Below are 115,343 nucleotides of genomic sequence, written 5' to 3' on the forward strand. Positions count from 1 at the left end.
GGTAAGGTTATTGCAAAAAGAAAGATTGTAGACAAAATAAAAGACCATACAAACATCTCATTAAATAAAACAACACCACTGATTAATAAGAAGTTTAATTTATTCTTTATCTCGTTAAAATAATTACTATGCCTTTAAATTTACTCAAAGTATATCCGCAATTACTGGAAATACTTCATTTAAAAGAAAATGAAAAGCGAAATTCTCTATTGGGTATTTATAAAAGAGACATAGAGGATAATAGTGATTTTAAATTTCGAGGGAAACTGATATATCCAATAAAAGCGAATGGGGAAATAGATATGGGGCGACAATTTATGCATCTGACTTGTAAAGAAGTTTATGGAAAAGGTGATGACGGAAAGCCACTACCCCAAAAACGGGTATTTGACAGAGATCGATCAGAGAGGCTACATTGGATAAATTATCATATACATGAGAAAATGCCTGAGAATATAGATGTATTTACTATTACAGAACGTGACCAGAAGAAAAGAGTAGACGTGACAAAAACATATATCTATGATAAAAAGGCAAAATATATTATTGTTTTAGAGCATCAAAGAAGTGATGCCTATTATTTACTCACGGCTTACTATCTTAATGAAAAATATGCAGAAAAGCAATTGTTAAACAAAATGAAGAAATGTACAAGATGAAAAAAACGCAGGGCTCAGATTTATATCAAGATAAACCGAGCCCCGAAACTCTTTCTATTTATAGATGAGCACTGCAAAGTTACTAATAAATATTTATAAATAATATATTAATTATTAAAACATTATAAAATAATCTTATTTATAATTCTATTAAAATAACAATCGTCACTACCTTTATATGTATTCTATAGATAATTAGATTCAAAAAAAATATAGTATTCTTGAAAAAATAAGTTCACTCTGTTTTGTATCAAATAATCATAAAACAAAAAAGTATATACCCAATATAGCACCTACAATAAGAATGGATGCGATAACAGAGGCATACATAGTATCGGTAGAAATCTTAAATACACTCCTGATCCTTTCCTGGCTGATAGTCCACAGTGTGCCGCTAAAAAATAGGCTGCCGATAAGGAAGGTAGGGTTGTAGGCAATGAAGAACATCCACAGCAGTCCCATGAGCGCAAAACTCAGGTAGATGGATAGCAATATCCATCCCGCCGTCTTTTTCATCCAGAAGAGTATGGCTGCCAGTGGCGTGATGATGACAGGAAACAGGAATATAACTACGCTGAAATCCCATCTCGTATCCTGAAACAGTCCTGTAATCAGGTCGAACTGGGTAATAATCTGCAACAGGCCAATGGCAAGGAATATAATGGCAATGGTATTAATCAGTCTGGGCGATTTGTGGGCATCGCCTTCGTTGTCCTGTATGGGGTTTATATAATCTATAATGCCGGATCCTTTTTCTTTCAGCGTATTCTTTATCTCCTCCCTATGCTCCTTTTCTAAGGCGAGTTCTTGCTGTTGAGCTTCCAGTTCGGCTCTTGCCTTACCTATGTCATCGGGGCTAAGATCGCGGGCATCGAGTTCGTCCCGGGCGGTCTTCACTGCTTCGGGACGGTAGTTTTCGGGGTTCTCTATAATCCGCAGCAGGGCGGTTACAGAATATGTTTTGTATACGTCTGATAACTGGCTCATATTTCGTCATTATTTACACGGTAAAGATAAGATATTTATGCGAATCCATAGCTTTAAAGGCCAGAAGGAAATAAACGCTGAAAATATTGTGTAGTAGAAATCACCCTATAAAATCACATATTTGCAAACTGATGCTAACACTTTTTGCCTATCTTTGAAAATAATAGTTGATCGAAAAAAGACAAGGCAATATTATAAAAACAATATGAAGATAATATCCGTCAAAGAGACTCCCGAATATAAAGATAAAGCGATAGATTATATAAGCAGCAAATGGTCGGCTTCCCGAATCATTTATGATGATTGTATTTCCCATTGTCTTACATCTGCTAGCCCAGTTCCCCAATGGTATCTGTTAGAGAAAGAAAATGAAATAATAGGATGTGCAGGACTGGTAACAAACGATTTTATCAGCCGCATGGATTTATACCCCTGGGTATGTGCTGTATTTATTGAAGAAAAGCACAGGGGAAATGCATATGGTTCTCTCTTGCTGGAGAAAGCGAAGGAGGATTCCCGTAAAGCAGGTTTCCACAGCCTTTATCTTTGCACGAGCCATATCGGTTTTTACGAAAAATATGGATTCCGGTATATCGGGCAAGGCTATCATCCCTGGGACGAAGAATCTCGGATATATGAGTTTGCGGGTCTCTGAATTTAAAATACTTTATTCAGGTATTTCTTCCGTGTTTCCTGCTCTATCTTCCATATGGCGGGCATCACAAAACGGTTTGTTCCGCGATTTTCCGCAACGGCAAAGTGTTACTCTGTTGCGCACGGCATACGGGCGCCCATTAGCATCTTCGATACTGATACCTCCTTTCAGCCAGATAGGCCCGTGTGTTTCGGCTACCGTATCTTCCAGAATACTTATTTCCTGAGGAAGGTTGGGTTCTATCCTTTTCCCGTCTTTAGTTACGGCTGTGAGGCGTCCACTGGGACAATCAGAACACTGCCGGATAACAGTCTCTACGGTTTCTTCATCGTCGCCCTCTTGCACCAAATCCCACGTGGTGCCATTGGTATCACAGAAACGGGCTACTGCACATAGATTCTGTGCATCGAGCATATTTATACGTTTACCTTCCGTAAATAGGGCTGTTTGCTCATACGAGCGGTGGGTGGCGGTTTCTTTTCCATAAAATCCCTGCAAATGAGAGCCATCACAGTAGGGCTTATTTTTCGATCTCCCGCACCGGCACAAATGATAGGTCTCTTGTAATGGGAAAGTCCTGATATGCTCATAACCTGTCGATGCTCCGTTTTCATTGTATAGATAGCCCAATTGGTTGAGTGGCACATTTCCCGTTACCTCGTAAGGGCCATTTTCCAACACTTTTACTTTTTTCGGATCTTGTGTGTTCATAGCTTGTTCTCTTTAGATTTGAGGTCGTCTTTGTTTTTCTTTTTCTTTTTGTCATATTCAGAGCTTAATTAATCTTCTTTTTAGAAGAACTTCTCTTATTGTGTAAAATGACTGCGGAAGAATTTGTATCATAATGATATCAAAACTTCGATAATTTCTTAGTTGTATTCAATCTTAACAAACTGCTTGATGATTAGTTTATGAATTGACCGCGAATAAACAAAAAAAAGTCCGCAACATCACATCGCAGACTTTCCTAAACCTTAACACAAACTTTACAAAACTACACGCCGTTATAACTGCAAACGGACGTATTATGTTCACGGGAATTTGATATTTAACATTATTATTAGATATTTTAAGAATTCTGTTATCTGAAAAGGCTTTTGACGAGTAAAAGTGTCTTCGTTTTTATGGCTTTATGTTTTTTTTTATTTTAGCACTATTTCTATAATGGAATCTGTTTCATCTAACCCTCCGGCGAATGAAAAAGTGACATCTCCTGTTTTTTTATCTTTCTTCCATTCGGGTTGCGCAGATATATTAATCCATTTTGCCGATTTAATGTCCGGTATATTCAGCGTAACGGATTTTGTGTCTTTATCCAGTATGTGAATATAATACGTTTTACCGATTTTTGTCACTGCGCCCCATTTCTGAGGTTTTACAAAGCCCTGCTCCGTACCGTATATCGTATATCCGTACTTGTCCATCCATTTGCCCATCTCCTGCAGGCGTTGCACGCATTCGGGCTGTATCTGTCCGTCGGGCATAGGTCCTACGTTCAGCAGGAGGTTAGCACCCGTTCCGGCAGTGCGTATCAGCAGATGTAGAAGCTCTTTTGTGGATTTGAAATTATCGTCGGTAATGTTGAAGCCCCATGCGCCGTTTATTGTTTCACAGGTTTCGAGCGGCAGGCGTGATACTTCCTGTCCGCTATATCCCGATTTGTTCTCACCCGGTACGTCGCGTTCAAATATCTGGTAGTCTTCTCCTGCAAATGGCGGCAGATGGTGGTTATTGGCTACCAGGCATCCCGGACGAAGGGTGTGGATGAGTTTGTATATCTCGGGATAGTGCCAGTCTACATGCGTGGTATGGTCGGTGCGGTTTTCATCTTCGGTCTGATCCCAGTGTCCGTCGAACCATATGCCGGCAATCTCATAATTGGTAAGCAGTTCGGTCAGTTGTGCTTTCATAAAGTTGATATACGACTGCCAGTTGCTTTTCTCGGTACGTCCCGCCGCCTTTCCCGTGCGCCCTGTTTCGTACTGGTAATCGGTACGCATCCAGTCGAGAAGGGAATAATACAATACCAGCTTCATGTCCTGTTTACGGCATTCGTCTGATAATTGCTTTATAAGGTCTTTTCCGTAAGGCGTATTCATTATGTTCCAGTCCGACTGTTTCGTATCCCAGTTGCTGAAGCCATCGTGATGGCGGGAGGTGAACGTGATATATTTCATCCCTGCATTTTTGGCTATCCTGACCCATTCTTTGGCATCGAAAGCTTGCGGATTGAACAGGGTTTGCAGGCGCATATAGTCTTTCCCTTTTACGGGGCGGGTGTTCATCACCCATTCTCCGGCTCCCAGCACACTATACGGGCCAAAGTGTACAAACATACCGAAACGGGCGTCTTCGAACCATCTGGTATCGGTTTTTTGCACTATTTCCTGACTATTCATGCGGGGAATTATAAACGAAATGAGCAATAAGCTGAATAATACTTTTTTCATGCGTGGCTTTATTAAAAGTTAACAGGTATAAAGATAAGGAAAAGAGGGGAGAAGGGTTAAGAATAAATTATGAAAAATTAAAGATGGCATATTTTTATCCAGATTATGTTTTACTAAACATGTACTATTTATATAATTGTTTCATTGCGCAGATACATCTACTTTTAAATAAATCATATCTCTTAGCTGTTTCCCGTTTTCAAACATTTCGTGGTCGTAGTTGTCTATGAAAAAGTTTTTTACCGTATGCGAATAAACAAAACCATGTTTTTTGTAAAATGATAATGTTTTATTGTCGTCGCCTGTTCCAACCAAAAGTACATCACATTTATCTCTGTAGTTATCAATTACATACCTTATCATATAACTTCCGTATCCTTTGGCCTGTTCTTTTTCGTAAGTTGCAATATTCTTGATTTCGCATGTGTTTTCATCTTCTTGTGTTACCACGCACACCGTTTTCAGATCTGCGTCATACAGAGCCAGTAATTCTCCTCTTTGCAGATATCTGCGAATCATACTTTCTTGCTCATCGGCCAATAGCAACAAGTCCATAAACTCTTCTTTGTATTCTGTTATCTTTCTTATTTCCATATGTTTATCGTTGTTTACTTTTTTTATAAAATCTATTCCTTATCTACAAACAAATGCCTGTTTTTCCGATTTATCATCAAATGGTTCTTCTTCAAACCCTCCATACTTGTGAATAATATCAAAACCATTCCGTTCCAAATATGAATCTAATTCTTGAGGGAAGAACATTCTCATATCCAGATTTTGAATAGAATCGAACTCACCATTGATATAATAATGCCATTCTATGCGATTTACCTGCGTTTTATTTTCATATCGCATTGTCTGCTTTATCAGTACTTCTCTTCCGTCTTCAGTTGTATATCCGGCAATTTCTTTCTGCTCTTTCTCACCTTCAACTATATATTGGATATTCGGATTGAAACAATCTAACAGGAATAAACCTCCGTTTTTGAGGTGTTTTTTAACCGCATTGAATGCCTTAAATAAATCTTCATTCTTATATAAATGATGGATTGAATTGAACGGGATAAAGATAAGGTCGTATTTTTCCTGTAAATCAAAAGTCCTGATATCTGCCTCAATAAAACGAATATCTAATCCTGCTTCAGCAGCTTTAACTTTTGCCTGTTCAAGCATTGAAGATGTGTAATCAAGCCCGCTGATATCATAACCATCCTTTGCAATGGGAATAGTCAGCCGGCCTGTACCACAGCATAGTTCAAGTATTTTAGCACCCTTATTCTTCGGTAGCCACTTTTTATAAAATTGCAAATCAAGTAGAAAGGTATTCATCCCATCATACATATTTGCATCGTAAATCAAATCGCCAACTTTATAATCGCTATTCATTTCCGTATTCCAATATTTGATTTAATATTTTTATTATCATTCTATTCTGTCTCACTTCCAAAAATACAAAATATTCGGCTACAAATAATATTTACTAAACTTGTATCACCTTTCCTAATTCCCGATCTGCTAATTTTCGAATCAACTTTCTGCATTTTTTTCAAACTCATTTATCTATACTGTAAAAACAGCTATGGATGCAATAATGATAAGTGTCACTCTGACATTGACCGCAATTACCGCCCTTTACTGGGGCGAAGTTCTTTCTATCCGTCTGCCCGAATTAGACAAAAGGTTCGACCGTAAGCCTTTCAACTGCCGCCCTTGTTTTACTTTCCATATTTCGTGGGTATTAGCTTTGTTATCAGGGCTTATTTCAAGTTGCGCATACCTTGTATTTATTGGTGTATTTATATCATTCGCGCTATTTTTCATTACAAAATTTATTGATAATAAAAAGATAACAAAATGAGTGAAATGAACCTAAAATCGGAAGTAGAGCAGCTTTTAGCTGAAATTGACAGAACCCACCGATACTCGATGAGTAAGATATATAATCTTGCGAATAGAGTGTTTAATAAAAAAGACATACCTCAGTCGTGTGCTAGCTGCCTGATACGAAAAGCCCGTGAACTAAGGGGGTGGCTCAATATGCAGGAAAGTGAAACGGAAGTACCGAAATCAGCGGTAGAAACTCAGGCAAAGAAGAGAAAAAGTAAGAAAACGGGGGAGGGAAAAGTATAAAATACGACAGTTAATACTCCTTTTCCTATTACTCACATTAAATACAAAAATATATGACAACAGTAAATTCCCTAATACGCCAAAAAAGAACAAAACAACAGCTATATACCGATCCCGAAATGCTACTTTCCAAGGCATTTGAATACTTTACCTGGTGTGAAGAAAATCCGTGGCTGAAAAAAGAACTGATGCGTTCGGGCGAAAAGAAAGGTGAATTCTTAGAGACGCCCCTACCAAGACCATTTACTCTCTCGGGCATGTGTGTATACTGCGGCATCAGCGAATCTACATTTATGCGGTACGGCAAGGATGAAGAGATGCGCGATGCAGCAGCCCATATTCTGGGTATAATCCGTCAGAGCTATATCGAAGGTGCTATATTGGGAGAATATAGCGCGACATTTGTGACGAATCTGCTCGAAGATTTATATTAGAATAATTAAGAATGAAGAATGAAGAATACGAGTGGCTTGCACCATTCTTCATTCTTCATTACCTAAATACTCTGTTTATTATATTCAGCACCGGGCCTGTCATAAACGTAGTCACCAGTGCCATTATCACCATCATGGCAAATATTTCGGCATTGAGCACGCCCAGATCATAACCGATATTGAGTACCACCAGTTCCATCAGTCCGCGTGTATTCATCAATGTACCTATGGTAAGACTGTCCTTCCAGCTTTGCCCTACATACTTTGCAGCTACCGCGCTGCCTACAAACTTGCCGAATACAGCCACAAGGATTATCACACCGGTTATTATCCACAGATAAGAGTCGTTGAGCAATCCTATTTCGGTACGCAGCCCCGTGATGACGAAGAATAACGGCAACAGGAGCACTAGGGCCACATCTTCTATCTTGTCTATAAACATGCTCCTGAAACGTGGATTGCTAGGCATGATAACACCGGCCATAAATGCACCGAACAGGGCGTGGATGCCGATAATCTCGGTGACAAACGAAGAACAGAGCAATACAAGGAAGAATATGGCAATAGCCGATTGTTTAAAACCCTTTTCTGTCTTTAAGGATTCTGCCGTCTTTTTGAGGAAGGGACGCACAACCTTTATCATAAATGCTACATAAGCTATAGCCAGCAGGATGGTATAAATAGAACTGACAAACGAACCGGCCTTCACAATGGCAATCACAGCTGCCAGCAGGCACCATGCAGTGATATCGTCGGCCGCGGCACAGGTGATAACAATTGCTCCCAGTTTGGTCTTGTGTATCCCGCGTTCCTGAATGATGCGTGCCAGCACCGGAAATGCGGTTATACTCATCGATATACCCAGAAACAGACCGAACGACATGAATGAAATGCCATCAGGAGCGAATGACGAATATATGAAATAGGCAAGCGCTATACCTGCCGCAAAAGGGATTATAATACTGGCATGGCTGATAACAACAGCTTCGTGAGCCTTGGTCTTCAATACCTTCAGATTGAGCTCCATACCTACAATAAACATAAACAAGACAAGTCCTATCTGACTCAGCACCTGTAGGCTGGCAAGTGATTTCACAGGGAATATAAATTCGGATACTTCCGGCAGGTATAGCCCTAATAATGAAGGGCCGAGTACGATTCCCGCAATTATTTCACCTACTACCACGGGTTGTCCGATCTTATTGAAGAGCCATCCGAATACACGTGCAAAAACAATAATGATAGTTATCTGCAACAACAAGATACCCGCAGGATGTTGTATATTGGAAACAAATGAATCAAAGAAATCCTGTAACGAACTCCCTGTAGCCACATTATCTATAACATGCCGTCCGGCTTCGAGACCTTTGCCTTGGGTGATAATCCAGTAAACGAGAAAGGAAAATCCTCCGATAATGAGGATGTAGAAAAATACAGTCCTGAACTTTTTCACAAATTCCATAGTTGTGTGCGTGTTTTTATTATTAGTGATTTTTCATGTGGAAAAAGAAGTGAAGATTCGATCAGTAAACTTTACATATTTCTCCGCATATGTTTTATAACAGTTAAATAATAAATGCTGTTTAACTGAAAATGTTAAAAATAATCGGTTATAGAGCACAAAAGTAAAAAAATAAATATATCAAATACATTCTCATACCAAATCTTTCATGTGTTTAACTAAGAATATATCGGCTCGCTTATTGACATTGGCTCTTGTTTCCATCCCGTTTTACAGGAAAATGGCCTTAATTTAAACGTGTAAATAATAATACCTGTCCCGTAACGTTCTAATACAGACAGGAAAAACCTAAATAAGTATTATGAAAAACGTGTCCCTATACTGTTTTCTGACCATTATCCTATTTTTTCCATCCTGCGTTTTTCACAGGAATTATAAGTTTAGCCGGCTCGATTCGTTGCAATCGCTCAATGGAATATATGAAAACAGAGATAATATTATAACCCGGTCGCTGAATATGAGTGGCGAAAAGGATGTAGACCTCGTCAAGTTAGAATTTACCGATTCGCAGACACTGAATGTGTCATGCCTGGTCGATTCGGGCTTCGGGGTCAACAGGACTTTTAAAGGCAAATTCAAACCGGAGAAGGGCTATTTTGAAATCGTTTTTGATAAGAAATGGTTATGTCTTCTAATATTTTATCATCATTCGAGCGATAAGGTCAGGATAGGACGGGGCACTTTCGGAAAACTGTTTCTAACCAAGGAGGTAGCCTATAGGCAACAAACGCTCATCGTTTTCGGAGATGCATACGACTATGACTATGGCGAAAGCCTCGACAAAGTGGAAGGAATCGTTCTGCGTCCCGCCCTCCGCTTCGAAAAATGGGGATATGCAGACCCCGAAGGCAATATTATAATACGTCCCGTTTATGATTTTGCACGGCGGTTTGAAGGAGAAGTAGCCCGTGTACTCAAAGACAAGAAGTGGGGATTGATAGACAAGGCCGGAAACGAAATACAGGCTCCTGCCTATAGCGAAATAGAAGAGTTTGGCAGGCTGGAGATCGCACGGGCTTACCACAACAAGAAAACGGGCTTTATCAACCGGGCAGGGAAGGAAGTGGTACCTGTAATCTATGATAAAATAGATGATGTATATACCGGCGACAGTATTACCACGACAATGCTTAACGGAAAGTACGGATTTGTGAGCTATAGCGGGGTTATTGTGCCTCCTGTTTTCGATCATGCCATGCGTAGAGACGATGTCACGGGGCACAACAAGGCAATGAAACGAATTTTACCGGGGTATGTGGGTACAGCCGAGGTAGACAGAGTGCGGTATGCAGTAGACGAAGACGGCTACATTTACAGGATGACAGGCCGATCGGAGATAGAGCCTGCATCGCGAAAGCACTGGACAGAATTGCCTGTGCCGCAGGGACAGCAAAATATACACAGGCTTTTTCCTGTCTCGGATAAGTAATAATCCACAACTTTTATTTATCTTAATTGCCAATTAGCCGACACTATGAAAAACAAGAGTTACGCACTATTTTTTCTTCTGCTTATTCTCATGCTTGCATCCTGCGCATCGCATAGGAAATACACATTTAGTACACTGGATTCATTCCATTCGCTCAACGGGACATATGTGAATCGGGACGGCTATATAACGCAGGCATTCAATATACGCAAAAATTATATTGATCTGGTCAGGCTCGAATTTGCTGCATCTGATACACTAAACGTATATTGCCTTACCGATACGGGCTATGTACATTTTGTTTCGCGCAAAGGGAAGCTGAATAAAAAGAAGAACTACTTTGAGATCGTTTTCGAAAAAAACAGAGCCATATTTCTGTTGATGAATGGTATATCGAACGATAAAGTCAGGATAGGAGTAGATTCGGCAGGTAAATTATTCTTAAACAAACGATACGATAGCTTCGGCAATTTTCTCATCCTGATGGGCGGCTATGATTATGACTTTGGAGAGAGTATGGAGATGTTAAGCGATACTGTACTCCGTCCTGTCCGCAAAGAAGGCAAATGGGGATATGCCCGTGCGGACGGTAGTATAGAGATAGAGCCGCAATATGACTTTGTGAGGCTGTTTGAGGGTAATGTAGCCCGGGTGCAGATAGATAAAAAATGGGGTTTGATAAATAGGTCAGGTGAGGAGGTCGCTCCTGCGATATATACAAATATAGGGGACTTTGAGGATCAAAAGACCACCCGTGCCTATCGCGGCGAAAAAGAAGGTTTTATAGGCCGTGACGGAAAAGAAGCGGTGCCTGTGGTATACGACAGAATAGATTATATAAGTAGCGGGGACAGTATAGGAAAAAGCCGTCTGGATGGCAGATACGGGTATGTGAGCCGTATGGGCGTTATTGTACCGCCTGTATTTGATGCAGCCGAGTACATTGGTACTTATTACAATCACAGCTATGTGAAGGATGTAAGAAAGACATTGCCCAATTATATAGGAGAAGTTGTAATAGAGAAAAAGCGATATGCAATAGATGATAACGGATACATATACAATATTTCGGATAATATAATGGGTAAGGTCAAGATCTTACTGGATTCGAAAAGGCACTGGACCGAAATATATGTACCTAAAGGTAAAGATGAGGAACAAATGGATATACACCGCATTGTGCCTGCCACAGGACAATAATATTTGTAGGATCTTTGCCTCACATCCTTCTTTATTGAAGATGCTTTATATATTGAATGATACCTATATTTTGATTTTGGTATTGTGCCGCACAATTTATGCATAGTAATTTTTAATCTACTTCTAATCTTCCTCTAATGTTTATTTAATCCATATCTAAAAGACTTCTAATCTTAGAGAATTAATTTTGTAGCGAAATTGATCATGTGGAGATGAAATAATATTTACTCATATTTACCCGTTCTTTGAGCCCATATAATTTATTAACGGAAAATCCGGGAATAATTTATTTAAGATAGCTGAAAACAAATTTCAGTTGTTCATGGTTTAATATTTATCCGTAAATCGAATTTGACGATTTTAAAGCGGAAGGAGACAATAATATCTGCATGACATTTTTTTAGATTGTTTATTAGACTCACAATAATATTACACATAAACATTTACACAAAATTATGGATAAAATAAATCTCCCAAATGTTAAATGCATTGTCAATAAACATACTATCCTTATTGCCGTATGTTTATTAAGTGGAATTTCGGAAGTAAAATCGCAGGTAACGATAGGCAGCGGAAGCCCTCCTGTAGAAGGGGTATTGCTGCAGCTAAAGGAAAATGATAATACAGGGGCTAATGCTACAAAAGGCATAATGTTGCCTCGCATGTACTTATCGGATAAAAACAATCTCTACCCAATGTTTGAAGACCGGGACAACAGTGGACTGCCAAGCCCCGATTATACCAATATTCAGGATAAACAGAAACAAGACGAGTTGCATATCGGATTATACGTATACAATCTCAACCCCTGCAATCCTTTCGGAAGAGGAACCTATGTATGGGATGGGCAGGAATGGATCGCACTGGGGAAGACCTTTATCGAAGGTTATTCGACATTAATGGCTCTACCCGATACTTTGCACATTACCAGCGGTATGGATAGCAGATCGTGGACTGCCCAAACTATGAGTTTTGAGTATCTCTCCCAGACATCCCCGACTTGGGGAAATCTGATTCCCAGTCCTTCATATAATGGATTGGAATTTGCAGATCAGGTGACTCAGATATTGCCAAATAATCCGGCATCGTGGTCAGCCAGTCCTGCGGTCTTTTCTCTTCAACCCGACAAAATGACATCTTCACTGGTTACGAAACTGAATCCGTGGCATACCAGGCAGTCTTCGGTTACACTGTCTTTCGATCAGGCACCTTGTGGCGGTGTCGTAACCAAAAATGTTCTTTTAAATCAAACGAATTACGCTATTTCAGGAAGAATCCCCTCCAGTAATAATAATACAACAGATGAAGAAGACATTCTGAATATGATCACAATCAGAAATACAAATCTTAATGGAACTGTAAAAGTGTTGTCTAATGTACGCTGGCAGGCTTTTGTAGAAGCTTTGGGCGGAAATGTATCCGAAGTACTCAGCAACTATACTCAAACTCCACAGGGAATAAATCTGAGTGACGGGAATTACGGTCCGGAAACATTTTTCACTTACAACGGAGCCTCCGGTGCTCCCGGCAGCCGTTTCAAATATGTAAAGGTTAACCTTAGAGATGTAAGCAGCAGGGCGTCGGACTTCGAAATAACGATTATGCAATGCGAAGGGAATGAAGACCTGACTAGTGTGACTGAAAACGCGACTCCGGCTCAGACCTCCGCTTCATCGTCGGACTGGGGCGATAAAGTTGTCCGTCACCTTGAAAAGCCGGGTATTTATGAAGAATTTTATTCAGCGGATTTCGGCCCGGCAGGCAGATGGATGGTAACAAACCTGGCGGCAGTAGATTATGATTCGAATGTTACTCCCAACGGGTTTTCCAATATGACCGAAAGTCTGGCATCGACATTCACGGCGGGGCATTATGCTTATCCGGGAAACAGTTTACAGGCATATCTGGATAATACGTATCTGGGGTTGCTTTACAATTTTGCAGGAGCAACAGCCGGACAAAAGACAGGACTGAATGTGGATGAGCCTAACAATCCTTCCCAAGCTAAGATTCAGGGAGTTTGCCCCAATGGATGGCATTTGCCCAGCGATTATGAATGGACTCAACTAGAAAATGAAATAATTACTAACACGACAAAATATGCCCATGTATCTAAAAATATAATCGACGACGGAGGAAGTCTTGTACCTCCATCTACTTCCGGCGGAAATTACAGGGGCAAACATGCTCCGGCCATGACAAATGCTTGCGAAATATATCAGGGCAACGTGAAAGGTACTTCTAAGAGTATCGCTGAAGGCGGGTTTGGAGCTTATTTTGCTGGAGAGATAGTGAATGCAGCGCCAAACGATTTTGGAGAAACCGCAGCTTACTGGAGCAGTAGCTTATATTTCGCAGATCAGGCATATTACCGGGTGATGTCTACCGGGATAGGAGATACCGGAGTTGCAGCTTTTGCAAACAGCCAGGTAAATTACATGTCTGTACGTTGCAAGAAAGGCTAAACCTTTTAATTATACCAGATAAGCCAAAGTTCCGAAAGTGCAGAGATAAAACCTTAATAAAATTTTTCACCGTTTTGTACCATTATTATAGTTTTAGCGATGCGTTCGGCTTTGGTTTGTTCTGTTTTGGCAGAATTGATCCAGTCTATAGCTGATTTTTTCTGACCATCACTATAACTTTCAAATTTATCAGACACCCCCTCTACATCTTCCATACAGAGCCGTAATTCTTCGGGAATTATCAATGGGGTTTTATCTTCATAAATGGTAAGATGTACTGAGTCGGGAGCTTCCTTTTTTATTTTCTTCTTTATTGCTGCCTTGACTGCCATTACCAGATTCCCGTTTCCGAGAGGCATCAGGTGTACTTTGGAGAACTTATAGTCGTCTATCTTTCCTTTCACTTTCAGCATTCCAAAAGGTGTTTTAGGCATAAGAATTTCGGGGATTTCGATGTACGTGCAACCGCCTTTACAGTCTTCTTTTTGTAACTGATAAACTTTATCTACCAATGGTTCTTCTGTTTGCATCTTCTGAAAATAGCTTGTTTAAGTAATACAAAGATAAATATAAAAACAGGCTGTCCAAGTATCAACTATTTGTTTCAATGACATATTTGAGCAAAAGGGTAGGGGGCAGCTTTTATTTTTTTCGTTTATTAGTACCTTCCTCTTTTTCAAACAATAGCTATTCTCCCTCAACATTATTGCAACCACAACGATCCCAGATATCCATTTTAAATCGCGGAATACCCTTTACTTTGCATCATCACAAGCTTTACCTCACTATATATAGGTATGTATTATACATATTTTAATCATTATTAGCGATTGTTTGCTAAATGCTGCCATTATATCTTCGCATGATTTTTCTTCACATATAAAACTATTAAGTATAAATGAAAACAAACACACTAAACCCATTACGGATTGTTTTCTCGTTTATGATAACAATCACATCATTAGTTCCGGTATTTGCCCAGAACAATGGGAAAATATCAGGTCGTGTAATCAATAAGGATGGAGAGCCTATAGAACTGGTTTCGGTAGGAATACAAGGCTCAAGAACAGGAAATTATACAGATGAAGGTGGAAACTTCTTCCTAACAGTGCCTGTCGGAAAACACATTGTTCATTTTTCGATTTTGGGGCACAAGAATAAAGAAGTGGATGTAGACGTTGTTGCAAACAAGACTGCAGATCTGGGAGATGTAGAACTTGATGTTTCTGACAATGTTCTGAATGAAGTCGTTGTAAGTGCAATGATTACGAAGTTTGCACAAAAGAAATCGGATTATGTGGCCCGTATGCCTATCTCTAATCTGGAAAATCCACAGGTTTATACAGTCGTACCTAAGGAATTGCTGAGTGAGCAGATCGCTGTTGACTTCAGAAATGTACTAACGGCTTCTCCGGGTGTGGGTTCTGCCACTCTTGGTGTTGGTTCGGGCGGAACAGGCTTAGGTATGCGCCTTCGTGGATTTGCAGGCGCCGACGGAGCGGGTTCTATCCGTAACGGGATGGCAACAAACTTCGTTTCACTATCCGATCCGGCCAATCTGGAAAGTATTGAAATCATAAAAGGTCCGTCGGGAACATTATTCGGTACAACCCTTATCTCGTACGGAGGTCTCGTCAACCGGGTTACAAAAAGAGCCTATGACGGACAAGGCGGTGAGGTGAGCTTTTCTGCCGGAGCATGGGGATTAGGGCGTGCCACTATTGATTATAATACTGTATTGGACAAGGAGCATAAGTCTTTATTCCGTATAAATTCGGCTGTACATACCGAGAATAGCTTTAAGGATTATGGTATAAATAAAACAATTATGGTCTCCCCGACTTTCACCTATAATGCCAGCGACAGGCTGTCGTTCACGGTTGATGGAGAATATTTCAAATCGAACCGTACAACTGCCTATATTAATGTTACAGCACCGGAAATCACCAATATGAACCAGTTAAACTGGGATTGGGACAGGTCTTTTGCATCTAATGATGTGACAAGTAAAGCGGAAGTGTTAAATATTTTTGCCGAGGCAAAATACAAAATATCTGATAAGTGGACATCTCAAACCCTTGCTTCATATGCCAGAACCGACAATGATGCAAACTATATTTTCCTCGATGTAAGTACTCCGACCACACTTACCCGTCGTATGATGCATATACCAAGTGTTTTCACAACGCAACAGCTTCAACAGAATTTCAATGGGGACTTCAAGCTGGGAAATATCAGGAACAGGTTTCTGTTCGGTCTGGATTATACCAAACTGACTACAGACGATACCCGCTCTACCGTTAATAATTATGACGGCGCTACATTGAATATCCATGAAGATGCTCCGGCTATATATCTGGACAAGTACAATCAGGCAATGGGATCACCAAACAGAGCGGTGGCAACCAATCGCTTTACCCGTACATACAGTGCTTATGTGTCGGATGTTGTTAATTTGACCGAACAACTGGATGTGATGGCAAGTGTACGCTTCGACAGATTCGATGATGTGGCAAGTGATTATATGCAATCGGCATGGTCTCCCAAGTTTGGGGTTGTTTATCAGTTTATAAAAGATAAAGCATCTGTTTTTGCCAATTATATGAATGGCTTTAAGAATAAAGGGCCGGCCGCAGCAAATGAAGACGGAGATATAAAAGCTTTCAGACCGGAGCATGCTTTCCAATGGGAAGGCGGTTTTAAACTTGAATTCCTGGATAGAAAACTGAATAGTACGATCAGTTTCTATCATATCAAAGTGGATGACCGTATCCGTTCTGTAACAGCACCTGCCGGATCGGCTGTGGCTTCATATAGTGTACAGGACGGTACTCAGGTTAGTAAAGGATTTGAAATAGACCTGATTGCAAATCCGCTACCGGGAATGCATATTATAGCGGGTTACGGATTCAATCAGAATGAGTTTACAAAAGGTTCTTTCGAAGGTTTGCGCGAGTGCGGGACTCCAAAACATCTGGCTAACTTCTGGATAAGCCATAAATTGCTGGAAGGATCATTAAAAGGATTTGGACTGGGACTGGGAGGTAATTTCGCCAGCAGAAGCTATATAGATGCAAATAATAAAATTACGGCATCAGGTTATGGCAAATTCGATGCTACGGTATTCTATGAATACTCTAAATTCCGTGTGGGAATAAAGGTGAACAACTTCACCGACAAAAGGTACTGGCTGGGCGATTATTATGGAGAAACCCAAGCTCCCAGACAGTTTATAGGAAACGTGACATACCGTTTCTAAGGAAAGATAAAAAGAATATTCACAAATTCGTTTTGGTCACCGGGCCAAAACGAATTTTCCTGTTTAAAATGAAATGATGAAAAAACTATTTTACGTATTGCTTATAGTACTTCTATCCTCCAATCTTTTGGCTCAGGATAATATATGTATAGGACAAAAATTTTCGATGCATTCCCTTGCTCTGGGAGAAGACAGACCCTATTGGGTATATCTCCCACCCAAATATAATGACGCGCAATATGGCAAAGCTTCGTATCCGGTAATTTACCTTCTCGATGGCGACACTAATTTTATGACACTGGCAGCCATACAGAGTACATTTACCAGAGGGATGTATAACAATATGCCCGAATGCATAATTGTAGCTATACCCAATACAGACAGGGCAAGAGACCTGACTCCTACCAGATCTTCACTGAAACACAACGGTCAGGATTTGTTTACAAATAGTGGAGGGAGTGAGCATTTTACTTCTTTCCTGACTTCCGAATTAAGAAATACGATCGATTCCGCTTACAGGACAAATGGATATAATATGCTGATAGGACACTCGTTCGGAGGACTATACGTTGTAGCAACACTGATACGCCATACCGATTCTTTCAATGCCTATATTGCACTCGACCCCAGTCTCTGGTGGGACAATAAAGTAATCTATAAAGAAGCCCAGTCCATATGGGGTAAAACGGATTTCGAAAAAAGACACCTATATATAGCAATGGCAAAGGATGAAAACAAAGCCGATGACATACAAAAACATTCCGAAACGATAGACAGATTTTGTACCGAGGTATTGAAGTCGGCACCCGGCAATAACCTGAACGGGGCATGGAAATACTATGAAGATGAAAATCATGGCACTATACTGATGCCCGGTATGTTCGACGCTCTCAGGACTATTTTCGACGGAATAGAATTGCCAGTGAAAAAGATTCCAGAAAATCCCGGGCTGATAGAAGAATATTACGGCAAATTATCGGAACGGCTGGGATTTACATTCATTCCCGACGAGAACCTTATAGATAATATTGGCAAATATGCTATGTCTGTAAAGAAAACAGAAAATGCCATTAAAATATTTGAATATAACCTTAAAAATTACCCCGATAGCCCCAATGCTAAAAAAAGCTTGTCCGAGGCGCGTGAGAAACTAATGAATAAGTAAATATATCAACTAAAAATATCATGAATAGAAGGATATCCAACAAGAAACTCATCTTATGGCTGCATCTGTGGCCGGGGCTAATATCGGCAGCGATAATCTTTTTTGTATGTATAACAGGAACTATAGCTGTCTATTGCGATGAGATTATGGCTTTGTCGGCCGGGGATGCACGTTTTGTCAAAGAAGTGAAAGAAACCCGTAAGCCGGCCGAGGAGCTGATTAGCATCATAAAAAAAGAGTTTCCGAAGCGAAATACGCCAAGTTACATGGTCAGTTATAAAGACCCGGAACGCAGTGTCAGGTTCAATACATTCAGCAGAGAGGAAGGTTTGAGCATGGTGTATATCGATCCGTACACAGGAGAGATATTGAAAGATGACGGCACTATCTATTTCTTCTATATTACTGTACATCTCCACAATTCGTTCCTATTGGGTAAAACGGGACAATGGATCATCGATATTGCAACCATAGTATTTATCCTTGAAATAATTACGGGCCTTTATTTATGGTGGCCCAAGAAGAGGAACAAAAAGGCTATGGATGCTGCCTTTAAAATAAAGACCGGTTCAACAAAAAAACGCCTTAACTATGATTTGCACAAAGTCCTGGGTTTTTATGCTGCCGCTGTTATCTTATTGTTGTCTGTTACAGGATTACTGATCGCCTTCGAGCCGTTGTCACAATCGCTGATGAAAGCCTTCGGGGCAGACACAACCCATGACTGGCAAAAAGAATTACCCAAATATAAGGAAGGGCAAGCACCGTTGGAACTTAACCCGTTTATAGAAAGATCATTTGAGAAATATCCGGATAAAAAAGAAATGCAGATATATACCTATCGCATGGACTCGAGCGGATATTATATGATGCGTGTTGCAAATCAAGTGGGATTGAAGAGTGCGCAAAGCCCGGAATATGTTATATATGACCGTTTTTCGGGAGATGAAATAAAATTGCCGGAAAGCGCGCTTAAACACGAAAAGGTAGATAATGCAATATGGGTATTGCATATGGGTAACTGGATGGGGCAGATAGGGAAATTCATCACATTTCTGGGAGGGCTTATTGCTACCAGCCTGCCTGTAACCGGATTTTATATCTGGTGGGGGAAACGCAAGAAAAATAGACGCGATTCTAAAGCGGAGCAAAATAAGGTCGCTATCGAATAAAACAGAACAAAAAGAATAATGGGTAGGAGTAGGAGCCTGTAGCAAAATACCGTCTCGTTATTCCGAAGCATTTTGGTTATAAATTAATCTCTATAAATAATAATGGTCAGAAACTGAGTCTTCTGACCATTATTATTGTAGTTCTGATGTAATGGTCTGGTTAATAGTTGTTTGTCTGAAATATACGAAGGTGCGATGAATAAGAAAAAGCCCTTATTGGTCATATTTTATTGTTTATTGAATAGCAATTTTTAAATGACATAAAAGGTTTGTGTTAAGTTTGCACATCAGATAAAAAAATACGTTAACAATTTAAATCCTAAAAAGCATGCACTCTTCTACTACACTAACCAGTAATAATCGCATAGAAATAGCAGATGTATTACGAGGTTTTGCAGTAATGGGAATTACCCTTATCCATTTCATCGAACGGTTCAGTCTCAATAGCTTTCCGGAAGAAACCTGCAACTTTCTGATATTTACGGACAAAGTAATCTGGGACAGTATATTTTTTACCTTTTCCGGTAAAGCCTACTGCATTTTCGCGTTGCTTTTCGGATTCAGTTTTTTCATTCAGGACAATTCGCAAAAAGAAAAAGGAAAAGATTTTCGCGGACGGTTTGCATGGCGGCTGGTATTACTTTTTTTCATAGCCTGCATCAATTCTACCTTATTTCCCGGTGAGATATTAGTGCTTTATGCATTACTTGGTTATGTAATGATAGCGGTCTGTCGTCTTTCTACCCGCACCATTGCGATTATAGCTATTGTCCTGTTATTACAACCTCTTGAATGGGGACAAATAGTTTATGCTCTCATCAACCCCGAATACATTATTAATGCAGAGTTTGATGGCCCGTACTGGGAAATCGTGAATACAGTGCAGAAAGAAGGTTCTTTCCTCGAAATGTGTAAAACTGCAATCTGGACAGGCAATATTGCTAATATGGGCTGGATGCTGTTACATGGAAGGGTTACGCAAACCGCGGCATTATTTATGATAGGTATATTAATAGGGCGTAGCAATGTGTTCATCTATTCAGAAAAAAATATGAAGTTATGGATTAAAGTATTCATCGCAGTCACTCTGGCCTTTTTCCCTATATATGGCTTGATAGCTGTACTTCCCGACTTTATAGACAGGGAAGCACTACTTGTTCCTTCTATCCTTATACTCAAATCACTTTCCAATATCGCATTTACAGGAATACTGTTTGCCGGGGTAATCCTTGTATATTACCTGACAAGGTTTAAAGGTGTCCTTCATCAATTAGCTCCTTACGGACGCATGAGTCTGACAAACTATCTGTCGCAGTCTTTGATCGGGGGATTCCTGTTCTATAACTGGGGACTCGGGCTTTACCAGTATACTGGCATCACAGCCTGTTTCTTAATGGGTATCGGAATGTTTCTTATTCAGTTCTTCTTCTGTCGCTGGTGGCTTCGTACACATCGCCAGGGCCCATTGGAATGGTTGTGGAAAAAGGCAACTTGGGTGAAAATAGGAAAAGGCTAATATTACGGATTACTTCGTTTACTATATAAAGTCAGGCTATTGATTTATAGCCTGACCTTTTCTTTCAGATAAATAAGCAGGGATTATTTCTATATACCTACGCGAAGCGACACGGATACATACGGAGAAGCACTGAAGCTATACGAATCTTCATTCTTTAATAAATTAGATAGTTTTCTTTTCTTGTACGAACCCGAACCGGCAAATGCCGCTCCTACTTCTATAGGTATAGTTACCTTCTTACTTACTATTATCTCCGGGCGGATACCTGTTGTCAGATAATTGAAACTGTAGTAATAATCTTTATCATTCTCGTCTTCCAGAGGAGTGCTGATACGGTTATATTCAGCTACGAGTGATACCCGAAGATACGGGGCAACCTGCATACCCAAAGAACTTACAATATCATAGGTACGTGTCGATAATTCGAAGCTATATCTGCCTTCACCCCTCCATTTTACATATACCGACGGAAAAACGATAGGTGTATTAAATGCATTTGTAAAGATAAGGCCGCCACCAATATCGAGATTGTTATTCACCTTATAAATTGCCGTTCCCATACTATATATCATTGCATTATGCCATCCAATACGGGAAAACCGGGTATTATCGGTACAAACCCCCATACCGCCGATCACCGAAAGGCTCCATCTGTCGGTCAGGGTACGATAGTGTGAAATTCCGGCATAGATGTTGAGTATTTTTTTGAAAGGATAAACTTCAGGAGATGTTGTTTCATTCATTTTCATGTACTTTCCACTTACAAAGCCACTCCACATACGGATACTTTTCCTGTCCTGAGACATTTCTGTATAAAAGGGAAGGTTTAAATTGCCTTTCAATAATAAGGTATTTACTTTTCCCTGTTTTTCCCCATTATCATTTTCAAAATCGGATGAATGCAGATAAGATGTGCCGATAGATATTTGTGCGTAAAACGGCGTAATAACCATAAATAATAAAAGACCAGTAAACAGAATTTTAGACATAAATAAAGAAAATTTATATAGATGGAGTAACTTATTTTTCTGACGCATGCAAAGGTGAGAAAATTTACTGCATATTTTTGTCCCAAATAGATTTATGATTGTTCCAAAACTCTTATTTTATATGATATCTTTGTTAGAAAATAATGTAGGTGAATAATGAATGACGAACTGATTAAACTGAATGTAAACAAGGCGACACAGGCTGTAAAACCGGAAAAGTTCAAAGATTTATTCCTGATTCATATAGAAGAATCGACAAATACGGCAGCAACCAGTTATCTATTCGAAGATTGTTTTATTTTTCTCTGTCTCGAAGGAAATGAAACATTCTTTATCAATGAAAAACAATATTTAGTAGTTCCCAATACGATATTGATTGTTCCACCTAGCTATTTAATCCGGAAATCAGAAGGGATATATCAATTCAAAGCCAAAGGGGTATTTTTCCCGATCGACCTTGTTGCAAAACATTTTAACGGAAAAGAATACAACCTGACCGAAATGCTTCGGACAGTTTCATGTTTTGAAGTATCATACGAGAATATGAATGAACTTCTCGAATTCTATTATTTCCTCGAAAAACAATATGAGAAAGCGGTAAATACCTATACTACACCCATTATAAGCAATCTGGTCTTTACCTTCTTAGTGAAGATCAGGGAGATGTATTCGTCAACGAATAACACTTCCAATTTTGAAAGTAAGTCTCGTAAAATATCTATTACAGAACGTTTTTTTGATTTGGTTAGCTCCAACTATAAGAATGAACGTACTCTGATGTTCTATGCCGACAAGATGTGTCTGTCTCCCAAGCATCTATCTACTACAATAAAGAAAACGACAGGCCGTCCTGCACTGATATGGATTAATGAATATGTAATACTTAAGGCAAAGTATCTGATTAAGACCACGGATATGTCTTTTTCCGAAATTGGTGATTATCTGAACATACCCAATCAGTCATTCTTTAGCCGCCTATTCAAAAAATATACCGGACTGACCCCAAAAGAATATGCTAAAAGTTGAGGTCTGTTTAAACTTTGTCCGTTTTTCTACCTTTCTTCAATTATATAAAATCTACCTTTAAAAATCAGACAATAAGGATTCATTAAACATGGGTTCTGAATGAATCGTTTCAGCCTTTGAATAATTTGTTTCATATAGGAAACTGCGCCCTGGCTACATTTGCAGTACACTAATATTCGTTTATTAACTTTAAATCTAAAATCTCATGCAAAAAAGGAGAAAGTCTCTACAGAGACAAATTACATTTTTATTGATTGCTTTGCTCTTAATACCTCTAAATTGCATTATAGCCCAAGGTAGTGGTTCGATTGCTATCAGAGAAGCAACGAATGATTTAATAAAAGGAGTTGTAGTAAGTACTACTGATGAACCTCTTATTGGAGCTATTGTTGTTGTCGAGGGACAGTCTGTGGGCACCGTTACGGATATAGACGGCAATTTTCAGATCAATGCCAGGCCCGGGCAAAAGCTAACCATTAGCTATATCGGCTTTATAAGCCAGACAATAACTATCGGAGCTACAAATGATCTGAGGATTGTATTGCAGGATGACGTTAAAAATCTCGAAGAAGTTGTCGTTGTTGGCTATGGAGTTCAGAAGAAGATCAATATGACAGCATCCGTAGCCACAGTAAATTTTTCGGAACAAGCCGAAGGAAGGCCTATAATGAATGCTTCCTCTGCACTATCGGGATTAGTTGCCGGACTGAATGTTTTACAGACTTCCAGCAAGCCCGGTGATGATGGAGCTACATTGAGGATCAGAGGAACAACTACAGTGAACAACAGTAACCCGCTGATTTTGGTCGACGGCTTTGAGTCCGATATGAATAATGTAAATACAAATGATATTGAATCAATATCGATACTAAAAGATGCTTCAGCTACAGCGATTTACGGATCGAGGGGTGCAAACGGGGTTGTTCTTGTAACCACAAAAAAAGGTTCGGGTAAACCACGGGTTTCATTCGATAGCTTTCTTTCATTTCAGAAGCCTATCAATAAATTATCTTTTGTTACAGATTATGCAGATCACATGGATTATATCAATGAGGCTGCAAGGAATATTGGAACCACAGGCCCTTATTCTCAAAGTAGTATCGACTTATGGAGAAATGCACAACAGAATCCGAATGAGCTGAATGAATATGGTGTTCCCAATTATATAGCTTACCCCAATACAGATTGGTTCGATGAGATATTTAATACGGGATTGGCTCAGGAATATAACTTATCGGTACAGGGAGGCACAGATAGGGTTAAGTATCTGATCTCTGCAGGATATCTGAATAATGAAGGGATTATGAAAAATTCCGGACTGGAAAGATTTCAGTTTAGGGTGAATCTGGAAACTCAGGTATATGATTGGTGGAAACTCGGAACCCGGCTTTTCGGATTGAAACAACAGAAAGGACTGGCGAATATCAGCCGTGGATTTGAGTATTTATCCTTATCTGTTCCGGGAATATATCCGGGAACCGATAATAAATGGGGTGCACCCGCACTCACAGGAGAAGAGTCTTCCAACGCAAACAACGTTTTCGAGAAAATGGAGCGTGCAGGGCAGGATAAAATGTTCAGGCTTAATGCAACACTCTATACCACACTCACATTAGCTCCGGGACTGGAGTTTGAAGCAGCATATAATTATGCTCCTGATTGGGGCGATTATGCTACATGGGGAATTCAGAAAGGTATGTGGAATTATGTACAGGATATACGCCTCAACGAATCTTCTTTAGAAAATGAAAACATAAATAACCAATCATTTAAAAGGGCAAGATATACCGGAGATGTATTGTTGAGATATTCCACCACTATCAAAGAGGATCATAGCATAGGCGCCCTGGCAGGATATAATCAGACTTATTACAACGAGAACAGCTTCTCTGCAACCAAGAAAGGCATGACAGACTGGGATCTGCATGTACTGAACTCAGCTACAAATCTCGATGGTATATCGGGAAGTGAAACAGATTGGTCGCTACGTTCGGTCTTTGGAAGGGTTAACTATGCATATAAGTCTAAATACCTGTTTGAGGGTAATCTGAGATATGATGAATCTTCCCGCTTTGGCCCGGATAAAAGAGGAGGATATTTCCCTTCATTTTCTGCGGGGTGGAGAGTTATGGAGGAATCTTTCCTGCAAAATTTCAAAGGAGTTTTTCAAAATCTGAAACTGAGAGGATCATGGGGGAAAAGTGGTAACAACCAGTTAGGTAATTACGATTGGCAGGCAGGCTACGGCTCTGTAAATCTGGTCATAGATGGACAGGCGATTAAGGGCTTAGCCATCAATAAACAGGAAAATCCAAGATTGCAATGGGAAGAAGTTGCTTCTACAGGCATAGGCTTAGATTTTGCCACTCTAAATAGCAGGTTATCAGGAGAAATTGATTACTACAATAAAAAAACAAAAAGTATGATCTTTACTCCCAACAATTATTTAACAGCAGGAACAGTGGCCGCTGCAACACAGAATATTGCAGAGCTGACCAATAAGGGAGTAGAGTTAACGTTGACATGGCAAGACAAAATAAGCGATTTTTCATATAAAGTAAGCGGTAACTTCTCTTACAATAAAAACATGGTGGATAAATACCGGGGAGAAGTGATAAAGGGTTGGTTCAGTGACGATAACGGAAATCCTGTCTATGTCAACAACATCGGAGAAACCACCCGTAGCGGGTTTGGAGGACTGATAGGGGAAGGGCATATGCTGGGAGAATCCTATCTTCGCACTCTTTATCGTGGAAACGGCTCATATACAGGTACAGGCACACCGGATATCAATGCAGGGCCAAAAGATGGTATGATACGTACCGAAAATGACCTTAAATGGGTGCAGGCAATGCAAGCTGCCGGATATAAATTCTCACCATCAAACGATATTTCCCCGTCAGGACTTTGGTACGGAGACCTTATTTATGCAGACAAAAATGAAGATGGAACTTACGGTGATTCGAACGATATGGACTTTACCGGGAAGTCGGCATTGCCAAAGTATAACTTTGGGTTTAATATATCGGCCGCTTATAAAGGATTCGACATGTCGATGGTATGGTCGGGAAGTGCAGGATTTGTCAGATATTGGAATCAGGGAAGTTATAATAGCCCAAATCTGAATCTGGGGGCCGGTGTTCCTAAAAAATATGCGGAAAATGCCTATTACTGGGACCCGAACAATCCAGATGCACCGAGGAATGATCAGTACAGGTCGAATCCACGCCTGATGTATGGAACTTCGGGGGTTAACAATGCTTCGAACGAATTCTGGGAATATGATGCATCATTCTTAAAATTAAGGAATGTTCAGATAGGATACACATTACCACAAAATATATCCGCTAAAATACTGATGAGTAAAGTCAGGTTTTATGTATCCGGAGAGAATCTGCTGACAATAACAGATTATCCTGGTATGGATCCGGAAATTGGAGCCAATGTAGCTTATCCTCTTACCAAACAATTTGCATTTGGAGTCAATATCACTTTTTAAAATAAAATATCATGAAAAAAATATATATCTTACTGATCAGTATAATTATTTTTTCCTCTTGCTCTAATGATTTTCTTGACACATCTCCTTACGATTCCATAGCATCGGGGAATATGTGGAATTCAGAATCTAAAGCAGATCAGGGTGTTGCCGGAATATATCAGGCTCTTAAAGCCCGCACTATATCAGATAGTTATAAAATATTTGATGGGCTTGGCTTTGTCAATTCATATGGAAGTCATGGACCGGCGGATAATGAAGTTATGGTCTATCTGAACGGTAACATAACCCCCAGCCATGGTTTGTTTTCGGATACATGGAAACAGCATTACGAAGGAATACACCGGGCAAATGATGCGATAGCCAACCTGCATAAAGCAAATCTTCCGGCACAAAAGTATGAGAGATTGATGTGCGAGGCTAAGTTTCTGAGAGCTTATTTCTATTATCGTTTAAACGCTTTATTTAAAGGTGTACCTGTTTACACAGAGCCAACACCTTCAGAATCATTGACAAAAGGCCAATCATCAGTAGATGATGTTTACCAACTATGCATAAACGATCTGACAGATTGTATTAACAATGAGCATTTTCCAAACAATACATTAGATAAGTCCGTATATGGCCGTGCATCGAAAGGCGCTGCATACGCTCTGCGGGGAATGGTGTATATGTGGAAAAAAGATTTTCCGAAAGCTGCATCTGATCTCAGCAAAGTAAAAGATTGCGGATATGGCTTATGGACAGGGGAGTGGTCTCAATTCTTCAAGGTTGAGAACGAGAAAGATAAAGAAATGATATTTCCGCTTCAATACGATGAAACCAGTGGATTCTCATCAGATATTCAAAAGTATATTGGAGGCCGCTCTCATTATGACGGATGGACGGAAGCCATGCCGAGTGTCGATTATGTAAATATGTTTTTAAATGCTGACGGATCTGCATTTATCTGGAACGACAGATTGCCCGGATGGGATAATCTGACTGTTGCCCAGCGGGAAGTGTTTTTCCTTAGAGATGGGCTAAGTGCTACATCATCGGATAATAATATTAAGACAGCATATAATGAAGCTGTGAAGAGACTGGGTAGTTCGGTGATGACAACTTACTATAGGGAGACAGGCAATGAAGCCCGCATTAAAGCTGCTTTCGAAAACAGGGACCCCAGATTGCAAAAAAGTGTATTTACTCCGTACTCCACCGCAATATGTTATAGCCCTTACTGGAATGGAGGTAATGAACAGGAATTGACTCTCAGGTGGCCATTACTTAATAATGTTGCTCCATATTGGGATATGTGGAGTGATAAGAGAAAAACTGCCTTTTACATGTACAGGAAATATAATGAGACGAGAAAAGGCAGATATATAAACCGCGACCGTTGTACTGTCGATCTGCCCTTAATACGCTTTACTGATGTAACACTACTGTTGGCAGAAGCCTATAACGAAAACAATGAACTGGGGAAATCTATAACAACATTCAATACTATCAGAACCAGAAACGGAGTGAGTATGCCGGCTCTTACAGAAGGTGGTTCCGGCCCTAACGCAGTAACAGGGAAGGACGATATGAAGAAAAGGATACAATATGAGCGTAGAGCGGAACTGGCACTCGAAGGTGTCAACTATTTTGATGAATTAAGATGGAAAACATTGAAAGAATCCAAATATGACGGAGGATCAAATACCGCAGGAAGAAAGTCCTGGTGGGGAAGCGTCGAGGCTGAATACAGATGGAGGGGCGATCATTTTATGACATGGCCTGCCCCGACGGCTGAAACCCAGATGAACCCCAATATTAAACAAACTCCGGGTTGGTCTTATTGAACCTGAATAATAAATGGGGAAAGATGCATCATCAGTATCTTTCCCTGTTGATACTGTTTTTGAAATATTTGAAACCCTATTAAAATACACTATGTCGAAGATAACCATTACTGCTTTTATAGCCCTGTCATTAATCACAGTATTCGTAAAAGCAAAAGAAATAAATCAGCACATCGATATAAATAACAGGAATGTTATATCTGTTGTGGAGAATGGGATAAAGAATGATGGAACGCCAATAAATACAGAGTTGAATGAACTGGTCAGAAGCTCTTATGGAAAAACATTATTTTTTCCGGCCGGAGTGTACAATCTTTCAGAGCCAATGGTATTACCATTCGATTACACTAAGAATGTCAATATTATATTCGATAAAAATGCGACCATCAGGAGTGATAAACATTTGGAGGCTCTATTAAAAATAGGTTTTTCGGAAATGTCTACTCCGGATAGAAGTTACAGACGCTTTTCTTACATTGAAGGAGGCCTGTTCGACTGTTCCAATGCAGACAATGGCATTATCGTAAATGGTCTGAAGCAATTGGTGTCGCTAAAATCCATCAGCTTATTCAAAGGCCGTCACACACATATCAGCGTGAAAGTCACAGACGACTTTAAAGGAACGGGGAGTTCCGATACAAAAATAGATAATATTACAATACAAGGGATTTCTTCAAATGAAGAAGTCTGTGGCATTTTTATTGATAAGGAATGCCACGATATAAAAATATCCAATACATTCATTTATGGAACTAAATATGGGATAGTGACAAAGTCGGGAGGACATATATTGAATAATATCCACATATTATCGCAAGTGACCACCGGAGGTACTAATCTGGGAGAGAAGAATTTCCTGAATACAGAAGGAATTCGTATAGAAACAGATGATTTTTACATCTTGCACGAAATTTACTTCGATACTGTAGATAAATGTATCGTTATCGCAGGCGACAAAAGTCCTGTTCTTGTTATAGATAAGAATATATATTATTCGTATCTGGACAACTTCGGAGATGCTTTTATTAGTAGAAACGGTACGTCTGCAAAACAATTTCAGGCTAAAATATCCAATTCTATATTTCATATCCGTAAAAAGGGATACAGGATTTTTGATATAGACCCTCTCACTATAAGCAATGATATAAATAATAACCTGACATTTATAAATAATACGATAAGAAACGCTCATTTCTTAAATCCCTTCGATGGATCATTATCACAAAAAATAAGAGGAAAATATAGTGATGTACTTGTGAGCACAGGGCAAAAGACAGACAATAATAAATGGTATGTGCTCGGCAGCTTACTACCATCGCCTTACAGGAATTCGTTAAGGCTCGACCTTTCGCACGATCATGCAATAGAACTGGAGATCAGCTACAATGAGGGAAAAGCCGGATTGCTAAGAAGTAATATAACAGATTCTGAAAAAAAATTTCCATTTACACTTGGGTATGTTATTAAAGATAATTATTGTGTCTTACTTCTTAAATCCGAACCTCAGTCTGCCTTTTCACCATTTATCAGTGATTTGACCGGTCTCGGGGCATTTATGGCAACACCTTCTAAAGACAGGTATTATCATTTGAGCGATTATCAGATAGAAGGGAAACCAAAACTCCTTTTTATAAATAACGACAAAGAATAAATATTATGAAAAAATATATGATGGTCAATTTTCTTTTATTTAGTATCCTTATATCCTGTTCAACCTTAGGTTGCAAAGGGGATAGCGACAAAGAAATCGGGGGAGAAATACCTCCGGTAGTAGAATACAGTAACGATGATGATGGCAAGCCCCATCCACAGGGTTCTTTTAACTATGCCGGTATTGCAGAGCATCCCAGGCTGTTGTTTTCATCTGATGATGAGAAACTCCTGAAAGAGAACATACAGAAAAACAGGGATTTGTTAGCTCTGCATGAATATGTTATCAGCCAGAGCAAGAGTATGTTAAATACTACTCCTGTTACACGTGTTATGGAGGGGAAAAGATTACTCGGAGTCTCAAGGACAGCACTTAAGCGAATCTTTTATTTATCCTATGCCTACCGGATGACCGGAGAAAACGCTTATCTGGTTCGTGCCGAACGAGAAATAAATGCTGTTTGCGAATTCACAGATTGGAATCCTTCCCACTTTCTCGATGTCGGAGAAATGGCACTTGGAGTAGCTATCGGTTACGACTGGTTGTATGATAAACTCGATCCAAAAACCAGAAGCAATGCCAGAAAAGCATTGGTGTCGAAAGGCTTTGAACCCTCGAAAGTTGGAAGCTATAACTGGTTTTTAACGAACAAAGCTAACTGGAATCAGGTTTGCAATGCAGGCTTGTCTCTGGCTGCATTGGCTATTTATGAAGGTGTTAAAGCCGAATCGGTAGAGATAATAGAACGTTGTTTGGAAAGCATAAAATTGCCATTGGAGGCTTACGGCCCCGACGGAAATTATACAGAAGGTTATATGTATTGGAGTTATGGGACTGATTTTCAGACATTGTTATTATCTTCCTTCGAAACAGCACTCGGTTCGGATAAAAACTTTCATAAAACAGAAGGCTTTATGAAAACGGCAGAATATATGTTGTATATGTCCGGTACAGACGGGCTTTGCTTCAACTATGCAGATTCATACAACAATGAAACACCCAGACCTTCGATGTTTTGGTTTGCCCGCAAAAGTAATAACACATCTTTGCTTTACAAAGAAAAGCAAATGTTGGCCAAAGGTGCTTATCTCAAGTCTTTTGCCGAAGACAGATTATTACCGATGACATTAATCTATGCAAATATGGAGAGCTTCGAACATATATTACCACCCGGGAATAAAATTTGGGTAGGCTCCGGCGCTACTCCGGTAGCCATGGTACGTACATCATGGGGCGGATCAAACGACCAGTATGTCGGAGTGAAGGCGGGTAAAGCGTCGGAATCTCACGGTCATATGGATGCGGGGTCTTTTGTCTACGATGCTTTTGGTATAAGATGGGCGGCCGACCTGGGCATGCAATCTTATGCTCCTCTGGAAGCAAAAGATGTTGATCTTTGGAATATGGGGCAGGACTCCCAAAGGTGGGATATATTCCGCTTGGGCAACAAATCACATAATACATTAATCGTTAATGATAAAAGGCATCTGGTAGACGGGATGTCTACAATTACAAAAGTTTATGATACCGATAAACGTCTGGGTGTTGATGTAGACCTCACACCTGTCTTTAAGGATGATCTGAACAGTGCCAAAAGGACAATTACATTGATTGATGAAGACTATCTGAGTGTGGATGATATAATAACCACAAAAAATAAAAATACGACTATACGGTGGAATATGTTAACTACAGCAGATTGTACGATTGAGAATTCAAACACAATAAGATTGACAAAGAATGAAAAAATAATGTATTTCACAGTGGATAGCAATACTCCGGTAACATTAAAAACGTGGTCTACCGACCCAGTGAATGAGTTTGATGAAGCGAATCCCGGCACAATGATAATTGGGTTTGAATGTGTATTACCGGAAATCTCGACTTATACATTTTCTGTTAAATTGGATCATACTCAGAATAGATGATAAAATATAGAATAAAGATATTGATACTGCTTTTTTGTATCCTGCCACTTGTTACCAATGCGCAAGACGGGTTCTTTTCTTCGATACTGACAAGAGAAATTCTCGATAAGGAAATAGTACAACCCTCCGGCTTCAGGCCAATTCCTAAAGCCGGGGATGCACTATGGCAGCAAGTCCCTGAAGGCGTTAAGAATGCCTATATCAGAGAGGCTGAAAAGAACCTGAATAAACCCTGGGAAAGCATAGCAGCCACAGAGTTTATGGAATTCTATATTTCGGGGAACAGGATGAAGTATGAGTTTAAATTATTTGACCAGCGTTCCAGACTCGAATTTGCCGTGATTGCAGAACTACTCGAAAATAAAGGAAGATTTGTTGATGAAATAATCAACGGCGTATGGAAAATTTGTGAAGAAACATGGTGGGGTGCTCCGGCTCATTATAAAACGGGAATGTTACCTGACAAAGAAGAGGCAATGTTTATCGATTTGTTCTTTTCCGAAACCGCGCAGATGCTATCGTGGGTCCACTATCTGATGAAAGACCAATTGGACGAAAAATCCCCGGTTGTGAGCAAAAGGCTTGAATTGGAGATACAAACCCGGATGCTGGACGACTGCCTTCGTCAGGACTTCTGGTGGAAAAGTAATAAAATGAACTGGGGAACCTGGATTACATCAAATTGGTTAATCTCTGTAATGCTGATAGAAACAGACAGGAATAAGCAACTGGATGCGATACAACAAATCCTGAAAACAATGGATGGCTTTTATGAAGAATATCCTGACGATGGAGGATGCGATGAAGGACCCTCATATTGGAACAGAGCTGCAGCTTCCCTGTTCGAATCGATGGACTTGCTCCGGATGGCTTCTGATGGCAGAATTGATTTCTCTTCTGATGAAAAAATCAGGCAAATGGGCGCTTATTATTGGAAAATGTATATTGCCGGTCTTTATTTCGTAAACTTTGCAGATGCTCGTCCCACTATTGTTCCCAATGTTAGCATTGTTTATCGGTTTGGGGAATATATACATGATGATAGACTTGTCAATCTGGCCGGATATGTAGCTCATAGAGAGAATTATGATAGTGGAATATTTCCGAACAATGATTTTGTACTGTATAATGATCGCCCTTTCCTTTACGGATTGGGAAGGCAATTGTTTTTATTAAATTTGATAGATGAAATAATGGCTGGAAATCCGGCTCCTCCTCTGGTGAAAAATACATGGCAAAGTAATTTACAAATATTTACAGCAAGACAGTTCGACGAAAGTACCGATGGGTTTTATTTTGCAGCCAAAGGCGGACATAATGATGAAAGCCATAATCATAACGATGTAGGAACCTTTAGCTTATACTCTTACGGACAACCGCTGCTTATCGATCTGGGGGTAGAGCAATATACAAAGTATACCTTCGGAAACAACAGATATGATCTGTGGACTATGCAGTCGGCATATCACAACTTGCCTACAATCAACGGGATCATGCAAGAAGCGGGAAGGGAATTCAGCGCGCGGAATGTTAAAACGAGAATAAGTGATAAAGAGCAGTCTTTTTTTGTCGATATTGCCAAAGCATATTCCAAAGAAGCCAATGTGGATTTTTGGAACAGGACTATCACTCTTAAATCTTCGGGAGAATTTCTGGTTACAGAAGATTTCAATCTGTTGAAAGTCACAGGCGATTCTACTTTTATATCTTTAATGGTATATGGAGATGTATACATTAATACCAACGGAGATATAACATTAACCTCTGATGATGGTAAAAGATATAGACTGACATATGATAAAAAGAAACTGAAACCTCAAAAAGCATATTATGTAATAAAAGATCCGTGGTTAAAAGCCAGTTGGAAGAAAGGAGTCACAAGGATCAAATTGTTTTTGACAGGCCGGAATAAAAAAGATAAAACCACTTATATACTAAAAGAAATTTTGTAACCTAAAATCACTGAATAAAAATGAAAAAAATAATTAGTTCAATAAGCATTTTATGCAGCCTCTTAGTTGTATTACTTTCATGTGCCGATTCAAAGACTGAAATGCAAAAGACAATAGAAAAAGGACTGGACAGAGCCACTATTGCCTCTTTAGAAATGGCAAAATCGCTGGAAGGCAACAAACTTCTGCCTAAAACATTTGAAAACGGACAATTGGTTACATCCGATTCCAAATGGTGGTGTAGCGGCTTTTTTCCGGGGGTACTTTGGTATCTTTACGAAAACAATCCGACAGATGAATTAAAGAAATATGCCATTGATTATACCAATAGGGTCGAAGATCAAAAATATACAACGGATAATCATGACATAGGATTTATGATTTATTGCAGTTTTGGAAATGGTCTGCGCATATTGGGTACAGATAGCTACAATGATGTAATAGTACAAGCCTCCCAATCATTATCTACCAGATATAAAGATCATATCGGAGTAATCAGATCATGGGATTGGAATACAGATGTTTGGCAATACCCTGTTATCATAGATAATATGATGAACCTAGAAATGCTTATGTGGGCATCTAGATATACAGGGGATTCGATATATGCAGATATAGCTAAAAGCCATGCAGATAAAACAATGAAAGAGCATTTCAGAGAAGATTACAGTTGTTTCCATGTTGTAGATTATGATACAATAACAGGTGACAGCCGTCTCAAACAAACATGGCAGGGATACTCGGATACATCGTCATGGGCCAGAGGGCAGGCATGGGCTCTGTACGGATATAGTATGATGTATAGAGAAACCGGGGATGATAAATATTTAAATCAAGCGGAAAGAATCGCAGATTTCATCATACATCACCCTAATATGCCTAAAGACGGTATTCCTTACTGGGACTTTAATGCCCCCAATATACCCGATGAAAAAAGAGATGCATCGGCTGCTGCTGTAATGGCATCTGCATTTATAGAGTTAAGTCAGCAAACAAAGGATAACAAACTTTCTGAGTTATACTTAAATACAGCCGGAAAACAACTGATCACGCTCACTTCCGATGAATATCTGGCAGAACCAGGGACTAATGGCAATTTTATACTAAAACATAGTGTCGGCGCTATTCCCAGAGATCAGGAGATAGATGTACCCCTTACTTATGCGGACTATTATTATGTGGAAGCATTGATGAGGTATAAGAAACTGGAGTTATAAGAATATGTTCCTGTAAACTTAAACGGTGACTAAGTCTTTGATGTCAAACTATATGGATAAATTGGAAATATGAAACATTCGTATAGAATATTGCTTTTATCTTTTTTTTGTTTATTTCTCATTGTTCCTGAGACGCTCAGGGGAAGAGAGAATAAGAAATACTATTTCAAAAGGATTGACAATTCCATGGGATTGTCGCAGAATACTGTTACCTGTATTTTGCAGGACAAGTTAGGGTTCATGTGGTTTGGCACAAAAGACGGATTGAATAAATATGATGGGCATTCGTTCTCTATATTCAGACAAAGAATAGGAGATGAGGACAGTATCAAAGACAATTTTATAACAGTACTATGTGAGGCCCGCAATGAATATAAATTATGGATAGGCACCTCCAACGGTATCTATATCTATGATATGCAAAAAGAGACATTTACCCACTTCATTGTGGGAAATTCCGATATCAATATCAATTGTCCTATCAACGATATCCAATACGATAATAATGGAATCTTATGGATTGCAACGCAAGGGCAAGGCCTGTTCAGTTATGATGAAAAACAGAATATTTTAAAAAGGCACTTGTTAGGAGAATTGAACGAAAAGAGCGATATAAGGTCTCTGGAACTCGACTCGAGAGGTTTTTTGTGGTTTTCTATAAATGATGCGGGACTTTTCTTTTCTAAGGATAACCTGATCACAATATCCCGCTTCACCCATGATGATATAGATCATCTGATATCAGCAGGAGCTATCTATGATACGATGATAGGGACTAACAATCACCTGTATATCATATCAGGGCGGTATGGTCTTTTCGAAATCAATATTATCAGCCAGAAGGTGAAGAAACTACTGGACCCTAATATCAATGGCAACAAAGTTTTCATGCGGAAAGTCACTCAGTTTTCTGAGAATGAACTTTGGATCGGAGCCGAGTCCGGAATTTTAATCTACAATACAGAAACATCGAAATGCATACATTTCAAGCATGAGTTAGGAGATCCGTATTCGCTATCAGATAATGCTATACATAGCCTGTACAAAGATAAAGATGGTAATATGTGGATTGGGACGTACTTTGGTGGTGTTAATTTTTACTCTACCCAATCGTCACTGTTCGATAAATATTACCGGATTCCGGGCAAAGGAGGCCTGTCCGGGGAAAGAGTACGTGAATTTCGTGAAGCTCCTGACGGCAATATCTGGATAGGAACCGAAGATGGAGGATTGAATCTTTTTTCGCCAAATACGACAATGAAGTTCACACCTTTCCTGAAAGATAAACTTCATTACAATATTCATGCCCTGTATCATGACAGAGATAACTATCTGTGGGTAGGAACTTTTTCGGAAGGACTATATGAGGTAGATTTGAGTACGAATGCTGTGACTCATTACAAAAAAGGAAGAAGTACCCACGATTTGAAAGATAATACCGTATATGAGTTATTTAAAGATAAGGAAGGCATATTTTGGATTGGAACGGGAGCGGGACTCCAAATCTTTGATGAAAAGCTGAAGAAATTTACAACAATAGAAGATTTAGGGCTGAATCTGATAAGGGATATTGCAGAAGGTAAAAATGGCAACCTTTATTGTGCAACTGCAATCAACGGACTGTTTTGTTACAACAGGGTAAATCAGAAATGGACGAACTTTTCCTACCAGATAGGGGACACGACCAGCCTTCCGCACAATAATGTACTAAGTATTTTCATCGATAGCAAAGATCAGCTTTGGGTGACGACACAAGGAGGAGGCTTTGCCCGCTTTAACGAGAAAAATGGCACATTCAACAGATTCTCCACATACAACAAGTTACCAAACGATGTTGCTTATGAAATTCTCGAAGATGATAAAGGCTTATTTTGGATTTCTACCAATGAGGGCCTGATCCACTTTAACCCCGAATCGGGAGAGTTTTTTACTTATTCTTATGACGATGGTTTATTATCGAAACAGTTTAACTATAAATCTGCACTTAGAGCCGATAATGGAATGTTCTATTTTGGCTCTTTAAACGGATTCATTTCCTTCAATCCTAACGATACTTATCAGGATAATATAAAGCCGAATGTTGTGTTGACTGACTTCTTGTTATTCAACAGAAAGGTTAAAATAGAAGGCGCTGACTCTCCGCTGAAAGAAAGTATAATGTTTACCGATGAGATCAGATTAGATTATCATCAAAACTATTTCACATTAAAATTCGCTGATCTGAATTATCAGAGGACTAAGCATAATCAGTATTTATATAAACTGGAAGGATACGATGAGGAATGGTTATCTACAAACGAAAGTTATACAATAAATTATCCCAATGTCAGACCCGGAAAATATAACTTTAGATTGAAGCTGCCGGAAGTCTCTGATGCTGACCTGATATATCTGCCGATAGAGATTTTACCGCCTTGGTGGGAATCTAACCTTGCATACTGTTTCTATTTGGCTTTCGTTGTGCTTGTGGTATATGGAACCTATAAATATCTGTCAAAGCAAAATATGCTCAAAGCAAGGCAACGCCTGAGGCTTTACGAACAAGAGAAAGAAAGAGAAGTGTATACTGCTAAAATAGACTTTTTCACAGACATCGCGCATGAGATACGTACTCCGTTGACGCTAATCAAGTCACCTCTGGAAAATATCATAAAAAATAAGGATGTATCTGATGATATGAGAGACGATCTGGAAGTAATTGATAAAAATGCGAATCGGTTACAGGACTTGACAAATCAGCTTCTCGATTTTAGGAAAATAGAGAAACAACGCTTCCATTTAACCTTTGCCCGCTATGATATAATTAAGCTTATAAATGATGTGCTGGTTCGATTTAATCAGGTTATAAAATTAAAAAACATACTATTAAATATTGAATTACCATCCGAACCGTTTTATGCCTATGTAGATAAGGAATCGGTAACCAAAATTATAAGTAATTTATTAACTAATGCAATTAAAAATACCGATACTTACATCACTGTTGAGCTTCACAGAGAAAGTATAAAAGAAGAAGGTTGTTTTGATCTGGTAGTAAAAAATGACGGGGAAATTATTCCGGCTAACCAAAGGGAAGAGATATTTAAACCTTTTGTTCAATACAAAAGTACGGCTTCGGCATTGAAAGCCGGAACAGGACTTGGGCTGACATTATCCCGCTCACTGGCCGAATTACATCAGGGCTTTCTTGCGATGGACACTGTAGACGATGCAAACAGTTTTCGTCTCACAATTCCATTATTGCAGGAATGGGTGAATAAAAATGATGGCACTGTCAGGGAAAATTTATCAATCCCCAATTATCAGTATTCGGCAGAAGATGAACGTAAGCAAATTAATATTTTGATTGTAGAAGACGATCTGGATTTATTGGCATACATTTCCAAGTTGCTATCTCCCTATTATAATATACTTACCGCTACTGATGGCATCAAGGCTCTGGAAGTGCTCGAAAAAGAGATTGTTAATCTCATTATAACCGATATAATGATGCCTAATATAGATGGATATGAATTGTGTAAAGACATTAGAATGAACCTCTTTTTTAGCCATATTCCAATAGTTTTTCTCTCTGCTAAAAATTCTTTATCATCTAAAATCGAGGGTTTAGATTCCGGCGCGGATGCCTATATTGAAAAACCGTTTTCGAATGAATTCCTGATGGCGACAGTCTCAAATTTACTGGCAAACAGAAATAAGATGATCGAGGCCTTTAAGCGTTCGGCATATACATCAATAAGTGAAACTGCATTTTCTAAAACGGATGAAGCCTTTATGAAGACAGTCAACAAAGTGATTGAAGAAAATCTGGGAAATCCTGAGTTTAGCCAAGATGATTTTGCTGCGGCATTAAATATGAGTAAATCAAGTTTGTACAGAAAAACAAAAGGATTATTTGATGTTTCGCCAAACGATTTTATTCGTATCAAAAGGATAAAAAAGGCAGCACAGTTATTTGATCAGAAAGAAGACAGTGTATCGGAAGTATGTTATACTGTCGGATTTAGTTCTCCATCGTATTTCTCAAAATGTTTTTATCGTCAGTTCAATTTAACGCCTAAAGAATATATTGATGCGGTTTCCTCGAGGTCTAAGTTGAATTCAGATCAGGAATAAAAAATTAACAAACCTCTGATTATCTCATATTCAATAAATAAATCAGGGTCTAATGTTAATTATTGAAACTGCTCTTCATCAAGGTTCTTTATTTAAATAATATTAATATCTTTGCACTCAGATTTTGGTGTCATGTTTCCGTATCCTCGGAAAAATGATGAAAAGGGAATCAGGTGTAAGTCCTGAACAGACCCGCTGCTGTAAGCTCTATTCAGTAAACAGTTAACAATGTTTCTGAAAAAAGTCTTCGAACAATACCAAATACCACTGATTGACAGTAATCAGTCTTCAGTCAACCGTTATCAATCTTATTGTTAACTGTTCACTGTTCACTGTTCACTGAATGTTGGGAAGGGCGTTCAAAGATGGAGTAAGTCAGAAGACCTGCCAAGGTTGATTAGTTTAAAGCTTTCGGGAAATAAAGCTGAAGAACACTGAAAAGGAATCAATCTTTTACGCTGGCGTTGTCTGACTTACTATACTGATTTCCTATTCACTCAATCTTCATACGACTTATTTTCAGTAAGCTATTTGATAATATTCTTATTAGCTTGAAATGTCATTTTCCAAGTCGAAGAAAAGGATTTTAATTATTATCCTATCAAACGTATGCTTGATTTCTTTTGCCCAGAACAAGCTGGATAGTATACAGTTGTTGAACGAAGTTGTTGTGTCCGCACGGGTTATTCAAACGGAAATTGTCCCCGTGCAAACCTTGTCAGGGACGTTGCTTGAAAATCTGAGTGCCCATTCCGTAGCCGATGCCATGCGATACTTCTCGGGCGTACAACTCAAAGACTACGGCGGTGTGGGAGGCCTCAAGACTGTAAATATCCGTAGTATGGGCAGCCAGCATGTAGGAGTATTCTATGACGGTATAGAAATCGGAAACCCACAGAATGGCGTTGTTGATTTAGGCAGGTTTTCACTGGACAATATGGAGGCGATATCCCTCTATAACGGACAGAAGAGCGCCATATTCCAGCCGGCTAAAGATTATGCGTCCGCAAGTTCCATCTATATGACGACAAAATCTCCGGAATTCAGGCAGGGTCGGAGATACGGCCTCAAAGCGGCATTCAAGACCGGAGCTTTCGACCTTGTTAATCCCTCTGTCCTGTGGCATCAGAAACTATCCGAAAATGTATCCGGTTCCCTCAATGCCGAATATATCCATTCTTCGGGCAGATATAAATTCAAGCGTGCGGTAGTAAATAATATGGATGACCGGGGCGGTTATGATACGACCGAGGTAAGGAAAAACGGCGATATAAATGTTTTTCGTATCGAACATGCCCTGTTTGGGAAGATCAAAGACGGAGAATGGAAAACCCGTTCTTATTTCTATACATCCGAACGCGGCTATCCGGGAGCCGATATAAAAAAGCCCGACGTATACGCCCATGAAGACAGGCAGTGGGATAAGAATTTCTTCTTTCAGTCCTCCCTCAAAAAGAACGTATCGGCGACATACAGCACATTGCTATCAACCAAATATGCATATGACTATATACACTACATAGCCGGCCCTTATCCCGGCCCCGAACTGGATAATAAATATATGCTCCATGAAGCCTATCTCTCGTCTGCCAATTTGTTCAATATATTACCTTTTTGGAGCGCCAATGTTTCTGCCGATTTTATGTGGAATAAGATGAACTCCAATATGCGGGAATTTATTTATCCACAACGTTATTCCGGATGGGTAGCTGCTGCGACGTCTCTCTATTTCGACCGTTTCAAATTGCAGGCCAGCTTATTGGCTTCTTACATCCATGACAATACCAAAGAAGAGAAAAAAGAGATACAGCGCGATTGGGATAAATATACCCCGGCTATCATTGCTTCGTGGCAACCGTTCGATGCCCATGATTTTCATCTGAGAGCCTTTTATAAAGACATTTTCCGTATGCCTACCTTCAGCGAAATGCATCTCGCGTACATGGGCAGCTTATCTTCTTTTCTTAAACCCGAATATACAAAACAATACAATATCGGGATAACCTATTCACATCCCGTTACCCGCTCTTTAAATATAGGAGGGCAGGTCGACGCCTATCATAACAGAATAACCGATAAGCTGGTTGCGATTCCCGGTGGAGTCAATTTCAGGTGGACGATGAAAAACATCGGGTTAGTAAAGATCAACGGACTCGATGCCGCTTTATTCGGAAATATACAACATGGTAGAAATCTATCTGTCGATATACGGTTAAATTATACATATCAGCAAGCTCAGGATTATTCCGATCCCGAAGAACCTGCTACCTACAAAGGACAAATAGCATATATCCCGTGGCACAGCGGTTCAGCCATCATCGGCACAACATATAAGACTTGGAATTTCAATTACAGCTTTATATATACAGGCAAACGTTACGACGGAAGCGCCAATATCGTGGAGAACCGCATAAAGGAATGGTATACGCACGATCTTTCATTGAGTAAATCACTCAACTGGAAAGGAACGGATTTCCGGTTAACCGCTGAGGTTAACAATCTTTTCAATCAGCAATACGAAGTTGTGTTACGCTATCCCATGCCGGGAACAAATTTCAAATTCATACTAAATGTAATCCTATAGAAACCCAATTATAAACAATGCAAAAATGAGAAACATCAGATTATTTTTCCTGACTCCGATACTGGCGTTATCTATACTGGCTGGTATCTCTTCGTGCCGGAGCGATGATGATGACATCAATCCCCCTACCGAAACGGAAGTTACACCCGGTGAAAAAGGACCCGTCGAGGGCTTTTATTTATTGAATGAAGCAAATATGGGGAGCAATAAGTCATCCATTGATTATTTCGACTATGGATCCGGCACATATTTCAAAAACATTTATCCTACAATAAACCCCACAGTGGTAAAAGAACTGGGAGATGTAGGCAACGATATCCAGATTTACGGTAATAAGTTATATGCTGTTGTCAATGTTTCAGGATATGTGGAAGTTATGAACAAAATAACCGGAAGGCACGAAAATGAAATCGTGGTAAAGAACTGCCGGTATATTGTATTTGATAAAGGATACGCATATATCAGTTCCTATGATGCTGAAGTTAAAATCACACCTGATGCGCCGATAGGCTGTGTTGTGAAAGTGGACACGGCAACAATGAAAGAGGTAGGGCGGTGTATCGTAGGATATCAGCCCGAGGAAATGGTAATAAGGGATAATAAGTTATATGTGGCCAACTCAGGCGGATACCGTGTGCCAAACTATGACAATACAGTTTCTGTCGTTGACCTGAATACATTTACGGAAACGAAAAAAATCATTGTAGGAATCAATCTCCACCGAATGGAGCTGGACAGTGACGACAACATATACGTCAGCTCGCGTGGAGACTATAAATACATCGGTTCCAATACCTATATCATTGGCAGGAACGACATGGTAATCAAGACACTGAACCTGCCATGCAGCAACATGACGGCAAGCGGAGATTCTATCTATATGTACAGTGTGGAATGGAGCCATATTACACAGAGCAATACTGTCTCGTATGCTATTGTAAATACAAAGACTCGAAACGTCGTTTCGCGCAACTTTATCACGGACGGAACGGAAAAAAGGATAAAAGTGCCGTATGGATTGGCTATCAACCCTGAGACAAAGGAAATATTCGTTACAGATGCCAAGGACTATACAAGCCCGGGCACCCTCTATTGCTTTAGCCCTGATGGTAAGAAGAAATGGGACGTGATAACCGGCGATATACCCGCACATATCGTATTTACCAGAAAGAAATTGGAGAATGAAAATATTAAAAAACAAAACTAATTTATCAAATAATAACACTATGAGAAATTTAAAACATCTGATTTTTCTGCTTCTGTCAGTTTATTTGATTTGTTCGTTATCGTCCTGTTCGAGCGACGATGACAACAATGAACTGACTGGTGATCCCACGATTACATTCGGGATGGAGGAATACAAGGTAAAGATTGGCAGGGATCTTGCCATCGAAGCTAATGTAGAAAATGCTGTAAATCCAATGTATTCATGGAAGCTGGAAGGCAGGATTATTTCTGTTGATCCGGAATTAATTTTTAATCAAAACGATGCAGGAGAGTATTTTGTAACTCTCAGGATAGATGCCGAAAATGGTACGGTGGAAAAGCAAATTAAAATATCCGTACAGGATAAATTGCCTCCCGAGATCAACGTGTCATCTTCCATTATAGCCTATTCGGGAAAGGATACGGAAATTTCGGCAGAAGTGCTTTATGCCGAAGATGCAACATATGTATGGAGACTGGACGGTAAAATTGTCTCCGAAAGTAAAACATACGTTTTTAACCAGACAAAACTTGGTGCACAGACACTTTCCCTAAAAGTCAGCAATGAAGACGGAACAGATATGCAGGTAATCACGGTTACCACACTGCCCGAGCCTACTCCTGAACTATTCTTCGATAACGGCCATTACCGTGTCGCTTCAAATATAAATGAATTGCGGAAGATGACTGTTCCATTAGGCAAGTCCCTCGTATTGGCTCCTGTGATTTGCAATATCGAAAATCCTACGACATTCAAGTGGACGGTCGACGGCGCAACACAAAGCTCTACCACCGGATATTTGAAATTCACACCATCGGCAAAGGGTGTTTATCTGATTACTGTAACAGAGCAAAGTTCATCGGCAAAAGCAGAAGTACAGGTGACCTGTACCGAACCGGAAGGAACATATTTCCGACCTGTGAAAACAGGCAATAAAGCCACGGCTGCTACTGTGTTCGACTATATACCTGCACCCGGTCAGTTTGTAAACTATCAGATCGGTTCCACAAAAGCAAAAGCGTTGCAGGATGCGCAAAACTGGTTGAATACGGGTAATACAAGCGGCTATATCCATATAGGGGCTTATGGCGGATACTGGATTGCAGGGTTTGACCATAGTGTAAAAAATGAAGAAGGAAAAGCCGACCTGCTTATAAAAGGAAACGCTTTTGCCGGATGGAGCGAACCGGGTATAGTATGGGTGATGCAGGATGAAAACGGCAATGGACTTCCTGATGACACATGGTATGAACTGAAAGGCAGCGAAGCTGATAGTAAAGACACCAAATACCGCTACGCTATAACATACTACAAGCCGAATGCCAGTGGTTCCAATGTTCTTTGGACGGATAATATCGGCAGGTCTAATTCCGTAGATTACAATGGCTACCATTCACAGGCATATTATTTCCCGATGTTTATAGCCGAAGATTATTACACATTGGTGGGAACATGCCTTGCTGCAAACTTTTTTGTAGAAGGGGGTATTGAATATGCAAAAGACCTGCCTTGGGGATATGTGGACAACTACAATAGCGATAAGACCAAACCCATGAATGAATTTTGGATCGAAAATGCTATACAGGCCGATGGTTCACCTGCCAATCTGAAACACATAGATTTTGTGAAAGTACATACCGGAACGATCGGTAAAGGGGCTGCCGTGGGTGAAGTCTCGACCGAAGCCTGTGTCCCTGCTGATATGAATTTCAACAACTAATATATAAAAATGGTTATGAATATATTAAATAAGAGTTTTTACTTGCTGCTGTTAGCCGTTATAGGCTTACTCTCTTCATGTAGTGATGAAGATGATCCATTTGCAGGAAAAGATAACTACATCGCTTCTTTCTCATTGAAACAAGGAGACAAAGAATTTAACGCGGTGATTTCCGATAATGTAATTACGGTGACAGCTCCCGAAGGAATATCCCTGAATGGTGCTGCCGCCACGATAAAATTGAGTGAAAATGCCACTATTTACCCCGATCCTAAGTCTGTGACCGAATGGGATGATGAAATGCAGTTTGCCGTTACAGCTTATAACGGATCGCAAATCAGGTATAAATATACTGTGGTGCGTTCAGATATTGGAATTGAAGGTTCTGTTGTGCTGGAAACGCAAGCCGATGTGGATGCGTTTGGAGAAAAAGGTATTACTGCCATAAAAGGGAATCTGGTAATTGGCCGCACAATAGGCACCGAATCAGACTCTATCTCTACACTGGCTCCTTTACTTCAACTGAAAGAAATAGGTTATTCACTTATTATTCATCCTACCTTTTCGGGGAAAGACCTTACCGGCCTTGACAAGCTTGAAAAAATAGGAGGGGAGATAAGAATTGATGGAGCAAGAAATCTTGAAAAAGTGAATTTTCCGGGTTTGAAAACAGCAGGTGGTATGTATATTAAAAATACATTGATCGGTCTTGCGGATTTCCCTGTATTGACATCCGTATCAGAGACTCTGACACTGGATTGTCCGCTTGCCGGGATAAACTTCCCTAAACTGAAAATTGTAAAAGGGAAACTGTCTCTTAATACGGCTAACGGATCGAACGCGATGATGTCTAAAATTTCATTTCCGTCTTTGGAAGAAACCGCAGACTTGTCCTTTACCTATTTTAAAAGTACTAAAAAGGTCGATCTGCCGGAATTGAAGAAGGTTGGAGCTATGACCTTCAGCCAGCTTACCATGCTGTCTTTTATAAATGCACCTAAGCTGGAGGTGGCAACAGGGGTTATCACTATTCCGTCCACTACATACCTGACAGAGGTCAGTTTCCCTGCCATGACTCAGGCAACAACACTGAGCATTGACAGTAAATATATAAAGGTACTTGATTTTCCCAAACTGAAAACCGTGTCGGACAGGTTGGCTATCACATATGCCCAGATTGAGGGAATCCTGGATTTCAAGGCATTGGAGAGGGTCGAAGGTGAATTATATCTGTACGATCTGCCACAGATGACAGCTCTTAAACTTCCGGCCGGCATTAAATACATTGGCAGGTTAACTATCGGAACCAGAACCGCGACTCCTATCAAAGAGATCAATGTCAAAGGTTTGAACATAGGCGAACTTAAAGTTTTAGGTAATTCTATTCAGGCCGATAAGATTATCGGGGACGATGTATTCAAAGGAACGTTGACTATCGCTTCAAGCGGAGCCTCGTATAATAATGGATATCCGGGTTTCCCTGCTCTTGAAGGATTCCACGAGGTGGATTCGCTATCTCTCGACGGATATGTGTCTTATATGGATACAGTGCATATACGCGGTATAAGGAAAATAAACAAAACATTCCGCTTAGAGAACAACAATATCAAACGGTATTCAATGCCTGATATCGAAGAAGTAGGAGGAGATTTTTATTTTGCCCGTCTGGATCAGGGAGTTGATAAAACACTGGAATTTCCGAAACTGAAAAGGGTAGGAGGGTATTTCGACCTTAATGTGGGATCTACCCAAACCCGTATATTACGTTTTCCATCTTTAGAGTCTGTTGGAGGAGACTTCAGATTAGGCACCGGATATAATGCGGACAGGAGTCTGGAGGTTGTACAGTTCCCTGTATTGAAAAGTATCGGTGGAGCAATGATACTGAACGGATATAGTAGTAGTTACAAAAATCAATTGCTGAAAAATTTGGATGGCTTTGCCAGTCTCGAGAAGGCTCAGTCGATAGAGATAACAAACCAGATGGCAATCGAATCATACAACGGTCTGAAAAAAGTTTTTGGCTCACTAACCGGTTCCGGTTGGAAAACATCGGGGAATAACTATAATCCTACTTATGAGGATTTGCAGGCAGGTAAATGGGTAAAACCTTAATTACAATAAAGTAAAAATCAACAGATATGAATATAAATAAAACAGGAATTATTTTGCTCTCATTGCTGGGAATGCTCTCTTTTTCTGCCTGTAGCAATGATGACAGTGACTTCGATGGAGGAGATAGCTATATAACCGCATTCCGCTTGAAACAGGGAGATGTGACATTGAATGCTTCGATTTCACAAAATACAATTGTGGTTACCGCGCCCGAAAATTTATTGTTGTCAGGTGCTACGGCTAATGTATTATTAAGTGAAAACGCAAAGATGGAACCTGATCCGGCTACTATTACCGATTGGGATACAGACCAGTCTTTTGTGGTTACTGCTTATAACGGTACAAAGAGTACATACAACTACCATGTGGAGCGTAATGTCGTTTCCAGAGAGGGGGATGTTATACTTCTGACACAGGCCGAAGTAGATGAGTTTGCAACGCTCGGGCTTGCCCGTATCAATGGAAGCCTGACTATCGGAGCTGCTACCGGAGCGGATTCGGTATACAGTCTTAAACCTTTAGCCGGATTAAGAACAATTGATTTCAACCTCATTATAAATCCTACATTTGCCGGAAACAGCTTAGAAGGGTTGGAAAATCTGGAAAGGGTAGGATCGCTTCAAATAGGACAGGTAAAAGGTTTGAAAACGGTAGATTTTGCCAAACTAGGATCAATTATGACCAATCTGGTAATAAATGGCGCTAACATCAGATCGGCAAAATTCCCCGAATTGAAAAATATTGACAGAGCGTTACAGATACAGAATACAGACTCTTTGGTTGAGATGTCGTTTCCCAAGTTACAGAATATCGTGGAAAACATGACAATTCAGGGTTCGTGGAATATGAATAAACTGGCAGCGGTTGATTTTCCAAAACTGGAGAAAATCGGCGGCAATTTGAACATAACGCAATGGAAAGAAGCGAAGTCGGTGAACTTCCCTGTACTAAAAAATGTGACGACACTCAGTATAACGTCTCTTTCTAAAATGGAATCGTTAGCACTCCCCCAGTTGGGTTCCCTGCCGGGTGACGTAACTATTTCAGCATGTGACCTTCTTGTAAATGTGGATATAACATCGTTAAAAACAATATCGGGTAATCTTAGGCTGGAAAATGTCAATATTGAAGACCTGAAGGGACTGAAATCATTAGAATCCGTTGATAAAGAATTATTTATATCCAATATGCCAAAACTGAAGAGTACCAAAGATATGAAATCTTTAAAATCGGTAGGAGGAAGGATATACATATCAAGCTGGCCTGTGCTGGAAGATAATATTGACGGACTGTCGCTGCTGAACAGTGTGGGAGGAGATATTATAATTTCCCAGGTTTCATTTAAGAAGTTTTCCGGATTTTCATTATCTCAGGCTAATAAAATATCACTGTATGGAAACAACCTGACTTCCATCACAGAAGTAGACCTTCGCAATATAAATATGAACGGTCTGGAGTTATACAATATAACTACTCCTTTCACACTGAAAGGTAAAGATATCTGTGGATATGATGTTACATGGGGTAATTGCAATATTAAGAGTCTGGAAGGATTTAAAGAACTAAAGAGCTTGAATTTTACTACCGATATGAACACAATGGCTGAGGCAACCATAAGCGTGGAAAAGATACAGGGAAATCTGAGTCTCAGTACTTATGGCCTTGATAAAGTAAGTCTGCCGAATCTGAAAGAAGTGGGAGGGATGTTCTATCTGTCTTCGGCTCCTAAGGCTATAGAATTGCCCCTCTTGAAGAAAACAGGTACAGCGAATATCGATGCTTCTTCGATGCAGAAATTTAGTATGCCTGTTTTGGAAACGATAGATGGAGATTGCGCTATAACGAGCGGCGGATATAATTCCGATAATCTGTCGGAAATAGATATGCCAAAACTTACAACGGTAAATGGCTCACTGAATATATCGGGCTATAGTTCCTATTATGGAAATTCGAAACTTACAAATCTGAATGGTTTCCGGGTATTGAAAAATGTAAAAGAGATTACGGTTTCTTACAACTCTTCACTTTCCGATTTTTCGGGATTGAAAGATATACTTTCTTCAGTAACAGCAAGCAGTTGGAATGTATTCAATAATGCTTACAATCCGACTTATCAGGATATGTTGGACGGTAAATATAAAGAGCAATAAAAATCAACAACACTACTTATTATAGTTGATTAATTAGTTAATTGCACATTTGAGAAGTAAGGAATGGGGCTGTTGTGAAACAATCCCATTCCTGTTTTTCGGGATATATGATAATACTTGCCTATCTTAATCTTTACTCCTGTACCTTATCGCTAAAATATTTGAGCATTAATTACTCCCTTTTATCAGTAATAAAGATTACTTTATTACTTTTGAATCATGAGTAAAAAGAAGACAGATAATGAATACAAATACGACTGGTTAATCATAATCTTTGTGATTATATTTTTAGTCGCAATGTTGATATTTGGAGTATGTTAATCAATTATTATCCAGGTAAACTATTTCTGTCGGTCTTTTCTTTACCTGTGCCAATTAATCATCTATCTTCTATCGATTCAGAAGTTGAGTAAGCCACTCTTCCGATTTTATCCACTGTTCGTGATATGTCCAATGAGCTGTTTCGGGAATTATGAAGGCTGTTTTATCTGCACTAATAACATTGTATGCTGAGTAGATCGAAGTAGGGGGACACACCATATCGTTATAACCGAATGAATAAAATCCGGGAACTTTGACCTGACGTGCAAAATTTACTACATCATAGTATTTAGTTACCTCTTCTTTTACTTGCAATACAGCATCCTGCTTATCAGTTATATCTTTAAATAAGTGTGGCCAACCTCCGGCTCTGTTATTTAAGTATCCGGTAAAATCACATAAAGCCGGATAATAGGCTATAAGAGCACTGACCCTTTGGTCTAGTCCGGCTGTGACAATGGCTAAGGCTCCCCCTTGGCTTCCTCCTTCTACAATCATATTTTTGCCATCAAACTCATCCAGACTAAAAAGATAATCTATTGCTCTGATACAACCCATATATACACGTTTGTAATATACTTTTTCCTTATCGTTCCAGTTTGTTTTAAAATATTCTCTCAATCCGCATCAATCCATTGAGAGGTAGCTTTACTTCTGTATAGATATTGCTAAACAGGATTTGAGTTACATCTCTATCATCGTTCAATAAGGTTTTACTTAACGGATTTATTACTAATCCTATATCTATCGGAGCCGGCCTTGGTACTCCATCGTCATAATACAAATTGGCATACGGACTCAAATAAGTAGTGAAGTAGAGACTAGCCTGATTGCCGGAACTATCTCTGTTGGTAAATCCGGCATTGACACCTACTTTTAACCAGTTGGTAATATTAATATCGAAATTGGCACGGACAGAAAGCCGCTTAAACTGATCACCTCTCACAACTGATTTCATATCTGTATAAGAGCCCGAAAAATAATAATTCACAATATCATTTTTTCCGGAAATGCTCAATTCGTGAGAAGTCATTGGTGCATCCTGCGAAATCTCCTTAAACGGGTCTATTGTAATACCAGCATCATAATTTGCTTATTCCAATGGATTTAAGATTGTTAATTGTCCGCCCAGATATTCTTCAACATCTTTCAATTTTTGCATATACTTTTCGGGGCCTAACAACTTTGGAAGGCTTGCATATTTAGAAAAGCCATAATATCCATTGTAATTTAGGCGTGGTTTGCTGGTTGATCCTCTTTTTGTTGTAATCAGAATTACCCCATTTGTCCCTCTTGCTCCATAAACTGCAGCGGAACTTGCATCTTTCAATATATCGATAGATTCTATATCATTCGAGTTTATGTCGGCAAGGTTTCCTTCCATATATGGTATTCCGTCCAGGACTATCAGTGGTTGATTACTGGCTGTGATAGAAGATGTACCCCTGATGCTTATTGTTCCACTAGATCCGGGACGCCCATCATCAATAATCTGTACCCCGGCTACTGTACCCCGCAGAGCCTGCACGGGATTCACATTCGGCATTGTTTCCATTCTTTTGGGATCAACTCTTACTATCGAACCCGTTACATCACGTTTCCTCTGAATGCCATAACCAACAACTACGACCTCCTCCAACAGCTTAGAATCTTCTTTCAGCCTAATGTTTATAACAGGCTGATTTCCTACTCTTACTGTTCTGGATTCAAATCCGATGCTCGATACCTTCAGTACTGCGCCTTTACGGGCTTGGAGTTCATAATGCCCGTTGACGTCGGTAATAGTTCCTGCCGGTTCGCCTTCTACTGTTACAGTTGCTCCGATGATCGGTTCGTCTTTTTCATCGGAAATAATACCGCTTATTGATATCAGATCTACTTCTTTGTCTGAAGGTTTGTTTTGGGGACTATGAGGTGTTATAATGATTTGATCTCCCGCTATTCTGTAATTTAACTTTATTGGGGATAAAGTTTCTTTTAGAATTTCATTTATGCTTGTATTTTTATAATTAGCTGAGATTGGAAGATTCTCATTAACATCTACGGCATCATAAAAAAAACGTAAGTCTGATTGCTTTTCTATTTCAGTGAAGAAATTCTTTAATGAAGTGTTTTTTAACGTCAGACTGATTTTTTTAGTGCCTTTCGAAGATTCCAGTATATTGTTTTGCGCTTCTAGTGTTAGTCCTGATAACAAAAATATAAAGCACATTAACACGACTTTACTTATGTAAAGTTTTTTATTGCTGCACTTTAGCAGCACAATAGTTTTTTTCATACCTTTGTACATAAATTATTAAATATTTGTCTTGCCAGAGTCGGGTATTTATCAATGGGCATAAGAGTCTGAACCATTCTTATGTCCATTTTTTAGTGAGAATATTTTGTGTTTTTCAGATGTATTATTTTAATTGATGTAGCTGATCACCACCTCCTTTCCTTCTTTTATTTCATACGTTATAGGAGCTAATGTGCTGATTAATTCCAATACGTCTTCAATAGGTTCCTGTCTGAGCGACAGATTATATTTATGTGTTTTAGATGGTTTGTTTTTCAGTATTATTTTTACGCTGTACCATGATTCGAGTTTCTTACATAATTCAATGATATCTTCATTTTCCACTTTTAGTTCGTCTAATCTCCACAAAGCAATATCTGTCAGGTTCCCTGTAGTATAGTTTAGTTCTTTTGTTTTTACATTATAGTCAGCTGTTTGTCCGGGTTTGATATATTGGATGTTTTCTTCGCCTTGTATGCGTATTCCGACCGAACCTTCTATTAATGATACAGTTATATTCTGGTTGCATGGCTGAGCATTTACATTAAATGTTGTTCCATAAACTAAGATATCTACATGCTGTGTATGAACCACAAATGGCTCTTTATCTTTTTTTGCAATATGAATATACGCTTCCCCTGTTAAGGTGAATTGCCGTTCTTTGTCTGCAGGATAAGTAATATAGCTTTCCGAATTGAGTAAGATTTCACTGCCATCTCTAAGCGATACCTTAGCTTTGCTCCCTTTTTCTACTGCGAATAAAACATCCTGATGCTTATGGTTTTCACTCCCCCAGAAAATAGAAAAACTCCCAACTAATACAATAGCAGCAACCACTGCTGCCGCGGCATATAGTTTAACCTTTCTCAATTGAAGTTTACGCGGATTCCCTATTCCTATTTCTTCTTTAATATCATGTAGAAGAACTTCGGCATCTGTAGAAAAAGTAATCTGGTCCAGATACTTTTCATTCTGGATCTGACTAGTCAGATATGTATCCAATTCTGTATTTCCTTCATCGGAATTAATCCATTCAAAAAGAATCACCAATTCCTTTTTTGAACACTTTCCTTCATGGTACTTATTTAATAAGTCGATATATTTATTGTTTTCCATATGTTTTTCATGTCGGTCTATATATAAAGACGAATCTTTTCAGAAAAGCTATTACTCTATTATGAAAAAAAATAGATCAATTGATGTTAAAATTGTCAAACTGCTGATTGTTAATAAAATAATTTCGGCTGTTTTTTAACAATGGGTGGAGTATCCGGAGAATTTGATACATGAAAAAAAAATGTATATTTGCAGATATTGTTACTTAAATCTTAATCGAAATACATTTTGACTGTTGATAAAGACAAAATACTATTGCTAGCTCTTCAAAAAGGAGATGAAAAAGCTTTTGACCTTATTTTTCATAAGTATCATAAGACTATATATGCTTTTATATTATATAATTGTAAATCGGGAGATGATGCTCAGGATATGACTCAAGAGGTATTTATCAGGTTGTGGCAAAACCGTAAAAATTCAAATATAGATTCCCTGAAAGGCTATTTGTTTACAATAGCTAAGAATATTTTTATTGACTGGACCCGGCAGTCGGTAAATAAACAAATCTTTGAATCTGTTTTAGAATTGAAAAATCTGAGTGTCGAAAATGAAGACAATACAGATATAGAAGATTTGTTTTCTAAGATAGAAGATGCCGTTCATAATATGCCGGAAAAACGTTTAGAGGTTTATAAATTAAGGTGGGTGGATGGCTTTTCCCGAAAAGAAATTGCATCGAAAATGGGAATAACCATAACAACAGTGGATATCCATCTTCGAAAATCTGTACAATATTTAAAATCAATTCTATCAAATTTCATTTGGATGTATATTATATTTTAAATTCGTTACTTTTGTTGTGGTCTTAAAAGTAACGGAGATAAAATTATAGCATGAACAGCTCTTATATAAACTTGCTGGAAGAGCGCAGTATAAAACCGACAGCTCTACGGATATTAATACTTAAAACGATGCTCGAGTTTAGCAAAGCATTCAGTTTATCCGATTTGGAAATAGAACTCGATACGGTTGATAAATCGACTATTTCTCGTACAATCCATTTATTTCACGAACATCAGCTTATCCACAGTTTCGACGATGGGTCGGGTTCCATAAAATATTCGGTGTGCAACAGGGATTGCCATTGCAATATGGATGATCTTCACGCTCATTTTTATTGCATTTACTGCAAGGATGCATTCTGTCTGGAAAATATTTCTATCCCCAGATTTGCACTGTCGCCTATAATGCAAGTAGAAAGTGTTAATCTTGTAATCAAGGGGTATTGCGGACGATGTAATAAGGTCGATATTTAGCAAAGATTTTATTCCTTTGTAGAATCTTTAAATATGCAAAATATTCAATTGACTATGATTCTCAAATCAATTCCAATATTTATTCTTGCCGGGCTATGTGAAATAGGAGGGGGGTATTTAGTCTGGCTATGCCTCAAAGAAGGAAAACCTTGGTGGTACGGAGTTTTGGGTGCTTTGATTCTTGCTTTCTACGGAGTGGTAGCAACATGGCAGACCTCAAATTTTGCGCGGGTATATGCTACTTATGGCGGTTTTTTTATCGTTATGTCTATACTGTGGGCTATGAAATTCGATAATTATTCTCCTGATAAATACGATATTATCGGAGCATTAATAGCTCTGTTGGGAGTCTGTATCATATATTATTTTCCACGTAATTAGATTACCCGAAGCTAAAAAACGCTAGATGTAAATTTGCAACTCAGTTGCAGGCTATAGTCCATACCTTTGTATAAAAAAATAAGAAATGGACGAAAATAAAGAATATAAATGTACCTGTTGCGATTCTTGTTCCGAAGAATTGCCGGGTAACAATACACAAAACCGGAAGATATATATTCCCGTAGGTTTAAGCCTTGCTGCACTTCTGGCAGGGATAATTATGGACAATCTTATCAGCCGGTATTTTAATTCTCATTACAGGCTTATTTGGTATATACTGGCATATATCCCGGTTGCTTATCCTGTTTTCAGAGAGGCTGTGCAGACAATCCGGCAAAAAGATATTTTCACGGAATTCTCCCTGATGATTGTGGCTACATTAGGCGCTTTTTTTATTGGCGAATATCCCGAAGGTGTTGCTGTTATGCTTTTCTACTCTGTCGGTGAGCTATTCCAGGCCTCGGCAGTAGATAAAGCAAGGAAGAATATAAAATCCCTTCTCGATATCCGTCCCGATACGGCAACCGTAGAACGAAACCGCAATTATATAACTATTGCTCCCGAAGATGTAAAAACAGGAGAGACAATACTAGTCAAAGCTGGAGAAAAAGTTCCGCTGGACGGGATAATGATTTCTGTATCGGGCAGTTTTAATACATCTGCCCTGACAGGTGAAAGTAAGCCTAAAACAATACGGGAAGGTGAACCGGTCTTGGCAGGCATGCTCAATATCGATAAAGTGATTTATATAAGAGTAACGAAAAAATACGAGGACAGTTCCTTATCCCGCATATTGGAGATGGTACAGGACGCGACTTCCAGAAAAGCCCGAACCGAACTTCTTATCCGCAGATTTGCCAAGATATACACTCCTTTGGTATTCTTCTTTGCGTTACTGGTTACTGTAATACCCTACTTCTTTGTAACGGATTATATATTTCAGGATTGGCTCTACCGGGCCTTGGTCTTTCTGGTTATTTCGTGCCCATGTGCATTGGTCATATCCATACCGTTAGGATATTTCGGAGGTATCGGTGCTGCATCCAAAGCCGGTATACTATTCAAAGGGGCAAATTACCTGGACTTGTTGACAAAAGTGAATACCATAGTCATGGACAAAACAGGTACTTTAACCAAAGGGGTATTTAATGTACAGGATATAGTTTCATCCGTAGCTGTGGAGAAAGACGAATTAATTGAATATGCAGTAGCATTAGAGAAAAAATCTAATCACCCCATTGCAAAAGCAATTGTTGCTTACGGAAAAGACACGATTAAAGACTATCCGGCAACCGATATAGAAGAGATTCCGGGACATGGATTGAAAGGTGACATAAATGGACATGAAGTTCTGGCAGGTAATGCCAATATGATGGAAAAGTATCATATAAGTTATGATAAGTCGATTGATTTAATACCTGAAACAACTGTTATTATTGCAATAGATAATACATATGCAGGCTATATCACGATTGCAGATGAAGTGAAGGAGGATGCTGCCGATGCTGTAAGAAACATGTATATGAATGGAATTAATCAGGTAGTAATGCTAAGCGGCGATAAGTCGTCCATTACAGAGAGTGTTGCTTCCCGTTTAGGAATTGGTAAGGCTTATGGTAATTTACTGCCTGAGGATAAAGTTAAACATATTGAACAATTGAAGTCTGATAATGAAAATGTGGTGGCTTTTGTCGGTGATGGCATAAATGATGCGCCATCTCTTGCTATGAGCGATGTAGGTATTGCAATGGGCGGAATGGGTAGTGATGCAGCTATTGAAGTCGCAGATGTTGTTATACAAACCGACCAGCCTTCTAAAATTGTTACTGCCATAAAAATAGCCGGGGCAACCAAGAAGATAGTTTATCAGAATATCACTTTGGCATTTTCCGTCAAATTGATCGTTCTAATTTTAGGAGGCTTTGGCGTAGCGAATATGTGGGAAGCGGTTTTTGCCGATGTGGGTGTTTCTTTGTTAGCTATCTTAAATGCAGTGAGGATATTGAAAATGAAATTCTGATTGAAGAGTTTTATTTTATAGGTCAATTTATAAGTCCTTACCCTTGGAATTCTTCAATTCTCTGGCGATCTGATAATGCTTATCCGATAATTCGGTATTGCCAATAGCTGCATAAGCTTCAGCAAGATATTCATGGCAGGCGGCATGACGTGGCTTCTGCCCCGAGGCTTTCATCAGGTCGGTTATAGCCAGTTCCGGCTCATCCACTTTAAGCTTGTTTTTTCCTCTGTTGTAGAGAGCTTTGAATGATAGCGGACTTAATTCTATAGCCTTGTTGAAGCACTTCATAGACTCGTAATAATCCTCCTGATCATAGAAGGTTACACCTTTCCTTATCCATGCATCGAGATAGGTAGGGTCTAAATCCAGTGCCTTGTTGAAGTTGGCCAGAGCTGCACGATAATCCTTGTATGAAACGATGCATTCATTACCCATCTGATAATATTCCTTCGCTAACTTTTTTAGTACTTTGGTCTGTTCGTATAGCCTGTCCTTTAATTCGGCATTCTTTGTTTTAAGGTGGTTTATGGTATTCAGCTTCTTTCGTATATATCTTTGTTGCAATGGCTTTTCTATATCATAGCGGGCATGGATAGCTTTGAAGAAATGGTCAAGGAAATTATCGAAATTCCCTTCATCGAATTGTGCTATCGCTTCTTTGTACAGATAATTAGCGTCCGATTCTTTCAGTGCTTTATTAATTAATTGCTCATTATTGAATTGTTTACTGAATTCCACTATTTCGGGCCGCACAAATATATCTACTTTATTGATATTCTTTTTAAGAACAAGCCCGTCCAGCGAGGTACATCTGCTCAGGGCTACATAAGCTTGTCCTCCGGCAAATACTCCTCCGCTAAAATCAACAATCACATTATTGAAGGTAAGCCCCTGGCTCTTATGGATTGTAATTGCCCACGCAGCTTTCAATGGCAGTTGGGTATAAGTACCGATAATTTCTTCTTCGATCCTCTTTTCCTGCTCATTATATCTGTACCTGTAATTCCGCCATGTTTCCAGTTCTACTTTCACCTCAAATCCATCCTCTTTGAGAACATATACATGCCCTTCTTCATCTATTCCCGATATAATGCCGATAGTGCCGTTAACCCAGCGGCGGGGCCATTGCATATCGTTACGGATAAACATGACCTGTGCATGTTCTTTAAGTACTAGTTCCTGTGCAGTGGGAAGAGATGATTCCGGAAAATCGCCTTCTTTGATACCATAACTGACAAACTCAAAGGTATCGAGTTCCGACATCTTCTTCTCGTTAATATAGTCAACATTATCACGTTTGGTAGCCAGCGTAATATACATATCTTCCTCTCTTGGGTTAAAACCGGAATTTACCCGGTTATTGAGTAGAGCCAAATCGCTATTGTTCGATTTTCCGTTCCTTATATTATTCAGTATAGAAATAAACTTTTCATCTGTCTGACGATAGATTTTTGTAAATTCTATCGGAACAAGGTTTATTTCACGAAAAACGTTCGCTGAAAAGAAAAAAGCATTCTTGTAGAATTTGTTGATTATCTCTCTTGTATCGGGAGTAACCACAGGTTCGAGTTGGAATACATCGCCGACAAAAACAAGTTGTTTACCCCCGAAAGGAGTACGCATATTATTTGAGTAGACCCGGAGAATCCTGTCAATACAGTCTATTGTATCGGCTCTTACCATCGATATTTCGTCAATGATTATAAGTTCCACTTCCTGTATGATCTTACGGTGTTCTTTCCTATACTTGAAAAACTCAAAAATGCGGCCACCGACAAGACTCAAATCTGCGTCATCGGGGGCCATAGGCCTGAATGGTAATTTGAAAAATGAATGCAATGTCGATCCCTCTGCATTTATCGCCGCTATTCCGGTAGGTGCCAAAACAACGAATTTTTTACGTGTCGTCTGGCAGAGATGTTTCAGAAAAGTCGATTTACCTGTACCTGCTCTTCCTGTGAGAAAAACAGACTGGTTGCTCCGTTCAATCAGGTCGAGAGCATTCTTAAACTCTTTATTGGAAGTATCTATTGACGCAATCATAATGATGAAGCAAAAGTAAACTTTTTTGAGAATAAATAATCTTAGAGCCTGTTTAAATTTTACACCACAGGTTCTTTTGTTATCTTTATTCTTTAATTCTTTTAAATTATGTTCAATAAACTTGTGGCTATAGAGCCGGTGAGCCTGATCCCGTCCGCTGAGAAGGAGTTGCATTCTTTTGCAAAGGAAGTTGTTATGCATCAGGATATACCTGCAGATGATAATGAAATCATTGCGCGTATAGGTAATGCGGATGCCGTACTTCTGAGTTATACCTCACAGATTAACCGATATGTATTAGAAAGATGTCCCGATATTAAATATATAGGAATGTGCTGTTCCCTGTATTCTCCCGAAAGTGCCAACGTAGACATCCGTTATGCTAACGAACGGGGTATTACGGTAACAGGTATCCGGGATTATGGCGACGAAGGGGTGGTAGAATATGTAATCAGTGAGCTTGTACGCTGCCTTCACGGATTTGGTCAGGAGCCATGGGATGAAATGCCCCGCGAAATTACCGGGCTAAAGGTGGGAATTATAGGACTGGGAAAATCGGGTGGTATGATAGCCGATGCATTGAGATTCTTTGGCGCTGACATAGCTTATTTCTCCCGCAAGGAAAAACAAGACGCAAAAGCCAAAGGTTATCAATTCCTGCCTTTGCGGGAACTCCTTTCGCATAGTGAAGTTGTTTGCTGCTGTCTCAATAAAAATACGGTTTTATTACACGAACCAGAATTTGAACAACTAGGAAACAAGAAGATACTTTTCAATACAGGTTTATCTCCGGCTTGGGACGAGGTTGCGTTTACCAAATGGCTGGAAGGTGACAACCTCTGCTTTTGTGATACAGTAGGAGCATTGGGAGGAAAACACTTGATTGACCATCCACATATCCGTTGTATGCAAGTTTCCACCGGCCGCACACGTCAGGCTTTTGATCGCCTGAGTGAAAAAGTATTGAAAAATTTATCAGAATACAATAGGTGAAACGATATTGATCAGAGTACTCACTACCGACCAACCTGCAATTTCGGATGTAGCACTGTATACATCTACTACGGCATGTACCTGATCATTTTTAATTTCAACCCGTTGGGTGTCACCTCTAAATCCCGGAGTAGACTGCATAGTCACATGCATTTTTTCAGCACCTACAGAAGCCAGTGAAGCTGCAACTGATACATTTAGCCCCGTTGGAAATACGTCGATAGCTTCCCTTGCAGTTCCCGAAAAGACAATACGCTGTTCGGTTTCCAAAGATGGATCATAAACAGGCGACCTCCTCAGTGCATTAACGCCTTTCTCATTGAAGAAACGGGCAGATGCATTCCCCATCAGGGTGGCGGTTCTCAAAACATCGAAACCTCCTGTAGCCCCAGAAGCAATGTATATACGTGTGCCATTTGCTTTTGCTGTTTCCATCACCTCCTTATAAAAAGCGGTATCGGCAAAAGCTCCTATAGACAAAGTGATAACAGATGTGCCGTTTTTTAATGTAGGCAGGGCCAGTTCTTTCATGGCAGCAGGGGATGCTGCTTCCACCAGATAGTCGGGTTTCAGAGCCAATAAGTCTTCCAGTGTCGCACATGCAGAGCATGATTTACCATGTTGCTGCATTTTTTTTGCAATTCGTCCGGCTTTTGACGCAGTACGCGAATAAACTCCAGTTAAATCATATTCAGGCAATAAGCCATTTATAAGTGCATCCGCTACAATTTCGGCAAGATACCCACATCCCACAATCGCTAATTTTTTCATGTAAGCAAAGATACCTCTTAAATGTATGATTTCCTAAATGTTTCTGCCCGATCGTCTGTCTTACGTATCATTCAACGGTACAAAGACTCTGAAAGAAGAGCATTACGAATATAATTATTATAGGCTTGTAGGAAATGATATATAAAATTATCTGTTCGCCCCTTATTTATATTTTTTTTATTTGTATTGTGAGTTTTGGTGTATATAAGTGTTTTTTTTCTAAATATTATATATATTTGCAACCAGTAAAATCACAAGGTACACGCTAAGTCTCATGAAAAATCAATACTCAAAATCTTTAATTAAGAAAAAATCTTATTGAGAGATAAGATACTGGCATGTCATACCTGTAAAAGCGTATGGCAAAAATCTTGTGACGTATTAAGATGACCTGAATAACCTGATAAATAACTGCAACATTTAGGTAAAGGAGCGGGCTACAGATGGAGTACAAGGTGGGTGGTGCTACTTGTAATCATATAAACTGTAGCCTAAGTTTCTTCTGGTTTTATCCCATTTCTGCATTGCGCATATCTCCCGTACTCATAAATGATTTATGAAAATCAAAAGCTCTGTCCAGATTTACCGGAGTTTGCCCATTGGCTCCGCTATTAAGGTAAGCATACAATAAGGGACGGTAATCAGGATGTACACAGTTTTCGATAATACATGCGGCCCGGTCTTTCGGCGATTTTCCACGCAGATCAGCCACTCCGTATTCTGAAATAATGACCTTTACAGAATGCTCACTATGGTCTGTATGCGAAACCATCGGTACAAATGCACTAATCTTTCCGTCTTTGGCTGTCGACGGCGTAAGGAAAATAGACAGGTACGCACTGCGTGCAAAGTCGCCAGAACCTCCTATACCATTCATCAACTTGCTGCCCATTACATGTGTAGAATTGATATTTCCGAAAATATCAGCCTCCAGAGCTGTATTCATGGCAATAATACCCAAACGGCGGGCGATTTCGGGATTGTTGGAGATCTCTGCTGTACGAAATATAATTCTTTCCCTGAAAAATGGCAAATTCTTGTAAATCCGTTCTATACACGGATTACTAACGGTGAGTGTCCCCCCGCTGGCAAATTTAATACGCCCGGCTTCCATCAGTCCTATAACAGCGTCCTGTATCACTTCTGTGTATACTTCGAAGTCGGGTATATCCTTGCTTTCGCCCAACGCAGACAGTACGGCATTAGCTATATTGCCGACTCCCGACTGTACAGGCAGGAAGGTTTCAGGTATGCGGCCTTCTTGCATTTCCTTTATAAAGAATGAAACCGCGTTTAGGCCAATCTGCTTTGTTATTTCATCTACAGGAGTAAACGAGCCGCCTTCATTTGGTTTATTGGTTTTTACCACCACAATCTTCTCCGGATCAACTTTTACATAGTCTTTACCAATACGGTCCCGAACCGAATAAACAGGAATATGTTCGCGATGGGGTGGAGTAGGGAGTTCTATCAGGTCATGCATTCCCCGCAGTTCTTTAGGATGCCAACTATTCAGTTCTACAATTACAATTTTTGCCAAGCGGGCAATTGTTGGTATAATGCCCACACCGCATGTAGGCACTATTTCTCCGTTTACGGTTACATCACTGGCTTCGATAATTGCTACATCCACAGGCCCGTAAAAACCATATCGGAGGTCTTGCGCCAAAGTGGACAGATGTAAATCGAAGTAAGGAACCTCCCCGCTATTGATAGCATTCCTCATATCCTTATTGGTCTGATAAGGTGTCCGGAACTTGATGGCATGCGCACGTGCCAAAGCTCCATCGATACTGTCGCCGGTAGACGCCCCTGTAAACATCCCTACTTTAAAGGGATTACCTTTTGCATGTTCATCTTCAGCGCGTTTGGCCAATGCAACAGGAACAACTTTAGGGCAACCGGCATGTGTGAAACCACTAAATCCAATATTGTCGTTATTATTAATAAGAGATGCCGCTTCTTCGGCAGTCATAAATTTTAAAGTCATAAGTTTTGATTTATTATTTCACGACAAAGTTATCTCTTATATATGTTGTCTGAAATGACAATAATCAGGCAAAAACTGCCATAAACTCATTCTTTATATTATATTTGTATATAAATATAAATCATATATTTATGTCACGACACAAGCATATTGCATTTCTTGTTATCCCCGATAGTACACTGTTGGATATAACCGGACCGTATGAAGTCTTTTCGCAGGCAATCGAATGTCTGCAAAAAAAAGATAAGGCAGATACCTATGTTCTGCACACATTATCTGCCGGAAGAAGTAAAACTGTACGTACAGCCTCCGGAATGACGATACAATGTGATAATAACTTTGATGCTGCCGGATTAGAAATAGATACCCTTTTTGTTCCGGGCATGCCTAATTCGATGCAAGACCATTATAATCTAAATAATAAGATATTAAAGTGGATAAAACACCAGTCGAAGACTGCACGGCGAATTTGTTCGGTATGTACAGGTACATTCTTTCTTGCTGAGTCGGGCATACTGACTGGAAGAAAAGCCACTACTCACTGGGAATTGTGTGAAAAACTAATGCATGATTACCCCGATATACAGGTAGATAGCAACCCTATTTTTATTAAAGACGGGAATATCTATACTTCGGCAGGAATATCTGCCGGAATGGATTTGGCTCTGGCTCTGATAGAAGAAGACCACGGACGGGCACTGGCTCTGGAAGTAGCTAAACAGATGGTATTATACCTGAAGCGTCCCGGCAACCAGTCCCAGTACAGTTCTGTACTTACCCATCAGAATACCGATTACCGGCCTATATTGGATATAGAAGGCTGGATACAGGAACATCTGACGGACAGCCTGACCGTAGAGATACTGGCTGAACAGGCAGCGATGAGCCCACGTAATTTCGCACGTGTATTTGTCCGCGAAACAGGAATTACTCCGGCAAAATATATAGATAAGATCCGCATAGAAACAGCTTGCAGATACCTGGTAGAAACCAAACTATCGCTCAAAGAAATAACGGATGCCTGCGGATTGGGTACTCCTGACAACATGAGACGTGTATTCCTTAAATACTTTCAGATATCACCTTTAGATTATCGACGCAATTTCGGCTCTATTACTGCGGATTAAAGTATGCGTTTAGAATACATAAGTAAGTTTGTCTGCAATACGAATAAAAAACAGGTATAAATCTAGTCTTTATACCTGCCTCTATATTGATTACTAATCGTGATCTTTTGTTCAGAAACTACGTCCGGCACCACCTCCGCCGAAGCTTCCACCACCTCCGCCACCAAAGCTTCCTCCTCCGCTGCTCCAGCCACCACCGGAGGAACTACCTCCCCCCCAGCCGCCGAAGCCGCCACCAAAACCTCCGCCACGCCAGCGTCCCCCCGAAGAAGGACCTCCTTTGTTGTTTTTGAAAGCGATATAGAGAATAAGCAATATAACAACCACTAGCACTATATTTGCAATGAGCGAACTACCGGAATAATTTTCTTCATCGGCCTGAAATTCTCCTGCCAAATATTTAATTATGGCAAGAACGGCCGCTTTGGATGCATTGTAATAATCCCCGCTTTGCAGATATGGGATCATATACTGGTCTATGATACGGCCGCAACGGGCATCGGTAAGTATATGCTCTACTCCGTAGCCTGTGGCAATAAATACCTGCCCACGCTCGTTACCTATACGCGGTTTTATGAGTATAAGCACGCCGTTATTCTTGTCTTTTTGGCCGATACCCCATTTTTCACCCAGACGGGCAGCATAGTCCGATACGGCATAACCCTGCAAATCGGCAACTGTTACTACATATATTTGTGTAGATGTACTATCGTTGTAGGCTTTCAGTATCTGTTCCAGGTCGTCACGCTGCGAGGCATCGAATGTCTGTGCAAAGTCATTGACGAGTCTTGGGGGTGACATGGGAGAGGGCAGATCGTCCTGTGCCTGCAACAAAACAGTCACAAGCAATAACAAGAATATATTTAATATCCGTTTCATTTTATGAAGCTAACAACCAATAGTTTTAGCCAATAGCTTATTTATTAAAATTCTACTTTTGGTGCACTTTGAGCTGATGCATCGGCTTCGAAATATCCTTTCTTATCGAAACCGAACATGCCGGCAAAGATATTTTTAGGGAACATACGGATGTAAGTGTTGTATTCTCTTACTCTCTCATTAAACTTATTCCGCTCTGTGGAGATACGGTTCTCTGTTCCCGTAAGTTCATCCTGCAAGGCAAGGAAGTTAGTATTGGCTTTCAGGTCAGGATAGTTCTCCTGCACCATCAACAAACGACCGAGTGCAGCACCCAGTTGCCCTTGCGCTTCCTGATATTTTTTGATATTCTCTTCTGTAAGCTGGTCTGCATTTACATTCATCTGTGTAGCTTTTGCACGGGCATCCACTACAGCCTGAAGAGTCTCCTGTTCGTGAGTAGCATAACCTTTCACAGTCGCGACCAGATTAGGCACAAGATCGGCACGGCGCTGGTATGCATTCTGTACCTGAGCCCATTGAGAAGTCACCCCTTCTTCTTTCCCTACCATACTGTTCTGAAGCGATTTTGCATACATAAATACAATCAGCCCGAGAACTACAACTACAATAATAGCAATTATACCTTTCGTTAATTTCATTGTTTCTATTTTTTTTGAGTTAATATCAAATACATTTATGTCTAAAACAACAAGAGAGAATGTTTTGTTGCTGTGATGCATATTTAAGTCGTAAAAGTATTAATTTATGTGGATATTTTTGTTAAATGAAGCAAGTTATTCAAGTTGACAAGGAGGAGAACCTTACTGCAATAGACATGTCTACTGATAATTATTTGTAACTTTAAGGATTCAAATCCAAAAGATTATGAAGAAAATTATACTGAATCTGACACCTGCGATATTCTTTTTATCAATCCTGTTGCTGTCCGGTAATAGTTGCAACCGAGCTGCCCAAAAGGAGAGGGGAGAGGGCGGTGAAGCTGTCTCCTCTGTTACACATATTCCGTTTACGATGGTTGTTTTGCCTGATACATATACCTTAGGTGACGAAAAGATACACGGGCTAATAACAAACAATACTGATAATGAAGCCACCTTTGGAGAAAGAAATAGTTTTGAATATTATAAAAATAATTCATGGAGTGAGGTTCGTTTTTCTTCTGAAAATGCTTTAGTAATCCACGATATTGCATATCTTTTGCAACCTCATAAAGATGCCGGATTCGACGCTTACCTATGGAATGAATTTTTCGATTATATTCCGGGAAAATACCGCATTAAAAAGGAAATTACGACAATATTGACTGCTGAATTTACAATTACACAAGCAGATTCTATTAATGCAAACATCAATACACTACATTCGGACGGAGATTTTACTATGACTGTATCGCCAGCGGCATGTAACTCCAATACAGACTCGTTAACGGTTATTATCATCAACAACTCACAGATGGAGATCGCTCCACTGAACCATTATTACATAGAACGTTATGGCGAAATGGGATGGGAGCGATGCTATTATCCTTCATATACAAAATTCTTATGGACAACTCATACACTATCCAACAATGCATCTAAGACATATAAAATACCTCTATTTACTCCTGAAAATATACAAATATTCAACCCCGGTAGATACCGTCTGTGTAAATATGCAGAAATAACCCTCTCTGCAGAATTCAATATCTCGGACTAATGAACAAATCCGGAGAGATAGCGTTAATCCTGAAAAATAAGAAACAAAATCTATGAGTAATTCTCCATACAAAGAAGATATATTAAAAGACGGATTCGAAGCTCAAACTCTCAAATTGAGAGACGATTACGAAGGTATGGTTACAGCGACACTTATACGTCGCCTGCCAGAAAGTAAATCTGACAAAGCGGTATTATACATACATGGATTTAATGATTATTTCTTTCAGACGGAAATGGCCTGCCGTTTCAACGATTATGGATTTAATTTCTATGCCATCGATCTGAGAAAATATGGTCGTTCGTTTCTGTCACATCAGAAATTTAATGATATACGTAATCTGAAAGATTATTACGAAGAAATACTCCAATCACTGGATATTATCCGCAGCGAAGGTAATAAAGAGACTCTTTTGTTTGGGCATTCCACAGGCGGGCTTATTGTTACCTTATTTGCCAAAGATCATACAGACAGCAAATTATTTGACGGGTTGATACTCAACAGCCCTTTTTATGAATTCAATCTGGCAAAACGGGTTAAAATGCTTTTACCTCTTGTATCTATTGCAGGGCGGTTTATACCTAAAGTTACTATTTCGGGAGGGTTCAGTGAAGAATATGGCAAGAGTATCCATAAATCCTACAGAGGAGAATGGGATTACATACTGGACTGGAAGCCCAACCTTGCACCTAAAATAAATCTGGGATGGTTGCGTGCAATTCATAAAACACAAAATGAATTGAGGAAAGCATTTTATATATCTAAGCCCGTATTGTTGCTGCATTCAGCTCAGTCGGTGACAGACATTAAAGATATGGAACAGGTCTCGAGCCGTGATGCTATATTGAATATAAATGATATTCAACGTATAGCCCATAACATAAAGGGTGATGTGGAAGTCCTTTCTATACAGGGAGGGTTGCATGATCTTACTCTATCGAGGGCGGAAGTACGAAATAAAGTCTATAATACGATATTTGACTGGATAAAACGAAATAAACTGTGAAACTATATTCCTTCCTTTAACTCCAAAGGATCATTAAAACTAATGCCGATAAGTTCTTCGAATGTAAAGCATATCTATACTAAAGTTACATCGAATTGAGAAGTCTCATAGTGACAAATAATTTAATCGTTTGATAATAAGGTGTATAAATATAGCGAATATGTGACATATTTATAAATTACCATACTATTCTCATTTAGATTTCGCTATTCAATCTTATACAATATTTAGAGTTCCCGTCGATAAAGCCCTTATTAAATAAAGATTTTAAAGAATAAATCACTTAGAAATAATATAATATAAACATGGCGAATATGATGTATTAAACTTAAAATGTATGCCATTCTCTCAATGTCTCTAGGTAATTATACAACTTGTTCTTAAAAAAAGTTTTTTTGCAGCCTGCAATCTTCAAATCCGACTATCGGAACATTTATTCCTCACAATAGGGCTTTTCTAAACCGCTTTCATTGATGAACTTTACAAAACAATTTAAAATGGATTAAATATGGAAATGGTAAGGCTCTCAAAATATAAAAAAGCGGGTGATATGCAGGAAAATAGAATATCTGCTATTTTACTCTCCGTAAGGCCTAAACTGGCTAGAGAAAATGAAACTAAAGTGTCGGAAAAAGGATTTATCAGTCATCAGGCAATTGTAATGCTAACCGACCATATAAAAAAAGCAAGGCAATCAGGTATATTATTGAAACGGTAATTTCTGAACAAAATGATCAGTATATGAAAATAGCACTATTCCTCAAAAACGAAATAATAGACGAATCCTGTCTGGATACAATACCTATTATAGTATTGCATGTAGATAGTAAATCGGTAATGGAAGTAGAAAAAGACATTATCGTGAAGAAAGACGTCAACTATGTAGCGCTATGGTTATTGACCAATCGCATCAAAGAAGTATATGTTGCGGAAATTGATCCTCTGGTGAAAAGGCTGTTCGAAAAACTGGGCGTTGCTGTCAAACGATTTGACGACATCGAAAAAAATCCGCTTTTAAAACAGTTTATATCCTGATACAATTTCCAGTTCGGTTAACGATCTTCTCTTTATATGTAAAGGATTTTACTTCCCGGTATTTCATGGCAAATTCTGCACAAGTTGCCTCCATGTCCCCCAATGTCATAATAAAGATATTTCATAAATTATAACTATAGAGTTCAGCTTTCTCTATACTGTATAGGTGTCATTCCTGTGTGCTTCTTAAAGAAACGTCCGAAAAAAGACGGATTAGGGAAGTTCAACTCTTCCGAAATCTGCAATATGGTCATATCCGTAGTTTTAAGCATATATTTTGTAGATGAAATAAGCACCTCATTTATCCAAGAGAAAGCTGTACGGCCTGTACGTTCTTTTATGATAGTAGACAGGTATTTAGGTGTAAGGCACATCTTATCGGCATAAAACTGCAATGTTTTCTCCTCCTTATGATTATGAAGCAGCAATTTGAAGAAATTAAGTACCTGTTCTTTCTGATATGAATTGGTCTCTGACATAATATCCGCATCAGGATTATCCTGCACTTCTTTCATCTTATTATAATAAATGGCGCCGACCTCTATCAGTAATGTATAAAGGAGTCCCTTCGCCATTTGCTCCCTGAACGGATGATCCTTGCGCTTATATTGAGTTACAATAAATGAATGAAACTCAAGTAATTTATCCGCTTGTGCCTCTGATATCTGAAGACAGGGAGATTGTATTATACTCATCGAAATGTCGAAATTGCTCGATACAGGCATCTCTGTCAGGAAGTCGGGAGAGAAAATAAGAAACTCGGTCATCATATCATCACTCTGCTCAATTACTTCGAGTACGTAATTGGGCAAGATGGTTAAGATAGTTCCTTTTCTGGTCTCATATTCCTTGAAGTTTATCTTTATCCTTCCCGTACCACTGATGCAAATGGCAAATACTGCTCCATCGATAACTATAGGGAAACTTGATGACATAGACGGGAAGTGTACCGCCTTATCGGATACGATAAAGTTTTTGATAGCAGAGGGGTCTATCTGCTCCGAAATATCTTTGATCTGCACTTTGGATAAGTTCATATATCTTATTTTATCTCTTTATACAATCTATCAATACAAAAGGTATGCTAAGTATAAAACAGCCTTTTATATCTGCTACTCTATTCATCTCTGACTCTACAGTAGATAAGACTTCTGTTAGCCTGTCGGCAGGGACAATCTCTTTCCAGCCATCGAGAAATGCCAGACGGATAAAATAGCTGTTTAGCAAAGTTGAACTATCTGCATATTTATATTCAAATCGGTCCGATACCAGGTTATTTACAGTGAAATCATATTTTTCCAGCAATTGAAGATATTCCTCCACCGGCTTCCTCTTTTTATATATATGTTCCTTCATCTTAACTAATGATGACTGCATATGTAAGGTACTCAGCACATTCTCCATGATTTGATAAAATTCAATCATTGTATCCTGTGTATTCATTGTTTGTATGAACTGTCCGCCTTTCTTAATTATACGGGAACATTCGCTTATCGATTTCTCCAGATCGGATACATTATTCAATGCATTATTACTGGTAATAAGGTCGATAGTTTCCTTTTCTAAAGGGATATTTTCAGCTACTCCACGTATGATCCGGGTGTTTTGAATATCATAAGTCTTTATTTTCTTTTCTGCTCGACAAATCGCTGTATCCCAGCAGTCTATACCATATGTTTTTCCGGAATTCCCCAACCGCATGGCTATTTCGGTCAACGGAAATCCTGCACCAAAACCAATGTCGAGTGCCGACATATTTTTTCTGATTTTTACATATTCCAGCAGCTTTAGACCGAATGGTGCCGACCAGAAAGGTAATTCATCCAAAACATCTACGACTTCATCAGAATTGGCGTCAAGGTGTGTATTCAAATAATTTGTCATTAAGCTAAGTTTGTTATTTTAGACATATTTGCAAACGTACTATTTTTTATTTAAAAGCATTATTTTTCATTATAAGAATTTTAGAACATACCACACGAATATCAGAACATTAGCCAGAAGCGCATTTTCTTCATTTTTTTACTAAATAAGAATAATAGGACATTATTACCGCCATACGGGGCTTTTTTCACCTTTGGTTTTGCACGACCTTTGTCATGTATTCGAAAACAATATACAATGAATACAAAATAAAGATTAGTTAGGTAAATAAAGATTAGTTAGGTTATCAATTTTTTAAAATGAAAGATTATGAAAAAGTTATTTTTTACACTCGCAGTTATGTTTGGTTTGACTTCGGTAGTTAATGCTCAGACAGGCAAGGTATGGATAGGAGGTAGTACAGGCTTTAATACAAGTAAAGTAACAGACGGTGAAAGATTGACAAATTTCAATATCACGCCAGAAGTAGGCTATATGTTATCAGACAACTGGGGAGTAGGTATGAAACTGGGCTATGCACATAAAGAATATAATGTACTGGAAGGTAAGGCAAAGTCTGACGGGTTCACTGTAAGTCCGTTTGCTCGTTACTCATTCCTCAAAGGAAATATAGGTGGTTTGTTTGTTGATGGTGGCGCCGGATATACTTACAGTAAGGTAAAATCTACTGATACTAAGGTGCATGAATTGGAAGTCGGCTTCAGACCCGGCGTTGCCATCAATGTATCGGACAATCTGACTCTGACCGGAAAATTCGGTTTCTTAGGTTATCAGTATGAGAAATTCGGCAGTAAAAAGACCAATACTTTTGGCTTCGACTTCGACCTTAGCCAGATACAATTAGGATTAAATTTCGTGTTCTAAATACTACATAAACAATTACTCTAAATTACTCAAAAATCTCTTCAAAACATTGAGAGGCTGCTCCCGGGATGGAAGTGGCCTCTCACTTTATTAGTCACCTATATTATTTTATCGCATGGCCTTTCCTAGTTCTGCGAGTTTGCTTATCGTTTTAAAATTACGAGAAGTGGATAGAATATCCGTTTTCTGTAAGCTGGCAGCCAGTTTGGAATTGCGGATACTGTTATAAAACAAAAAATAAATATTTCGCCCTGATATTTTATATTTATCTTGCTGCGTATTGTATTTTGTCAGGCGTTCGGTGTCTTTTAACGACGGATTCCGGGCAAACATAGATACATATAATACTTCATCATCCGATGATGCAATAGCTTCGTTTATATCTTCCCCGGTGAACGGACATTCTGCGATAATCGTTTCCAACTCATCTAACGTTCTTAATATTAGAGCAATGGGAAACCCAAAAGTATTTTCTATAATTGTTTCTATTTCTACTCGGAGTTGTTCTTCTTCCTTGTCGGAAATAAACAATACATTACCGCTCTGAATATATGACTGTACGCTATGGAAGCCCATATTTTCAAATACTTTTTTCAGTTCAGCCATCTTTACAATATTTTTTCCGCCTACATTGATACCCCGCAATAGTGCTATGTAAATCATATCTTAATATATTATGTTTTTTCGGGCTGCAATTTAATATAAAAACAGAACTCCGTACCCTCGCCTGAAAAATCATTCTGAGGATACGGAGCAAAAATTTTGTTCAATTTATCTAAAGGTTGAAAAGTCTGTTCGCTCTCTTGTTTCTCCGTTATATTTTATATTCATAATTTACCATCCATAGAACTCCGAATTTGTCCGCAAAATGCCCGAATAATGAATCCCAAAACATCTTTTCTAATGGCATTATCACTTTTCCTCCAACCGAAAGCTCGTTGAATACACGCTGAGTTTCAGCCTCACTATCCATATTCACAGATAAAGAGATATTGTCTCCAAACTTTGTTCTGACACCAAATACCTCGGATGTATCAGAACCCATAAGAATAGTTCCGCCTCCTATAGGCAATGACATATGCAGTATTTTTTCTTTCTCGGTATCGGGCATCGGCTGTTCTGAAGGCATATCTTTAAAGCGACTCAGATATGTAAACTCACCACCAAATACGGACTTATAGAAATTGAAAGCAGCCTCACAATTGCCATTGAAAGATAGGTAGGGATTAACTGCTGCCATTTATTTTAAAAGTATTAAATTGTTTGCTACTTGCACATTAACGATATGACAGTATCGATTAACTATTATTTGTATTATTTATCTCATCTGTCTCAGAGTAATAAACAGATTTAGGGTTAAGAAAGTTTTCAAAACTTAATAATTATTTTTCAAAATAATTAAATTATTGATAATAAGTTATTTAACTTTGATGACTCAGTGTTTATTTATGTCTTTCTCCCAAGGGGATACTTATTCCAAACTGAAAGTTAAGCGCCCGGCTGGTGGTAGGGACAAAATCGGATGAAATATGAGGTGTTGCATAATCGCTGGCAAGAAAAAGATTTAAACCTTTAGACGGTACAATATGGAGCGCTAAACCAAATGTATCGAACTGACTGTGATTGACCGAATAGGTCAAACTGGTTGCAAACCATGTACAGGGACGATAGTTAGCCGAAAGGGTAAATTCCGAAATATTGGAATAACTACCAAAACGTATAGTGTATAATGCTCCTGCCGTAAGTTTATCCCTGACCAATTCATATTCAGCACCTAGGTTCATATTCAAGCGGAGCATAGAAGCGCGCCCTCTTTTTGTCTCTCCTTTCAGATTTACAGCCTTTTTAATATCGTCAAGTGCATCTTCGAAAACGTCGAAGACCGACGAACCGTCTCTTTCATATATTGAGTAATCGTTAGGAGATACAATTACTTCCGTTTCGGGCGACTGCAGATTTATAGTATTAGCCTTAGACCAGGATATAAACCCAATATCGTTTATTGCTGCAGAAATTTTCAATCCCTTCAAAACCGGAAATAATTCTTTTACATCATACACTGCGCCCAAATCTACACCAACACCTAAACCGGGCAGATTAAAATTCCCGAAAGTAAAGCCATCCAGATTCCCTTTTTCGTCATACCTCGGTGCAACTCCTGGTGCAGAACCGATCAATGAGGCCTTCGATTTTGCTTTCCAATAATCGGGTCCTGCATCTATATTCAGACTTTTGGTGTCGAATTTGAAATCGGCAAGTCCCCCCAGAAATTTGACCCGTGCACCGAGTGTCAGGTTATTATCCATAAACATGCGCGAATGTGAAACACCTATTTCGATAAAAGAATAACCTGTGGCATGCAAGTCGGAGAGGTCATATGTGGATTGTTCTTCCTGTCCGAACCCTCTTTTCAATAATTCAAAAAACGGTTTTGGTATATTGACATCGGCGTGGGTTCTCACTCCCATATCTATATTCCAAAAATGATCACCTCTATAAAACCCCAATCCGAAAAGCTTTATATTTACATCTGCATTTGCATAATTGTCATAAGATAACTTCGACAAAAATTGCTCTACACCAACACTCTGATGCATAAACGTAACCCGCTTACCATCAAGACCCTTAAATGTGAAATTATCCAAATTGATTTTATTCGTCTGCCCATTTGCTCCTATGGTAGGTAAAATTGGTACTACAAGATAACCCTGTTCGGGACGTAATGCCGGATTAAGGCTATTCCGAAGATATGATGTCTTCATAAAATAGTCTGATTGAGTAACCTGCGCATATCCTCCACTTATGGAGAAAATGCCCAGAATGGCTATCGATATGGCATGTAGTCTTGTTATAAATCTCATTTTCCCTATCAACCTACATTTTAAAGTTCATAGTAGAATCCACCTGTTTTCACAATAGCTCCCCAGATATATAAATAATCCTTATCACCAAGCCAGAGAATAGCATCTTTGGAACTAAGGACTATCACAAGCTGTAAGTCGGATGCTGATTCCATATATTGCATATATTCGGACGTAATTTTAACAGAGAAGTCCTGCTGCTTCCCGGTAATAAGCGTTTGTTTTGGTATCAGCACTTTGTTTATCCTTCGCTTTCCGGTATCTATAATATTAAAGTAAACATCGAGTGATACTCCTTTAATAGCGACATAAATATCAATCTTTGCTGAAATTTCAACAGTCTCATTCCCTTCATAAAAGAATTTGCGGATCGCATTGTCATCAAACAGTCCACGTATTGTATCACTCAAAGCTATAGAACCATCAGGGATCGGGATGCCCCACGATTCGTTCAATTGGGGTAAGCCTTTTATGTATATTGTATCAATATCGCCTAACGGAATGGGCGGAATACTTATTACCCCACTTTTATCCATATTACCCCAGTCATAATCTTTATCGACGCAGGCCTGTAAGCTAAACAGAAGTATGCAAGCCAGTAATATATAGCTGTTCTGAAGTTTCATATTGGCCGATTGTTTGTGATTTACTGTATAATACCCAAATGTTATAACAAATTTAAAATTTATAAATTGGGATTCCTATTTTTTAACGTAAAAGCAATGCATATCTAATATAGAAAATCGATTTTTAACACTGTCTTACCATAAAATTAACTTAACCAATTATCCGATTGTTTTTAAATTAAAATTATTACCTTTAGATACCTGAATGTAACACTCTAAACCGGTATATGGCACAGGAAAAAAATAAAAAAAAGAGGAGCCTGTTGAAAATAATTTGGCAGAGCATCGTCGGGACGAAGAAAAAAGATATCAATGTATATTTCATATCAGGCATGTGCTACAATTGCAGCGTTTTTGACAAGCTGAAATTACCTAAAGGATTTAAGAAAAAATACATAGAGTGGTACATTCCCCGTGCCGATGAATCGTTGAATGAATATGCGCATGCAATGGCAGGAAAGATAGATACTTCACACCCCTTTGTACTCGTGGGCTACTCCTTCGGCGCAGTTATTATGCAAGAAATGGACCGCTTCCTAAAACCCATAAAAAGTATTATAATCTCGTCTTTTAAAAGCGAAGACGAAATTCCGAACCTGTTCCGCGCCGTAAGAAGGACTAATCTGGCCGAAAGAGTTCCGATGCGGGTATATTCGTCTACCGAATTCATAACCAATGCATTCAACCGCTTTGTATATAATATGCCTACATCCGAATTGGAAAAGGTAATGACATATACCGACCCTGCATATATTAAATGGGCTGTGAAACAAATTACGGAATGGCTACCCGGAAGTAACCACAAAAACTTATACCATATACATGGCACCCTGGACCAGATATTTCCCTATGAACATATCAAAAATGCTTTTCCCGTAGAAGATGGCGATCATCTGATGGTGTTGAAGAAAGCTGATGTTGTAAGTTCTATCCTGAGTGGGATATTGCTGATGAAAGAAGAAGACAAATAGAAGGCCGTAATTGGACCAGGTAAGGATACTGCAAGATCTCCAGCATAAAATAGGGAGACAAATAGATAGAGATTTATTGTCTATCATCCTAAGTATGCGCAAATTAATATAGCGTAAATACCGAAGATAGGATTACTACCATCAGCTTGATATTAATATATATGTTCCTGATAAAAACACCTACTATTTGGATTCCACATATGAGCATGCTTTTAGCATCGAAGAAGTTAGAAAAACTAAAAGTTTTTTTAATAAATTTTTTAAATGAAATATGCATATAAATAAGGAATATCTTTTACTTTTGTAAACTAAATGCGGTGTTTATTGATACTTTTCAATAAAAGAACCTTATCTACCTAACAAAAATTGTTTGTATAATAAAATGCCTCTTAGATTTATATAAGAGCTTCAGGTCATGAACTAAATGATTGTTTTTTTTAGGGCTAAATATTCTTATTTTTTGGGAAGTGATAAGAATTAGTAAAGAAATCTTTTTATTATACTCGTAGAGAAAATTTGTTACTGGATAGTGCAAGTTTTCTATATATTCAATTTTTAATTTACTCAAAATCAAATTGATCCGATAATATCAATATCGGGGTGTCCCCAAGGTATGTTATTTTGTTAAGTATGTCAGTCAAAAAAAAAGAGTCATACAAATGGTTTGCCATTAGAGTTACTTATGGTCGAGAAACCAAATTGAAAGCATATTTGGATACCATAAAAACAGAAAGTTTTGTTCCTTTAAAACTGACAGAAATTATTCGGAAAGGAAAAACTAAAAAAGAGTTGTTACCAGCAATTCGTAATCTTATTTTCATTCATACTAATCGCCCTACTCTCGATACTTTAAAGAAAGAATTAGAGAGTAGCATTCCCATCCGGTATATGATTGATAAAGCAAGAAAAATGCCAATCATTGTTCCTGATGACCAAATGAAGCATTTTATAGCTATATCTAGTACTCAGGACGAACAAACACTATTTTTAACACATATTGCTCCTGTGTTGAGAAATGGCACCAGGGTGAGAGTTACCAATGGAATTTTTAAAGGAGTGGAAGGCACTATCGTCAGAATAAAACGAGACAGACGCATTATGGTTAATATAGATGGAGTGGTTGCTGTTGTAAGTGCGCATATTCATCCATCGCTCTTAGAAAAGATAGACACCCTATAATAAGGGTATACGTCCTACCCGGATACCTTCAAAAAAGTGTGAAAAAATATGGAATTATGTATTTATTGTTTTTTGCCTTTTATCATTAGTTTGTTTTCCTCGTGGTTTCTTATACCCCAGATTCGATTTATAGCACTAAAGAAAAGACTATTTGATATTGTAGATGAAAGGAAAGTACATATGGGTATTATTCCCCGACTGGGCGGTGTTGCTTTTTTTCCAACATTTATGCTCGTCTCGGCTCTGTTTTTATGTGCTTATATTATTTTTAGAGATACACTGGATATCTCTATCGGTATGGAATCTGTAAAAGAATGGATACTAACATTATGTTGTACCATGATACTATACCTGACCGGAATTGGCGATGACTTAGTTGGTCTGCAATATCGGCAAAAGTTTGTTATTCAGGTTTTTGTTGCCTCTATCTTTGTTGCTTCCGGTTTATGGATAAACAATCTATATGGTATTTTTGGCATTTATGATATTTCATTATCGTTTGGTATACCTCTTACCATATTTATTATAATTTTTATCCTCAATGCTATAAATCTTATTGATGGCATTGATGGTCTGGCTTCCGGATTGAGCATGATTGCTTTTCTCTTTTATGGCTGTATATTTATGTATCTTCACTCATGGTTTTATTGTATACAGGCTTTTATTGCATTTGGAATGCTGGTTCCATTTTTTTATTATAATGTATTTGGAAATGTAAAAAGAGGTCGAAAAATATTCATGGGAGATGGCGGCTCGCTTACTATAGCGATGTTACTCTCTGTGTTTACGATAAAGTTATGTTACTTTGAGCCGGAAGTAATGCAGGTACAGATTCCACACTCTATTGTAATAGTATTTTCATTGCTAATCGTACCTATGTTCGATGTGGTACGGGTGGTTATACATCGGCTACGTACCGGATGCAATCCCTTCAAACCGGATAAAAACCATATTCATCATAAATTTCTGGACTTGGGCTTGTCACACAAGTCGACAATGATAGTAATATTATTAATCTCTATATTTTTTGGAGCAAGTAATGTCCTGTTGGCTCCTTATGTAAATATCAATTTTTTGCTAATTTTTGATATTGTTTTGTGGACTGTCATGCATGTCGTGATAACAATGAAAATACGCAAAAAACACTTTACAGAAACAGTAGAAACATGTGATCTTTAGAATAAGTCATATAGCAGTGACTTTCATTAAATAGTAACCGAACAATTTATTAAGTATAGAATTTTATGAGATCTTTAATGGGATTTTTGCCGATTTGTATTTTACTCCTTTCATCATGTAACTCGTCTAAAAATGTTACATATTTTCAGGATATTCCTTTAGAAAAGAATATTTCAATTGTTAAATCTTCCGATATAACAGTCATGCCTAAAGATTTGATTTCGATAGTAGTATCAAGTAAGACCCCTGAACTCGCCACTCTATTCAATTTGCCAAAAGTTTCTTATCAGGCAGGCAGTGCAACCTCAAATGAAAGTGCGGGTAATCAGATTCTGGGTTATACTGTCGACTCGGGTGGTTACATAGATTTTCCGGTATTGGGACGAATTCATGTTGCGGGATTGAACAGGGAACAATTAGCATCGATGATAAAAGAAAGGCTCGTGAAAGAAAATCTGTTAAATGATGCTGTTGTAACAGTCGATTTTCTGAACCTGAAAATATCCGTATTAGGAGAAGTAAAGAGCCCTGGTAAATATAGCATAGACAGAGATCAAATCACACTGCTCGAAGCCATAAGTATGGCCGGCGATCTGACTATCTATGGCAAACGGAATGGCATTCTGGTTATCAGGGAAGCGGATGGAAAGCGTATTACATATAAAATGGACTTACGCTCGTCCGATACATTTTCATCTCCGGCATATTATCTTCGACAAAATGATGTAATATATGTAGAACCTAACAGCACACGCACAGGACAGTCTACGATAAACGACAACAATGTGAAATCCGTTTCTCTATGGATATCAATAGCCTCTTTTGCAACCACTTTAGCCGTTTTAATATTTAAATAATATAAAGAGTATATTACCTGTCATTAAAAGCTTTTTGAAGATGAAAAGAAATACAGAAGAAGATTTTATACAGATACAGGACTTATGGAAAATGTCGGTAGAAAAATGGCATTGGTTTGCTATTTCTTTGACGATATGCCTGATCTTCGCATTCTTGTATATTGCGATTACCTCTCCGGTATACACACGTATGGCAGCGGTACTAATTAAAGATAATTCGGCCAAAGGTGGAATGCTGTCCGATAATATAAATACCTTTTCTGATATGGGATTATTTAAATCCAATACGAATATTAATAATGAGATATTGACTTTCAAATCTCCTCTATTGATGCAGGAAGTCGTACAGCGTATGAAACTGGATGAAGATTATAGCACAAAAGGATTTTTCAGAAACAAGCCTTTATATAAAAATTCACCGGTAATAGTTTCTATTGACTCTACGAATGTAAATGAATCTTTTTCTTTCTATATCGAATTGCTTCCTCAAAATAAGATAAGGCTAGCAAATCTTACTCTTAATGGCGAAGAACTGGATTTTCCGGATGAAGAAATTAACTTATCGGAATCGGTAAATACACCTTTAGGCAGCATTAGAATAAATCCTACCGCCTTTTATTCCAAAGTATATTATAATCAACAGATATTATTTGTGAAATCCAATCTTCGAAGTATTGTGAATCATTATACAAATGCATTGAATGTCGGGTTGAGTAATGAAGATGCCACCATCATAGACATATCCTTAAACGATGTTTCTGCACAACGGGCCGAAGATATTCTGGACACTCTGATCACAGTATATAACAAAAACTGGATTCAGGAAAGGACCCAAATCGCCGTTAATACATCATCTTTCATCGAAGAACGCTTAAATGTCATCGAAAAAGAATTGGGGGGTGTAGAAGATAGTATTTCGAGATTTAAAAGTCAAAACCTGATACCTGATATTCAGGCGGCATCTAACATGTATATGGCGAGATCTAATGAAAACGATACAAAAATACAGGCACTTAGTACCCAACACACTATAGCGAAGTATATTCTTTCACACCTGAAAGATTCACGGACAAAAGATATGTTGTTACCGGCAAATCTGGGGATTGAGGGTACAAACATTGACAGACAAATAAACGAATATAACACTCTGTTGCTTAAACGAAATACTTTACTTGCAAACAGTAGTGATAATAACCCGTTAGTGCTGGACATAAAACAGTCACTGCTTTTTGTGCGCGAAGCCATTATATCGTCTGTAGATAATCTGCTCATCTCTTTGGATACACAAATAAGAAACATACAAAAGTCTGAAACAAAAATCAATGAGCGTATAGCTTCCAGTCCCGAACAGGCAAAATATCTCCTTTCGGTAGAAAGACAACAAGCTGTAAAAGAAGCATTATACCTTTTTTTATTGCAAAAACAGGAAGAAAATCAGTTGTCACAGACTTTCACGGTATACAACACCAAAATAATAACACCGCCATCCGGCAATATGTTTCCAACAACTCCCCGGAAAACATCGATATTACTGGTCGCTGCTGCTATCGGATTCCTCTTGCCTGCTATTATTATAATTATCGTGGAAAATATGACCATAACTCTCAGGGGGCGTAAAGATCTATCCTCTCTATCCTTGCCATTTATAGGCGAGATTCCTCAGATAATAAATGGAAAGAAAAAATTATTATTAAAAAACAGATCGACGAAGAATAGAGATGACATAATTGTAAAGGAAGGGAAAAAAGATTATATGAATGAAGCGTTCAGAGTTATACGTACTAATCTTGATTTTATATTGAGTACAAACGGAGAAGCACAGCAAAAGGTCATCATGTTCACATCTTTCAATATTGGTTCTGGGAAAACATTTACAACAATAAATCTGGCAATAAGTATGGCTATAAAAGGAAAAAAAGTTGTTGTTATAGATCTTGATATGAGAAAAGCTTCGTTAAGCTCATATATAGACTCTCCTTCGGCCGGAATATCCAATTATCTGGGAAAAATGATAGACAATCCTGATCAGATAATACGGAAAGGGGCAATCCATCCCAACCTGGATATTATTCCGGCAGGAACTATTCCGCCTAATCCGGTGGAACTTTTGCTAGATGACAGATTACAACAGTTGCTTGATGAATTAAGGGAAAAATACGATTACATTTTCCTCGATTGTCCCCCTGTCGAAATAGTTACGGACGCTTCTATTGTTGGTAAAGTTACGGATATCACAATATTCGTGGTCAGGGCAGGTTTGATGGACAGAAGAATGTTGCCCGAAATAGAAGAAATGTACCAAAAAGACCAATACAACAATATGACACTACTTCTCAACGGGACACAATACATGCGAGGTAAATACGGATATAACCGCTATGGGTATACTCACGCAGATAACTATCTTGCTTAATAATAGCATGGTAATTGAATATAATTAGATAGACCGGCCTCAAATAATCTCTTCTATGAAATCTGACACGCGGCGAATAGCTCAAAACTCAATTTATCTGTATATACGGATGGCACTCATGATGGGTGTATCTTTATATACTAGCCGTGTTGTACTCGAAAATCTTGGAATAGAAGATTTCGGTATATTCAGTGTAGTAGGAGGGTTGGCTATATTATTTAGTTTCTTCAATAATGCCCTTACTACATCTTCTCAACGGTTCCTTACAGTTTCTATTGGTAAGGATCATGTGGTGGAAACAAAGAAGGTGTTTTCTACGAGTATGAATTGCCACATGATCATTTCGTTTGTGATTCTAATACTTGCCGAAACTATAGGGCTATGGCTTCTAAATACTCAACTGAATATACCTGAGGAGAGAATGTATGCCGCTAATTGGGTTTATCAACTGACGTTGCTTTCTTGCCTTTTGAGTATATTGAACGTACCCTATACAGGCTCCATTATTGCTTACGAGAAGATGTCGTATTTTGCTTGGTCCAGTGTTATCAGCGCCATGCTCAAGCTCGGTGTGGCATGGCTTATTGCGGTAACCGATTCTGAACGTTTGATTTTTTATGCAGTGTTTCTTGTAATTGCAGCTATCATTAAATTCGTGATTGACCGGGTCTACTGTCGTATCCGATTTTCCGTGTGTCACTATAGTTTTCAATGGGACAGGAATTTATTTAAAGAGATGATATCTTTCACAGGTTGGAACATTCTGAAAATGGGAGCGGTAATGGGTGTGTCTCAAGGGAATAATATGCTTATAAATATTTATGGAGGTACAGTCGCAAGTGCAGCCATGGGAATTGCTAACCAAGTCAATGGAAATGTATATGGATTTATGCAAAATGTACAGACGGCATTCAATCCGCAGATTACAAAAACGATAGCATGCAATCAAACAGAGGATTATCAATCATTAATCCGGATGTGTGCAAAAATCTCTTCCTATCTCCTTTTTTTTCTTGCAGTTCCTCTTGTTCTGGAAATGGATATTATTCTGAAATTATGGTTGAAAGAAGTTCCTCTCAATACAGAAATTTTATGTGTATTCTCTATTGTGTCTGTTTACCTCGATTCGTTAATTGGTCCTCTCTCGGCTGCCGTGATGGCACATGGTGCAATTCAACGGTATCAGATTGTGACTTCTGTTTTATGGCTGATCTCTATCCCTGCAGCCTGGTTGTATCTCCAAATAGGGATGCCCTTCGAGTATATTTTGATATCAAAGATTATCGCTCAAGTCATAATATTAGGTTATTCTCTATATTTTCTTAAAAAAAATATCGTTTTTGAAGTAGCATCATTTATCAGAAATGAATGCCTTACAACCTTGGCCGTTTTAGTAAGTAGTATCTATCTCAGTTATCTTATAATAAGCAATTTTCATTATTCGGTTTGGGCTAATTTAATATTGTCTGTCATATCATCATGGGCAATTCTAATAATTATAATATTAGCGATTGGACTCACATGTAAAGAAAGAATCGCTATTAAAAATCTGCTGTTAAAAAAATTAATTGCATGGAAAAAGTTGTAAGATTTATATACGGGGGAGGCTTAGGCAATCAATTATTCCAATATGCAGCAATGCTTTATATAGAGAAGAATTTTCCAGAAGTGAAAATTATACCCGATTTTGACCAATATTGCTACGATTGTTTTCATAACGGAATCGAAGTTCAGAAAATTTTCCACACAGATTTTACCGAAAAAATTAATAAGACTGAATATTTGCGGAAGTCTTATAATAAAAAAGAATCTAAGATACGTCGTATAGCCAGAATTGCATGGCATAAATTGTTAGGATATAAGACTTTTTATAATTCAGCTATAATTACCCCCAATAAAATAGCAAAGATTATTGAAAACAATGAAAAAATGATATTTGCCGGATTTTTTCAAAATGATACATTTGCTTCTGTAGTAAAAGAACGTTTATACCGGGACTTTATACAATATCCCTCCCTGGGAACGGATAATGACGGACTTCTTGCCCGAATAAAAGAACGGGACAGTATCAGTCTACATATTCGCAGGGGGGATTACATCGGGCTTCCCCTTTATGATGTCTTTAATGGTACAGAATATTATCAGCGGGCAATCTCTTATTTTAAAATAAAATATCACAATCCTGTATTTATAATATTCTCCGATGATATTACTTGGGTTAAAGAGAATCTCATTATTGAGTGTGATTGTGAATATGTGGATTGGAATAATGGAGAAGATTCTTTCAAAGACTTGATTTTGATGGTGCATTGCGCTCACAATATAATAGCTAACAGTAGTTTCAGCTGGTGGGGTGCATGGCTCAATCAGAATCCCGCTAAAATAGTTATCTCTCCCCAAAATTGGTTTATAGGAAAACCGAGCGATGAGGTTGTGCCTAGCGATTGGTTGAGGCTTAATAATTAAACAGAATAGTATAATCCTATGATTTCTATTATAGTACCGGTATATAATGTAGAAAAATATATTGTCGAATGTATAGAATCTATATTGGTACAAACATATACAAACTGGGAATTATTTCTAATAAACGACGGCAGCACAGATTCTTCCGGTGATATTTGCCAAGGCTATGCCCATAAAGACAACCGCATTGCATATATCAGGACGCAAAACCGGGGTGCATGCCATGCCAGAAATACAGGTTTGGAGAAGGCTAACGGAGAATACATATTCTTTATGGATTCGGACGATATGCTAATACCTGATACATTACAGATATTGTTTGACAAATTTGCTATTGCTGAAGTCGGGCTTGTTTGCGGCGAATGTCAAGCTATGTATGAGGATGGAAAAGATTATAACTATAAACGGCCTGTTTTCCCTGATAAAATAACGGCAGGCAATCAAATGCTAAAAGATATATTGACTTATAATACGTTATGTTCGATATGGGGAAAACTATATAAGAAGGATCTTATCGCATCAATAAAGTTTGAGGATAATTTAAAATTGGGTGAAGATATCCATTTCCTTACTACTTTATTTAGCGAAAGATCATGTTCTGTTTTGAGATGCCCGGAGAAAATCTACCGTTATCGTATATTACAAAATTCAATTTCACATTCAAAACAAGCCTCTCTTATTGGTGAAATTCAGAACTATATCGAAAACATGATTCAACTTCGTATTAAGTATAACAAATATATTTCTAAAAACTGTGCTGAAGAGTTCTCTTATAACGTTTGTTATAATATACTGTATTGCATATACTTAACGGGTCTAATGAAAAGGACTGAACGTTGGCAGCTTGACATGTTAAAATCTGAAGTTCTATATATTAAGACTATTGACGATGGGCTTACACAGGATATAAAGTCATTACTGAGATCTGATAAACCCGGTATATCATGGACTTTGACATTCCGCCACTTTACTGGTTATGTTAAAGGTGTAGCGCGTAAGTTTACGAAGTAATTTAATATTCGGTACAGATATTCTATAAATCTAAAAGGGTAGGAGAAGACTCCTATTAAATAACAAAGAATGATGCGCGTTCTTTTTATCTCACATTATCCGGGGCTTGGCGGTGCTAATCTTTCGATGATCCATTTAATAGAACATCTGAGAATATATGGTATCGTACCCTTAGTCTTTATACCTGCCCATGGGCCGATAGAAGTAGAACTTCAAAAAAGAGGAATAGCATATGAAATACACCGGTATGCCTCATTACGTACTGTGGACAAGGGCACCGTATACAATGCATTAGAAGCCGTTTTGAGAGTGGCTGTCAACATCGGGCAGTCTATCAGATTATCCATCAAACTGCGAAACAAAATAGATCTGATCCATTCAAATTCCAGTTTAGTATTCTTAGGTTGGTTTTTAAAAAAAATAATGAGAAAGCCATTAATTTGGCATCTACGGGAATTTGGGCGTGGCGACTACGACCTATGTTTACCATTGGGAAGAAAAATCTCTGCTAAATGTTATGAAGACGCTGATGTCATGGTCGCAATTTCCCAATCGGTTGCAGACTATTATATGCAATCAATATGCCCCGAGGCCAATATGAGGACGATATATAATGGTATAGATGAGAGTAGTGTTCTACCCCGTTTTATCCGGAAGGAAGATAAGATAGCAATATGCATGGCTGGAGGTATAAGCGAACAGAAAAATCAGATAGAATTAATCCGTGCTGTCCGTTTAATAAAAAATAATAATTTCAGAATTGACATAATTGGGGATGGTGATAAAAAATATATCGACAAACTGAGATTAATTATCAAAGAATACGGATTAGATGATGTGATAAGATTTATAGGCCCAAAGGGTAATATCGGTGCTATTCTCAAAAATTACAGTATTGGCATTATTACATCAAAAAATGAGGCTTTTGGCCGGGTAATTATCGAATATATGTTGGCAAAACTTGCTGTGATAGCTCCTAATGCCGGAGCATGTACAGAATTGGTGTGTAATGGACAAACCGGATTTGTGTACGAGCTTGGCAATGCGTCCGACTTGGCAAATAAGCTCCAATTACTTATTCAAAATGGCACTGAACGTAACCGTGTAGCTTTATCGGGCTATGATATGGCGATCAATCACTATACGGCCCGGATAAATGCGCAAAAAGTTTATATGCTGTATAAAGAAGTTATGAAAGTATGATTTATTTGGTAATAACGCCATTTTTCCCACTTCCCGGTCACTATTGGGGCGGTTATGTATATGATCAGGTGAAAGCTATTATCAATACCAATAAGTATGAGCGTATAATAGTACTGCGTAGTATGAGCCTGAACAAAACATTCAATTACCAATTTGAAGGGATAGATGTTATTGGTTTGCCAATGTTTCAAATGCCTTCTATGGTGATGAACGGCTTACAAGGTTTATGGAACGTTCGGATGCTGAAACAAACCCTGGAAAAACACTCAATTAATATATCCGATATTATTGTTGCTCATATCCATACAGCAGGTTTTGCATATTATGCAACATCTTTGAAGCAGTGGAACAGGCAAATCATTACGCTGCTCCAGCATCACGACCTGGATCCGATAGGGATAAATAGTGGCAAGTTATCGGATAAGAAATGGAATATCCGGATAAAAGCACGAATTGCTTACCATCATTTTAAAGATGTTGATTGTCATGTATGTATCAGTGAGTCGTGTGAAACGAATCTTCGCATGTTTCCTAAGATAAGAAAAGAAGAGAAATACGCTCCATACATCAATAAACTTCTTAAAATGCAGGGATTAACACATCCTCCGGTTAATAATGTTTATGTATTGTATAACGGGGTCGATTGCAGTAAGTTCTTCCCTATGGTAGCAGACAGAGCAACTGAAGATTTTGTTATTGGCTGCATCGGCCGCTTTAATGATCTTAAAAATCAGATGACACTAATAAAAGCGGTTGAGTATCTTTATTGTAATGGAGAACGGGATATTCGATTGAAACTTATGGGAACCGGACCGCTAAGAAATTATTGTGAGCAATATATAAAGGATCAAAATCTACAGGAAATAATCAGTTTCGAACCGGAATGTGCACATAATCAATTGTTCCGTTTCTATAACTCCATAGATTTATTTTGCCTACCCTCTTATTTTGAAGGCTTCGGGTGCATCTTCACTGAAGCTTATGCCTGTGGTAAGCCATTTATGACTTGCAGACATCAAGGGGCGGAAGCCCTATTAGACGAAGAGACGAAAAAGCATTTTATGCTTAGCGACCCCACCGATTACATAGCATTGGCAAATCTTATTAGTGATTACAAGGAGAAGCGTTATCCATTTGTATTAACAAAACCCCACGATATAAACAGACTCATGGATACTTTCTGTAAATGGTTGGAAAATTACAAATAAACGCTATGAGTGCAATCGGTAAATACGCTTTATTACTACTTTTGATAGGGAATCTGGCCAGTCAATATGTCCCTTTCAATCCCATAGCCGGCATAATTTTTTATGGTACTCTTGTATTAGGTGCTATGTATTGTATATATAACTGTAAAGGACTTTTTATAAAAGATAATATTAAAGCTGTTTCTTTTATTTTTGTTTTTGTCACTATCTACCTTTTATATCAATTCACTTTCGGACTATTTTATATTGAAAAAATAAGCCTGATGTATCTTGCAGCAAAGATAACGGTTCTACTCATTATCTTTTGGGGTATTACGCTCCATTATGAGTTCTATTATCGTAAGATAATACCTTATTTATCTATTACAATAGCTATTCTTATAGTCTATGGGCTTTTTTTCCATAATTATATTGTTCATGGACGTTTTACTCTGGGCTTTGGTAACCCAAACAGTACGAGTGCCATAGCAGCCATTGGGTTTGCAGCATTTTTATTAATAAAAATGCCAAGTAAATACATAAGCATTGCAGGTGTAATAATATGCCTGTTTGGAGTTCTCGCCGGTGGAAGCCGTGCTTCTATAATGGTGTGTATGATTGCTTTATTTTTCAAGTATAGATTTTCGGTAAAAACAGTTGTTTTGATTATCGGATGTCTGCTTATCGCTCTTTATATAATCCCTATGACGGGATACAAAGTAATCGGACTGGATAGAATCATGGATGTTTTTGCAAACGGAAACTTTGTCGGGTCACGTCAGGATGTCCGAAGAGCCACAATGATGATGATTAACGAGCATCCGGTTATAGGCTGGGGCTTAAGAACGGGTATCCAGGGAGAGGCTGCTAAACTTACCACAATGGGGGCGCATAACGGCTATTTGGATACGATAAAAGCTATAGGATATCCATATGCGGCTATTTTATTTGGAGCATGCATATACATCTTTTATCGTATGCGGTTATTGTTCAAAGAAAAATCACCATACGTGAAGTTTCATCTGTTTGTAATAATATCCGTTTTGTTGGCTGCCATGTATGAGTCATATATAATAGGTGTAAATCAGATTATTACAAATCTGCTGTTTGTGTCAGTCGCTGTTTTGGAATATCGTTGTTATTATAATATTCAAGATGAAGACACTGAAGAACATTAATTTGTACGATTATCCTCGACTTTCAGATAAAGATTTCGGCTGGATAAGGCTTTCCGGGCCGGGGCTGGCTAATTGTATGTTTGTTGCGGCCCGCGCATATATCAATTCCCAAATATACGGGACTACGTTTATTGCACCCACCTGGTGTAAAATAAGTATTGGGCCATGGCTTCGCGACGAAAAAGACAAACGGATATATAACCGTTTGTTTGAGAGTATAGGTATTTCCGGAACTAAAAAGTTGGTATTGATAATAAAAAGCCGCTTGTTCAAAACTTCCAATATAAGAATTGTTTCGGGGCTTGCTGATTATTTCGTTGATTTGAACAGGCACTATCCGCTAGTTAAAGATTATTTTGATAAAATAGTAAGAGAAGAAACTATCTCTAACGTATCGGAAGCTCAACTGTCCAACACAATAGCAGTTCATGTCCGTTTAGGCGATTATAGCCCTGAATACCGGATTGATATAGATTGGTATAAAGGAATAATTGAAAATATTCTGATCGAAAATAAAAAACAGCGATTCCTCGTTTTTTCAGATGGAACAGACAACGAACTGGCACCCCTTCTAAAGATATCTAATGTGAAGCGGGTATTCTTCGGAAATGCTTTCGCCGATATATATGCCATCAGTAAATGCAAGTTTACAATAGCTTCAGATTCTACCTTCTCGGCATGGGGTGCCTTTCTGGGGCAAAAACCGATTATTTTCAGCCGAAGGCATTTCCCTCCGGTATATCGGGGCGATATTCCCGAGTCGGTTTTAGGACAATCCACTGAAATCCCCAATAAGTTTAAAAATTTGCTGAATTATGAAACGTAAATATGACTTTGTGTATCTAACGAATACACCTTCGTTTTACAAACTTAATCTTTGCAACGAAATAGCCGGAAGTCACACTCTGCTGTTAGTACTTTATGGTTACGATACGGAAGCTGTGAACGCAAAACTTAATGATAAAAAAGACTGGAAGTTCGACTTCGAATTTATATACAATGGAAATGCCCGGCGGCATAATATGGTTCTGTCATTCTTCCGTCTCTTGAAGTTGATGAAATCGATTGATACAAAAAAAATATTGTTTGCCGGTTGGTTAGCACCCGAATATAATTTATATAGTTTCATATCGCCGAGACGAAAGAATGTTATGGTCTGTGAATCCTCCGTTTTCGATGTGTCATTTGCCGGACTTGCCGGATGGGCAAAGCGTAGAATTATTAATCGTATGAATGCCACATTACCATCGGGACAACCTCATGCCGAACTATTCAAGTCCGTTGGATTCAATGGAACACAACATATTACCGGAAGTGTAGGCATATTCCATAAACCCGGAAAGAAGCCGAAAGTATGCCACAATCCATTGCGATATATTTATGTAGGACGATTGATAGATGCAAAAAATATAGATTTACTCATAGATGTCTTCAACCGGAACGGGAAATTTTTAACCATTGTAGGGCAAGGTATATTAGAAAGCGGATTGAAAGCTAAAGCAAAAGGCAATATTACATTTACCGGCTTTGTCGATAACCATAAACTAGGCGGGGTATATCAAGCTCACGATGTCTTTATTCTTCCATCGAAATACGAGCCGTGGGGATTGGTCGTCGAAGAAGCGATCTATTGGGGACTACCTGTTATTGTCAGCGATAAAGTTGGCAGTTCGGTCGATCTGGTTAAAAATTTAGGTACCGGTTGTATTTTCCAGTCCGGAAACAGTGATGGATTGATCGATGCTATAGCTGATATGGAAATTAATTATCAAAAATACAAACATTCGACTGATAGAGTGTGCTTTGCAGAGCGGGACAGATTGCAGATTCTCACTTATCTAAAACTTCTTGAAGAATGAAAGTTCTGCAAACAATTGCGGGGCTCAGTGCGAAATCGGGTGGAGTCTCAACCTGTGTCTATGACCTTATCTCAGCCATCCGGAACCAGGCAGGAGATGTCGATCTCCTCACTCCGCAAGTCACCCTGCTAATGGGGAACGAACCATGGATAAAAGCGCTGCCATATGATTATATATCGCCTTATGGTTTTTCGCGTAATCTTACACGGTTTCTAGAGCAGAACAAATACGATATTTACCATACTAACGGACTTTGGATGCACATCAACCACACCACGTGTAGTATTGCCAGAAAGAAAGGAAAACCGTATATTATCACACCTCATGGCATGCTCTACCCACAGGCTTTAGCACGGTCGGCGTGGAAAAAGAGACTGCTATTAAACCTTGGATTCAGAAAAGATATTGCAGAAGCTGCGGTTATTCAGGCAACATGTATGGATGAATTTCTTTATTATCGTGATTTGGGATTTACCAATCCGGTAGCCATAATTCCTAATCCGGTACCTCACCCGACTTGTTTGTCCAAAATAGAAACTGTACGGGACAAACGAAGAATTGGTTATCTGGGTCGTCTGCATCCCCGAAAAAGAGTGAAGGAGCTGATAGAGGCCTGGATATTACTTGGCTGCAACGTCAACGATGCGGAGTTGATAATAATGGGGGTAGGGGAGCAGTCTTATGAGCGGGAGTTACACAATCTGGTTCGAAAAAAGGGGCTTAAGAATGTGATTTTTACTGGATTTATTCAGGGGAAAGAGAAGTTTGAAAAATTAGCCTCCCTTACTGCTCTATGTGTTCCAAGCGACTTTGAGAATTTTGGGATGATTATACCTGAGGCTCTCTCTGCCGGGACACCAGTTATTACAAGCAGAGGTACTCCATGGCAGATTCTTAATGAACGAAAATGTGGCTGGTGGATCGACAATGATGTAGCTACGCTTTCCTCAGCAATTCAACTGGCATTTTCTAAAACCGATATAGAAATAGCTGAAATGGGGCAATATGGAAGAATACTCGTTGAAGAAAATTTCAGTGATGAAAGAGTGGCAAAAAAAATGCTCCGCCTTTACGACTATATATCTGATGGAGGGGAAAAGCCTGAATTTATATATGAATAAAATATCACCCTATCTGAGTCAGAAACTTCGTATATTGTCTTTTGTGGCAATACTCATGGTAATATATGCACACATGTATTATACCGAAGGGGTGGCCTATGACATTCTTCGTTTCTTCGAAACCTTTATCGGAGATGGCCTGTGCCTTGTAGCAGTCCCTTTGTTCTATGCGATTTCCGGCTATTTGTTTTTTGGGAAAGTACCTGACGGTATCCGTTCCATTTTCCCGAAAATGCGTAAGCGTATACATACATTGCTTATACCTTACTTTTTAGCCAATACGCTAACATTCCTTTTCTATATCACGCTGAATTTCATTGCACTGAACATTCCAGCAATTGATTCTGTTTTAAATTTCAGAGTATTGAATACTATCAATAAAGGATTAATTGAAACATTGGCCCTCACATACATCAGTCCGCCTATTGCATTTCAGTTATGGTTTGTCCGTAATTTAATGGTAATAATATTATTTTCACCTTTTATCTACCTATGGCTGCATTATACAGTAAAGGCAAAAACTAAGTACGGTCTCACCTCTTACATTATTATTTGGTTCCTTTTATTTTTGTTTGGTGCCGGAAATGGTTATACCGTAGCATTGATATGGTTTTCATTAGGTGGATTCATGGCCTTATCCACAATAGAATTTCATTGGACAATAAGAATACCGGATGTTGTTTTCTTATCTGTTTATCTTTGTTTGTCGGTGTTTCATGCCTTAAATCTGCTCTCCCCGATAATAACTCAGTGGATTCCTCTTTTTGGTATTCCGGCTATTTGGTTTAGCTATGACCGGCTGACGCGTGGAAAATTGATAAAGAACCGGATTCCGGGTGAACTGTGTAGCTACACATTCTTTGTCTACCTGATCCACGAGCCACTTCTCAATATATTCAAGAAGCTACCACTACTGATTTCCAAAAATGAATATTGGATGACAGCTTGCTATCTGCTGATCCCGATAATATTCGTTATTGTGGCCTGCATAATCGGGCATTATTTTAAGAAATATATTCCAAAATTCTATACTATTTATACAGGTGGAAGATGAATGAAATTGACTTATCCAAATATGTAAACCCATTCGGGACGAAGCATCAGGCTATACGTTTTATATGGTCAATTGTTTGGGCACTCTTTGCCAGTTGGCTACCACGTAGCCTTGGTAGCAAATGGAAGCGTTTTTTACTCCGGTTTTTTGGTGCGGAGATAGATGCAACCGCCGTGATTTATTCATCTGCAAGGATATACTATCCGGCAAATCTGATAATGGAACATTATTCTTGTCTGGCTTCGGAGGTAAATTGCTACAATGTCGCCCTTGTTAAAATCGGAGCAAATTCAACAGTATCGCAAGGAGCTTATCTCTGTACAGCAAGCCATGATATAACTAATCGACTGCACCCATTGATTACAGCTCCTATCGTCATAGAAGATCAGGCATGGGTCGCTACGGGTGCTTTTGTGGGCATGGGAGTTACTATTAGGCAGGGGGCAGTTGTGGGTGCCTGTGCCGCCGTATTCAGGGATGTGGAACCATGGACAGTAGTCGGTGGTAATCCAGCTAAATTCATAAAAAGAAGAGTTATACAAGATGCTTGACCTTACGGTTATTATTCTTACCAAAGACGAACAATTGCACATCAAACGGTGCTTGGAGTGTGTAAATCAATTAGCCCGGAAAATATATGTAGTGGACTGTTTTTCTACAGACAGAACGCAAGAAATAGCCCGTTCGCTTGGAGCTGAAGTAGTGGAAAAGCAATGGCCGGGTAATCAGGCGGCACAATTTAATTGGGCTTTGAAACATCTTTCCATTGACACAGAGTGGGTTCTACGGTTAGATGCCGATGAATATCTTTTACCTGAACTAATTGAAGAACTGCAAAATAAAATCCCCCTTGTAACACAGGATGTTACCGGTATTGTGTTCAATCGCCGGCATATTTTCATGGGGCGATGGATGAAGCGAGGCATTTATCCGGTAAAAATGCTCAGAATGTTTCGCAAAGGAAAGGCGGTATGTGAGCAGCGACTGATGGATGAACACCTCAGGATTTCAGAAGGACGAACGCAGGAATACGAGAATGATTTCTGCGATCATAACCTCAATGATATATCATGGTTTTGCCACAAGCATGTAAATTATGCAATACGTGAGGCTGCCGAAATGCTTGATCTGGAATATAATCTGTCTGGTTTTACCAGTGAAGGTACAACCAATGGACTTAGTGAGCAAACGTTGGAAAAACGGCAAAAAAAACTCAAATATGCTTGTCAACCACTGTTCTGGCGATCCTTCACTTACTTCATGTATCGCTATATTATCAGGGGTGCATGGCGAGAGGGTAAGGAGGGCTTTATCTTCACCTTTATTCAGGGGTGGTGGTATCGGACATTAGTTGATGCCAATATATATGAAATAAAGAAGAAATGTGGAATGGACAAAGAGAAAATTTGCAATTTATTAGCGGACAAATATCATATTTCCATAAGAAAGCGCTGAATATTATAGAACTCGATATAGTAAAGGTCCCGCTATATCTTATATTTACTGTTGAAGTTATAAGCTTAATATGTTAATATCAATTATAACAGTCACTTACAATAGTGAAACAACAATAAGGGATACTATTGAAAGTGTCTTGTCTCAGACTTACCGGAATATTCAATACATTATTGTTGACGGGGCATCAAAGGACAACACAATGGGTATCGTCAAAGAATATGAGCCCCGATTTGCTGGCAGAATGCAGTGGATTAGTGAATCCGATAATGGCATATATGATGCGATGAACAAAGGCATAGCAATGGCTACGGGCGATGTGGTAGGCATCCTTAATAGTGATGATTTCTATACATCTGACAGGATTCTCGACATTCTTATCAGAGAACTCAGGTTATCAAATGTGGATGCAGTGTATGGAGATATTCATTATGTGAAGCATAATCGTCTGGATAAATGCGTACGCTACTATTCATCTGCAGGTTTCCGGAGATGGAAGATGCGGATGGGATGGATGCCAGCTCACCCTTCATTCTATTGTAGAAAATCGGTGTATGACAGACATGGTACTTTTGATTGTACCTTTAAAATCGGTGCAGATTTTGAAAATCTCCTTCGGTTGATCTTTGTGAATAGGATTCAGATAAAATATGTGCCGCTAGATTGTGTGACAATGCGTACCGGAGGGGCTTCCACATTAGGTGTATCAAGCCATATGCAGATATTGAGGGATCATATGCTGGCATACAAAAAGAATGGAATTTATTCAAATCATATATTGGAAAGCTCCCGTTACATAGAGAAAGTTTTACAAATATCATTTAATAAACTGAAAAGAGATTTTTAAATACTTCTATATTATTAAAGACTACCAGACAGTACGTTTTTGACATAAATTATCCAGGCTGCCTTCTACTACTTTGTACCTTTATACATTCCCTCCCTAACAATTTTCCCTCAATTCACATCTATTACAAAACAGTATTTTACTTCTCCTTTTTTGAAGCGTCCGCTTCATTAATATTAAATCTTGAATTTGCAGATAACTCAATATACTTATTATCAGTCATATGCGTTTTTGTCTTTCAACTTACTCAATAGTTAATTAACCGCAATGTCACATCGTATTAATTAGTGCGAAATATTGACACTCTACATTTGTGCAATAAATTTAAAATAGCATAAAATGTATGAAAACAATTAATCGGTTATCTCTATTTATCATAATGCTCGGAATAATACTTAATATTTCGGCTCAGAACTATTATGCAAGTAATCATCGTGGCAGTGAAAGTGAAAATAAAGCGGATATAATTACTGCAAAAACAGTAAAAGATGATGATGCGAGAAATAAGACATATGTGTGGGAGTTCGATTCCTCGGTACCATCTACATTTGATAACAATACTATCCAGAAAGCAGAAGAGCATGAATTCGGTTCTAAAGTCGCATGTCTCAAAGTCCTGATGGAAGAATATTATGTGACTCAGGAAGAGGTTGTACCCGGAGATCCGATGAGACGGACAATAATTAAGAAGCCCAACATTTATAATACAACCCGCAAAATAGAAAAGCATTTGAAAAAAGAAGTGAAGAAAGGAAATATTGCTTTGGAGAAAGCTACTAACGACTTCACTCACATTTTAGAAGTCAGCCTAACGATTGTAAACGAAGCTGACTCCGAGGCTTTTGAGGATGCTCTGGACCAAAATAAGAAAAACATAGAAGACCAAATCAGTATATTCAATCAGGTGAAAATAAACAACATCTACTAAGTATCAAATAATTTGACTTAAAAACCAATAAATGAAAACATTACTTGCGCTATTTGGGGTAGTATTCTTACTACTCCCGGGGATGGTACATGCCCAAACTGTTAAAGGATCTGTAAAAGATAAGAAAGGAGAAACACTCATTGGAGTAAATATTAGTATTAAAAATACTACAAGGGGTGTCATTACCGATTTTGACGGTAACTATGAAATAAAAGCTACCGGCGACGAAACCCTGGTTTTCTCTTACATGGGGTTTGTTTCTCAGGAAGTGAAAGTTGACAACAGGACTATCATAGACGTTGTAATGTCTGAAGAATCGCAAAATCTTGATGAAGTTGTTGTAACAGCTATCGGGATTAAACAACAGAAGAAAAAACTCGGATACACGACTCAACAGATAAATAATGAGGCACTCAGCGAGTCTCAGACTATGAATGTGGGTAGCGCCTTGTCGGGACAAATTGCCGGACTAACTGTAACTAATCCGACCGGACTGTTTCAAGCTCCATCATTCTCTCTCAGAGGAAAAAATCCCTTAATCGTATTGGATGGTATTCCTGTTGAAACAGATTTTTATGATCTTGGAAGCGAGAATATAGAAAGCGTAAACGTACTGAAAGGCCCGACGGCTTCCGCTTTGTACGGTTCCCGTGGTAAAAACGGAGCTATACTTATCACGAGTAAATCTGCAAAAAAGGACGGACTGGAAATTACCGTCAGCACAAGTAATATGATTACTGCCGGTTTTACAGTATATCCCGAATCTCAGAAAACGTATGGTAGCGGTTCTAATGGTAAATACGAATTTTGGGACGGAGCCGATGGCGGTATTTCGGACGGAGATATGACCTGGGGACCAAAATTGAATACAGGACAGAAAATTGCCCAGTGGAACAGCCCGATCCGGAATAAACAAACGGGAGAGGTTATTGAATGGTACGGAAATGTTTCCGGTACAATTTATGATAATAAATCATTGTACGAACGTGTTCCTATTGATTGGGTATCACACGATAATCTTGAAGATTTTTTAGGTACAGGTGTCGTTACAAATAATAATTTCTCCGTGTCATACAAAGGGGCTAAAGCCCGCTATTATGCATCAGGGAAATATGCCTACCAAAAAGGGCAGGTGCCTAACACTTCGCTCCAGACAACCGGATTGAGTTTCAACTCATCATTCGATATTAGCAATAATATCCAACTCGATGCGTCATTAGCCTATAATAAGGTATACTCCCCTAATTATCCGCGATATGGGTATGGGCCTAAAAATCATATGTACACAATATTGCTCTGGATGGGTAATGATGTGAATGGGAAAGAACTTCAGAAATACCAATGGGTTCCCGGACTGGAAGGTTATAGACAAGCCAATTACAACTATGCCTGGTATAATAACCCATACTTTGCAACAGAAGAATTGCAACAAAAGAGGGATCAGGACATACTGGATGGTAAGTTGAGACTCAACTGGCAGATACTTCCTAATCTAGGAATACAGGGACGTGCCGCGATGCACCAAATAGGGACATATGAAGACCTTCAAACTCCGAAGTCTTATATGAACTATGGAGATTCACGTGTTGGCGATTTAAAGATATGGAATCGAAATCAACGGAATATAGACGCCGATGTTTTAGCTTCTTATTTTCAACCTCTAACAAGTAAAATTAATTTGACGGCAAATGTCGGAGCTTCAATATTAAATACCAATTACAGGGAAGAATATCAATCCACAGACGGGCTCATTGTACCCGGATTATACAATATGGGTAATTCGCAAGGGCCGACAAATGCTACAAATGTGCTTCGCAAAAGGGAAGTACATAGTATATACGGTTCTGCCAATATAGACTTTTATGATGCTGTATTCTTAAACTTTACAGCCCGTAACGACTGGTCCTCGACCTTACCATCTTCGGAGAATTCCTATTTTTATCCCTCAGTTTCGCTAAGTACCCTTGTATCGCAGTATGTGAAAATGCCTAAAGTAATAGACTATTTAAAGCTTTACGGATCATGGGCACAGGTATCGAGTGACCTCGATCCGTACAGTATATATGCGACATACCAAAAAGGTGTGACTTATGGCTCAACTCCATCCGTAACTTATCCCGGCAGTTTGGTCAATCCAAATATTAAACCGGAAAAGTCGACTTCCTATGAGTTCGGTTTGTCAACAGCTTTTATAAAGAACAGGATAACATTGGATGCTACTTATTATCACATCAAAGATGAGAATCAAATCATCAATCTGAATGTATCGGAAGCATCCGGATTTACCTCAAGAAAGGTAAACGGGAATGTGTATAATACAAATGGAGTGGAGATAATCCTGGGAGCAAAACCGATTGTCACAAAAGATTTCTCTTGGGATGTAGCCGTAAACTGGAGTCGGTATGTCAGACGCCTCACCGATATTTATGGTGGACAAAGTAAGTATAATGCATTAAGTAAAGGTGACAGAGCAGATGCATATTATGCTACTGTATGGCAAACTTCTGCTGACGGACAACTAATCATTGACCCAAATAGCGGACTACCGATAAAAGATGCATATCAGAAAAAACTTGGACACCTTGATCCTTCATGGCGTTTAGGTTTCCAGAATAAGTTTAATATAAAAGATTTCAAAGTTGAGATCGATATAGATGGAGCATGGGGCGGCCTGATAAGATCCGTTACTACCGAAAAGATGTGGTGGGGAGGAAAACATCCGAAATCAACTACATACAGAGATGCGGAATATGAAGCCGGACATGCTATATATGTACCTAAGGGAGTCAATGTTACGGGAGGAGAGCTTACACGGGATGTGAATGGTGCAGTTGTATCTGATACACGTACTTATGCGCCTAATACTACGGTTGTGAGTTGGCAGACATGGAGTCAGATTTATCCCTATCAGGCTCAGGTACTGGATTCGGATGATAAAACATTCGCGAATGTATTCGATCGCTCTTATTTCAAATTGAGAAGGTTGTCTATTGGTTACGATCTGAAGAAAATAATTGATCTGGGGCAAATCAAATCATTAGATGTCTCATTGTATGGTTACAATCTGTTGATGTGGAAAAAGATACCATACGTAGATCCTGATTATGGTAATGATGACAATCTGCAAGATCCTTCGTCAAGATATATCGGATTTTCTGCAACAATGAGATTTTAATCGAAGTATTTATCCTGTAAATAAGAACGTATTTTATGAAAAAGATTATATTTTTTATTTTTACCATTCTGGTTTGTATGACTTCATGCAATGATCTGGAAGAACTAAACAAGGACCCGAACAATCCGACAGAAACTCATCCTCAGCTTTTGCTTACCCAGATACAATGGACTGCTTTCAGGGAGTTTCTGGGAACATCGCCTCTTTATGCCGATAAAATGCTCGTACAGACAGATGGCGAGAATAGCTATCAATACTATAAATGGAATAGGGGAGATTACTCATATACAAAGATGAAAGACATCAGTAAGATGATGGAGGAAGCCCAAAAGATAAACGAGAACAGCTATATTGCTTTAGGAAAGTTCTTTAGAGCATATTATTTCTACAACATGACTCTCCGGTTTGGAGACATACCTTATTCGGAAGCACTAAAGGGCGAATCAGATAATATATTTGCGCCTGTATATGATAGCCAGAAGGATGTGATAACAGGTATCCTCAACGAACTGGAGGAGGCCAATACCATTATTGAAAATGAGAAAGCTACAATTAAGGGAGATATCATTTATAATGGAGATACAGACAAATGGCAACGCCTGATAAACTCGTTCCGCCTGAAAGTTTTATTATCCTTATCTCATAAGGAAAGCGATACAGACCTGAATGTTAAGAGTAAATTTGCTTCAATTGTTCAAAGTGAACCTCTAATGAGTAGTAACCAGGATAACGGGCAATTAGTGTATTTGGATCAGGCTGACAACCGTTATCCTGAATTCAATTCAAGTTCTTTCGGTTCGGGAATGTATATTGACTCTACATTTATCAAACGGCTTCAGGATCACAAAGATCCTCGCTTATTCTTGTTTTGTACTCAAACGAAAGAAGCTAAGGAAGCCGGAAAAGCTATCGATGACTTTACTGCTTACGAAGGCGGAGATCCGGCAGCAGCATATGGCACAGTGAATGAGAAGGCGACAAAAGGAAAAGTTTCAAAAGTGTTGGAACGCTTCTATCAGGATCCGACCAATGAGCCTTCGATCTTGTTAGGATATGCAGAATTACAGTTTATCTTATCAGAGGCCTGTGTCAGAGGCTGGATATCCGGCGATGCGGCAACATATTACAACAATGGTATAAAATCATCATTTAAGTTTTATGAATCGTATGCCAAAGGGTTAAGCGCCTATGTCAGCGAAGATATAGTAAACAGCTACCTGACTAATCCAACGAACAATTTCTCTACAAAATCGACAAATGACGAGAAAATACAAGCTATCGTATTGCAAAAGTACTTTCAGAGTTTCTTTCAGGGAGGATGGACTCCTTTCTATGAAAACTTACGGACCGGTTATCCTGAATTTCATCGCATAAAAGGTGTGGAAATTCCTTATCGCTGGATATATCCGCAATCGGAATATAACTACAATGCAGACAACGTATCAGCAGCTATAACAAGACAATTCGGAAACGGCAATGATAAAATAAATCAAAAAACCTGGTGGCTAAAATAAATATTGAATCGATGAAAAAAATAATATCTATATTATTAGTGTTTATATGTATGACGAGTGCTTATGCTCAGGAGAAGCTACATTTTAATGAAAATGGAAAATTCAAAATTGTACAGTTCACCGATATACATTATAAATGCGGATCTGAAGAATCTGCAAAGTCTATCAGAATGATGAAGGAGGTACTTGATAATGAGAAGCCTGATCTTGTAGCATTTACAGGTGATATTGTTACAGATACTCCTGCAAAGAACGGTTGGGATGAGGTTCTGGCTCCCGTTATCAGTAAAAAAATCCCATATGCAATCATATTGGGCAATCATGACGATGAGCACGACTGGACGCGCCGGCAAATAATGGATTATGTGATTCGCAAACCATACTGCTATGCGCAGACAGGGCCTGCCTACTTAACCGGGGAGGGTAACTATGTTCTTGAGATAAAGAATACCCAAGGCAAGACAGGGGCAATACTTTATTTTATGGATTCGAACGCATATAATAGGGTAGGAGAACAAAAAGGATATAACTGGTTCGGCTTTGATCAGGTAGAATGGTATAGAAACAACAGCGCCTTCTTTACGAGAGAAAACAATGGCAAGCCATATCCGGCTCTGGCATTTTTTCATATCCCTTTACAGGAATATACGCTATTGCCTGATACGACCAAGAACTATGTAAAGAATGCTCCTGTATTTGGCAATAGAACAGAGAAAGAGTGCCCCGGGATTATAAATACCGGAATGTTTGCGGCAATGGTTGAAGGTGGAGATGTAATGGGTACATTTACAGGACACGATCATGACAACGATTACATTGGATACCTGAATGGAATTTGCCTTGCATACGGCCGTTTTTCAGGAAGTAAGACAACTTATACCAGCCTGGGATATGGGGCAAGGGTTATTGAACTAACAGATAATGAGCGGATATTTAATACCTGGATTCATTCCAGCGATAATAATATTCTATATAATGTGAAATATCCGGATTCCTTTATTAAGAAATAGAGGATATTGAGCAGTTAAGAAAATAGGAGAGCGAATACATTATCGCTCTCCTTATTTTTATGTTATATGTATCAATCTAAAAAAGTACCGATCTGAACCCCTTCGTTTACTTTTGGTTTAGTATTCATATCAAATTGCGTCTCTAAAAATTTGGAGTCGAAAGCGTGAGGATACCAGAATAAAAGAAATTTGTTGTTTTTTTCATAGAGAAAAATAAATTCATTGAGGTTGCACACACTATTCCTATCTATTACCAGATAGGGTGTATTGTAGTCATAGCCAATATTGAAACAAACCTTTGGTTTTGTATCTTTCCTTAACTGTAACAAATTGAAAAATATAACCTTATCAGAATTATTGGTTATACGGTAGAAGAATTCCGTCCCTTTGTTTTTATTGAGTTGCTGATTTGTATTTACATCTATCAATTCAAGAAAAACATTCCCTAATGCGTTTTTATTCATGGTTGGCAATTTTTTTATTTCCTGCCTTAGTGTATAATATATGGAATCGTTCAGGTCTGTTACATCTGTCCCCCTATATGCTCCTCCGATAGCACTGTATGATATCTGTTGGCTACTATTGCTCTTCTTTACCTGTTCGAGAACATATCCGCTAATTTCGGATATTCTCTTATTCTGTTTTTTCTCGGCATTGTATATAATGGAGAAGACCGTGTATTCACCTTCTTTATCTTCCATGTATATTTTCTTTGTTTTAGTATCGAGCAGTTTAATGAAGGAGCCCTTTATTACCTTCAGTTTTTGTTTTGAATTCAATTTATCATTGGCTTTCAGCGCTTTATTATTTGGCACGAGTGCTACATTCTTTACGTCATACACTGTATACTGAGTCCCTTGTGCAAGGATGAAAAGACAAGTCACAAGAAATGGAACTAAAAGTATAAATCGCTTCATAATAATTACAATTTATGTTATTTTTTATTTTTTTCATTTAAACGCCCCTCTATGGCATTTACTGCTCCGAAATAGATATCGAAAACCAAAGTTGTAAGCCCCAGCATTATAAGCAGGAAAGCAAAACTCCAGTACAAGTTAGAATTGACGAACAGATAATAACCTCCAACGAAGAAAGCGGCTAATAAGAGAAACTGGATAACACGTATTATTAGTTCACTCAGGTTACTCCATTGCTTTTTGACGATTTGAGAAATAAAAACAAAAATGAAACAAACGACGACTGCAATATATACATTAACCTTTTCGTCAACAATATCGATATGCTTATTCCTAAGGATAGTGGATAAAATATGAGCATGAATAATACATCCGCTCATACTAATATTTACGGGCGTGTTATGCTGATCACCCGGGCTGTCTACATCTCCTATTATAACAACTTTACCCGACAAGAGATCTTTATTCTCGAGGACGTCGCTACCTTTGATTCTCCTGAACTCATCAGCTCCAAAATTAATAAGGTTTGTCTCTTTCTCTTTTTTCCTGAATTCATTGTATAAGTCATTATTATACAGATTTGCTATTACAGTGGAAAATGTACTGATAGTATCTTCGTTATAAACAATGGATGTGGAAAAGTCACGTACAATAGAATGATATTCGGCACTGCTGTTTATATTTATGCTGGCCTCTGTCAGGTGTGATAAATAATGTGAGAAGAAATTATTAACCTTTTGTTCATACCGTTTATTTACTTTATCATATTCTTTCAGTTGGCAGGCTAACACTATATTGGAACAATCGGATATGGCTTCAATCAGTTTTGTGTCATTTTCCATTTCAATAGCTTCTTTAAATATAATATCCAAGCCTATGACTTTCGGGTTGCAACTGTTTACCATAGCAATAACTTCTGCAATTTCGCCTCTGTCGACACAGTCATCGGTGCTTACTATAACTATTTCCTCATTTAAGTTTATAATCTTGCTTTTGCCTCTTATTGCACTGAAAACATCCGACAGTTGGAAATCATTGGACTTCTGAATAGGAGCGAAATAATCGAGAGACAAGGGAATATAGAAAATAAAATTGGCCAATAAATAAATTAATGCTGTAGCTACAATAGCATGTATAGTGGTATGTATAAATCGTAATTTATAAAAGGAATAAATGGTTTTTAGCAGTTTTTTTATCATATGGAGCAAATAGGGATAACAGAATATGTGTTTCTCTGAAATGTAAATATAGTAATTTATTTATTTTTTACATATTTTTGTTATTAGTGAATAATCTAACACCTGAAAATTATGATTTGTAACAATGTAGTACTAAGAGGTTGCATTTATCTTTTGTTTACTCTTTTCTCATTTACAGCCATTGCTCAGAATACTAATTTAAATAATCCTGAAATATTGGAGCAAGTAATAACGCTGAATAGCGAAATTCAGCAAATATACAGCCAAGGAAATTACCAGGAGGCTTTGGGCAAGGTTGCAGAGACCGAAAAATTCATGAATGGTAAATTGAGCAGAGGCAATATACTAGGATCTTCTATATTGTTACTGAAAGCAAGAATATATAGAGATCTGTCGCTTGACGCCGAAGGATTGACGATTATTAATCAGCTAATAAAAGATATAGATTTCATCGGTTTCCCGAAAGAAATCCTGGGGGATATGTCTGCCGAAGATAAAGACGAGACAGATGGTATAGTCAGGGATATAAAGGCTACAATATATACAATAGGTGGTGAATTTTTGTCGCACCTGGACAGGACTTCGGAAGCATATGATTATTATAAAAAAGCAGCCGGATATGCACAGTTATTAAAGGGCGATGCATATATATCTTATGCACTTATTTTGCAAAGTATAGGGAATATGCAACGGGAAGAAGGATTATTGCTGGAAGCAAAGAAAAATACATTGCAGGCTCTGGAAATATCCGAACAGCTCGAAAAACCTTCTGGAAGACACACTGCCGGAATTTTGAATACATTAGGGGTGATCAATCGCGATCTGAATGATTTCGAAAAGGCGGAAGAATACTACCGAAGAGCATTGAAGATATATGAAAATGCAGGGATGAAGAACTCAGATAATTATGCACTTGCATTGTTCAACCTGTCGGGAATATATTCTGTGAGAAACGATGAAGAAAAAGCTATTGAACTGACTTTAGAAAGCAAACAAATTATAAAGAATACAGTTGGTAGAGAAAGTGGAATGTATCTGAAAATACTGAACGATGAGGCTATTACCTATCTTAATCGTTCCGATTATGAAAAAGCGCTGAAACCGGTTATTGAAGCAGAAGATATAGCCCAAAAAGTTTACGGGAAACAACACAGCGAATATGCAGATATTTTAATGTCCTTGGGTAAAGTTTACCAGAAAACAGGACGGGAGATTGAAGGATTGGAACATGCAAAAAAAGCAGTGGAGATATATAAGAAAACAGAACTGTACAATACTCCGGCATATTATAAAGCTCTAAATAACTTAGCGGAGGCATATATTGGTGCAGAGAATCCGGGCTTTGTGCAAGTATATGACGAATTAGCCCAATATTACAGTGGAATGTCAAAAACTGATGCAGAGCGGTTAAGAAATGATGCTGCATTTTACGATTTTATGTCAGATATGGCTATTGTATCGTATGCTATGGATAATCATAAAGAGGCATCGAATCTGGCTGAAATGGCGGTCGATGGTTTAAACCGAATTTATGGAAGTGATTATCACTCTGTACTATCGGCTTATGAGATCCTGGCGTTAGCGAGCTGTGGCAACAAAAATTATAAAATGGCTATAACGGCTGTAGAACACTTAGTGAACGGGATAAAGAAAAATGTACAAACACAGTTCCTTTATCTTACCGAACAAGAAAGAGAATTTTTGTGGGGACGAATACGCTCTTCTCTGGATGCCGTATATGCCGTAGCAAATGGTATGGCTCAAGAAAATTTGCATTCCGATACTTATGCCGATCTGTTGTACGATATTGCTTTATTCTCGAAAGGTATATTGCTGAATTCGACAATCGAATTTGAGAAAATAATAACAAACTCGAATAATACACAATTATTGAAAGACTACAAAGACTACAAGGAACTGAAAAGCCAGCTAGACAAGATATATACATTACCACTAAACCAACGTGAAAATCCTGAACTTTTAGAGTCCCGGCTTCAAAGTTTGGAAAAAAAACTGCTGGCACAGTCAAAAGAGTTTGGAGATTACACCTCATATCTGAAAATAGACCATAATGATGTATTTAATAATCTGGAATCGGACAATGATATTGTCATTGAGTTTGTCAGGGGCGATGGAGGAGCACATAACGAAAGCATATACGGGGCTGTAATGTATTGTAAAGGATGGAAAAATCCCATGTATTTTTCATTGTTTACTGAAAAAGAGCTCCTGAACCTGACTGTAAATGATAAGACATTGGAAGAAATACTTAGTACAGGAAATATGGAAGACCTGAATGCCCTTTACAGCGACCATAGGCTATATGATATGGTATGGAGCAGACTGCATGACGACTTCTATATGAAAAACAATATCTACTTCTCTTGTGATGGTCTTCTGCACCAGATAGCTATTGAAAACCTCACGGCACAAAACAATGTACGGCTTTCCGAAATGTGCAATATGCGCCGAGTTTCATCTACCAGAGAACTGGCCTTAAGAAAAGATGCTCCCCTGAATAAGACTGCTGCAATATATGGAGGAATCGATTACAATACAAATACCGAAGCGATGGAGTACCTCGCAGAGGTTACACATACAAGAGGGACTCCGGATTATTTATCGCTGCCTGAAGATATAAAATTTGCAGCATGGAGGTATCTGAATGGGACACGGCTAGAAGCCGAAAGTGTACAGTCTCGACTCAAAGACACGGGATTTGATATTACATTCCGTACAGGTGAGGAAGCGTTGGAAGAAACCTTCAAGCAACTATCAGGTAAACAAACGCAGATAATCCATATAGCTACACATGGGTTCTTCATCCCTGAAAAAGAGAACAAAAATGAGTTGAAGCTGACATTCGGACAGGATTATCGCAGCAAGAGACTATCCGAATCTTTATACAGATCAGGTCTTGTTTTTTCAGGGGCAAATAACTATTGGTTAAATTCGGGCTCTTTTCCTGTAAATATCGACAACGGCATATTGACTGCAAAGGAAATTACAGAAATGGATCTAAGAGGCACAGACCTGGTAGTACTCTCTGCCTGCCAGACTGGATTAGGAGCAACTACCCACGATGGAGTCTTCGGATTGCAGCGGGCATTAAAAAATGCAGGCGTAAACACCTTGCTGGTTAGTCTGTGGAATGTCAACGATGAAGCCACTCAGGTGATGATGTCGGAATTTTATAAAGCTCTGAATGCCGGGCATAATAAATCGGCGGCCTTCGATATGGCAAAGAATGAATTAAAGGATAAAGTCTTTACGATAAGAAATAAAGAGTATAAAGGTAGCGATTCATATTTTTGGGCTAGTTTTGTTATGATAGATGGACACTGAGTAGAACTAATAAAAAGTTTATTGAGCATAACACAGTTCAAATAGTAACAACGTGTAAATCCGGGTGGAAGCATAAAGTATCTATCGAAGAGTCTAAGAAATAAGAAAGAGGAGCTATTGCTCCTCTTCTTCATTTTGTATATATCCCACACGTTTTCGAGGTTTATCACCCTGTTCTCTGGTACTGGCCAACTCTGTCAGAGCTTGGTATATCTCATTAAATTGCATATTAGTTTCGAGCATAAATGTTTCTAACTTTAGGTTAAGTTCTGCATAACCTAAAGCGTATTTTCTTAATGTAACGAAGGCTCTGATTATCGAGATATTTACCTGAATAGCCAAAGGACTGTTTAGTACGCTGGATAATTGAGCTATACCCTGTTCTGTAAAAGCAAAAGGCATATACCGTGTTCCTCCCCAACTTGAGGTGCCAAAATTGCACCTCAAGATTTCCCATTCATTGGCTGTTAATTCAAACATAAAATCGTCGGGGAATCTTTCAATATTCCGTTTGACTGCTCTTTTCAGATTTTTAGTTTCTACCTGATATAGTTCAGCCAGATCAAAGTCAAGCATAATACGAATACCCCTTATTTCAAATATCTTGTTCTGAATAATTTGTAGTTCCATATCAGTTAGGTATATTAAGAGTGGACTTTCTTGTATTTGTGTTAAACAATATAATTACCTCTGGCTCTGTTGCTTTTTTTCTATATTCACAGAAAGCATTCAAGATCCATTCCCGAAAGGCTTTGGTATATAAGGATTGAATACGAAAACTCAAGAAAATAATAACCTCTAGATTATAGTAGGTGCAAATATATTCTTCTTTCTCATTTCGGGTATATCTGTATTCTTTTATCACATCCGTTTCTCTCAATAAGCCTTCTTTAAATATCGCTTTGAGATGCTTATTGATTGTAAGTGTATATGTGCCAAACAGATCGGCTATTTCATTTATTGTCAGCCAAACTGTGCCATCAACGATTTTTACTTCAACAACCGGCTTATTGGTATCTATATCTTCGAACTTTATATATCCTGTTTCCATAATTACTTATTTTGTAATGTTAACTTATGCATTTCATTGCTAATCATATTCTCGGTTACTCGTGCATATATCTGAGTGGTCTTAATGTTTGTATGCCCTAACATTTTTGAAACTGCCTCAATAGAGACTCCTTTTGCGAGGGTAGTTGTACTTGCAAATGTGTGCCGGGCTGTGTGAAAAAAACACAAGAAAAGGGATATACGCAAATCGCAATACTTCAATAGGTAACAGTCTTTAAATTAGCATATTTTCTTAGATTTAGGAAGTTCGTAAAATTGGAATCTAAGCAAATCTTAGACATACTTCAGTTACCAAGTCGTTAACCACTCAGTTACTAAATGAAAACAGGTAACAAGATGCGAATAAATGAACTCCTTATGTTCTGATTTGCTTATAATTACGCACTAAAGAGCACTTATATAACAAGTAACTTTGCCGTTGCAAAACAACGGCAAAGGATAATAAAAATATAAGTGTATGAAAACAGAAAAATTCAAGGTATTACTCTACCTCAAAAAGAGTAGTCCCGACAAATCGGGTAAAACTCCGATAATGGGACGTATCACTTTCGGTAAGTCGATGGTACAATTCAGTTGTAAACTTTCTTGTACATTTTCGCTATGGAATCCGCGTGAAAGTCGGTTGAATGGAAAAAGTAAAGAAGCCATAACGACCAACGCTCAGTTGGATAAGTTGATGCTTTCCATCAACGAAGCCTACGACACACTCATTGACCGGAAACAACCTTTCGATGCCCAAGCCATCAAGAACTTATTTCAAGGGGCAATGTCTGCTCAAACAACTTTGCTACAACAATTCGATAAACATATCGAAAGCGTTAAAGAGCGTATTGGTGTTGATCGTTCTCCCAGAACACTTCCCAATCATCTCTATACCAAACGAGTTGTAGCAGAATTTATCAAGGAAAAGTTTAATGCTTCCGATTTGGCTTTCGGTCAGTTAAGCGAACAGTTTATCCGAGACTTCCAATCTTTTGTATTGGACGATAAAGGACTTGCACTTGATACCTTACGACACTATTTGGCAATCCTAAAGAAAGTTTGCAAGATCGCTTTCAAAGAAGGTAACTCGGATAAAAACTATTTTGCTTATTACAAGCTACCCAAACAAAAAGAAAGTACCCCTAAAACCCTAAGTCGGGAAGATTTTGAGAAAATTCGGGATTTAGAAATACCTGAACGTCGCCGATCACATATTATTACACGCGATATGTTTCTGTTTTCCTGCTACACGGGCACTGCCTACATTGATACGGTATCCGTCACCAAAGATGATTTATCAACGGATGATGATGGGGCATGGTGGCTCAAATACAAGCGGGGCAAAAACGGACAACTTGCCCGTATCAAATTGTTACCAGAAGCCATTGCTCTAATTGATAAATATCGCGACGATAACAGAGAAACTTTGTTTCCAATGATACACAATGGTACGATTAAAAGAAATATGCAAGGCATACGGATTCTTGCAGGTGTCAAAGGTCGTCTCCACTATCACATGAGCCGTCATTCGTTTGCCAGTCTGATTACGCTCGAAGCAGGTGTACCCATCGAAACGGTATCAAAGATGCTCGGTCACAGCGACATAAAAACAACGCAAATTTATGCCCGTGTGACCCCTAAAAAGCTCTTTGAGGATATGGATAAGTATATTGAGACAACAAAAGATTTAGTATTAGCCCTATAACATCAACGATTATGCGAAGTACATTTAAAATATTATTCTACATCAACCACAGTAAAATAAAATCCGACGGCACTACCCCTATTCTGTGCCGTATCACGGTTGATAATAAACAGACAGTTCTTACAACAGGGATTTATTGTGAACCGAACGATTGGAACAGCAAAAAAGGAAAGGTAAAAGACGGAGCGACCAATCATAAATTGGATACACTTCGGGAACGTATCGAACAGACCTATGAAGAGACTCTTAAAGAACAAGGAGTTGTCAGTGCAGAATTACTCAAAAATATAATTTTAGGAGTAAATAGTGTGTCCACCTTTCTTTTACAAGCGGGGGAAGTAGAGCGTGAACGGCTGAGAAAACGTTCTCTGGAGATTAATTCAACATCCACCTACCGACAATCAAAAACAACCCAGAGCAATCTGCGTGATTTTGTTCTTTCACGGGGGATGGATGATATTGCCTTTTCAGATATTACGGAAGAGTTTGGTGAATCGTTCAAAAGTTTTCTAAAAAAAGATTTAGGCTATGCGACAACCCATGTGAATCACTGTCTATGTTGGCTGAATAGGCTAGTTTATATTGCCGTTGATCAGGAAGTGTTAAGAAGTAGTCCGATTGAGGATGTGGAGTATGAGAAAAAAAATCCTCCTAAATTACGGCATATTACCCGAAATGAGTTGAAAAAGATTATGGATACTCCAATGCCCTACGAACGGCAAGAGTTGGCTCGCAGAGCGTTTATCTTTTCAGCCTTTACCGGACTTGCTTTTGTTGACGTACATAACCTCTATCCTCAAAACATTGGTAAAACAGCAGAAGGTAGATTATATATCCGAAGTAGTAGAACTAAAACAAAAGTTGAAGCATTTATCCCACTGCATCCAATAGCAGAACAAATCTTGATGCTTTACAATACAACGGATAATACTGCTCCTATTTTCCCATTACCAAGCCGAGACCAGATATGGTTTGAAGTTCATGAAATAGGCTTTGCTTTAGGCATCAAGGAGAATCTCAGCTACCATATGAGCCGACATTCGTTCGGAACGCTTATGCTCTCGGCTGGTATTCCGATTGAGAGTATTAGCAAAATGATGGGGCATACCAATATTTCGAGTACACAAATTTATTCGAAAGTGACCGATGATAAAATATCGGAGGATATGGACAAGCTAATGGAACGACGAAAAGCAATTAGTAATAAAGCATCTCAACCAATAGAGCTATGAGAAATACAAAAATAAAGATAAGCGATAATGGAGCAGTACATGTTTCAAGAAATGTGAGAATGAATATTACAGAGATCGCCGAACTTTTTGAAATCTTCAATCAAGCGGCAAAGAAGAATATTCGTTCTGTCGAAGCGTTAGGTATTTGTTCGGGAGATCAGTCGATGAGAGGAACAGTTGAAGGAGCTAAAATCGTATCCGATTATTACGGTCTGGATATGATAATTGCTATTGCTTTTCGGGTACAATCAGTCAAAGCGAATATCTTTCGTAAGTGGGTAATTGATAAATCCATCAAACCGGAAGTAACAACAATGCCTCTATTGTCGGTACAAAATGCAATGCTCAACTAATACAAAACGTTATAAGCAATCAAAAACAGGCTTCGAAATAAACTCGAAGCCTGTTTCTTGTTTATAGAATTTCATCTAAATGAGATTTTTCATTCAGGCAAATTAGTTTTGCACTCTACAGCTTGATTATAATACCTGCATTCATTACGAAACCGTCTAATGGTGCGTAGATGTCTCTAAATTGAGGATTAGTCATTGACCCTATATAAATACTATCAAATCTCGTTTGTCGTCTGTCGGTAAAATTCTCAAAATTGGCATATATTGAAAATCTCTCCCAAATACGCTGCATCATCAAACCTAAGATAAGGTAATCTTTCCCTGTTTTCCCATCATTCAAATTTTGCTTTGACGTATAATAGCCTTCCAATCCAATTTTCCATTTGTCTTCTACTTCATACATTAGGACGGAATTAATCTTATGTTTTGGAGTTAAGGTTTTCTGATAACTTCTGCCCCCATCTTTGACCTTGGCATCAGTATAGGTATATCCAAGAAACAATCCGAAATCTCTATACTTTATTTTCATATTGGTTTCAGCCCCTTTACTATTTACATGACCATCTATATTATTAAACTGCCAATAATTGTTATCTACGGCTTGCAACTCTAACGGATTTCTCAAGTAAGTATAAAAGAATAGTTGGTTTACAGTCAAATATACTTGGTCGTCAAATAATCCAGTCTTATAAGTAAAATCGACATTAGCTCCATAGCTTCTTTCCAGCTTGTTCCTATCATCATTGATTGGTAACACATTCTGAAATTGGATGCGTTCACTATCTTCTGAAAATATAGTAGGTGTCTTATATCCGAATCCTCCACCAACACGGGACGAAAATTTATCCGTAATCTTAAAATACGAAGAAACACGAGGCAAAACAGCAAATCCGTAGTCAGTAACATAGTCTGTCCGTAACCCTGTTTCCAGATTCATCCAATCGGTTATTTTTGTATTGTTTTGTAAAAATAAACCCAATGTTGTGGTATTATAGTCACGTAATTGGAAATCAGTTCGCTTCTTTTCGGTAAACTTATCTGTCCACACATTCGCTCCCGCTACCCATTCAGTTTTTTCTTCTGTACGAATATAAGATGCTTCCGAAAAAGATGATAGCTGATCTCCATCAAATCTAAAATCGGGAATTTCGAGTTTACGGCTGAAATACGTTACACTATTCTTTACATTCAATCTGTTTTTTTTGTCGAAACGATGGTCAAATGTCAGTTGGCTTGAATGTCTTTGTGTCTTATTCCTTTCGAAATAGGAATGGTCTTTATTCCCTTTACCCTCCACATATTTCATATCACCGCCCAGACGATTTTCAATCATGGAGTTGATACCAAAACTAAAATCGGTATTATCAGTCAGATATAGAAATAATTTTGGATTTAGTACAAACCTATCAAATTTCGGAATTGCTGTAAAACCTACATTCGAAGGATCATAAGCCCAATTTCGGTTGTAAGAAGCAAATACAGTTGTACCCACTTTATTGAATTTTTGTCCGAAAAAACTGTTCACATCAAGTCCTTTAGCTGTCGTACCATTCAGGTGTATCGAGAAGTCTCTTTCTTTTTCGGGTGTTTTAGATATCAGGTTTACCAGTCCTGCAATTGCTCCACCGCCATATAGAGTAGATGATGACCCTTTTATTATCTCCACTTGCTTCAAATCAAGCGGAGGGGTTTGTAATAAACCTAATCCGCTTGCAGCACCCGAAAACACAGGAAAACCGTCTTTTAGTATTTGAGTATATCTACCATCCAAACCTTGAATCCGAATAGATGAATTGCCAGATATGGCAGATGTTTGTTGTGTCATTATACCCGTACTTTCATTCAAAAGCATACGGATATCTCCGGGCTTCATTACCCCTTTTTCGCCCAACTCTTCCGTATTTATAAATTCAATACGGGTAGGAATATCTTTAAAAGTTCGTGTTCCTCTTGTCGAAGAAACGACTACCTCTTGCAGCATTTCCTCATCCGGTTCAACCTTAACGATAATCGGTTCGTTCGAATCGAGTGGAAAAGTAAATTCTTTTACGGTCTTTTCATATCCCATATAAGTGATTTCGAACCTTTGTTTGCCATCAGGAATATTGGAGAGTATAGCTAATCCTTCCGCATTGGAAAATGCTCCATTCGTTGTATTTTGAAGCATAACGCCTGCTCCGATCAGAGGTTCTTTTGTTTCACAATCAATTAATATTACTCTAAGAGTATTCTGTGCAAATATATTGGAAAGGCTGAAAGCTAAGAATAGCATCAGTATAATTTTGATTTTCATTATAATTATGATAAATGTTTTAAATCTTCAAATTGAGGAATGGCATAGAAGTAGCAATCCTACAAAATGTATTACCTAAAATTACAAGATATGCTTATAACTTGTATAAAATAAATGTGTTCAGACTTGTGGCGGTTGCCAAATTGAAGAGATAAAATCAAGATAGTTTCTTTTAACTATGTACTTTGCTCCACAGTCAGAAATTAAATTGGGAACTACCTTTATCGGATTATAATAACGGGCTTCTGGGAAGCCTGAACAAGTATTGCAATGAAGAAAAGGAGAACAACAGCTATTGTCGGAACAGTTATCACAACTATTGTACGGTGCATCATCTTCTATTCCGATAGTTTGGCTATGTATCGCAAGACATTTATCCTCAACGCAACAAGGTATTACTGATAACAGAAATACACTTATGGATAATATGAGAGATAAATATTTCATAAAGCAAAGATAGAGAAATTCGTAATTTTCTCAGATTAAGAACCTAATTATTTTATCTTTTTATTTCATTGTGCCAAAATTTCCTCAACATAATATAGGAATGCAGAAAGCAATTAAAACAGGCTTCGAGTTAATTCCAAAGCCTGTTCTTTGTTGTAGCCACATGAATAGAATACTATTTCAGTTCTTGAATATAGTTTCGATCTAATATCTTCTGAATATCAGATTCTCGATACAGGGTTTTACCCCCAAACTGAAAATAAGGAATTTTACCCTCTGTACGATAGAGTTGTAATGTTCTTCTGCTTATTTTCAACTTCTTAGCCATTTCCGTGTCAGTCAAAAATCGTTCTCCGAAGAGCGATGGCTTCTCGGAGGTCAGGACAACTTCAATTCGATCCAACATCTTGTCGAGCAAAGCAAAAAACTTCTTTACCCGCTCGTTTCGCTTTGTTAAAATGTCATTATCCATTTTGTTGCAATTCTAATTCGTGAATAAGTTTTCTTACATCTTTGACTCTATAATAGAGTTTCCGACTAATCTTAGTATAGGGCAACATACCGTTGTCACGATAACCTTGAAGAGTACACTTAGATATATTAAGCATCTGGCACACATCCTGATTATCTAACCAATCTTCAAGTCCTTTACTTGTATGGCGTTCACACAGCTTGTTCACTTTATAGGAGAACAGTTCAAACTGCGTCATCATTGCCTCGAATGTTCGGGCTTCAATATATATTATCTCCATAGTAATTTACTTTTTTGTTCATACTATGATTACGGGGGGAGCAAATATAAGTCATTAAATTACAGCATAGATAAGCAATCTATTAGCTGGTAGCTTTAGGCTGTACTTGTCTATACCTAAAATATTATTTCGTACTCTTTCTATAGCTTCACGAAAGAGTAAACGGGATTTTTTCTACCTGTTTCATAATTTCTTCCCCTTTAAGCGAAATGACATCAGAGCCTAGTGAGTATTCGATTTCAATCGCAAAGGTATTTTCGTGTTCTTCACGCTGACAGCAAGGTCAAGCCCTAAAGGGTTTGGCGAAAAATCTTCCTCTTTCCCTCTTTTGTATCTATTCGGGCGAGCGTATTTATTCGTCAAAACCCTGCACAGCTAAACACTACCCTTTTTAAAGCTTCTGAAACTCGAATACTCCTCACCGGCTCCGATACGGCATAGCGTTAAAAAAAAGGTCAGAAATTATGAAACTAACGGCAGAAAAAAATAGGAAACAGCGAACCACCTACCTTCCAATTAGCATAGGTTGGGTTTTGAAAATAGTCTTAATTATCGTGGGTTACTCCTTATGGGGAGCAGGGTTTATTGGGGCTTTGGTGGGCTTGTATCTCTTCTATGATGTGATTCGGGGTATTCTTTCGTGCCTGCTGATGTTGAGTGCTGTAATTACCCTTATTTATCTAATGCTTACTTATTTATAATCCATTAAAACACAAAAATTATGACTAAGGTATTTTTATTAGGAGCGAACAAAGAAATAGACAGAGCAGTGCAAGTGGTAGAGGTTAACCAAGTTATCCAAATGGAAGGGTACAGCTATCACAGATATGTAGTGTACGACATTACAAAAAATCAATGGGGTATCACTTACAAATTGATAAACCTAACAACAAAAGATTTTCATACTGCCGACATCATTCGACCATTGAAAGAAAAATTTGGCATTGGGTTCTATTACGACAGCGACAACCCTCAATTTATGGACAGCTTTGAAGCGGCAATATTGCTCCAAGAAGCACAAGCCAAATCTAAATCAGAGGTAGATCAGGCAGAAAAGGAACGCATACGAGTGGAGGAAGTTAAAGCAATCGGGAGCAAACGTTTTGCCGAGATACTTCCCGAAAATGCACAAGCGGTTATTGTGGCACGCTTGAAGCAAGACGAGAGCGACAGCCAAAGCGACTACTTTGCAAGCAGTACACAACGGACTGTCATTTTAGGCTTTTCTACCCACAAAAGAGACATCTTTTCTGAAATGC

The 115,343-nt window shown here is 38.5% G+C and carries 95 protein-coding genes, 2 pseudogenes and 1 riboswitch (2 of these 98 cut by a window edge); of the genes and pseudogenes, 66 read left to right on the forward strand and 31 right to left on the reverse strand.

Features of this window, described 5'->3' with window-relative positions; all coding sequences use genetic code 11:
* Together QZL88_RS20395 and QZL88_RS20400 are read left to right on the forward strand one after the other, a co-directional pair.
* A protein-coding gene (locus tag QZL88_RS20395; RefSeq protein ID WP_296944671.1) for a DUF3800 domain-containing protein crosses the window boundary here: on the forward strand, positions 1 to 123 show its final stretch. Its footprint begins 561 nt before the window's first position; 123 of the gene's 684 nt are visible here — the last part of the coding sequence; the start codon falls outside the window, past its left edge; the stop codon is at positions 121 to 123.
* Between the two features lie 5 nt (positions 124 to 128).
* Positions 129 to 659 (forward strand): hypothetical protein, encoded by a 531-nt coding sequence (locus tag QZL88_RS20400; RefSeq protein WP_296944673.1) that lies wholly within the window; start codon positions 129 to 131, stop codon positions 657 to 659.
* Positions 660 to 917: 258 nt separating this feature from the next.
* Here the strand turns inward: QZL88_RS20400 and QZL88_RS20405 are convergent, their stop codons facing one another.
* The gene (locus QZL88_RS20405) at positions 918 to 1,646 is read right to left on the reverse strand and encodes a hypothetical protein (RefSeq protein ID WP_296944676.1); all 729 of its coding nucleotides are present in this window, start codon (positions 1,644 to 1,646) and stop codon (positions 918 to 920) included.
* Positions 1,647 to 1,851: 205 nt separating this feature from the next.
* On the opposite strand from QZL88_RS20405, the gene QZL88_RS20410 reads away from it, so the two are divergent.
* Positions 1,852 to 2,301 (forward strand): GNAT family N-acetyltransferase, encoded by a 450-nt coding sequence (locus tag QZL88_RS20410; RefSeq protein ID WP_296944677.1) that lies wholly within the window; start codon positions 1,852 to 1,854, stop codon positions 2,299 to 2,301.
* Positions 2,302 to 2,313: 12 nt separating this feature from the next.
* Here QZL88_RS20410 and QZL88_RS20415 read toward each other — a convergent pair whose 3' ends face one another.
* From QZL88_RS20415 to QZL88_RS20430, 4 genes are all read right to left on the reverse strand, one after another.
* Positions 2,314 to 3,012: a CDGSH iron-sulfur domain-containing protein gene (locus QZL88_RS20415; protein WP_296944679.1), complete on the reverse strand. Its 699-nt coding sequence runs from the start codon at positions 3,010 to 3,012 to the stop codon at positions 2,314 to 2,316.
* 431 nt (positions 3,013 to 3,443) lie between these two features.
* Entirely contained in the window at positions 3,444 to 4,751 is a 1,308-nt protein-coding gene (locus QZL88_RS20420; RefSeq protein WP_296944681.1) for an alpha-L-fucosidase, read from the reverse strand.
* A gap of 141 nt (positions 4,752 to 4,892) precedes the next feature.
* Positions 4,893 to 5,345, reverse strand: a complete 453-nt coding sequence (locus tag QZL88_RS20425) for a GNAT family N-acetyltransferase (protein WP_296944683.1) — start codon at positions 5,343 to 5,345, stop codon at positions 4,893 to 4,895.
* 39 nt (positions 5,346 to 5,384) lie between these two features.
* Positions 5,385 to 6,137, reverse strand: coding sequence for a class I SAM-dependent methyltransferase (locus tag QZL88_RS20430; RefSeq protein WP_296944684.1), 753 nt, complete (start codon positions 6,135 to 6,137; stop codon positions 5,385 to 5,387).
* A 193-nt stretch (positions 6,138 to 6,330) separates the two neighbouring features.
* On the opposite strand from QZL88_RS20430, the gene QZL88_RS20435 reads away from it, so the two are divergent.
* Genes QZL88_RS20435 through QZL88_RS20445 form a run of 3 tightly spaced genes read left to right on the forward strand, consistent with a single transcriptional unit; the run spans position 6,331 to position 7,315 of the window.
* The gene (locus QZL88_RS20435) at positions 6,331 to 6,609 is read left to right on the forward strand and encodes a hypothetical protein (protein WP_296944685.1); all 279 of its coding nucleotides are present in this window, start codon (positions 6,331 to 6,333) and stop codon (positions 6,607 to 6,609) included.
* Positions 6,606 to 6,881 carry a hypothetical protein gene (locus QZL88_RS20440; RefSeq protein ID WP_296944687.1) on the forward strand — a complete coding sequence of 92 codons (276 nt, stop codon included), beginning with the start codon at positions 6,606 to 6,608 and terminating at the stop codon, positions 6,879 to 6,881. The genes QZL88_RS20435 and QZL88_RS20440 overlap by 4 nt, the downstream gene beginning before the upstream one ends.
* Positions 6,882 to 6,934: 53 nt before the next feature.
* On the forward strand, positions 6,935 to 7,315 hold the full coding sequence (locus QZL88_RS20445; RefSeq protein WP_296944689.1) for a terminase small subunit: 381 nt from the start codon (positions 6,935 to 6,937) through the stop codon (positions 7,313 to 7,315).
* A 58-nt stretch (positions 7,316 to 7,373) separates the two neighbouring features.
* Here the strand turns inward: QZL88_RS20445 and QZL88_RS20450 are convergent, their stop codons facing one another.
* Positions 7,374 to 8,777 (reverse strand): cation:proton antiporter, encoded by a 1,404-nt coding sequence (locus QZL88_RS20450; protein WP_296944691.1) that lies wholly within the window; start codon positions 8,775 to 8,777, stop codon positions 7,374 to 7,376.
* Positions 8,778 to 9,138: 361 nt separating this feature from the next.
* Between QZL88_RS20450 and QZL88_RS20455 the strand changes: the two genes are divergently transcribed.
* The 3 genes from QZL88_RS20455 (at position 9,139) to QZL88_RS20465 (ending at position 13,931) form a co-directional block, all read left to right on the forward strand.
* On the forward strand, positions 9,139 to 10,266 hold the full coding sequence (locus tag QZL88_RS20455; protein WP_296944693.1) for a WG repeat-containing protein: 1,128 nt from the start codon (positions 9,139 to 9,141) through the stop codon (positions 10,264 to 10,266).
* Between the two features lie 45 nt (positions 10,267 to 10,311).
* Entirely contained in the window at positions 10,312 to 11,466 is a 1,155-nt protein-coding gene (locus tag QZL88_RS20460; RefSeq protein WP_296944695.1) for a WG repeat-containing protein, read from the forward strand.
* Positions 11,467 to 11,921: 455 nt separating this feature from the next.
* On the forward strand, positions 11,922 to 13,931 hold the full coding sequence (locus QZL88_RS20465; protein ID WP_296944697.1) for an FISUMP domain-containing protein: 2,010 nt from the start codon (positions 11,922 to 11,924) through the stop codon (positions 13,929 to 13,931).
* A gap of 53 nt (positions 13,932 to 13,984) precedes the next feature.
* Here QZL88_RS20465 and QZL88_RS20470 read toward each other — a convergent pair whose 3' ends face one another.
* Positions 13,985 to 14,461 (reverse strand): YdeI/OmpD-associated family protein, encoded by a 477-nt coding sequence (locus QZL88_RS20470; protein WP_296944699.1) that lies wholly within the window; start codon positions 14,459 to 14,461, stop codon positions 13,985 to 13,987.
* A gap of 368 nt (positions 14,462 to 14,829) precedes the next feature.
* On the opposite strand from QZL88_RS20470, the gene QZL88_RS20475 reads away from it, so the two are divergent.
* The 4 genes from QZL88_RS20475 to QZL88_RS20490 all read left to right on the forward strand — a co-directional run bounded on the left by QZL88_RS20475 (position 14,830) and on the right by QZL88_RS20490 (position 21,043).
* Positions 14,830 to 17,190, forward strand: coding sequence for a TonB-dependent receptor (locus QZL88_RS20475; RefSeq protein ID WP_296944701.1), 2,361 nt, complete (start codon positions 14,830 to 14,832; stop codon positions 17,188 to 17,190).
* Between the two features lie 73 nt (positions 17,191 to 17,263).
* On the forward strand, positions 17,264 to 18,355 hold the full coding sequence (locus QZL88_RS20480; protein ID WP_296944703.1) for an alpha/beta hydrolase-fold protein: 1,092 nt from the start codon (positions 17,264 to 17,266) through the stop codon (positions 18,353 to 18,355).
* Positions 18,356 to 18,375: 20 nt separating this feature from the next.
* Entirely contained in the window at positions 18,376 to 19,527 is a 1,152-nt protein-coding gene (locus tag QZL88_RS20485) for a PepSY-associated TM helix domain-containing protein (RefSeq protein WP_296944706.1), read from the forward strand.
* Between the two features lie 328 nt (positions 19,528 to 19,855).
* Positions 19,856 to 21,043 carry a DUF418 domain-containing protein gene (locus tag QZL88_RS20490; RefSeq protein ID WP_296944709.1) on the forward strand — a complete coding sequence of 396 codons (1,188 nt, stop codon included), beginning with the start codon at positions 19,856 to 19,858 and terminating at the stop codon, positions 21,041 to 21,043.
* A gap of 89 nt (positions 21,044 to 21,132) precedes the next feature.
* Here QZL88_RS20490 and QZL88_RS20495 read toward each other — a convergent pair whose 3' ends face one another.
* Positions 21,133 to 22,035 carry a DUF6268 family outer membrane beta-barrel protein gene (locus QZL88_RS20495; protein ID WP_296944712.1) on the reverse strand — a complete coding sequence of 301 codons (903 nt, stop codon included), beginning with the start codon at positions 22,033 to 22,035 and terminating at the stop codon, positions 21,133 to 21,135.
* Between the two features lie 156 nt (positions 22,036 to 22,191).
* Between QZL88_RS20495 and QZL88_RS20500 the strand changes: the two genes are divergently transcribed.
* From QZL88_RS20500 to QZL88_RS20560, 13 genes are all read left to right on the forward strand, one after another.
* A complete protein-coding gene (locus QZL88_RS20500; protein ID WP_296944714.1) occupies positions 22,192 to 23,061 on the forward strand; it encodes an AraC family transcriptional regulator in 870 nt (289 codons plus the stop codon).
* A 205-nt stretch (positions 23,062 to 23,266) separates the two neighbouring features.
* A complete protein-coding gene (locus QZL88_RS20505) occupies positions 23,267 to 26,560 on the forward strand; it encodes a TonB-dependent receptor (protein ID WP_296944718.1) in 3,294 nt (1,097 codons plus the stop codon).
* Between the two features lie 11 nt (positions 26,561 to 26,571).
* The gene (locus QZL88_RS20510) at positions 26,572 to 28,389 is read left to right on the forward strand and encodes a RagB/SusD family nutrient uptake outer membrane protein (protein WP_296944721.1); all 1,818 of its coding nucleotides are present in this window, start codon (positions 26,572 to 26,574) and stop codon (positions 28,387 to 28,389) included.
* A gap of 13 nt (positions 28,390 to 28,402) precedes the next feature.
* Positions 28,403 to 30,040, forward strand: a complete 1,638-nt coding sequence (locus QZL88_RS20515) for a right-handed parallel beta-helix repeat-containing protein (RefSeq protein WP_296944723.1) — start codon at positions 28,403 to 28,405, stop codon at positions 30,038 to 30,040.
* Positions 30,041 to 30,045: 5 nt separating this feature from the next.
* Positions 30,046 to 31,968, forward strand: a complete 1,923-nt coding sequence (locus QZL88_RS20520) for a heparinase II/III family protein (RefSeq protein ID WP_296944726.1) — start codon at positions 30,046 to 30,048, stop codon at positions 31,966 to 31,968.
* Positions 31,965 to 33,920 carry a heparinase II/III family protein gene (locus QZL88_RS20525; protein WP_296944728.1) on the forward strand — a complete coding sequence of 652 codons (1,956 nt, stop codon included), beginning with the start codon at positions 31,965 to 31,967 and terminating at the stop codon, positions 33,918 to 33,920. Before QZL88_RS20520 ends, QZL88_RS20525 begins: the two co-directional genes overlap by 4 nt.
* A 20-nt stretch (positions 33,921 to 33,940) precedes the next feature.
* Positions 33,941 to 35,137 carry a glycoside hydrolase family 88 protein gene (locus tag QZL88_RS20530; RefSeq protein ID WP_296944731.1) on the forward strand — a complete coding sequence of 399 codons (1,197 nt, stop codon included), beginning with the start codon at positions 33,941 to 33,943 and terminating at the stop codon, positions 35,135 to 35,137.
* Positions 35,138 to 35,206: 69 nt separating this feature from the next.
* Positions 35,207 to 39,253, forward strand: a complete 4,047-nt coding sequence (locus QZL88_RS20535; RefSeq protein ID WP_296944732.1) for a hybrid sensor histidine kinase/response regulator transcription factor — start codon at positions 35,207 to 35,209, stop codon at positions 39,251 to 39,253.
* Between the two features lie 108 nt (positions 39,254 to 39,361).
* Positions 39,362 to 39,660, forward strand: a riboswitch (cobalamin riboswitch).
* Between the two features lie 149 nt (positions 39,661 to 39,809).
* Positions 39,810 to 41,837 carry a TonB-dependent receptor plug domain-containing protein gene (locus QZL88_RS20540; protein ID WP_296944733.1) on the forward strand — a complete coding sequence of 676 codons (2,028 nt, stop codon included), beginning with the start codon at positions 39,810 to 39,812 and terminating at the stop codon, positions 41,835 to 41,837.
* Between the two features lie 25 nt (positions 41,838 to 41,862).
* Positions 41,863 to 43,044: a DUF5074 domain-containing protein gene (locus QZL88_RS20545; protein WP_296944734.1), complete on the forward strand. Its 1,182-nt coding sequence runs from the start codon at positions 41,863 to 41,865 to the stop codon at positions 43,042 to 43,044.
* A 19-nt stretch (positions 43,045 to 43,063) separates the two neighbouring features.
* Positions 43,064 to 44,764 carry a PKD-like domain-containing protein gene (locus QZL88_RS20550; RefSeq protein WP_296944735.1) on the forward strand — a complete coding sequence of 567 codons (1,701 nt, stop codon included), beginning with the start codon at positions 43,064 to 43,066 and terminating at the stop codon, positions 44,762 to 44,764.
* A 15-nt stretch (positions 44,765 to 44,779) separates the two neighbouring features.
* Positions 44,780 to 46,879: a hypothetical protein gene (locus QZL88_RS20555; protein WP_296944736.1), complete on the forward strand. Its 2,100-nt coding sequence runs from the start codon at positions 44,780 to 44,782 to the stop codon at positions 46,877 to 46,879.
* A 26-nt stretch (positions 46,880 to 46,905) separates the two neighbouring features.
* Entirely contained in the window at positions 46,906 to 49,029 is a 2,124-nt protein-coding gene (locus tag QZL88_RS20560; protein ID WP_296944737.1) for a hypothetical protein, read from the forward strand.
* A gap of 390 nt (positions 49,030 to 49,419) precedes the next feature.
* Here QZL88_RS20560 and QZL88_RS20565 read toward each other — a convergent pair.
* From QZL88_RS20565 to QZL88_RS20580, 4 genes and pseudogenes are all read right to left on the reverse strand, one after another.
* Positions 49,420 to 49,950: pseudogene (locus tag QZL88_RS20565) on the reverse strand (acetylxylan esterase); the annotation flags it as partial.
* 4 nt (positions 49,951 to 49,954) lie between these two features.
* Entirely contained in the window at positions 49,955 to 50,383 is a 429-nt protein-coding gene (locus tag QZL88_RS20570) for a hypothetical protein (RefSeq protein WP_296944738.1), read from the reverse strand.
* Between the two features lie 60 nt (positions 50,384 to 50,443).
* On the reverse strand, positions 50,444 to 51,562 hold the full coding sequence (locus QZL88_RS20575) for a SusC/RagA family TonB-linked outer membrane protein (RefSeq protein WP_296944739.1): 1,119 nt from the start codon (positions 51,560 to 51,562) through the stop codon (positions 50,444 to 50,446).
* A 195-nt stretch (positions 51,563 to 51,757) separates the two neighbouring features.
* Entirely contained in the window at positions 51,758 to 52,744 is a 987-nt protein-coding gene (locus tag QZL88_RS20580) for a FecR family protein (RefSeq protein ID WP_296944741.1), read from the reverse strand.
* A gap of 228 nt (positions 52,745 to 52,972) precedes the next feature.
* Here QZL88_RS20580 and QZL88_RS20585 point away from each other — a divergent pair, with 228 nt between their 5' ends.
* The 4 genes from QZL88_RS20585 (at position 52,973) to QZL88_RS20600 (ending at position 56,401) form a co-directional block, all read left to right on the forward strand.
* The gene (locus tag QZL88_RS20585; protein WP_296944742.1) at positions 52,973 to 53,527 is read left to right on the forward strand and encodes an RNA polymerase sigma factor; all 555 of its coding nucleotides are present in this window, start codon (positions 52,973 to 52,975) and stop codon (positions 53,525 to 53,527) included.
* Positions 53,528 to 53,577: 50 nt separating this feature from the next.
* On the forward strand, positions 53,578 to 54,000 hold the full coding sequence (locus QZL88_RS20590; RefSeq protein ID WP_296944745.1) for a transcriptional repressor: 423 nt from the start codon (positions 53,578 to 53,580) through the stop codon (positions 53,998 to 54,000).
* 54 nt (positions 54,001 to 54,054) lie between these two features.
* Positions 54,055 to 54,381, forward strand: coding sequence for a YnfA family protein (locus QZL88_RS20595; protein WP_296944748.1), 327 nt, complete (start codon positions 54,055 to 54,057; stop codon positions 54,379 to 54,381).
* Between the two features lie 85 nt (positions 54,382 to 54,466).
* Positions 54,467 to 56,401 carry a heavy metal translocating P-type ATPase gene (locus QZL88_RS20600; protein WP_296944751.1) on the forward strand — a complete coding sequence of 645 codons (1,935 nt, stop codon included), beginning with the start codon at positions 54,467 to 54,469 and terminating at the stop codon, positions 56,399 to 56,401.
* A 27-nt stretch (positions 56,402 to 56,428) separates the two neighbouring features.
* Here QZL88_RS20600 and QZL88_RS20605 read toward each other — a convergent pair whose 3' ends face one another.
* Complete coding sequence (locus QZL88_RS20605) at positions 56,429 to 58,444, reverse strand: AAA family ATPase (RefSeq protein WP_296944753.1); 2,016 nt, start codon at positions 58,442 to 58,444, stop codon at positions 56,429 to 56,431.
* A 108-nt stretch (positions 58,445 to 58,552) separates the two neighbouring features.
* Between QZL88_RS20605 and QZL88_RS20610 the strand changes: the two genes are divergently transcribed.
* A complete protein-coding gene (locus QZL88_RS20610) occupies positions 58,553 to 59,437 on the forward strand; it encodes a D-isomer specific 2-hydroxyacid dehydrogenase family protein (RefSeq protein ID WP_296944755.1) in 885 nt (294 codons plus the stop codon).
* Here QZL88_RS20610 and QZL88_RS20615 read toward each other — a convergent pair.
* On the reverse strand, positions 59,420 to 60,208 hold the full coding sequence (locus QZL88_RS20615) for an aspartate dehydrogenase domain-containing protein (RefSeq protein WP_296944757.1): 789 nt from the start codon (positions 60,206 to 60,208) through the stop codon (positions 59,420 to 59,422). The two genes, QZL88_RS20610 and QZL88_RS20615, sit on opposite strands and share 18 nt — an antisense overlap.
* A gap of 508 nt (positions 60,209 to 60,716) precedes the next feature.
* Complete coding sequence (locus QZL88_RS20620; RefSeq protein WP_296944760.1) at positions 60,717 to 62,198, reverse strand: succinate CoA transferase; 1,482 nt, start codon at positions 62,196 to 62,198, stop codon at positions 60,717 to 60,719.
* Positions 62,199 to 62,329: 131 nt separating this feature from the next.
* On the opposite strand from QZL88_RS20620, the gene QZL88_RS20625 reads away from it, so the two are divergent.
* Positions 62,330 to 63,325, forward strand: coding sequence for a GlxA family transcriptional regulator (locus tag QZL88_RS20625; protein ID WP_296944764.1), 996 nt, complete (start codon positions 62,330 to 62,332; stop codon positions 63,323 to 63,325).
* A gap of 111 nt (positions 63,326 to 63,436) precedes the next feature.
* Here the strand turns inward: QZL88_RS20625 and QZL88_RS20630 are convergent, their stop codons facing one another.
* Positions 63,437 to 64,204, reverse strand: a complete 768-nt coding sequence (locus QZL88_RS20630; protein WP_296944767.1) for a TPM domain-containing protein — start codon at positions 64,202 to 64,204, stop codon at positions 63,437 to 63,439.
* A 44-nt stretch (positions 64,205 to 64,248) separates the two neighbouring features.
* A complete protein-coding gene (locus tag QZL88_RS20635) occupies positions 64,249 to 64,845 on the reverse strand; it encodes a LemA family protein (RefSeq protein ID WP_296944768.1) in 597 nt (198 codons plus the stop codon).
* A 226-nt stretch (positions 64,846 to 65,071) separates the two neighbouring features.
* On the opposite strand from QZL88_RS20635, the gene QZL88_RS20640 reads away from it, so the two are divergent.
* The 4 genes from QZL88_RS20640 to QZL88_RS20655 all read left to right on the forward strand — a co-directional run bounded on the left by QZL88_RS20640 (position 65,072) and on the right by QZL88_RS20655 (position 67,946).
* Entirely contained in the window at positions 65,072 to 65,905 is an 834-nt protein-coding gene (locus tag QZL88_RS20640; protein ID WP_296944770.1) for an immunoglobulin-like domain-containing protein, read from the forward strand.
* A gap of 52 nt (positions 65,906 to 65,957) precedes the next feature.
* On the forward strand, positions 65,958 to 66,911 hold the full coding sequence (locus QZL88_RS20645; protein ID WP_296944773.1) for an alpha/beta hydrolase: 954 nt from the start codon (positions 65,958 to 65,960) through the stop codon (positions 66,909 to 66,911).
* A 508-nt stretch (positions 66,912 to 67,419) separates the two neighbouring features.
* On the forward strand, positions 67,420 to 67,629 hold the full coding sequence (locus tag QZL88_RS20650) for a hypothetical protein (RefSeq protein ID WP_296944776.1): 210 nt from the start codon (positions 67,420 to 67,422) through the stop codon (positions 67,627 to 67,629).
* A gap of 23 nt (positions 67,630 to 67,652) precedes the next feature.
* Positions 67,653 to 67,946: a hypothetical protein gene (locus tag QZL88_RS20655; protein ID WP_296944778.1), complete on the forward strand. Its 294-nt coding sequence runs from the start codon at positions 67,653 to 67,655 to the stop codon at positions 67,944 to 67,946.
* Between the two features lie 143 nt (positions 67,947 to 68,089).
* Here QZL88_RS20655 and QZL88_RS20660 read toward each other — a convergent pair whose 3' ends face one another.
* Positions 68,090 to 68,983, reverse strand: coding sequence for a helix-turn-helix transcriptional regulator (locus QZL88_RS20660; protein WP_296944781.1), 894 nt, complete (start codon positions 68,981 to 68,983; stop codon positions 68,090 to 68,092).
* A gap of 10 nt (positions 68,984 to 68,993) precedes the next feature.
* Entirely contained in the window at positions 68,994 to 69,830 is an 837-nt protein-coding gene (locus QZL88_RS20665; RefSeq protein ID WP_296944784.1) for a class I SAM-dependent methyltransferase, read from the reverse strand.
* A 309-nt stretch (positions 69,831 to 70,139) separates the two neighbouring features.
* Between QZL88_RS20665 and QZL88_RS20670 the strand changes: the two genes are divergently transcribed.
* Positions 70,140 to 70,694, forward strand: coding sequence for a porin family protein (locus QZL88_RS20670; protein ID WP_296944787.1), 555 nt, complete (start codon positions 70,140 to 70,142; stop codon positions 70,692 to 70,694).
* A gap of 108 nt (positions 70,695 to 70,802) precedes the next feature.
* Here the strand turns inward: QZL88_RS20670 and QZL88_RS20675 are convergent, their stop codons facing one another.
* From QZL88_RS20675 to QZL88_RS20690, 4 genes are all read right to left on the reverse strand, one after another.
* On the reverse strand, positions 70,803 to 71,357 hold the full coding sequence (locus tag QZL88_RS20675) for a DUF1697 domain-containing protein (protein WP_296944790.1): 555 nt from the start codon (positions 71,355 to 71,357) through the stop codon (positions 70,803 to 70,805).
* A gap of 151 nt (positions 71,358 to 71,508) precedes the next feature.
* Entirely contained in the window at positions 71,509 to 71,934 is a 426-nt protein-coding gene (locus tag QZL88_RS20680; RefSeq protein ID WP_296944792.1) for a VOC family protein, read from the reverse strand.
* Between the two features lie 202 nt (positions 71,935 to 72,136).
* Positions 72,137 to 73,555: a DUF5723 family protein gene (locus tag QZL88_RS20685; RefSeq protein ID WP_296944795.1), complete on the reverse strand. Its 1,419-nt coding sequence runs from the start codon at positions 73,553 to 73,555 to the stop codon at positions 72,137 to 72,139.
* A gap of 20 nt (positions 73,556 to 73,575) precedes the next feature.
* Positions 73,576 to 74,181, reverse strand: a complete 606-nt coding sequence (locus tag QZL88_RS20690; protein WP_296944798.1) for a hypothetical protein — start codon at positions 74,179 to 74,181, stop codon at positions 73,576 to 73,578.
* A 263-nt stretch (positions 74,182 to 74,444) separates the two neighbouring features.
* Here QZL88_RS20690 and QZL88_RS20695 point away from each other — a divergent pair, with 263 nt between their 5' ends.
* The 22 genes from QZL88_RS20695 (at position 74,445) to QZL88_RS20800 (ending at position 100,788) form a co-directional block, all read left to right on the forward strand.
* Entirely contained in the window at positions 74,445 to 75,152 is a 708-nt protein-coding gene (locus tag QZL88_RS20695) for an alpha/beta hydrolase (RefSeq protein WP_296944800.1), read from the forward strand.
* Positions 75,153 to 75,782: 630 nt separating this feature from the next.
* Positions 75,783 to 76,331 (forward strand): UpxY family transcription antiterminator, encoded by a 549-nt coding sequence (locus QZL88_RS20700; RefSeq protein ID WP_296944803.1) that lies wholly within the window; start codon positions 75,783 to 75,785, stop codon positions 76,329 to 76,331.
* A gap of 48 nt (positions 76,332 to 76,379) precedes the next feature.
* Positions 76,380 to 77,510, forward strand: coding sequence for an MraY family glycosyltransferase (locus QZL88_RS20705; protein ID WP_296944805.1), 1,131 nt, complete (start codon positions 76,380 to 76,382; stop codon positions 77,508 to 77,510).
* Positions 77,511 to 77,575: 65 nt separating this feature from the next.
* Positions 77,576 to 78,367: a polysaccharide biosynthesis/export family protein gene (locus tag QZL88_RS20710; protein WP_296944808.1), complete on the forward strand. Its 792-nt coding sequence runs from the start codon at positions 77,576 to 77,578 to the stop codon at positions 78,365 to 78,367.
* A gap of 40 nt (positions 78,368 to 78,407) precedes the next feature.
* The gene (locus tag QZL88_RS20715; protein ID WP_296944810.1) at positions 78,408 to 80,780 is read left to right on the forward strand and encodes a polysaccharide biosynthesis tyrosine autokinase; all 2,373 of its coding nucleotides are present in this window, start codon (positions 78,408 to 78,410) and stop codon (positions 80,778 to 80,780) included.
* A 55-nt stretch (positions 80,781 to 80,835) separates the two neighbouring features.
* Entirely contained in the window at positions 80,836 to 82,368 is a 1,533-nt protein-coding gene (locus QZL88_RS20720) for a lipopolysaccharide biosynthesis protein (RefSeq protein WP_296944813.1), read from the forward strand.
* On the forward strand, positions 82,353 to 83,246 hold the full coding sequence (locus QZL88_RS20725) for an alpha-1,2-fucosyltransferase (protein ID WP_296944816.1): 894 nt from the start codon (positions 82,353 to 82,355) through the stop codon (positions 83,244 to 83,246). Before QZL88_RS20720 ends, QZL88_RS20725 begins: the two co-directional genes overlap by 16 nt.
* Positions 83,247 to 83,264: 18 nt before the next feature.
* Positions 83,265 to 84,257 carry a glycosyltransferase family 2 protein gene (locus tag QZL88_RS20730; RefSeq protein WP_296944819.1) on the forward strand — a complete coding sequence of 331 codons (993 nt, stop codon included), beginning with the start codon at positions 83,265 to 83,267 and terminating at the stop codon, positions 84,255 to 84,257.
* A gap of 69 nt (positions 84,258 to 84,326) precedes the next feature.
* A complete protein-coding gene (locus tag QZL88_RS20735; RefSeq protein ID WP_296944822.1) occupies positions 84,327 to 85,460 on the forward strand; it encodes a glycosyltransferase family 4 protein in 1,134 nt (377 codons plus the stop codon).
* Positions 85,457 to 86,668, forward strand: a complete 1,212-nt coding sequence (locus QZL88_RS20740) for a glycosyltransferase family 4 protein (protein WP_296944824.1) — start codon at positions 85,457 to 85,459, stop codon at positions 86,666 to 86,668. The genes QZL88_RS20735 and QZL88_RS20740 overlap by 4 nt, the downstream gene beginning before the upstream one ends.
* A gap of 5 nt (positions 86,669 to 86,673) precedes the next feature.
* Entirely contained in the window at positions 86,674 to 87,825 is a 1,152-nt protein-coding gene (locus QZL88_RS20745) for an O-antigen ligase family protein (RefSeq protein WP_296944826.1), read from the forward strand.
* Positions 87,803 to 88,651, forward strand: a complete 849-nt coding sequence (locus QZL88_RS20750) for an alpha-1,2-fucosyltransferase (RefSeq protein ID WP_296944829.1) — start codon at positions 87,803 to 87,805, stop codon at positions 88,649 to 88,651. The genes QZL88_RS20745 and QZL88_RS20750 overlap by 23 nt, the downstream gene beginning before the upstream one ends.
* Positions 88,641 to 89,684, forward strand: coding sequence for a glycosyltransferase (locus tag QZL88_RS20755; protein ID WP_296944831.1), 1,044 nt, complete (start codon positions 88,641 to 88,643; stop codon positions 89,682 to 89,684). The genes QZL88_RS20750 and QZL88_RS20755 overlap by 11 nt, the downstream gene beginning before the upstream one ends.
* Positions 89,681 to 90,805 carry a glycosyltransferase gene (locus QZL88_RS20760; protein WP_296944833.1) on the forward strand — a complete coding sequence of 375 codons (1,125 nt, stop codon included), beginning with the start codon at positions 89,681 to 89,683 and terminating at the stop codon, positions 90,803 to 90,805. The genes QZL88_RS20755 and QZL88_RS20760 overlap by 4 nt, the downstream gene beginning before the upstream one ends.
* The gene (locus QZL88_RS20765) at positions 90,798 to 91,859 is read left to right on the forward strand and encodes an acyltransferase family protein (protein WP_296944836.1); all 1,062 of its coding nucleotides are present in this window, start codon (positions 90,798 to 90,800) and stop codon (positions 91,857 to 91,859) included. Before QZL88_RS20760 ends, QZL88_RS20765 begins: the two co-directional genes overlap by 8 nt.
* On the forward strand, positions 91,856 to 92,410 hold the full coding sequence (locus QZL88_RS20770) for a putative colanic acid biosynthesis acetyltransferase (RefSeq protein ID WP_296944838.1): 555 nt from the start codon (positions 91,856 to 91,858) through the stop codon (positions 92,408 to 92,410). The genes QZL88_RS20765 and QZL88_RS20770 overlap by 4 nt, the downstream gene beginning before the upstream one ends.
* Positions 92,403 to 93,314: a glycosyltransferase family 2 protein gene (locus QZL88_RS20775; RefSeq protein ID WP_296944841.1), complete on the forward strand. Its 912-nt coding sequence runs from the start codon at positions 92,403 to 92,405 to the stop codon at positions 93,312 to 93,314. The genes QZL88_RS20770 and QZL88_RS20775 overlap by 8 nt, the downstream gene beginning before the upstream one ends.
* A 70-nt stretch (positions 93,315 to 93,384) precedes the next feature.
* On the forward strand, positions 93,385 to 94,161 hold the full coding sequence (locus tag QZL88_RS20780) for a glycosyltransferase family 2 protein (protein WP_296944843.1): 777 nt from the start codon (positions 93,385 to 93,387) through the stop codon (positions 94,159 to 94,161).
* A gap of 343 nt (positions 94,162 to 94,504) precedes the next feature.
* Positions 94,505 to 95,089, forward strand: coding sequence for a hypothetical protein (locus QZL88_RS20785; protein WP_296944845.1), 585 nt, complete (start codon positions 94,505 to 94,507; stop codon positions 95,087 to 95,089).
* 31 nt (positions 95,090 to 95,120) lie between these two features.
* Positions 95,121 to 98,264, forward strand: a complete 3,144-nt coding sequence (locus QZL88_RS20790; protein ID WP_296944848.1) for a SusC/RagA family TonB-linked outer membrane protein — start codon at positions 95,121 to 95,123, stop codon at positions 98,262 to 98,264.
* Between the two features lie 35 nt (positions 98,265 to 98,299).
* Positions 98,300 to 99,778, forward strand: coding sequence for a SusD/RagB family nutrient-binding outer membrane lipoprotein (locus QZL88_RS20795; RefSeq protein ID WP_296944850.1), 1,479 nt, complete (start codon positions 98,300 to 98,302; stop codon positions 99,776 to 99,778).
* Between the two features lie 11 nt (positions 99,779 to 99,789).
* Entirely contained in the window at positions 99,790 to 100,788 is a 999-nt protein-coding gene (locus QZL88_RS20800) for a metallophosphoesterase family protein (protein ID WP_296944852.1), read from the forward strand.
* Between the two features lie 71 nt (positions 100,789 to 100,859).
* On the opposite strand, the gene QZL88_RS20805 is transcribed toward QZL88_RS20800, so the two are convergent.
* Positions 100,860 to 101,705 carry a hypothetical protein gene (locus QZL88_RS20805; RefSeq protein ID WP_296944855.1) on the reverse strand — a complete coding sequence of 282 codons (846 nt, stop codon included), beginning with the start codon at positions 101,703 to 101,705 and terminating at the stop codon, positions 100,860 to 100,862.
* Positions 101,706 to 101,722: 17 nt separating this feature from the next.
* A complete protein-coding gene (locus QZL88_RS20810; RefSeq protein WP_296944858.1) occupies positions 101,723 to 102,904 on the reverse strand; it encodes a CHASE2 domain-containing protein in 1,182 nt (393 codons plus the stop codon).
* A 111-nt stretch (positions 102,905 to 103,015) separates the two neighbouring features.
* Here QZL88_RS20810 and QZL88_RS20815 point away from each other — a divergent pair, with 111 nt between their 5' ends.
* A complete protein-coding gene (locus QZL88_RS20815; RefSeq protein ID WP_296944861.1) occupies positions 103,016 to 106,249 on the forward strand; it encodes a CHAT domain-containing protein in 3,234 nt (1,077 codons plus the stop codon).
* A gap of 114 nt (positions 106,250 to 106,363) precedes the next feature.
* Here QZL88_RS20815 and QZL88_RS20820 read toward each other — a convergent pair whose 3' ends face one another.
* The 3 genes and pseudogenes from QZL88_RS20820 to QZL88_RS20830 form a co-directional block, all read right to left on the reverse strand.
* Positions 106,364 to 106,879, reverse strand: a complete 516-nt coding sequence (locus QZL88_RS20820; protein ID WP_296944863.1) for an ORF6N domain-containing protein — start codon at positions 106,877 to 106,879, stop codon at positions 106,364 to 106,366.
* A 1-nt stretch (position 106,880) separates the two neighbouring features.
* Positions 106,881 to 107,300: a hypothetical protein gene (locus QZL88_RS20825; protein WP_296944866.1), complete on the reverse strand. Its 420-nt coding sequence runs from the start codon at positions 107,298 to 107,300 to the stop codon at positions 106,881 to 106,883.
* A gap of 2 nt (positions 107,301 to 107,302) precedes the next feature.
* Positions 107,303 to 107,479: pseudogene (locus tag QZL88_RS20830) on the reverse strand (tyrosine-type recombinase/integrase); the annotation flags it as partial.
* A 298-nt stretch (positions 107,480 to 107,777) separates the two neighbouring features.
* Here QZL88_RS20830 and QZL88_RS20835 point away from each other — a divergent pair.
* The 3 genes from QZL88_RS20835 to QZL88_RS20845 are packed head-to-tail and all read left to right on the forward strand — an operon-like array spanning position 107,778 to position 110,592.
* A complete protein-coding gene (locus QZL88_RS20835; RefSeq protein ID WP_296944869.1) occupies positions 107,778 to 109,007 on the forward strand; it encodes a site-specific integrase in 1,230 nt (409 codons plus the stop codon).
* Between the two features lie 11 nt (positions 109,008 to 109,018).
* Positions 109,019 to 110,239 carry a site-specific integrase gene (locus tag QZL88_RS20840; protein WP_296944871.1) on the forward strand — a complete coding sequence of 407 codons (1,221 nt, stop codon included), beginning with the start codon at positions 109,019 to 109,021 and terminating at the stop codon, positions 110,237 to 110,239.
* Positions 110,236 to 110,592 carry a hypothetical protein gene (locus QZL88_RS20845; RefSeq protein WP_296944874.1) on the forward strand — a complete coding sequence of 119 codons (357 nt, stop codon included), beginning with the start codon at positions 110,236 to 110,238 and terminating at the stop codon, positions 110,590 to 110,592. Before QZL88_RS20840 ends, QZL88_RS20845 begins: the two co-directional genes overlap by 4 nt.
* 115 nt (positions 110,593 to 110,707) lie before the next feature.
* Here QZL88_RS20845 and QZL88_RS20850 read toward each other — a convergent pair whose 3' ends face one another.
* Positions 110,708 to 112,885, reverse strand: coding sequence for a TonB-dependent receptor (locus tag QZL88_RS20850; protein ID WP_296944876.1), 2,178 nt, complete (start codon positions 112,883 to 112,885; stop codon positions 110,708 to 110,710).
* 270 nt (positions 112,886 to 113,155) lie between these two features.
* On the opposite strand from QZL88_RS20850, the gene QZL88_RS20855 reads away from it, so the two are divergent.
* Entirely contained in the window at positions 113,156 to 113,287 is a 132-nt protein-coding gene (locus QZL88_RS20855) for a hypothetical protein (RefSeq protein WP_296944879.1), read from the forward strand.
* 220 nt (positions 113,288 to 113,507) lie between these two features.
* Here QZL88_RS20855 and QZL88_RS20860 read toward each other — a convergent pair whose 3' ends face one another.
* Complete coding sequence (locus QZL88_RS20860) at positions 113,508 to 113,804, reverse strand: helix-turn-helix domain-containing protein (RefSeq protein WP_050702532.1); 297 nt, start codon at positions 113,802 to 113,804, stop codon at positions 113,508 to 113,510.
* Positions 113,797 to 114,084, reverse strand: a complete 288-nt coding sequence (locus QZL88_RS20865; RefSeq protein WP_296944882.1) for a helix-turn-helix domain-containing protein — start codon at positions 114,082 to 114,084, stop codon at positions 113,797 to 113,799. The genes QZL88_RS20860 and QZL88_RS20865 overlap by 8 nt, the downstream gene beginning before the upstream one ends.
* 464 nt (positions 114,085 to 114,548) lie before the next feature.
* On the opposite strand from QZL88_RS20865, the gene QZL88_RS20870 reads away from it, so the two are divergent.
* Both QZL88_RS20870 and QZL88_RS20875 read left to right on the forward strand, forming a co-directional pair.
* On the forward strand, positions 114,549 to 114,785 hold the full coding sequence (locus tag QZL88_RS20870) for a hypothetical protein (RefSeq protein WP_296944885.1): 237 nt from the start codon (positions 114,549 to 114,551) through the stop codon (positions 114,783 to 114,785).
* Positions 114,786 to 114,805: 20 nt separating this feature from the next.
* A protein-coding gene (locus QZL88_RS20875; protein WP_296944888.1) for a fusion protein crosses the window boundary here: on the forward strand, positions 114,806 to 115,343 show its 5' portion. It continues 464 nt past the right edge of the window; the window shows 538 of its 1,002 coding nt (coding positions 1-538); its start codon is at positions 114,806 to 114,808; its stop codon lies off the right edge, out of view.

It is taken from the genome of uncultured Dysgonomonas sp. (assembly GCF_900079725.1).
Lineage (GTDB): Bacteria > Bacteroidota > Bacteroidia > Bacteroidales > Dysgonomonadaceae > Dysgonomonas.

Bases quoted from the DNA above. Each gene is read 5' to 3' on its own strand.
- QZL88_RS20400 (WP_296944673.1), top strand. From the start codon at position 129: ATGCCTTTAAATTTACTCAAAGTATATCCGCAATTACTGGAAATACTT.
- QZL88_RS20405 (WP_296944676.1), bottom strand. From the start codon at position 1,646: ATGAGCCAGTTATCAGACGTATACAAAACATATTCTGTAACCGCCCTG.
- QZL88_RS20410 (WP_296944677.1), top strand. From the start codon at position 1,852: ATGAAGATAATATCCGTCAAAGAGACTCCCGAATATAAAGATAAAGCG.
- QZL88_RS20415 (WP_296944679.1), bottom strand. From the start codon at position 3,012: ATGAACACACAAGATCCGAAAAAAGTAAAAGTGTTGGAAAATGGCCCT.
- QZL88_RS20420 (WP_296944681.1), bottom strand. From the start codon at position 4,751: ATGAAAAAAGTATTATTCAGCTTATTGCTCATTTCGTTTATAATTCCC.
- QZL88_RS20425 (WP_296944683.1), bottom strand. From the start codon at position 5,345: ATGGAAATAAGAAAGATAACAGAATACAAAGAAGAGTTTATGGACTTG.
- QZL88_RS20430 (WP_296944684.1), bottom strand. From the start codon at position 6,137: ATGAATAGCGATTATAAAGTTGGCGATTTGATTTACGATGCAAATATG.
- QZL88_RS20435 (WP_296944685.1), top strand. From the start codon at position 6,331: ATGGATGCAATAATGATAAGTGTCACTCTGACATTGACCGCAATTACC.
- QZL88_RS20440 (WP_296944687.1), top strand. From the start codon at position 6,606: ATGAGTGAAATGAACCTAAAATCGGAAGTAGAGCAGCTTTTAGCTGAA.
- QZL88_RS20445 (WP_296944689.1), top strand. From the start codon at position 6,935: ATGACAACAGTAAATTCCCTAATACGCCAAAAAAGAACAAAACAACAG.
- QZL88_RS20450 (WP_296944691.1), bottom strand. From the start codon at position 8,777: ATGGAATTTGTGAAAAAGTTCAGGACTGTATTTTTCTACATCCTCATT.
- QZL88_RS20455 (WP_296944693.1), top strand. From the start codon at position 9,139: ATGAAAAACGTGTCCCTATACTGTTTTCTGACCATTATCCTATTTTTT.
- QZL88_RS20460 (WP_296944695.1), top strand. From the start codon at position 10,312: ATGAAAAACAAGAGTTACGCACTATTTTTTCTTCTGCTTATTCTCATG.
- QZL88_RS20465 (WP_296944697.1), top strand. From the start codon at position 11,922: ATGGATAAAATAAATCTCCCAAATGTTAAATGCATTGTCAATAAACAT.
- QZL88_RS20470 (WP_296944699.1), bottom strand. From the start codon at position 14,461: ATGCAAACAGAAGAACCATTGGTAGATAAAGTTTATCAGTTACAAAAA.
- QZL88_RS20475 (WP_296944701.1), top strand. From the start codon at position 14,830: ATGAAAACAAACACACTAAACCCATTACGGATTGTTTTCTCGTTTATG.
- QZL88_RS20480 (WP_296944703.1), top strand. From the start codon at position 17,264: ATGATGAAAAAACTATTTTACGTATTGCTTATAGTACTTCTATCCTCC.
- QZL88_RS20485 (WP_296944706.1), top strand. From the start codon at position 18,376: ATGAATAGAAGGATATCCAACAAGAAACTCATCTTATGGCTGCATCTG.
- QZL88_RS20490 (WP_296944709.1), top strand. From the start codon at position 19,856: ATGCACTCTTCTACTACACTAACCAGTAATAATCGCATAGAAATAGCA.
- QZL88_RS20495 (WP_296944712.1), bottom strand. From the start codon at position 22,035: ATGTCTAAAATTCTGTTTACTGGTCTTTTATTATTTATGGTTATTACG.
- QZL88_RS20500 (WP_296944714.1), top strand. From the start codon at position 22,192: ATGAATGACGAACTGATTAAACTGAATGTAAACAAGGCGACACAGGCT.
- QZL88_RS20505 (WP_296944718.1), top strand. From the start codon at position 23,267: ATGCAAAAAAGGAGAAAGTCTCTACAGAGACAAATTACATTTTTATTG.
- QZL88_RS20510 (WP_296944721.1), top strand. From the start codon at position 26,572: ATGAAAAAAATATATATCTTACTGATCAGTATAATTATTTTTTCCTCT.
- QZL88_RS20515 (WP_296944723.1), top strand. From the start codon at position 28,403: ATGGGGAAAGATGCATCATCAGTATCTTTCCCTGTTGATACTGTTTTT.
- QZL88_RS20520 (WP_296944726.1), top strand. From the start codon at position 30,046: ATGAAAAAATATATGATGGTCAATTTTCTTTTATTTAGTATCCTTATA.
- QZL88_RS20525 (WP_296944728.1), top strand. From the start codon at position 31,965: ATGATAAAATATAGAATAAAGATATTGATACTGCTTTTTTGTATCCTG.
- QZL88_RS20530 (WP_296944731.1), top strand. From the start codon at position 33,941: ATGAAAAAAATAATTAGTTCAATAAGCATTTTATGCAGCCTCTTAGTT.
- QZL88_RS20535 (WP_296944732.1), top strand. From the start codon at position 35,207: ATGAAACATTCGTATAGAATATTGCTTTTATCTTTTTTTTGTTTATTT.
- QZL88_RS20540 (WP_296944733.1), top strand. From the start codon at position 39,810: ATGTCATTTTCCAAGTCGAAGAAAAGGATTTTAATTATTATCCTATCA.
- QZL88_RS20545 (WP_296944734.1), top strand. From the start codon at position 41,863: ATGAGAAACATCAGATTATTTTTCCTGACTCCGATACTGGCGTTATCT.
- QZL88_RS20550 (WP_296944735.1), top strand. From the start codon at position 43,064: ATGAGAAATTTAAAACATCTGATTTTTCTGCTTCTGTCAGTTTATTTG.
- QZL88_RS20555 (WP_296944736.1), top strand. From the start codon at position 44,780: ATGAATATATTAAATAAGAGTTTTTACTTGCTGCTGTTAGCCGTTATA.
- QZL88_RS20560 (WP_296944737.1), top strand. From the start codon at position 46,906: ATGAATATAAATAAAACAGGAATTATTTTGCTCTCATTGCTGGGAATG.
- QZL88_RS20570 (WP_296944738.1), bottom strand. From the start codon at position 50,383: ATGACTTCTCACGAATTGAGCATTTCCGGAAAAAATGATATTGTGAAT.
- QZL88_RS20575 (WP_296944739.1), bottom strand. From the start codon at position 51,562: ATGTGCTTTATATTTTTGTTATCAGGACTAACACTAGAAGCGCAAAAC.
- QZL88_RS20580 (WP_296944741.1), bottom strand. From the start codon at position 52,744: ATGGAAAACAATAAATATATCGACTTATTAAATAAGTACCATGAAGGA.
- QZL88_RS20590 (WP_296944745.1), top strand. From the start codon at position 53,578: ATGAACAGCTCTTATATAAACTTGCTGGAAGAGCGCAGTATAAAACCG.
- QZL88_RS20595 (WP_296944748.1), top strand. From the start codon at position 54,055: ATGATTCTCAAATCAATTCCAATATTTATTCTTGCCGGGCTATGTGAA.
- QZL88_RS20600 (WP_296944751.1), top strand. From the start codon at position 54,467: ATGGACGAAAATAAAGAATATAAATGTACCTGTTGCGATTCTTGTTCC.
- QZL88_RS20605 (WP_296944753.1), bottom strand. From the start codon at position 58,444: ATGATTGCGTCAATAGATACTTCCAATAAAGAGTTTAAGAATGCTCTC.
- QZL88_RS20610 (WP_296944755.1), top strand. From the start codon at position 58,553: ATGTTCAATAAACTTGTGGCTATAGAGCCGGTGAGCCTGATCCCGTCC.
- QZL88_RS20615 (WP_296944757.1), bottom strand. From the start codon at position 60,208: ATGAAAAAATTAGCGATTGTGGGATGTGGGTATCTTGCCGAAATTGTA.
- QZL88_RS20620 (WP_296944760.1), bottom strand. From the start codon at position 62,198: ATGACTTTAAAATTTATGACTGCCGAAGAAGCGGCATCTCTTATTAAT.
- QZL88_RS20625 (WP_296944764.1), top strand. From the start codon at position 62,330: ATGTCACGACACAAGCATATTGCATTTCTTGTTATCCCCGATAGTACA.
- QZL88_RS20630 (WP_296944767.1), bottom strand. From the start codon at position 64,204: ATGAAACGGATATTAAATATATTCTTGTTATTGCTTGTGACTGTTTTG.
- QZL88_RS20635 (WP_296944768.1), bottom strand. From the start codon at position 64,845: ATGAAATTAACGAAAGGTATAATTGCTATTATTGTAGTTGTAGTTCTC.
- QZL88_RS20640 (WP_296944770.1), top strand. From the start codon at position 65,072: ATGAAGAAAATTATACTGAATCTGACACCTGCGATATTCTTTTTATCA.
- QZL88_RS20645 (WP_296944773.1), top strand. From the start codon at position 65,958: ATGAGTAATTCTCCATACAAAGAAGATATATTAAAAGACGGATTCGAA.
- QZL88_RS20650 (WP_296944776.1), top strand. From the start codon at position 67,420: ATGGAAATGGTAAGGCTCTCAAAATATAAAAAAGCGGGTGATATGCAG.
- QZL88_RS20655 (WP_296944778.1), top strand. From the start codon at position 67,653: ATGAAAATAGCACTATTCCTCAAAAACGAAATAATAGACGAATCCTGT.
- QZL88_RS20660 (WP_296944781.1), bottom strand. From the start codon at position 68,983: ATGAACTTATCCAAAGTGCAGATCAAAGATATTTCGGAGCAGATAGAC.
- QZL88_RS20665 (WP_296944784.1), bottom strand. From the start codon at position 69,830: ATGACAAATTATTTGAATACACACCTTGACGCCAATTCTGATGAAGTC.
- QZL88_RS20670 (WP_296944787.1), top strand. From the start codon at position 70,140: ATGAAAAAGTTATTTTTTACACTCGCAGTTATGTTTGGTTTGACTTCG.
- QZL88_RS20675 (WP_296944790.1), bottom strand. From the start codon at position 71,357: ATGATTTACATAGCACTATTGCGGGGTATCAATGTAGGCGGAAAAAAT.
- QZL88_RS20680 (WP_296944792.1), bottom strand. From the start codon at position 71,934: ATGGCAGCAGTTAATCCCTACCTATCTTTCAATGGCAATTGTGAGGCT.
- QZL88_RS20685 (WP_296944795.1), bottom strand. From the start codon at position 73,555: ATGAGATTTATAACAAGACTACATGCCATATCGATAGCCATTCTGGGC.
- QZL88_RS20690 (WP_296944798.1), bottom strand. From the start codon at position 74,181: ATGAAACTTCAGAACAGCTATATATTACTGGCTTGCATACTTCTGTTT.
- QZL88_RS20700 (WP_296944803.1), top strand. From the start codon at position 75,783: ATGTCAGTCAAAAAAAAAGAGTCATACAAATGGTTTGCCATTAGAGTT.
- QZL88_RS20705 (WP_296944805.1), top strand. From the start codon at position 76,380: ATGGAATTATGTATTTATTGTTTTTTGCCTTTTATCATTAGTTTGTTT.
- QZL88_RS20710 (WP_296944808.1), top strand. From the start codon at position 77,576: ATGAGATCTTTAATGGGATTTTTGCCGATTTGTATTTTACTCCTTTCA.
- QZL88_RS20715 (WP_296944810.1), top strand. From the start codon at position 78,408: ATGAAAAGAAATACAGAAGAAGATTTTATACAGATACAGGACTTATGG.
- QZL88_RS20720 (WP_296944813.1), top strand. From the start codon at position 80,836: ATGAAATCTGACACGCGGCGAATAGCTCAAAACTCAATTTATCTGTAT.
- QZL88_RS20725 (WP_296944816.1), top strand. From the start codon at position 82,353: ATGGAAAAAGTTGTAAGATTTATATACGGGGGAGGCTTAGGCAATCAA.
- QZL88_RS20730 (WP_296944819.1), top strand. From the start codon at position 83,265: ATGATTTCTATTATAGTACCGGTATATAATGTAGAAAAATATATTGTC.
- QZL88_RS20735 (WP_296944822.1), top strand. From the start codon at position 84,327: ATGATGCGCGTTCTTTTTATCTCACATTATCCGGGGCTTGGCGGTGCT.
- QZL88_RS20740 (WP_296944824.1), top strand. From the start codon at position 85,457: ATGATTTATTTGGTAATAACGCCATTTTTCCCACTTCCCGGTCACTAT.
- QZL88_RS20745 (WP_296944826.1), top strand. From the start codon at position 86,674: ATGAGTGCAATCGGTAAATACGCTTTATTACTACTTTTGATAGGGAAT.
- QZL88_RS20750 (WP_296944829.1), top strand. From the start codon at position 87,803: ATGAAGACACTGAAGAACATTAATTTGTACGATTATCCTCGACTTTCA.
- QZL88_RS20755 (WP_296944831.1), top strand. From the start codon at position 88,641: ATGAAACGTAAATATGACTTTGTGTATCTAACGAATACACCTTCGTTT.
- QZL88_RS20760 (WP_296944833.1), top strand. From the start codon at position 89,681: ATGAAAGTTCTGCAAACAATTGCGGGGCTCAGTGCGAAATCGGGTGGA.
- QZL88_RS20765 (WP_296944836.1), top strand. From the start codon at position 90,798: ATGAATAAAATATCACCCTATCTGAGTCAGAAACTTCGTATATTGTCT.
- QZL88_RS20770 (WP_296944838.1), top strand. From the start codon at position 91,856: ATGAATGAAATTGACTTATCCAAATATGTAAACCCATTCGGGACGAAG.
- QZL88_RS20775 (WP_296944841.1), top strand. From the start codon at position 92,403: ATGCTTGACCTTACGGTTATTATTCTTACCAAAGACGAACAATTGCAC.
- QZL88_RS20780 (WP_296944843.1), top strand. From the start codon at position 93,385: ATGTTAATATCAATTATAACAGTCACTTACAATAGTGAAACAACAATA.
- QZL88_RS20785 (WP_296944845.1), top strand. From the start codon at position 94,505: ATGAAAACAATTAATCGGTTATCTCTATTTATCATAATGCTCGGAATA.
- QZL88_RS20790 (WP_296944848.1), top strand. From the start codon at position 95,121: ATGAAAACATTACTTGCGCTATTTGGGGTAGTATTCTTACTACTCCCG.
- QZL88_RS20795 (WP_296944850.1), top strand. From the start codon at position 98,300: ATGAAAAAGATTATATTTTTTATTTTTACCATTCTGGTTTGTATGACT.
- QZL88_RS20800 (WP_296944852.1), top strand. From the start codon at position 99,790: ATGAAAAAAATAATATCTATATTATTAGTGTTTATATGTATGACGAGT.
- QZL88_RS20805 (WP_296944855.1), bottom strand. From the start codon at position 101,705: ATGAAGCGATTTATACTTTTAGTTCCATTTCTTGTGACTTGTCTTTTC.
- QZL88_RS20810 (WP_296944858.1), bottom strand. From the start codon at position 102,904: ATGATAAAAAAACTGCTAAAAACCATTTATTCCTTTTATAAATTACGA.
- QZL88_RS20815 (WP_296944861.1), top strand. From the start codon at position 103,016: ATGATTTGTAACAATGTAGTACTAAGAGGTTGCATTTATCTTTTGTTT.
- QZL88_RS20820 (WP_296944863.1), bottom strand. From the start codon at position 106,879: ATGGAACTACAAATTATTCAGAACAAGATATTTGAAATAAGGGGTATT.
- QZL88_RS20825 (WP_296944866.1), bottom strand. From the start codon at position 107,300: ATGGAAACAGGATATATAAAGTTCGAAGATATAGATACCAATAAGCCG.
- QZL88_RS20835 (WP_296944869.1), top strand. From the start codon at position 107,778: ATGAAAACAGAAAAATTCAAGGTATTACTCTACCTCAAAAAGAGTAGT.
- QZL88_RS20840 (WP_296944871.1), top strand. From the start codon at position 109,019: ATGCGAAGTACATTTAAAATATTATTCTACATCAACCACAGTAAAATA.
- QZL88_RS20845 (WP_296944874.1), top strand. From the start codon at position 110,236: ATGAGAAATACAAAAATAAAGATAAGCGATAATGGAGCAGTACATGTT.
- QZL88_RS20850 (WP_296944876.1), bottom strand. From the start codon at position 112,885: ATGAAAATCAAAATTATACTGATGCTATTCTTAGCTTTCAGCCTTTCC.
- QZL88_RS20855 (WP_296944879.1), top strand. From the start codon at position 113,156: ATGAAGAAAAGGAGAACAACAGCTATTGTCGGAACAGTTATCACAACT.
- QZL88_RS20860 (WP_050702532.1), bottom strand. From the start codon at position 113,804: ATGGATAATGACATTTTAACAAAGCGAAACGAGCGGGTAAAGAAGTTT.
- QZL88_RS20865 (WP_296944882.1), bottom strand. From the start codon at position 114,084: ATGGAGATAATATATATTGAAGCCCGAACATTCGAGGCAATGATGACG.
- QZL88_RS20870 (WP_296944885.1), top strand. From the start codon at position 114,549: ATGAAACTAACGGCAGAAAAAAATAGGAAACAGCGAACCACCTACCTT.